This is a genomic window from Arenibacter amylolyticus (genome assembly GCF_002150785.1).
Lineage (GTDB): Bacteria > Bacteroidota > Bacteroidia > Flavobacteriales > Flavobacteriaceae > Arenibacter > Arenibacter amylolyticus.
Genome location: NZ_MTAZ01000019.1, coordinates 115,343 through 220,583, shown reverse-complemented (window position 1 = coordinate 220,583; position 105,241 = coordinate 115,343). Strand labels below are relative to the sequence as shown.

The following is a 105,241-nucleotide window of genomic DNA, read 5'->3' as shown; positions in this document are numbered from 1 at the left end:
AAATTAGCAAAGCTAGCGGCAGCTGGCTTATTTTTAGTGGCGCTGGTTATCAATGTGAAGGTAACCTTAGATGAACCATTTAGGCTAGTAAGTGATAGGGCCTTAGCTCAAGCTGGAGGAACTACTGGGGAATTAGAGTCATGTTGGGTTAGGACTGAAGTATCTTGTAGAATGAAAATAGGTTCATTTGAGTGGGATCAGGATGGTCTTATATGTGATTACAACGGAAAAACAAATGTCAATCCAAACGAAGAGTGTACACATATGAATACACTATGGTGCAGCGTAACCAAGTATACTTGTAAAGATAAAATGCCTCCAAGTAGTGGTGGTGGAACATGGTAATCACGTTCCATCTATACAAATATAAATTTTGGATGTCTGTATAAATTATTAATATCAAATTTAATCATGAAATTTACTATTGATATGTTGATGATGTATGCAGACATCTATTTAAATCCATTGAATAATAAATTATTATGATTAAATATTTTATAACTTGTATTATACTTCTTTTTATTGGATGTAAAAATTCCAAAGAAATAAGTATGGATAAAATACCTAGCCACAACAGCGAAACCATTGTAATACCTGATAACAGAATCACTGAGTTTATAGATATATCAGATAGAATTAAGGAGATTAATATAATCCCACTAAATGAAGAAGAGGGAAAGTACATAGGCGGTATTGATAAAATTCTCATTCATTATAACAACTATATTATAGTAGACAAAAGAGTAGCAAGAAATGTTTTTATTTTTGATGACAGAGGAGATTTTAAGAATCAACTTGTACATATTGGGCGTGGCCCTAGTGAGATTACACAAATAAATGATGTATGGATAAATGATGAGGGTGAGGTAGAGATTTATGACTTTGCATCTAGACGGGTTATTTCTTATAACAAGGATTACTCATTCAAAAAAGCCATATCTACAGGAAGAAAATACATGTTTGCAAATATATCACCTTTGCCTAGATCAAGGACCTATGTAGGCTACGCAGGGTATAATATTCCTAATCCCCAATATAATAATCAAAACTATCAACTGACATGGCTCACCCAAGCATTTGCACCAGGCGGGGCACATGCATTGGAATATGACTCTGAGTTACGGTATGCTTTGGTTTATTCGTCACTTTCTCCATTTGCCAGATTTAATGATACATTACGATTCTTTCGTTATTACGACCAAAATATATATGATCTTGCATCAGATGGGGTCATCTCAAAACGATATATCCTTGACTATGGATCTAAGAGATTTCCCCAAGACTACGAAACTTCTATTTTCCATCCCAACGCTAAAATCTTAAAAGCAGTAGAAGAACATCGTGATAGATCAAAAATTAGAAATTTGTTTAATGGATACTTTAAATTTGCTGGTTCGTGGCTTGAAACAAAAAACTATGCCATGTTTGAATCAGAGGATGACAAAGGTAACAGATTTGTTACTTTGTATGATAAAAGCAATAAAGAAGTAGTTGTCCAATGTTTCACATTTAAGGAATCAAAATCTTACCACATGTATTTACCTTTTCCTTCAACTGTTGATGATAACGGTCGATTTGTGTCTTTTTTGCCAGGAATTATATTAAAAGAGTATGTTCATGATTCCAAGAGTCCCTTTTATGATATGGTGCGAAACAACGAAAACAAAAATTTTATTATTGAGTATACATTGAAATAATATTTAACCAAATGAAGAAGAATCAATTTTTAATTTTCTTAGCTTTTTTCCTGTTACTTGTATTTATAACTTTAGTTACTGTAAGCCGTCGTCAAATTATTAGAGAATATAACAAAGTCGTTAAAGAATCTCTTTTTCTGAATGACAGTATTAACGCTCTTATGGCGCGTAATATGTATATAGATGAACTTAATCGTGTTCACCAAAGTGCAGATGGTTTTTCTATTAAAAATAATAAATTTTATAAACTACAGGAAGATGGTGCTAAAAAACAAATAACCATACCTTTTTCAAATAAAAAATTGGTCTTGATACGATACTCCCGTGCAGGTTGTGATAAATGTATTGAACAGCTTTTTAGAAACCAAGATTTGCTAAATCAAATTAAAAGTAAACATGATTTAGCCATTATTGTTGACTTCGAAGAATATGATGATTTCAAAAAATGGCAAAGAAGCACAATAGCGCCTGGTGAACAGTTTATATGGGTTGACGATACAACACCTCTTAACTTAGATAAATATATGAAGAACGAGACTTCCTATATTTTCGTGGTTGACGAGATTAAAACAGTTCACTCAATCTTTATACCTAATATTTCATTTCAAGCAGATTTTTATGATTACATTAACCTTTTAAGTGTGGACAATTAATTCTTTTTAATTTAGTATTTGATCTATCAAATTAAGCTTCTGATCATCTGAAATGATATAGCCATTGCGGCTTATGTGAAATATTTAAATGACAACCACTACCATCCGAAAGATATAATTTTATAATAGATAATTATCATTCCTAATAAATGAAGCATAAACTAATATATTTATTATCATTCACTTTATTCTTAACAGTATTAAGCCTTTACTGGTTAGCAGTATCAGTGTTCATAGTTTCTGGTCTATATATTCTAGTTACCTCAAATCTAAGTTTAGCTAAAGCCTTTCATAAAAGGTCTTGGTTATATTCATTTTCTGTACTTATAAGTGTTTTGGTTCTTGCCATAGGAATTCGTGTTCTTGTACTAGATATTTATAACATTCCCAGTAGCTCTATGGAAGGGAGTTTGTTGGTAGGCGATAAAATAGTGGTAAGCAAGCTCCAATATGGACCAAGGCTACCAAAGTCGCCTTTCGAGATCCCTTGGGTCAATCTATTGTTTTACATCAATAAGGAAGCTAGAGCCAATATGGATTCTGTTTGGTGGGATTATAAGCGCTTTAATGGCTATACCAAAATAAAACGAAATGATGTAGTAGTGTTTAATAACACAACTGACGCAAAAACCTTTTATATAAAACGCTGTATGGGGTTGCCCGGAGATGATATAGCTTTAAAAAAAGGGAACATATATATCAATGATCGGGCTCTAGCAACACCCGAAACAGTAAAATACGGTTACCATATTTGGTTTAATAATAAAAACTCCATGGAAAATATTATGAAGTCTTTTGAACTGAAAGAACACACAATCACAGACTCTTTGTATTTAAAAGTGGGACTAACCCAGCAACAGTATAAACAATTAAATACCGAGAAAGGTGTAGACTCTATACACCTTGCAAATTTTCCAATTAAGACCTTTGCCAATGATCTTCCAGATACGGAATCACCTAAATGGACAACAAACGACTGGGGAGCAGTATGGGTGCCAAAAAAAGGAGAAACTATCTTATTAACACTAGAAAATTACAAGTTGTATCGGACCATTTTGGAGAAATTTGAAAAAGCACCTATAAAATACAAAGCAGGAACATTTTGGTTAGATGGTGAAAAAATAACTGCTTACACTTTTCAAAACAACTACTATTTTATGTTGGGAGATAACCGTCATAATTCAATAGATTCCCGATATTGGGGATTTGTACCAGAACCGAACATTGTAGGAAAAGCCATTTTAACATTATATTCACTACATGGAGATGGTTTTAGATGGAAGAGGTTTCTAAGGTTAATCTCATAAATTTAAAAAATAGATCTAAAAATTAAACAACCCTATAAATGAACCCAACATGCTTTCCCTCTTATACTATACAAACAGTTGTCATACTCTCTCTTTCCCTAGCCCTATTTTCATGTAAACAAGAACAGGCTAAAGCCGAAGAAGGTACTATAGAAAAAAAGCAATACCTCCCCGAAAAGAACGAGGTTGATGCGATGGTCCTCAAAGAAGGGGTTTTTAGTAAGGAAATTGTAAGCAATGGGAAGCTAATTGCCTTTCAGAAAAACAATTTAAGATTCGACGTCAGCGAAAATTTGGATCGTTTGTTGGTTAAGAACGGGGATAATGTTAAACAAGGGCAAACGCTAGCTGTTCTAAAGGACTTTACCTATAAACAAGCCTATACCAAAGCGAAGATAAACCTGAAAAAAGCGGAGTTGGAGTTTCATGATAAATTGGTGGGGCGTGGTTACGAAACCTTTAACCAAGAGGATATACCTGTTGATGAATATGAAATGCTTGCCATCCGTTCTGGTTATAAAGATGCCCTACACGATTTAGAGAATGCCGAGTTTAATTTAAAGGCTACCCAACTTATAGCTCCCTTTAGTGGCAAAGTAGCAAATGTACAAGGTAAGCAGTTTGAGAAAATCAATGCCGGAACAGAAGTGATGACCCTAATTAACGACAACATCTTTGAGGTAGAATTTTACCTGATTGAATCTGAAGTTTCTGAAATAGTGGTGAACGGACAGGTACAATTAACACCTTTTGCCATTGATAAAACCTATCAGGGACAAATAGAGACCATTAATCCCCAAGTAGAAAAGGACGGGACCGTTTTGGTAAAGGCCAGAGTAAAAAACGACGGGCAATTGCTGGAAGGTATGAACGTAAAGGTTTTTATTCAAAAAGACATCCCCAACCAGTTTGTTGTACCAAAAACTTCCGTGGTATTACGCCAAAACCAAGAAGTATTGTTTACCATAAAATCTGGAAAAACCTATTGGACCTATGTTCAGACCACCAATGAAAACAGTAAACAATACGCCGTAATTCCCCATCCCGATAAAAGTAGCGCAACTTTAAAAGCAGGGGACACCATAGTGGTGGCCGGAAATTTGAATTTGGCCCATGATACCGAAGTTGTTGTTAAACCATTAAAAACAATGGAATTATAAAATCAATTTCTAGTTTCTAATAAATTAAACAACAGATGGTTAAATTCTTGATTCATAAACCCATTGCGGTCCTAATGACCGCTTTTGGGATACTTATCTTAGGTATATATGCTTTTGGTTTTATCCCGGTATCCTTAATGCCCAATGTAGATATCCCTGAGATTACGGTGCAAGTATCCGCGGACAACATGTCTGCCAGGCAATTGGAAGACGCTGTGGTAAAGCCCCTTCGGAGAAACTTGATGCAGCTCAGTCATTTAAAGGATATTTCCAGCGAGGTCAATAATGAAACAGGTCTTATACGGTTACGGTTCAATCACGGAACCCAAATAGACTATTCATTTATTGAGGTCAATGAAAAGATAGATAGGGCCATGGGTAGTTTCCCAAAAAGTATGAAACGGCCCAAGGTGATCAAGGCCAGTGCAACCGATATCCCGGTCTTTTATTTAAGTATGACCTTAAAAGAGGAAAAGGCTCCAGCAATTTTCAATAGAGACCTGTACCCCGTATCGCAGGATTTCGTAGATTTTAACCGCTTTGCCAACCAAGTGATCCGTAAACGAATTGAACAGATCAGTGAAGTTGCCATGGTAGATGTGAGTGGCTTGGTCTCCCCGGAAATATTAATTGTTCCCGACCAAAATAAACTTACAGCCCTAGGGATTGGTCTGGATGCCTTGGAAAGCACCATTAAGTCATACGATCTAACAATAGGAAGCCTACTTATTAAGGACAGCCAATATCAGTACGATGTACGTTTAGGTAGTACCCTAAATAACATTCAAGAATTAAAGGATATCTATATCCATAAAAACAACCGAGTTTTTCAATTAAAAAAATTAGCGGAGGTAATAGAACATCCTCAAAAAAGAACTGGACTGGTACTGTCAGATGGCAAAGAAGCCATGACCATGGCCATTATCAAGCAGAGCGATGCAAGGATGGCCGACTTAAAAGACGCTCTGAACGAGCAATTGGGATATTTTAAATCCGATTATCCTAATATCGATTTCACCATAACCAGAGACCAGACCAAGCTTCTGGACTTTGCTATAAATAATCTTTTTCAGAGTCTGCTGTGGGGAATCCTTCTGGCCTTTGCCCTTATGTTTCTGTTCCTTAAGGATGTAAAATCCCCTTTATTGATAGGCATCACCATTCCCACATCCATTATCGTTTGCCTGATATTTTTCCAACTCTTTGAAATTTCCATCAATATCATCTCACTGTCGGGGCTGGTATTGGGTATAGGACTAATGATAGACAACTCTATTATTGTCATCGATAATATCTCCCAATACAGAGATAGAGGATATTCACTTTCTCGGGCCTGTATAAAGGGCACTAATGAAGTTATCAAGCCTCTTTTAAGTTCGGCCCTGACTACCTGTGCTGTTTTTTTACCCTTGGTATTTTTAAGCGGGATCAGCGGAGCCCTGTTTTTCGATCAGGCGATGGCCATCAGTATAGGCCTGTTTGTTTCGTTCTTGGTGTCGATAACCTTATTGCCAGTACTGTACCGCCTCTTCCATATTAAGGACTCTAAAAAGGAAGGGCGTATTACTCGCTTCCTTAGTAAGACCAATACCTTAAACTATGAGGCCCTGTACGAAAAAGGTTTTAAATGGGTAATGCGAAGGCAAAAAATCTCTTGGGTTATATGTGCCGTATTGCTTCTTTCAACTTTTATACTTTACACGCTTTTACCAAAGACACAATTACCAGCGTTTACAAAAACAGAAACCCTTTTAAAAATTGATTGGAACGAACAGATCCATGTGGAGGAAAATAAGCGCAGGGTGTTAATCCTGTTGGAAGGGGTAAAAAAAGATTTGGTCAACCAGACCGCTTTGGTAGGCAACCAACAATTTATACTAGACAAAAACACGGAGGCCAGAACTTCGGAAACCACGCTTTACCTACAATCAAAAACCCAGGAAGATCTGGCCTATATCAAAAAAACATTGCAGACAGAGATTACAAGATCATACCCTGAGGCGATGTATGCCTATTCTGAAGTGGACAATATCTTTAACCTGATATTTTCTGAGGATGAAGCCCCATTAACGGCCCGACTACGGCATGTAGAAAACCTGGGCAGTAGCCAAAATAAGGCCCTTCAAACCATATGGCAGCAGACGACGGAAATTTTAGGAGATATAGAATTAAAACCCATCGTATGGCAAGACTATATGACCCTAGTAGCCGATCAAGAGAAACTCATGACCTATGGGGTGAATGCCAATACCTTATACTCAACTTTAAAAAGTGCCTTTAACGAACGCGAAATACTCTCAATAGTAAATAATCAAAACTTTGTTCCCGTAATCTTGGGCGGTGAAACCAAACAAATGCACAACATCTTAGAAGAAACCACCGTGATGTCCGAAGACCAAACCGAGTTTCAAATAAAGGACTTTGTAAAGGTGGTATCGGCTAGCGACTTGAAAACCATATATGGGGGCACCGAAGGGGAATACTATCCCATGGACCTACAAGTAAATGACGGGCAGCTACACAAGGTAATGTCCGAGATAAAAAGCTTGATCCATAAAAATCCTTGGTACGAGGTGAGTTTTTCCGGGAGTTATTTTACCCAGCAGGCATTAATGAACGAACTCATTATAGTTTTACTGATCTCATTATTGTTGCTTTATTTTATTCTGGCCTCTCAATTTGAATCCTTTACCCTGCCTTTAATTATCTTATTTGAAGTGCCAATAGATCTTGCCGGGGCCTTCCTATTCTTAAAGCTAACAGGGATGAGCATAAATTTGATGTCCATGATCGGTATCGTGGTGATGAGCGGGATCATTATAAACGATTCTATTTTAAAAGTAGATACCATCATACAGTTGCGCCGTCAAGGGTATCCTTTAATGAAAGCCTTGTTGGTTGCCGGCCAAAGACGTTTAAAGCCGATTTTAATGACGAGTTTGACTACTATATTAGCCTTGGTGCCTTTATTATTTTCGAGTGGTTTGGGGGCAGAGTTACAGGCTCCACTGGCGATTTCCCTGATTGGTGGCATGTTGCTCGGAACCATAATAAGCCTGTATTTTATTCCCTTATGTTACTATTATCTAGCAAAATTAAAAGTCAATGTTAAAAAATAAATTATTGCAATTACTGCTACTTGGGTGCTTTCTGTTGAGCCTGCACCATGGAATTGCACAAAATATAGGTGCTCCAATACCTTTGGAAGAAAAAGTATCTCTTCAGAATGTGTTGGAATTGGCACGGGACAACTCCCTAGATGCCTATAAGTCAAAGCGTAAATACGGCGTAAATTATTGGCAGTTCAAATCGTTCAGATCCAGCCTATTGCCAAAAATAGATTTTCACACTAGACCGTTTACGTTCAACCGGGCCTTGGTACAACGATATGATTCCGAACAGAATATCGATGTTTTTCGTCAGCAACAAAATTTAAGTTCCTTCGCCAATATTTCAATGACCCAAAACATCAGGGCTACCGGAACGAACTTGTTTATAAATTCGAGCTTCGACCGGATTGTAAATTCGGGAAATACTTCCATAGAAAATTATAGTGCCACTCCGATACGAATTGGAATGGTTCAACCCATAATGGCCTTTAACCGTTTTAAATGGGAGAAACAGACCGAGCCTCTCAAATATCAAAAAGCCAAACAGGAGTTTATATACGAGCAGCAGACCATAAATCTTAGGACGATTGATCTTTTTTTTCATTGGGCAATGGCCCATAAAAAAGTGACGATAGCCCAGGAGAATAAAGACTCGGCTAAAAAACTTTTTGGGATAGGGGAAAAACGCTATGATCTGGGCTCTATAGAACGGGACGATCTTCTAAATCTGGAGATGGATGTGTACAATGCCAATACGAACCTAACCCAAAATCTTCAGAACCTTCAAAAGGCCGAGGCCGACCTGCGATTGTACTTAAGGGAAGCAATGCCCACGGATGCCCTTCCGGAATTACCCGAGATTATTTCCGACCTTCAAATTAATATTGATAAAGCGATGGCATTGGCAAAGGCTAATAATCCGGATATTCTGGATCTAAGGCTTAGAAAGATTGAAGCCTTGCGGAATCTGGATAAGGCAGTAAAGGATAACCGTTTCGATCTGTCTGTATCGGCCAGTTACGGTTTAAATCAACAGGCCAATAGCTTAAGGGATGCCTATGGCAATCTTTTGGACCAGCAAATGGTGTCCGTGAATTTTAGTATTCCTATTTTGGATTGGGGCGAACGCCGAGGCAATATCAAAACGGCACGTATGAACAAGGATATCGCCGACATTGAATTGCAACAGGATGCCGATAGGCTACAGCAGGAAATTGCCCAGAAGGTGATCGATTTTAACCTACAGAAAGATTTGGTAACAGGGGCCTTGAGAACCAGTGAAATTGCAAGGGAATCCTATACCATTACGGAAAAACGTTTTTTATCGGGACGCGTAGGGCTGCTGAACCTGACCAGTGCCAGAAAAGCCTGGCAGTCAGCAACCGAACAATATATACAAAGTCTTTTAAATTACTGGAGACTATATTACAAGGTGCAAGAACTGACGCTGTACGACTTTTTAAATGACCGCCCCCTTTGGCAGGATTTTGATAACGTTCTTAATGATTGAAAATAAATAGAATAAAGCCAAAGCGTTAAATTAATGAATCAGAAACCTTCTTCCTTTACGGTCCTCACTATATTCATCTGTCTTTCTATTATTGGGGCAAGCCTGATTCCTTTGTTAAGTGTACAGCTTACTCCAACACGCCCCAACAATTCGTTAGGGGTATTCGTTTCTTGGCAAGAGGCTTCGGCAAAAGTAATGGAGCAGGAAGTAACCTCAAGGCTAGAAGGACACTTCAATACCGTTAGTGGTATAGAAAACATTAGTTCGACCTCGCGAAAAGGGAGTGGTTCAATTTCTATGAATTTCAAAAAAGGGGTTGACATGGACGCCGTTCGTTTTGAGATTGCCAATCTCATCCGACAAAGCCATTCAGAACTCCCCCAGGGGGTCAGCTACCCCTCCTTATCCAGAAGTACCGCCAATGAAAATAGCGCTCCTATTTTAACCTATAGTGTCAATGCCAATGAAAGCCCCCATTATATTAAGAAATACACGGAAAATACCATCCTTCCTACATTAACGGCCATAAAAGGCGTAAATAATGTGGATGTACATGGAGCCACACCTTTTGAGTGGGTCATAGAATATGACACCAAAAAATTACTACAGTTAGATGTTTCGGCTGGGGAAATCCAAAATGCCATTAGAACTTATCTACAACAAAGAGCGCTGGGAAATACAACGATCCGTTCTGAAAATAATGATACTGACCAACAAATAGCCGTAGTACTATCGCATACATTAGAGGATGCCATCGATTGGAACAACATCCCTATCAAAAAAATAAACCATAGGATCATTTATTTAAAAAATGTTGCCACCGTCAAATTTAATGAAGGAAGGGTCAGCTCTTACTATCGTGTGAATGGGCTTAATACCGTGAATATGCTAGTGTATGCAGAAAAGGGCGCAAATAACATTGATTTGGCAAAAACTGTTAGAATGGCGGTCAATGGGCTAAACCAAGAACAACCCCCCGGATATTCTATAAAGTTGACTCATGACACCACTGAATTTATTGTAGATGAGTTACGGAAAATACAGAAAAGAACCTTGTATTCTTTTTTAATTTTATTGGTCCTCATTGTCTTGATCAACAAAAGTTTTAAATATTTAACGGTATTATTTTTAAGTATTGTCACCAACCTTCTCATTGCTGTTATTTTTTACTATGCCCTAGACGTACAATTGCAATTATACTCCTTTGCCGGAATTACCATTTCGTTTGGGATCATCATAGATAATAGTATAATAATGATCGACCACTTGCGCAATAAAGGCAATAGGAAGGCCTTTTTAGCAATATTAGCGGCAACTTTGACTACCGTTGGAGCACTGATGATTATATTTTTCTTGGAGGAAAACCAACGTTTGAACCTGTGGGATTTTGCCTTGGTCATTGCTATTAATATTGGGGTTTCCTTATTAGTTTCCTTGTTCTACGTACCGGCTTTAATGGATAAGATGAGGCTAGAAAAAAAGCGAAGCCGATTTTCCATTAAGAGAAAACGCCGGATCAATAAATTCACAAGAAGGTATACCAATACTATACATTGGATGGGGAAACCTAGGTTCAAATGGGCGTTTATAATGTTGTTCGTTCTTGGTTTTGGCCTTCCTTTATATATGTTGCCACAACAACTAAACGGGAATGGAAAATGGGCCTCATTATATAATTTGACTTTAGGGGCCGAGTGGTACACTACTAACCTACGTCCTACCTTGGACAAGGTTCTTGGAGGTACTTTGCGCTTATTTACCGAAGATGTCTTTGAAAGTTCTTATTATTCAGAACCAGAGCGCACTACCCTTAGGGTAAGCGGTAGGATGCCCGATGGCTGTACCATTGAGCAATTGAACGATGTAGTGTTGAAAATGGAAAATTATATCGGGCAATTTGATGAGATTTCATTATATAAAACCCAGATCAACGGTCCCAAGAGCTCCAATATTTCTATTTATTTTAAGGAAGAGCATGAATTTGGCTCATTTCCATACCACCTAAAAACATTGTTGGAATCCAAGGCGATCAGCTTGGGAGGTTTGGATTGGAGCGTAACAGGGGTGGGTCGAGGATTTTCCAATGCTTTAGGGACTGGGAATAAATCCCATAGGATAGAATTGGAAGGCTATAACTACGATGACCTTTACCGCTACGCCACTTTATTAAAAGAACAATTGGAAGAAAACTCTTCTGGCCGGGTAAAAGAAGTAGAAATAACAAGTGGAGGCTGGAACAGCAATAGCCTAGAAGAATATTACTTAGATTTTGACCAGGAACAATTGGCTATGGCGAATGTCTCACAAAATCAATTGTACGGGTATTTAAAAAATCAGGTTCTTTCCAGTAATATTGCCCACATAATAAATGATAATGAGCTGCAACAAGTGAATTTGGTGTCGGATACTTATCAGAAATTCAACGTATGGGATTTAAAGTATACACCAATTCCACTTCGCGGCAAACAATATAAGCTACAGCAGTTAGCTACTATTGAAAAACAAAAAACGGGGAATATTATCAATAAAAACAACCAGCAATACCGCTTAACGGTGGCTTATGACTTTTTGGGAACCTATCCTCTAGCTAATAAAATCAGGGAGGATAACGTAGCGCAATTAAAGGAGAAGCTCCCAATTGGCTACCGTGTTTTAGAGCAGTCCCATGGCGGTTGGAATAAGAGCAATTCTAAACAGTACTATTACCTTTTTGTAGTAATCTTTATAATTTTCTTTATCTGCACTATCCTATTGGAGTCCTTAACACAGCCTTTGACCATTATTAGTATGATACCCCTTTCCTTTATAGGCGTGTTCCTGACGTTTTTTTGGTTCGGATTTAATTTTGACCAAGGCGGATACGCCTCCTTTATTTTGCTAAGTGGTATTAGTGTCAATTCCGCCTTATTTATTGTAAACGATTTTAATAATTTAAGAAAACAATATCCACAGCGGAATATCCGGTCACTATACTATAAAGCCTTTAACTATAAAATTATCCCAGTGATTTTGACCATCGTTTCAACTATCGTCGGATTGGTTCCTTTTGTATGGCATGGGCAAAACGAAGCATTTTGGTTTTCTTTCGCCGTGGGATCTATTGGAGGGCTACTTTTTTCTTTGATCGGGATATACTTTTACTTACCCCTACTTATTGCTAAAAAATAACCATATACTTTCCTAAACGGTGTATGAAGATTTTGGCGTGTTTCTAGGGATCTTACATAAGATTATTTTATTATCTAATCTAAGAAGTTGAAAAATCATCTCATTTTTTTTGTTATACCACCAAATAGAACCAAAAAAGGACAATTTTTGAGTGAAAATTGAGTGCAAATAAAAAGAGGCTTACAAAAATTAACTTGTAAACCTCTGATTTTCAGGTCGGGGTGGCAGGATTCGAACCTGCGACCTCCTGCTCCCAAAGCAGGCGCGATAACCGGGCTACGCTACACCCCGAAATGGTTTCCCATTTTGACTTCTCAAAAAGCGGAGAGACAGGGACTCGAACCCTGGCGACAGTTACCCGTCGACAGATTAGCAATCTGCTCCGTTACCACTCCGGCACCTCTCCAATAATCTTCAAGATCGTGCATCGAAATGCGGTTGCAAATGTAGTAGTTCATTTAGGATTAACCAACTATTTCGACAACTTTTTTTATTAATTATTTATTCGGGATATTCCACCCTCAAATGATAAATGTTTATCAGCTTCTGTTTCAGCACTTTCTTGATAGTTTCTATCTCTTTAAACGTAATATTTGCATTTAAAAATTGATTCTCCGAAATCTGTCCGTCCACTATTTTCTCCACAAAATTGTGAATTCCCGAGAAAGTAGGGTCCTTTAAACTCTTGGAAGCTGCCTCCACAGAGTCGGCCATCATCAGAATTGCCGTTTCCCTAGAAAAAGGAGGCGGTCCTGGATACCTAAATTCCTCAATATCCAAGGCTTCCCCGGTTTCCTTATGCAGCTTTTCCTGTTTACGGTAAAAATAATACACCAAAGAGGTACCGTGATGCGTCCTTAGGAAATCGATCACCCTATCCGGAACGTTATTTTTACGCGCAATCTCTATCCCCTGTATAACATGGTCTATAATAATCCTGGCAGACTCCACAGGGTCTAGATCGTCGTGCGGATTAACATTGGTAGTTTGGTTCTCCGTAAAATAGGTGGGATTATTCATCTTCCCGATATCGTGGTATAAGGCACCAACACGCACCAACATGGCATTGGCCCCAATCTCATTGGCCGCCGCTTCCGCTAAATTAGCTACCTGCAAGGAATGATGAAAAGTACCTGGCGCCCTGTCCGACAACTCCTTTAGTAATTTTGAATTGGTATCCGACAACTCTAGTAAGGACACATCCGACACCAAACCGAATATTTTTTCGAAGATGTAGATCAAGGGCTGTACAAACAGGGTAATCATTCCATTTAATAGAAAGAATCCAAAGACGATCCATTGTATGTTATCCAAATTCCCTTCATGAATCATATGAAAGGCAAAATATCCTATAATGTAAACCAAGGTAATCTGTCCTACCGAAATAAATAAATTGGCTCTTTTGTACAATTCAGACACGGATAATATGGTCACTATCCCTGCTAAAGTCTGGAGAAAGATATATTCAAAACTATTGGGCACCACAAACCCCAATATTAAAACGGTAAGCACATGCACAAATAGTCCTAATCTGGCATCGAAAAAGGTTTTTAATATTAACGGCAAAATACAAAGGGGCACTACAAAAACAAGCCCTTCATTGTATTTCACAATAACCGTAGTCGCAAAAACCATTAAAAGGATGTTTACCACTATAAAAGTAATCTTGGTATTGTCTAGAAAAACCTCCCGTCGGTATTTCTTCAGAAACAAAAAGAGCATGGTAAGCACCATTGCCACCAGAACAGCATATCCAATCACTACAAAGTACTGATTATTCTGTCCCCAGAGTTTAGATTCATATTCGTTCTTTAAGGACTCTAATACCCGCAAGTCTTCCTCTTCTACCACTTCCCCTTTGGCTATGATGAGTTTCCCCTCGTCCACATTCCCCAGCGTATAGGAAATCTTAGAAAACTCTGTCTCTAACTCTTTTTTAGAAAGGTCCTCATTAAAGCTTAGATTGGGTTTTACTGAATTGAAGAATAGCTGCTGAAAGGCAGGTTCAAACTCTGACAGCTGTTGGTTTACCAAGATGTTCTCCACTACCCTACCTACGTCAGACAGGGTGTAAACGCTTTTAAACTGAAGCTTTTTAGCCTCATTGTTCTTTACTAGATACAAACTGCTCTTATTCCCTGGACGCCCTACCTTGGAAAGAATTCCATTAGTATAGAGTTCCGCCAGTATTTCCCTTGCTACTTGCTGGAAATGGGCTCGATCTAAATTAGAATAACTCGTATCATCAAAGACCTGAACAATCTCGGCTTGTATAACACTATCTACCTCTTTAACTATTTCTGCATCATAGTTGTAATAATCAACACTAGTAGCCCTGATCTTTTCTTTTTCGCTATTGATTTCCGCTTCGCTTTTTTTAATGGAAAAATCGAAGGGAGCATAGAAATTATCGTACTGCCATGGTTTCCCCTTTTGAAATTCGTATTTAAACTTACCCCCACGAGGAAATAAGAATACAATCACAAAAACAGCGAGAAAATAAAGAAAGTACTTATAAACCAAAGATTGGTTTTTATAAAGGCGGTCTAAAAACTTACGCATACTTAAAGTGTATATTGTCAAAAATAGAGAATATTAAGTTAAAACTAGGAATTCCTCTAATAACTCTCCCTAAGCAGCCACTTAACTCATTAATTTTCATAGGAAAAATTCATTGACGATTTAGTTCCCCAAAACAAACACAAGTGTAATTGACACCACTCTAAGGACATGCCTACAAGGCATTGGAAAAATACTACTGATATTACAAGGCGTTAGGCTTCGGGGTTTTAAAACTCCGAAGTGAGTAAAAATTCGGATTATTGGCAAGTTGGCCATCTCATTGCGCATTATTTTATTAATTTCGCAAAGAACCAAAAACTGAACTCAAATGAAAGATGTTGTAATTGTTTCTGTTGCCAGGACCCCAATTGGAAGCTTTATGGGATCATTGTCTACCATACCAGCCCAAAACCTGGGGGCCATTGCCATTAAAGGTGCCTTAGAAAAAATAAATTTAGACCCTGCAAAAGTACAGGAAGTACTTATGGGTAATGTGGTACAGGCAGGTGTAGGGCAGGCTCCAGCCAGACAAGCAGCACTTTTAGCGGGTATTCCAGATACCGTTCCTTGTACTACGGTAAACAAGGTTTGCGCGTCTGGAATGAAAGCGGTTATGCAGGCCGCCCAATCTATAGCGTTGGGAGACAACGACATTATGGTAGCAGGGGGCATGGAAAACATGAGCTTGATTCCACATTATATTCATTTGAGAAGCGGCCAAAAATTTGGTCCAGCCAGCTTGGTAGACGGAATGCAGAAAGATGGACTGGTAGATGCCTATGACCAACAGGCAATGGGTACCTGTGCAGACGCCTGCGCTACCGAGTATGAGTTTAGTAGGGAAGACCAAGATAACTTTGCCATACAATCTTACCAAAGATCTTCGGAAGCGTGGGAAAAAGGAAAATTTGATGACGAGGTGGTTCCCGTTTCGGTTTCCCAAAGAAGGGGCGAACCCGTTTTGGTGACCGAGGATGAGGAATTCAAGAATGTAAAAATGGAAAAGATTCCTACCTTACGTCCTGCCTTCTCCCAAGATGGTACCGTTACTGCCGCCAACGCCTCTACAATCAACGACGGTGCTGCCGCCTTGGTATTAATGAGTGCAGATAAGGCTAAAGAACTAAATTTAAAGCCACTAGCCACTATTAAAGCCTATGCAGATGCTGCCCAAGAACCTAAATGGTTCACCACCGCACCGGCAAAAGCGCTACCTAATGCATTATCAAAAGCAGGTATAAGCTTGGATGATGTGGATTACTTTGAGTTTAATGAAGCATTTTCGGTAGTAGGCCTCGCCAATATGAAAATTTTAGGACTAACGGACGACAAGGTGAACGTAAACGGTGGTGCCGTATCCTTGGGGCATCCCCTAGGCTGCTCTGGCGCCCGTATCATCATCACCCTCCTTAGCGTGCTAAAACAAAACAATGGAAAAATAGGAGCAGCGGCCATTTGTAATGGTGGCGGCGGTGCATCCGCAATAATCATAGAAAGAAATTAATTAGCTCTTGTAAAGCAAGCCCATGCAGTACGGTATTTGCCACCTAAGCCTTGTCCCGGTACGTTCCATACCCGACGACACAGGAGAAATGATAACCCAATTGTTGTACGGAGAACATTTTAAAGTCTTAGAACAACGAAAAAAATGGAGCAGAATCCGAATAGCGTACGATCAGTGTGAAGGATGGATCAGCAATCAACAATTTACTTTTATCGATGAAGTCCAGTATTTAGATTTGGATAATTCTAAATCCACTAAGATATCCACGGAACTTGTTTCCTTTATTGAAACCAACAATAGTGTTTTACTACCCATTGTCCTAGGTTCTTCCATTCCTCCTAGTAGTGTTTTAAACCATTATTTTGATGGCCACTATTCCAATGGATCATTAAATAAGGCACAACTGGTAGAAACCGCCTTGCTCTACCTTAACGCTCCCTTCCTTTGGGGAGGCAAAAGTGCCTTTGGTATTGACAGCGCGGGACTTTCCCAAATGGTGTATAAAATAAATGGATACCGCCTACTAAGGGGAGCGCAACAGCAGTCTACTCAAGGGGAGGCACTAAGTTTTATTGAGGAGAGCGAACCTGGAGATTTGGCATTTTTCGACAACCAAGAAGGAGTCATAGATCATGTGGGAATAATCATGGACAACAACTACATCATCCACTCGTATGGAAAGGTAAGGCTAGACCGGTTAGACCATACGGGTATTTTTAGCACGGACACCAATACCTACACCCATAGCCTACGAGTCATCAAAAAGATTATTTAAGCATAAAAAAGGGCCGTCAATTAAACTTGACGGCCCTTTTCCTTTTTACGGTTTCTATTGGCGGTAATTACTCTCCCAATAACTTTTTAACACGCATAAAGTTCTCATTATCACCCAAGGCTCCATAAATATTCTTAAGCTGGGTTAATATTGCCTGATTGTCTGGATTTTCCCTAACGGCATCCTCCAAAATAGTGGCACCATCACGGAACAAACTATCTTTTTGCTCCTTTAGCTCATCGTATCTAGCAATGTCCTTTTTAGAGTTACCCAAAGAGTTCATCTCATCAATCAATCCATTCCCCTCATTTACATAAGTAGTGGAAAGATTTAATTGAGCATTTACATATCCAGGGTTTATTTCAATAGCTCTTCTATAGGCTGCTCTTGCTTCTTCAATATTTCCTTGCTCCATATTAATCACCCCTATATTATAGAAAAGATCGGGATTATCTGGGGCAACTTCAGTAGCTTCTGCCATTAAAGCTTTAAACTTTTCCTTGTCCCCCATTTTGTAATATAGATTGGCCTCATTCAAAATTAGGTTTACATCCTTAGGATCTTTTGCTCTTGCATCCTTGTAGGCCTGCAATGCTTTATCATCCTTACCTAATTGAGTATAGATCAAGGCCACATTTTTAACAATCTCGGTTGTTTTAGAAGGAATTTTTTCTTCAATTGGATCTTTATAAGCTCCGGATTTAACCATTAGCTCTCTTTGAGTCTTATCCATTTCCTCTACCTCTCCGGTTTCTACATTGGTAGCCTTATAAACAATTCCACTTCCGTCGTAATTAAGGTCTTTCAACTCCTCATAATAGGAAAGCGCCTGCTCAAAATGCCCACCATTAACAGCACTACTAGCGGCATAATAAAGGTAGATTGTATCCTTAGGACTTAATTGGTACCCCAAATAAAGTTTTTCAGCACCTTCCTTAAAACGCTTGTTGTTATTGTCCTCTACGGCCAAGTTGACTAAATCTACGGTCATAGAAGAAAGGATTTCTTTTGCTTCTGCGCTATATTTAGACCTCCCACTAGCTTCTTCTATTTTGGAAACCTTTTTTAGGGAGGAGATGGCTTTGTCAAAAGCGTCTACTTCTCCTTTTTTAGCTAATTCTGCATGCGCCTTTCCTTTTAAGAAATAATACTGGGCTTGCATTCTTTCGTCTGCCGCATCAATTAAAGAGGATGCACTTTCCAATGAGGCTATCGCCGCAGAGGCATTTCCAGATCTTAGCGATCGGTCTGCGGACCTAATTTCGCTTTTTTGCGCGAATCCCACTACTCCGCAAAACATGGCGGAAAGTATTATGATATTTTTTTTCATTTCAACTGTATATTTAAATTAGTGTATAAACTTATTCTTTTTGCCCTTCATCATTATCAAGAGCCGTGCCATTTTCTGGATTAACGTCTACATCCAAGTTGTCCACATCTTCCAAATCCTCTTCTTCCTTCATCACTTTTGCTACTGCTGCAATGGAATCTTTCCCCTTAATATTTATAAGTCGAACTCCTTGGGTAGCACGTCCCATTACCCTTAAATCCTCTACGCTCATTCTAATAGCGATACCAGATTTATTGATAATCATAAGGTCATCGGAATCGGATACGTTTTTAATGGCCACCAATTCTCCTGTTTTTTCGGTAACGGAAATGGTTTTCACTCCTTTTCCTCCTCGGTTGGTTATTCTATAATCCTCAATACTGGATCTTTTTCCATAACCGTTTTCAGAAACCACCAGAATTTCCTCATCAAAATTATGAACTGCTACCATTCCTATCACCTCATCCTGCTCACTGTCCAGGGTAATTCCCCTTACTCCAGAGGCATTTCGTCCCATGGGTCTAGTCTTACTTTCCTCGAATCTAATGGCTTTTCCAGATTTTAAACCAAGGAATATCTGACTGGCTCCGGTGGTAAGTTTTGCCTCCAATAGCTCATCCCCTTCGCGGATTCCAATCGCGTTAATTCCATTTTGTCTCGGTCTAGAATACTGCTCCAAGGAGGTCTTTTTAACCACTCCTTTTTTAGTAGCCATAATTACATAGTGACTGTTAACGTACTCCTCATCCTTTAAATCCTGCGTAGAGATAAAGGCTTTTACCGTATCGTCGTTCTCTATATTAATAAGGTTCTGAATTGCCCTTCCTTTAGAAGTTCTGGTACCTTCTGGAATTTCATATACTCTCATCCAGAAACATTTTCCTTTTTTGGTAAAGAACAACATATACTGGTGATTGGTACTCACAAATAAATGCTCCAGGAAATCCTCGTTCCTTGTGGAAGAGGCTTTTTGGCCCACCCCGCCCCTATGCTGGGTTTTGTATTCGGACAATGGGGTTCTCTTAATATAACCTGCATGGGAGATGGTGATAACCACTTGCTCATTGGGTATCATATCTTCCATACTTAAATCCCCACCTGCGATATTTATTTCAGAACGTCTTCTATCTCCATATTTATCCTTGATCTCTTGGAGTTCTTCCTTAATGATCTCCATTCTACGCTCCTTCCTTGCCAAAATATCCTTTAAGTCGGCAATAAGAGCTATTACCTCCTCATATTCGGTTCTTAGCTTATCCTGCTCCAGTCCGGTCAACTGACGCAATCTCATATCTACGATTGCCTTTGCCTGAACTTCACTTAGCTTAAAGCGCTCCATCAATTTCTCCCTAGCCTCATCTGCATTGGAAGAGCCTCTGATGATAGCAATAACCTCATCTATATTGTCCGAAGCGATGATAAGCCCCTCTAGTATGTGAGCTCTATCTTCTGCTTTCTTAAGTTCAAACTCGGTACGCCTTACGACCACCTCATGACGATGCTCCACAAAATAGTGGATCATATCCTTTACGTTCAGTAATTTTGGCCTGCCGTTAACAAGGGCAATATTGTTTACACTAAACGAGGATTGTAGTGCAGTATACTTATATAAGGTATTAAGAACAATATTGGGAATAGCATCTCTTTTTAAAACATAGACAATACGCATTCCGTTCCTATCGGACTCGTCCCTAATAGAAGCAATTCCATCTATTTTCTTTTCATTTACAAGGTCTGCCGTCTTTTTAATCATATCGGCCTTGTTCACCAAGTAAGGAATCTCTGTTACCACGATACACTCCCTGCCTTGCACTTCCTCAAATTCGGCTTTCGCCCGTACCATTACCCGTCCTCTACCGGTATGGAAGGCTTCCTTTACGCCATCATATCCATAAATAATACCTCCGGTTGGAAAATCGGGGGCTTTTATATGCGTCATGATCTCGTCCACGGAAATATCGTGATTGTCTATATAGGCAATGGTACCATCTACCACCTCCGAAAGGTTATGGGGAGGCATATTGGTGGCCATCCCTACTGCAATACCGGAGGCACCGTTCACCAAAAGGTTAGGCACTCTGGTTGGCAATACGGTGGGCTCTTTCAATGAATCGTCAAAATTCAGTTGATGGTCTACCGTATCCTTTTCTATATCAATCAACATATCATCGGCTATTTTGCGCATACGGGCTTCCGTATAACGCATCGCTGCCGGACTGTCTCCATCTATAGAGCCAAAGTTACCTTGGCCATCCACCAACATATAGCGTAAACTCCAGTCCTGGGCCATACGCACCATGGAATCATATACGGAGGTATCTCCGTGCGGGTGGTACTTACCTAATACCTCACCCACAATACGGGCCGATTTCTTATAGGCACTATTGGATCTAACCCCCAATTCGTGCATCCCAAACAAAACCCTTCTGTGCACTGGCTTCAATCCATCCCTGACATCTGGCAGGGCACGTGACACAATGACGGACATTGAATAATCAATGTACGCAGATTTCATTTCTTCTTCTATGTTAACCGGAATTAATCTTTCTCTTTCTGCCATTTAAAATCTTCTCTAAAATTAGTTAAAAAAAGCACGACAATATACACAAAATCGGCACTACCAAGGCAATAAAGCTATACTTTTGTAAAGTTTTTATCAACACAACTAGCCAAAATTTTTATTCGCAATTTACAAGTTGTTTTTTACGTCAGAAAACCTTTTTTTGTCAATTGAGCAATTATATTTATAATTAGGTATAGTATTTGCCCTAGTTTAGTATAGATTTACTATTTTTAAAGTTGAAAGGATATTTTATGGATGATAATTTTTCCCCTAGAGTAAAAGACGTTATTGCTTACAGTAAGGAAGAGGCCCTTAGATTAGGGCACGACTTTATTGGAACGGAGCATTTAATGCTAGGACTGCTTAGGGACGGTAATGGGAAGGCCATTAGCATTTTAGATGCCTTGGACGTAGACTTAGACCACCTGAGGAGAAAAGTGGAAATTCTAAGTCCGGCAAACCTCAGCTCCGGCACTGTGCAGAAGGACAAGAAAAACCTTCACCTTACAAGGCAGGCAGAACGTGCTTTAAAAACAACGTTTTTGGAGGCCAAGCTTTTTCAAAGCTCTTCCATTAACACAGCACATCTTTTGCTCTGTATTTTACGCAATGAAAATGACCCCACCACCAAGCTACTTCACAAATTAAAAGTAGACTATGACGGGGTAAAAGACCAATTTAAATCTATGATTACAAGTGATGACGACTATATAGACTCCCCAACCTCGGAATCCTTTCCAAGCGATTCTGGCGACTCCCACGAGGAGAAGGAAAGCACCTTTGGTGCCGGTACTCCCAAGGGGAGCAAGAAATCCAAGACACCCGTTTTGGACAATTTTGGACGAGACCTCACCAGAATGGCAGAGGAAAACAAGTTGGACCCTGTAGTGGGTCGTGAAAAAGAAATAGAAAGGGTATCCCAGATTCTCAGTAGGAGAAAGAAGAACAACCCTTTATTGATAGGGGAACCCGGTGTAGGGAAAAGCGCCATTGCCGAAGGCTTGGCCCTTAGAATTGTCAATAAAAAGGTATCTAGGATTCTTTACAATAAAAGAGTGGTAACCTTAGACCTAGCCTCCCTGGTGGCAGGCACAAAATACAGAGGCCAGTTTGAAGAGCGCATGAAGGCGGTGATGAACGAATTGGAGAAGAATGACGATGTTATCCTCTTTATTGATGAGATCCACACTATAGTTGGAGCTGGTGGAGCAACAGGAAGCTTGGATGCTTCCAATATGTTTAAACCTGCTTTGGCGAGAGGCGAAATACAATGTATTGGTGCCACTACCTTGGATGAATTCCGTCAATACATTGAGAAAGATGGGGCCTTGGAAAGACGATTCCAAAAGGTATTGGTAGAACCTACCACTATTGAGGAAACCATTGAAATACTCAAAAACATAAAAGGAAAGTACGAGGAACACCACAACGTGCATTATACGGATGAAGCCATCGTTGCCTGTGTTAAACTCACCAGTCGCTATATGACAGACAGATTCTTACCAGACAAGGCTATAGATGCCTTGGACGAAGCTGGCTCTAGGGTCCACATTGTTAATATGGACGTTCCCAAACAGATTTTGGAATTAGAAAAAAAGCTGGAAGAAGTACGTGAATTGAAAAATTCGGTAGTCAAAAAACAGAAGTACGAAGAGGCTGCCAAGCTTAGGGACGATGAAAAGCGAATTGAAAAGGATTTAGCCATTGCGCAAGAGCGCTGGGAAGAGGATAGTAAGCTTCACAAGGAAACCGTAACGGAAGATAATGTTGCAGATGTAGTATCCATGATGAGCGGTATTCCAGTAAATAGAATTGCACAGACAGAAAGCAATAAACTTGCTAAATTACCGGAATTAATTAAGGCCAACGTAATAGGACAAGACGATGCCGTATCTAAAGTGGCTAAAGCTATCCAAAGAAACCGTGCCGGACTTAAAGACCCCAATAAACCGATTGGCTCCTTTATTTTCCTAGGACAGACCGGGGTGGGTAAAACACAACTTGCCAAGGTACTCGCTAAGGAATTGTTCGATTCCGAAGATGGCCTGATACGCGTTGATATGAGCGAGTATATGGAGAAATTCGCTATCTCTAGATTGGTAGGTGCACCTCCAGGATATGTTGGTTATGAGGAAGGTGGACAGCTTACGGAAAAAGTGCGTCGCAAACCATATTCCGTGATTCTCCTGGACGAGATTGAAAAAGCGCATCCAGATGTCTTTAATATGCTTTTACAAGTATTAGACGATGGATTCCTTACCGATAGTTTAGGTAGGAAGATCGACTTTAGAAATACGGTGGTTATCATGACCTCGAACATTGGGGCTAGACAACTAAAGGATTTTGGTCAAGGAGTTGGTTTCGGGACATCCGCAAAAAAAGCGCAGGCAGATACACATCAGAAGAGTGTAATTGAAAATGCCCTGAAAAAAGCATTTGCCCCCGAGTTCCTGAACAGAATTGACGATGTAGTTGTCTTTAATGCCTTGGAGAGAGAGCATATCCATAAGATTATAGATATTGAGCTAAAGAAATTGTACGCCAGAATCAAGGATATAGGGTACAACCTTTTCCTCTCTGAAAAAGCAAAGGATTATATTGCCGAAAAAGGTTTCGACAAGCAATACGGAGCAAGACCCCTTAAGCGTGCCATTCAGAAATATATTGAAGATGCATTGGCGGAGGAGATTGTAAACTCAAAATTGCAAGAGGGCGATACAATTCACATGGATTTGGATGAGGAAAAACAAAAACTCACCATTAAAATTAACAAGGCCGAGGAATCTTCCAAGACCTAAATTTTAATAACACAAAGGCGACTAATTGTATAAAAAAGTATAGTTAGATCAATGTTACACAGGTTTATCCAATAGACCTCAAGGAACAGGCAGATAGGAATCAATTTCCTATCTGCCTTTTTATTCCGCCCCATACTCTTTCCTATAATCTCAGCCTACCCCTACCACTGCCCTTTAAATAGCAATTCCAATTTAAAGATGAACCTATACCCCAACTACTGCTTTGCATCATTAAATTAAATCTCAGCCAACAGTAGCTGCCCACAGCTCTAAATCAAAAAAAGTATAAAAGGTAAATTTAAAATCCCGCGCAGACTACAACACCCTCAAGGCCTTACCGCCCTTTCCTATAATTAAAACATGATTATATCAATAGGTGTAAGAATTCAATCACAGATCCACCAGCTAGATTTCCATATAAACGATTATTAAGTCTTTAATCTAATTATTTTCAAAAAAGCTGCCCATAATTATACATTCGCCACCGAGACATTGTGTAAATTATTAATAATGAAAGTGGGAAAACCCAAAAAAACCATCATCGTTAGGGAATACCAACTGGAGATTGGAAAAGTACAAGTATTTGACGATTATATGATCGCAATATTTGACGAAGGAACCACTATAGATGTAGCGCGGTTTTTCCAAATCCTCGGTATTATAGAAATTCATTTTCGAGGAAGAAATTTTGGATTCATCAGCCTGCGCAAATTTTCGTATGCCATAGATCCTATGATCTATAACCAGCTTAGGGAAATAGATAACTTAAAAGCCTTGGCTGTAGTCTCACTTAAGGAGATAGACATGCACAATTTCAATATAGAAAAGCTCTTCTACAAAAAAAACATGAAATTTTTCATTGATACGGACAATGCCTTGGCCTGGGTAAAAAGACGGGTTCGCGCCTAATTTATCCCCTCTACTCGTTCATCATACATCTCCCCTAATCCTTTTTTGGCCCAATAGGCGAGTCCACCCCTTCCTCTAACGACTTAAAAGCCTTTCCTAAATTCGAAAAAATATCCGTAGCCACCATCGCTTGATAACCACATTGGGCTACTGCTATATCAGCCGCCTTCCCATGCAAATACACCCCCAAAATTGTTGCTTCTAAAGGAGGATACCCCTGAGCGATTAATCCAGTAACTATGCCAGTAAGCACATCACCACTCCCTGCTGTGGCCATTCCAGGGTTTCCAGTAGCGTTAACGTACCCCCTATCTTTGTATACCGTGGTGGTATGCGCCCCTTTTATCACTACAATACAATCGTACTTTTTAGAAAACGCCTTGGTTTTGTTTAACTTATCAAAGTCGTTCTTCCATTTACCCAATAACCGCTCTAACTCCTTGGGATGAGGCGTAAGTACGGTTTGTGAAGGAAGCAGACCAAGCAGTGATGGATCCTTAGCCATAAGGTTTAAACCATCCGCATCAATAACCAAGGGAGCCGTATTAGATGCCAAGAACTGGGAAAATGCTCGCAATGTTCGTGCATCCGTACCCAGACCTACTCCAATCCCGATGACGCTAGGCTTAAAATTGATCTTTATATCAGTGATTTGCTCCTCATTGTCATCGGTAAGGACCATTAACTCCGGAAATCCACTTTGCAGGGGGATATAACCACATTTAGGAACAAAGGCAGTAACCAATCCGCTTCCCGATTTAAGACACCCCTTTGCAGCCAATAAGACCGCACCTATCTTCCCATAACTACCACCAACAATCACCGAATGCCCATAGGTTCCCTTGTGCGAAAACTTTTCCCTAGGACGATACAAGCTAACAGCTTCCGACGCATCCACCAGTTGATACTTGGAAACCACCCCTTTTAAATACTCCTGATCCAAACCAATATCCAACAGTTCCCATCGGCTAATGAAGGCCCCCGTATCTGGCAGGAAAAAAATAAGTTTTGGCACTTGAAAACTAAGCAACAAATCACTTTTAATGGCTTCATCAGCTTTAGGCACCTTTTGGTCCATAAAAACTCCCGAGGGTATATCTACCGACAGCACAAAGGCCGAGGACTCATTTATTACTTGAAAAACTTTTAATATCCACGGAGCTACCTCCCTAGACAGGCCAATTCCAAAAATAGCATCTACAACAATCGCATCCTTTTCCAAGCGTGGCAGTGGGGAGTTTTCCTCCAAATATTTCGGCGCAACATTCAACTCTTTTAACCGATCTAAATTCACCAAAAACTCCTTGGACCGGTGTTCGCTGAAATTAATTATATAAACAAATACACTATATCCATGCTGTATTAAATACCTAGCCACCACCAGTCCATCTCCCCCATTATTACCGATACCACAAAAGATATGTATAGGGGATTTGGCTGCCTGCAAGTTGTTGTGCATCCAGTTAAAAATCTGAATTGCAGCTCTTTCCATTAGCTCCTCAGCGGTTATCCTCTGTCTTTCCAATGTGATTTTATCAGCTTCGTATATTTCCCGGGCGTTATAAATCTTCATTCTTCAAGAATATTTATTATAAATTATCAATCTCGTAAAAATTCACCTAAAGATTTGATAGAGCAATCAAAAATACTACATTTGATACTTTATATATATCATGACCTTGATAAAATCGGACATCATTTTAGGCAAATCACCATTCACCAATGGTACTTTGGCTATTACCGTTATCGGTACCACCACCCCATTGGGGTAAGCTACTACATATACGTCCGTTTTCTTTTTTCTCATAATTCAGTTTATTCTCTTAATACCATCGAACCATGAAAGTTCTAAAATTCGGGGGCACTTCTGTTGCCAATGCCAACAATATCAATCTAGTAAAAAACATAATTGCCAATCAGCAATCAGAGAACACCATCGTGGTAGTCTCGGCCCTTGGGGGCATCACCGATCTTTTATTAAAATCGGCCGCATTAGCTTGTACTCAGGACAACGCTTATAAAAGCGCTTTAAAGGAAATTGAAGACCGGCATTTAAGCACCATAAAAGAGCTGATCCCGATCCACTCTCAGAGCAAGATGCTCAGTAAGGTGAAAACCGAATTAAACACCTTGGAAACCCTTTTGGAAGGCGCTTTCTTGATAGGGGAGATCACCCCCAAACTATCGGATAAGATTGTTAGTTATGGCGAATTACTCTCTTCTTATATTATAAGTGAGCATTTTATAGCCGAGGGGATAGATGCTGCATATATCGATAGCAGAAAACTGATAAAGACAAATTTGGCGCATGGAAAAACAACGGTAAACTTTCAACTTACCAACAGCAACTGCGTTAGTATTCTAAAAAACCACGACAATAAGGTTCTCGTTATGGGCGGATTTATTGCCTCTTCCGTTTCCGGAGACGCCACTACATTGGGACGCGGAGGCTCGGATTACACCGCCGCCATTGTGGCCAATGCCCTAGATGCGGAACTATTACAGGTATGGACGGATGTAAGCGGCATGTATACCGCCAATCCAAAAATCGTAAAACAAGCAAGGTCCATTCCGCATATTTCCTATGAAGAAGCCATGGAGCTTTCACATTTTGGGGCAAAGGTATTGTACCCACCCACCATTCAACCCGTGTTAAGCAAAGGCATCCCTATTCAAATTAAAAACACTTTTAAACCGGAAGAGCCTGGCACCTTAATATCAAAAAATAAAAATGGCACAGGGAAGACGGTTAGAGGTATTAGCCATGTAGAAGAAGTAGCCTTGCTCTCCCTAGAGGGCTCTGGAATGGTAGGAATCCCGGGAATATCGAAACGCTTCTTTGAAGTGCTTTCCAATGCGGGTATCAGCGTAGTCCTTATTACACAGGCTTCCTCGGAACATTCTATCTGTGTAGGTATTTCCAATCAGGATACCGAGAAGGCAGTAGCCATTGTAAACGAAGCCTTCGACTTTGAAATATCGAGGGGTAGAATTAAACCGGTCATCGCCGAAAAAGACCTAGCCATTATTGCTCTAGTTGGAGACAATATGAAGAGTCACCAAGGGCTTAGCGGAAAAATGTTCAGTACGCTGGGCAAGAATAACGTAAATATTAGAGCCATTGCACAGGGCGCTTCTGAACGGAATATATCTGCGGTTATCTTAAAGTCTGATGTAAAAAAGGCTTTGAACAGCCTACACGAAGTGTTCTTCGAGGAAAATATAAAGCAACTGAACCTTTTTGTAATGGGAGTTGGGAACGTGGGAGCCAAGTTTATAGCGCAAATACAACAACAAAAGCAGTATTTAAAAGAAAAACTAATGCTCAATATCCGCGTTATTGGAATGTCTAATTCCAGAACCATGTATTTTGATGAGGACGGCATCCCATTAAAAAATTGGGAGGCACTATTGGCTTCTGGTCCAAAAGCGGACAAAGCCCGCTTCTATGACACAGTCATGAAGTTAAATTACAGGAACAGTATTTTTGTGGACAATACCGCCAGCGAAGAGGTATCTTCCACCTACCCTAATTATTTAAAAAACAGCATTTCTGTGGTCACCTGTAATAAAATAGCTTGTTCCTCCCAATTTAGCCATTATCAGGAATTGAAGGATTTGGCCAGAAAATACAATGCCCCCTTCCTATTTGAAACCAATGTAGGAGCTGGCCTCCCCATTATAGACACCCTAAAGCATTTAATTGCCTCTGGGGATAAGGTTTTAAAGATACAAGCAGTACTCTCTGGTAGCTTAAATTTTGTTTTTAATAATTTTAACGACCATACCACTTTTCACGATATTGTTAAAAAAGCTCAAGAGGAAGGCTATACAGAACCCGATCCTAAAATTGACCTAAGTGGAATAGATGTCATGAGGAAAATACTGATCCTAGCCCGAGAAAGCGGGAATATATTGGAGATAGAAGATATTGAAAATCAATCTTTCCTTCCCCAGGAAAGTTTGGAAACCACCAATAACGAGGATTTTTTCCGCACGCTAAAGGAACATGAGGAGTCTTTCCAAGCCCTCTACCAACAGGCGGTAGAAGAAGACAGTAAATTGAAATATGTAGCACAGTTTGAGGATGGAAAAGCCAGTGTTGGCTTACAACGGATCCCCAAGGGGCACGACTTTTACAACCTGGAGGGTAGTGACAATATTGTTTTGTTCTATACAGAACGATATCCCAACCAGCCGATGATTATTAAGGGTGCGGGCGCTGGTGCAGACGTAACGGCCTCTGGTATTTTTGCCGATATTATCCGGATAGGGAATTTCTAGGCCATTAACAAAACAATGCCCTTAGTAATCTTTACTTTTACCACTAAGGGCAGGATTGTAATTTTTTGAATTGATAAAAAATGAACAAAAACGAAATAAGAATATTCGCTCCAGCCACCATTGCCAATATATCCTGCGGATTTGATGTATTGGGTTTGGCTTTGGAGGCCGTTGGGGACGAAATGGTGGTAAGGAAAACTTCCGAAAAAGGAATTAAAATCACCAAACTAACTGGACAGGACCTGCCCACAGAGACCCTACAAAATGTAGCGGGAGTTGCTGGTTTGGCCCTTTTAGCAGCCAGTGAATACGATGGAGGTTTTGAAATTGAGATCTACAAAAAAATCAAGGCAGGCAGTGGTATTGGGAGTAGTGCCGCCAGTTCTGCTGGAGCCGTTTGGGCAATGAACGCACTTCTTGGCAATCCTTTTTCCAAATTGGAATTGGTGAAATTTGCCATGGAAGGAGAACGATTGGCCAGTGGGGTAGCCCATGCAGACAATGTAGCCCCTGCCCTATTTGGCGGATTCACCCTAGTACGCAGCTATCAGCCCTTAGATATTATTAATATCCCCACCCCACCCGCCCTCTATGCTACCGTAATACATCCACAAATTGAGGTAAAAACCTCCGATTCTAGACGTATTCTAAAAACCAACATATCCTTGGAGGATGGCATTAAACAATGGGGGAATGTAGGCGGACTAATTGCTGGACTATTTACCAATGACTACGACTTAATTGGGAGATCTCTAGTAGACCATATTGTAGAGCCCATCCGCTCTATTCTAATCCCAGGATTTGATAAGGTAAAAGAAGACGCCTTGGAAGCAGGAGCCTTGGGCTGTGGCATTTCCGGGTCTGGCCCCTCTATTTTTGCTTTAAGCGAAGGTGAGGATATTGCACGATCCGTTGCTGAGGCCATGAAAAAAGTGTATCAAAAGATTGGGGTAGACAATGATGTACACGTATCCAAAATAAATACTGAGGGAATAAAAATATTATAGTCGCACTAGCGCCTCCTAAAAAAGCAATTGAAGAATTTAACACTGCAATCCATGAATTATTACAGCCTAAATAAAAATGCTCCTTCGGTCTCCTTTAAAGAGGCCGTCATAAAAGGAATTGCTCCAGATAGGGGCTTGTACTTTCCAGATGAAATTACCCCCTTACCTGCTTCTTTTTTTGACAACATCGAAACCTTATCCAATCAGGAGATTGCCTATAGGGCCATCAATCAATTTGTAAGCGATACCATTCCCGAAAAAGCCCTAAGGACCATCTTGAAAGAAGTACTAGACTTCGATTTCCCCTTGGTTCCCATCACTGAAAATACTGCTTCCTTGGAACTTTTCCATGGCCCCACTATGGCTTTTAAAGATGTAGGCGCTAGGTTTATGGCCCGTTGCCTAGGGTATTTTTCTAAGGAAAAGAGGAATAATATTACTGTACTAGTAGCCACTTCCGGGGATACTGGAGGTGCGGTTGCCAACGGATTCTTGGGCGTCCCTGGGGTTAAAGTGGTGATCTTATACCCCAGCGGAAAGGTGAGTGATATTCAGGAAAAGCAATTGACCACCTTAGGACAAAACATTTCCGCATTGGAAGTAGATGGTACCTTTGACGATTGCCAGGAAATGGTTAAATCGGCTTTTTTAGATAAGGAACTAACGCTAAACATGCAACTTACCTCAGCTAACAGTATCAATGTAGCGCGATGGCTCCCTCAGATGTTCTACTTTCTGTTTGCCTATAAACACGCAAAAACTTTGGGTAAAGAGATCGTTTTCTCCGTACCCAGCGGAAATTTCGGGAATATTTGCGCAGGTATTATGGCCCAAAAATTGGGGATGCCCTGCAAGCACTTTGTAGCCGCCACCAATGTGAATGATATTGTCCCCAACTTTATGGCTACCGGTATTTATAATCCAAAAGCCTCCGTTGCCACCATATCCAACGCCATGGATGTAGGAGATCCTAGTAATTTTATTCGGATAAGGCATTTATATAAGGACAATTTTGAGGAACTGTCCAAAAACTTAAGCTCGTACTCATTTACAGATGAGGAGACCAAAGAGGCAATGCGCATGCTATATAGGGACCACAATTATATTGCAGATCCCCATGGCGCGGTTGGCTACCTTGGCCTTAAAAAGTATCAGGAGCACCATCCTAACAGTTATGGAATATTTTTGGAAACCGCCCACCCAGTGAAATTTTTGGATGTGGTAGAAGATACCTTGAAAGAAAAAATTGAGTTACCTGAAAAAATTGCTCAGCTGATGGATAAGAAGAAAGTATCCACAACCATTTCAGCGTACGAAGATTTAAAAACTTTTTTAAGGAACAATTAACTAGCACGGGAAATATCACTAAGAGTAGTATCCGAACACCTAATTTACCCTGAACCAGTTAGGCCTTGCGGGTGGGCAACCCCTTTAACCTTAGACCAAAATTCTATAAACAAAATTCCGCATGCATTTTCCTATCGATTAATTTTCGATACTTTTACCTTTTAAACCAATACCATGAAAAATACAGCATTAACAAAAACCCATGAGGCATTGGGTGCAAAAATGGTTCCTTTTGCCGGATTCAACATGCCCGTTTCCTATGAAGGCGTTAACGCAGAACACCAAACCGTTAGAGACGGGGTGGGTGTTTTTGATGTTTCTCATATGGGAGAATTTCTAATAAGCGGACCAAAAGCCTTGGATCTTATCCAGAAAGTAGCTTCCAATGATGCAAGCAAACTAACTGTAGGAAAGGCGCAATACAGTTGCCTTCCCAATGAAACGGGAGGCATTGTAGACGACCTTATCATCTATAAAATGAAAGAGGACCAATATTTATTGGTTGTAAATGCTAGCAATATAGATAAAGACTGGGAGCATATCAGTAAATACAATAAGGAGATAGGGGCAGACATGCGCAATATTTCCGCGGAATATTCCTTGCTGGCCATTCAGGGTCCCAAGGCAGTGGAAGCCATGCAGAAATTAACATCGGTTGACTTATCTACCTTAAAATTCTACACCTTTGTAGTTTCGGATTTTGCAGGCATCCCCAACGTCATAATTTCGGCCACCGGATACACCGGATCGGGCGGATTTGAAATATATTGCAAAAACGAGGAAGTTCAACAGATTTGGGACGAGGTTTTTGAGGCTGGTGAAGCTTATGGAATAAAGCCTATCGGACTTGCTGCTAGGGATACCTTAAGATTGGAAATGGGGTACTGCCTGTATGGCAACGATATTGATGATACTACCTCTCCACTGGAAACCGGATTGGGGTGGATTACAAAATTCACTAAAGATTTTGTAAATAGCGAAGCGTTGGCCAAAGAAAAGGAAGCCGGCCCTAAAAGAAAGTTGATCGCTTTTGAACTTAACGAAAAAGGTATTCCAAGACAAGGATATGACATTGTAGACCAAGATGGTAATACTCTGGGAAAGGTAACCTCCGGAACCATGTCGCCCTCACTTTCCAAAGGAATAGGTCTCGGATTTGTTCCTACAGAAGTCTCAGGAATTGGCAATAACATTTATATTCAAATTAGAAAAAAGGCGGTTCCGGCAACCATAGTAAAACCCCCTTTCTATAAAGTATAAGCTCATTTTAATTAACTGAGTAAGGGAAAAGGAGATGATTGAATGAATAAAATACTCATTTTAGGAGCCAGTGGTTTTATCGGAAATGCTATTTACCGGGAACTAAACTCCTATTTTGATACCTACGGAACTTATTATTCCGCAAGAAAACGATTTGAGGACAACCATCACTTCTATAGGTATGACCTAGAGGAGGACGACCTTGTTCAAATCCTAGAAAAGGTAAGACCCAACATCATCATCTCCGCCCTAAGGGGCAATTTTCCGGCGCAAATAGTGGCTCATCAACACCTAATAGCCTATATCTTAGAGCACAATTGCAAACTACACTTTATTTCCTCTGCCAATGTTTTTGATGCCTATAGCAAGTACCCTTCCTATGAGTACGACAAAACCTATTCGGAAAGCATTTATGGCCGACTCAAAATAAAGATAGAAAACATGCTGTTGCGGATTCCACAATCCCAAATGACCATTATACGAGTTCCCATGGTTTTTGGCAGCCACTCCCCCAGAATAAGGGAGGTGAAAGACGCCTTGACGCTGAACCAACCCTTAGAAGTATTTCCCAATCTAATTATGAACGTCACTAGTGAGGACAGGCTTACCCAGCAAATTCACTATATCATCAATAGAAATAAATCTGGAATTTACCACCTAGGCTCCGAAGATCTAATTCACCATGACGAATTTATTGAGGAAATCGTAAAACGTATGGGGAAATCTCGGCCCATTTATAAAAGGGTATACACCTCCAATGAAGATCGCTATCTTGCCGTATTGCCCAATATGAATCGACTACCCAAATATTTACGCTTTAGCTATCAAGACATCATAGACCAGCATATCTTTACAGAATAGCACACGCTATCCTAGGCTTATTTTATTAACTTTATAAAAATTAACGACATGAGCACATTATCCAAAGAAGAAATAGAAAAAAGATTGGAACAATTGGAAGGCTGGGAATATGTTGAAGGCGCCATAGAAACCTCTTTCGAATTTAAGAACTTTAAAGAAGCATTTTCGGTAATGACCAGAATTGCTTTCGAGTGTGAGGCACAAAACCACCATCCCGACTGGAGCAACGTTTACAATTCCCTTCATATTCGCCTCAATACCCATGATGCCAACGGTGTAACGGAAAAGGACTTCAAATTGGCAAAAAAAATAGAGGAGATAATAGACAGTGAATAAACTAGAACTGTTGTTACAGCCTTAAAAATTATTAAATTTGTTTCCTTAATCTAAACAAAAACAAATAATGGGAAGAGCTTTTGAGTTTAGAAAAGCACGAAAGATGAAAAGATGGTCGGCAATGTCCAAAGCCTTTACAAGAATAGGCAAGGATATTGTAATTGCAGTAAAAGAGGGGGGTCCAGACCCGGGATCCAACGCGAGGTTACGAGCGGTAATCCAAAATGCAAAGGCCGTAAATATGCCCAAGGACAATGTGGAAAGGGCTATAAAAAGGGCTTCGGACAAAAGTTTGGGCGATTATAAGGAGGTGCTTTTTGAAGGCTACGCCCCTCATGGTATCGCTATTTTAGTAGAGACCGCAACGGACAACAATACCAGGACTGTTGCCAACATAAGAAGCTATTTCAATAAATGCAACGGAAGCCTAGGAACTTCCGGTTCGGTAGAATTTATGTTTGACCATACCTGTAATTTTAGGATTCCCACAGAAGGCATCGATCCTGAGGAACTGGAACTGGAAATGATCGATTTTGGTGCCGAAGAGGTATTTGCTGATGAGGACGGTATTCTAATATACGCCCCCTTTGAAAGTTTCGGAGCCATACAAAAGGAATTGGAGCGCAGAGAAATAGAGATCCTTTCCTCTGGCTTTGACCGTATTCCACAGGTTACCAAAAAACTATCCGAAGAGGAAGCTGCCGATGTGGAAAAACTTCTAGAAAAGATAGAAGAGGATGATGATGTACAGAATGTATATCACACCATGGAAGAGTAACCGATATTAAAACTACTAAAAGCTTTTTTCAGGGATTTTTCCCATCACCCCCTTGAAAAAAGCTTTATAGGTTTTAAAATCCAACTCCTTATCATCTGTTGGATAATGGGGTGTTGAAATCTTTACCTGTTTCTCCCCAAAATCAAATGCAACCAATACAATTGGGACTTCGGCGGCTTTTGCAATATAGTAAAATCCCGTTTTCCATTCACTTACCTTTTTCCGCGTTCCCTCTGGTGAAAGGGCAAGTCTAAACTGTTTTTTCTGTTGAAAGATTTTTACCGTTGCCCTTACGGTATCCATATTTTTACTCCTATCTATAGGCGTACCGCCCATCCAACGAAAATACCAGCCAAAGGGGGGCTTAAACAAGCTCTTCTTTCCAATAAAATTAATCTCCTCGTTAAGCACCCTGCGCACCAGAAGCCCAAGAAAGAAATCGACCCAACTGGTATGTGGCACTACGATTACCACACATTTATCCACTTTAGGAAAGGAACCGATTAGTTTCCACCCCATAATTTTAAAGTATATGAATTTTGCGAGGGTATGCATGCATGCTAAATTAGTACCCTCCAAACGGGAAGGATCAATTAAAACTTATATTTTTTGATAAATAGCTTTTAACTTTTCAGGACTTATGATTGAGCGCCATTCCTTGCCCAATGCATTTTCCCAAAGCGGTTCCAAACTTAGGGCCACCCTAATCATTATATCATAATCACTATCCGTTAAGTCGCTGCATATTCCTTTGGGTAAGTTTATTTGATGTTTTTTCCTCATTGCATGAAAGAGGGCTACCCCTTCTGGATAATACTCTTCCAAATGCTGAAAAACCAAACAATTCCCTATCCCATGTCGCACTCCCAGCAAGTAAGACAGTCCATAACTCATAGCGTGGGCAACACCCACTTGCGAGTAGGCAATACTCATACCCCCATGCCACGAAGCCATCATTAATTTATCCCTAGCGTCCGCATCTTCCAAATCTTCCAAATAGACCTCCTTGCAGAGTTCTAGCGCTTTTTCTCCATAACTCTGGCTAAAGGCATTTAAAAAGGTACCATTTAGGGATTCCACGCAATGGATAAAACAGTCCATTCCCGTATAAAACCACTGGTCTTTAGCAACCCCCTTAGTAAGGTCTGGATCTAACACCACCTGATCAAAAGGAGTGAAATCGGAATTGATGCCCAATTTTTTCTCTGGTCCCAATAAGACCGTAGTCCTAGACACCTCGGCACCAGTACCACTGATGGTGGGTATCCCCACGTGATAGATAGCCGGTTGTTTCACCAAGTCCCAACCTTGATAATCCTGGGACCTTCCTTCGTTATTCAGCATAATGGCCACCGCTTTGGCCAAATCTAATAAGGTGCCTCCCCCTATGCCAACTATTCCGGAGGGAAGTTGACTAAATTGACTACGTATCCCATCTGTCAAAAAATCTACCTGTGCAGTTTTTGGCTCCTCATCTGCCGATATAAAAATAATCTGGTCATTGGGAAACCTAGGAATCCGAGAAATTAGTGATCCCCCTTCAAATACATCATCGATCAAATAGATCATAGGGGCTTCGGAATTTTTCCTTTTTGGAAGTAAAATCTCCCCTAACTGATCAAAACTACCCTTGCCAAATATCACCCTAGGCACCATGGGGAAATTCCTAAATTTGGCATTTACCTTAGTACTTGTATCTACCTCCTTATTCCTTATTTCCATTACTATAGTTTAGATATTTTAAAAGCTCGGAAAGGGAGTTAAGGGTAAGATGGCCGTTCTGATGTTCCTCTAGCTCCACTACCTCGTGCTGCCAGGTGGTATGAAATGGGATATGAACCGCTTTTGCCCCAATGTTTTCAATGGGCAAGATGTCTGATTTTAAGGAGTTTCCTACCATCAAAAATTCCGAAACGGGAATTTGAAGATGTTCCAAGAGCTTTTTATAATTGTCTTCTTTTTTATCACTGAGCACTTCCACATGATGAAAGTATTTGGAGAGTCCAGATTTTTCTAATTTCCGCTCCTGGTCCAACAAATCTCCCTTGGTTAAAACTATTAAGCGGTACCTATCCTTTAATTGCTGCAGCACTTCCTCTACCCCCTCCAACAACTCCACTGGGTGAGACAACATTTGCTTCCCTAGGTCTAGGATTTCTGTAATTGTTGCTTGAGAAACCTTATTATTGGAAAGATCTAAAGCAGTCTCTATCATAGATAGCACAAACCCCTTTATCCCGTATCCATAAAGCCCCAAATTCTCCATTTCGGTCCTAAAGAGCTCTTGATCCGTTTTGTTCTTGGTTTCATATTTTTCCAAAAGGTTGGCGAACTTCTCCTCGGTCTCCCTAAAATAGGTCTCATTTACCCATAAGGTATCATCCGCATCAAAACCAATTACCTTAATTTTGCTATAATCTACTTCCATACACTTTTAGCCTTTTCCAGGTCTTCTGGAGTATCTATTTCAATTCCCGAGACATTGGTTTCCACCATTTTTATTTTTTTACCATATTCCAAATATCGGATCGCCTCAATTTTTTCGGTTGCTTCCAGTATTTGCATGGGCAATCGCTGGAAATCCATTAAAGCACGCTTTCTAAAGGCATAAATACCTTTGTGCTTAAAGTAAGGTATATCTAACTCCCTAGCTCTAGGGTACGGAATAGGGGCTCTTGAAAAATATAGGGCAAAATGCTGCTTATCCACTATAACCTTTACAGTGTTGGGATCGTTGATCTCTACCCAATCCGTGATCCGTGTCATCAGGGAAGCTAGGTCTATCTCCTTATCATGATCGTCCTTAAAGACTTCAATAACATCGGCCAAGCTTTTGCGTTCTGTAAAAGGCTCATCCCCTTGTACGTTCACAATAATATCTACATCCATGGCTTCTACAGCCTCGGCGATACGATCACTCCCGCATTCGTGTTCCTTTTTGCTCATAATGGCCTTTCCACCAATATTGCTAATACATTCATAAATTACGGGGCTATCCGTTACTACGTACACTTCCTCGAACAAGCCAGTATTAACCGCTGCCTCATAAGTTCTCTGGATAACTGGTTTTCCCTGTAAGTCCTGCATTAATTTCCCAGGGAATCTGGAAGCAGCATAACGGGCGGGTATCATTGCAATTATTTTCACTAAAAAAATTTTAAATATTAATTAGATTTCGGTTTTAGCCTTTTATATATTTTTAAAAGGAAAAACAATATTAGTACCGTAAGGCCCACGGCTAGTATGGGTACAAAAATGGCCAAAATAGTCATTATTCCTGCAGCCACCGTTTCTACCAACCCGATGATAGGATTTGCTAATCCGCCTGTTGTAGCCGATGAGGCTACCCTTCCGGTAGCGGAAGTACTTTTAATGGCCGTTGCGGTACCACCTCCAGCAATAATGGCCAGGCTCCATGTAAAAACAGGATCTAGATCTGCCATAGTAGATACCATCACTGCCGTGCCGGCAATAGCGGCCAAAGGCACTGCAAAACCGTCTAGCAAATTATCTACCCATGGAATTAAATAAGCGAAAATTTCAACTACAGTGGCTACCCCTAAGGTAACCAAAGCCGGGATGCTCCCTATCCATTCCCAGTGATCATTTAATTCCCAGACATTAAAATAGGCAGCCAAACTTAAAGCAAACAAGGGCATAAAAATTCTAAAACCCACCGATGCGGCAAGCCCAATCCCTAAAAATATGCTTAAAACAGTTTCAAAAGCCATCTGCCATTATTTAATGCGAATTTAACTTATTAAGGATCAACAAAAAAATCGTCCTTAAATCCAATCAGATATAACTTATCCTTAGCCCTAGTGATAGCAGTATACAACCATCTTAGGTATTCCTTATCCATTCCATTAGGCAGGTAAGGCTGTTCTACAAAAACGGTGTTCCACTGCCCTCCCTGGGATTTATGACAGGTGATGGCATATGAAAACTTCACTTGAAGGGCATTAAAAAAAGTATTGTTCTTTACGGCCAAAAACTTTTTGTACTTGGACCTTTCCTCTGCATAGTCTTTCATTACCTCCTGGTAAAGTCGGTTGCCATCCTCATAGGACAAGGAGGGGGTCTCTGCCATTATGGTGTCCAATAAGAGAACTGTTTCGAAAGGTTTCTGATTGGGGTAATCTACCATTTTAACCTTTACTTCTGCGAATTTAAATCCGTATAATTCTTTTATAGAGAAAATCTCCAGCACTTCAATAATGTCACCATTAGCAATAAATCCGGCCTCGGAGGTTGGCTTCAACCAAAAGTAGTTATTTTTAACCACCATCATATAATCCCCAACGGCCAATTCATTTTCTAGATATAAAATCCTATTCCTTATATTTTCATTGTACAGGTTGGCGCGTTTGTTAGATCGTACAATTATGGCAGTTTCCTCTTTCCCATTTTGGGAATAGGACTCATCTATCGCCTCCTGGATGTCGTGCCCATCAATCAATCTAACAATATCCGCATATGGGGAAACAGAGAATTTAAAGTCGTCATAAAACTCGCTCTGTAATTGCTCCCTTAAATTGGTAGCATTGGCAAGTATGCCAGAATCCACCGCCTGGCGCACCACCTCGTCTAACTCTAACTTTATCACTTCCTTATCGTAGTTCAAGGATAATTGCCTTTCATCCAATGCAGGGCTAAGATTTAAATGCACTGGTGGCAACTGGGCAGTATCCCCAATAAGTATCAACTTACAATTATGACCTCCGTATACATAGGTCATTAGATCGTTTAATAAGGAGCCATTTTCCAACAATTTGGAATCTGTGGGCGTATCCGAAATCATGGAAGCTTCATCTACAATAAACAGCGTGTTTGTATGTTTATTGGGCGATAACACAAATTGCACCCCTCCTCCCCTTTGTTTTTTAGGGAAGTATATTTTTCTGTGAATAGTAAATGCTTGGGTTCCGGAATAGTTAGACATCACTTTCGCCGCTCTCCCGGTAGGGGCCATTAAAACCGCCTTCATGGTAGTTTTCCACAAATTGGTCACCATGGTACCAATAATGGTAGTTTTTCCAGTACCTGCAAATCCCTTCAATAAAAATACCTTATTTTTTTCCTTGGATAAAATAAAGCTAGAAAGTTGCTGTAATGCAACTGACTGCTTGGGGGTTACGTCATGCGGAAATTTATCAATTAGAAGATTGTAAAAATTAGTGTCAGTTATAGAATTCATAGGTCTTCAAAGATAATCAGTATTTTTAAGGTCAAATACTTTTGGCATTAAAAAAAAATTGTAGATTTGTGATAACCACTAAATATAATAACACATAAGAAATGAAGACCATTTTACAAATTTTTCTTTGGCTGGTAAGTATTGGATTAGCATTTATGATCTATAAATCTGTCAATGGGCCTATTGAGTTTAAGAAGGTTAAACAAGAGCGTTTTGCCCAGGTGATAGCTAACCTAAAGGACATTAGAAATTCCCAAGAGGCTTATAAGACCGTAAATGGGAGGTATGCCAAAGATTTTAAAGCCTTGGTCAGCTTTGTAGATACTGGCAAATACATCATTACACAGCAAAGAGACTCCTCGTATATGGAGTACGACAGGAATTTTGGTATCGATATGCTAAAGGAGGTTAAAATTATAGACACCCTTGGTTTCGTATCTGTAAAGGATTCTTTGTTTAAAAATGACACGCGCTACAAGACTATGATGAATGTTCCGTATGCAAAAAATAACGAACAGTTTGAAATGAGCGCTGGCATTATAGAAAAAGGGAATTACAAAGCTCCCGTTTTTGAAGTTAAGGTAAGTAAAGATGTTGTGCTTCATGACCAACCCAAGGATTTATTAGCGAAGGAGAACACTCAAGTAAACGTTGATGAAGTTAATGGTAACGTGATCAAAGTTGGTTCCATGACTGAGGTAAGCACCAGTGGAAATTGGCCATCTATCTATGACAAACGAAACAACCAATAGCATTTTAGAAGATTTCAAATCAGAATATCATAAATTGTCCATTCAAGTTAGCTTGAATGGACTTTCTTTTTGTGTATTGGACACACTTACCAATACCATTCTCGCTTCGGAAAGAATCAGTTTCCAAAACGAACTGACCCCCTATGCCTTACAAAAGGAAATAAAAGAGCTCTTTGAGACGCATAAGATTCGTAAAAATCAATTTTCCGAGGTTGTAGTCATTCATAGGAACAACCTATTCTGTTTGGTCCCCAAAGCCCTTTTCAATAAGGATGATCTAGCCAATTACCTAAAGTTCAATGCCAAAATATTGGCCAACGACCATTTGGTATACGACGAGATTGAAAATATGGAGATGGCAAATGTCTATGTTCCCTATGTAAACATTAATAACTACATCTACGATCTTTTCGGCGATTTTGAGTTTATGCATCATGGGACCGTTTTAATAAAGTATTTAATAAACAGCCATGGCAATAACAAGGAGCCCATATGCTATGCACATATAATGGATGGCCATATGGATATTGCCGTTATTCAAAACAAAAAGCTATTACTTTACAACAACTTCAGTTTTACGTCTAAGGAGGATTTTATTTATTACCTTCTATTTACCCTAGAGCAATTGCAGTTAGATACAGAAACTACAATGCTTAAATTGTTCGGAGCGATAGAGGAAGGGGACCCCCTCTACGAATTATGCCACACCTATATAAACCATATATCCATTTTTATTCCCGCTCACCACACCCTTTATCATTATGGGGATGTGGAAGAACAGTCTATAGATTTTACACTATTAAATTCCCATTAATCAATGCGTATCATATCTGGTAAAAATAAGGGACAACGCCTAATGGCACCCAAAAAGCTTCCTGTTCGCCCAACGACGGATATGGCCAAGGAAGCGCTGTTCAATATTCTTAACAACCAATACTATTTTGAAGACTTAAAGGTGTTGGACCTGTTTTCTGGTACTGGCAACATAAGTTATGAATTTGCCTCCAGAGGGACCACTAATATTATTGCTGTAGATGCCCATCAGGGATGTGTACAATACATTGCCGAAACTTCCGAAAAATACGATTTCCCTATTCAGGCCATAAAAAGGGATGTGTATGATTATTTGGAGAACCAGGCAGAGAAAGCGCATTTAATCTTTGCTGACCCTCCGTACGATTTACCCGTGGAGGATTTCGCCCAAATTGCCCATTTAGTATTCGAAAAAGAATTGCTTTTAGAGAATGGCGTATTGATTTTGGAACATCCAAAACACACGGATCTATCCCAAACTCCCAACTTTACCAACCAAAGAAGATATGGAAGTAGTATTTTCAGCTTTTTTGAATGGGTAGGAGACCAAGAATAATCTAAGGTGATGGGTGCGACACCTATACGAAGGATACCACTAAAAATATAGGTAGTACAAAAAAATAAGCAGGTCATAAGCCGGATTCTGTAATCCACAAGCAATTGCGGACTCCCTTATCATTTATCTAGGCAATTGATTGCTCAATTACTCTAACCGCCTACCCTTCAGCTTGAGCGTGCAGCCCTCGAACACTGATTTACATGGCGTTGCACCGTATAGAGTTTACCTGCTTTCACTACAGCATTACCTGTACCTTCTCTCTGTTGCACTTGTCCTCGCCTCACGACGGACGGGCGTTACCCGCTATACTGCACTATGGTGTCCAGACTTTCCTCTGATTCCAATTAGTATTGGTACCAGCGATAAGGTGACCTGCTTTTGGCAAAGATAGTTCAATTGTTGATAAATATTGTGCAAATCCCGCCTAAATAGGGACTTTAATACAATGCTATTTCTATATTTGCAGTATATATACCGACCCCCGAAAATTGGGTCCCTTATAAGTGTAAACTGTTGGAACCTTTTATAGTATCTGCTCGAAAATATAGACCCAAAACATTTAAGGATGTGGTGGGGCAGCAAGCTATTACCAATACCTTGACCAATGCTATTGAAAACAATCATTTAGCACAGGCATTGTTGTTTACAGGTCCAAGGGGAGTAGGGAAAACCACCTGCGCTCGTATTCTCGCAAAACAGATTAACCAACAGGGGGAAGCACCCGAAGATGAGGATTTCGCCTTTAATATTTTTGAGCTCGATGCCGCCTCCAACAACTCGGTAGACGATATACGAGAACTTACCAGTCAAGTTAGGATTCCTCCACAGGTAGGGAAGTATAAAGTATATATTATTGATGAGGTGCACATGTTGTCTCAAGCGGCTTTCAACGCCTTTTTAAAGACCTTGGAAGAGCCACCGGCACATGCCATTTTTATTTTGGCCACCACCGAAAAGCACAAAATTATTCCCACTATTCTATCGCGCTGCCAAATTTTTGATTTTAAGCGAATTACGGTAAAGGATACCGCGGAATATTTAAAATACATAGCCGAGAACCAACAGGTGGAAGCAGAAGACGACGCCCTGCACATCATTGCTCAAAAGGCAGACGGTGCCATGCGTGATGCACTTTCCATTTTTGATAGAGTAGTCAGTTTTTCTGGTAAAAACCTAACCCGTAAGGCCGTAACCGAGAATTTAAATGTCTTGGATTACGACACCTACTTTAAGGCCACCGATTTAATATTAACCAGGGATATCCCCTCCTTATTGGTATTATTCAACGAAACATTGGCACAAGGTTTTGACGGCCATCATTTTATTATCGGATTAGCTTCGCATTTTAGAGACCTCATGGTCTGCAAACACCAAAATACTATCCCTCTTCTGGAGGTTGGTGAGGAAGCTAAAAAGCAATATATGGAGCAATCCCAAAAAGCCTCTGGGACTTTTTTGGTTCAAGCGATAGACCTTGCCAATGATTGCGACATTAAATACAAGAGCAGCAAACACCAGCGACTCTTAGTAGAACTCACCCTAATGAAATTAGCCTCCATCGACTTTGATGGAGAAAAAAAAAACCCTAAGCCATTAGGAACTGGTCGGAGTCGGCCAGATTTTATCATTCCGGCCTCTTACTACAAGATTAAAAAACCGGTCTCCGAAGCTACCGAACCCAAAGCTGAAGGAATTACTGGCCAAGGACAGCAAGCACAGCCACAAGATCTGCCAAAAACTGGCAATACCACTACTGCTCCCCAAGCCGGTTCTACCGCAGCATCCATAGCGTCAACCAATGCAGTGAGCTCCACTCCTACTGGGCAAGCTGCTGCTCCAAGGACCAAAATAGATCTAAAGTCCAAGAAAAAGAGAGTTTCCGGACTAAGCCTTTCTAGTTTAAAGGCTAAAAAAGAACATCAGCTCAATAAGAAAGAACATGTTGTTGATGAAAGCAACCTGCCCAACGCAGATTTCTCCGAAAAGGAAATGCAAAAACATTGGGCAGATTTTGTAGATATTTTAGATAAATCTGGCCGAAAAATCCTGGCATCTAACCTACATGCAGATGTTCCCAAGCTTAAGGATAGGGTCGTAATATGGATTGAACTTCCCAATGACACCATGAAAAAAGAGGTGGAGCGGGAGAAGTACGATTTAATGGAGTATTTAAAAGAAAAGCTTAACAACCATTTTATCACCCTCGAGATTACGGTAAATGAAACCACCGAAACAAAATTTGCCTTTACTCCTGAGGAGAAGTACCTTAAATTAAGGGAAAAGAATCCTGCGATCGACTTACTAAGAAGGGAGTTTGATCTAGATTTTTAAAGCTATCGCATTTTTTTAATTCGCCATGCGTAAAATAGCATTACCAATGCCAATATCAATAAAGCCAATCCCTCTCTAGCGCGTTCTATATTATCTATATTACCGTCTCCAATAGCGACTCCTTCAAACGTATCGGGCCAAAAGACACTAGCTCCCATCAAATAAAGAAAACTGAATAGCACCGACACGGATAATCGTAACTTATTAAAAATAAAGAATACCGACGCCAGTGTTGCACTGCCATAGATAACATACCACATCCAAGGATCCGGATCGTTGTACTGCAAGGCCATTGCCCATACAAACAATACAATTAAGACTATAGCTACTATCCTATCGAAAATTTTCACATGTAGATTTTTATTGATTTTTATAAATCAAACTATTGCTGCACCAAGCACAGGAATATTAACTTGCCCAACGGCAGAAGGGTTCGCATAACTACAATCACACTTACGACTAGTTTTCGGTCGCGCTTATTTCATATTAGTTCCCCAAGATATGATTTTCTATAATTCCAAAGACCTCGGTTGCCAATAATGAATCTGGGACATCAATCCCACCTCGGTTGCTTATTAGGATGGGAAGATCCTTACTATCCTCTGGTATTCTACCATGGGAACCCTTTATCAGGCTAGCATCCAATGGAATAATATCTAATACCGTCCTAAATCCAAGTTTCTTCTTCAGTAATTTCCATGCCACCTTAGGCATCACCAGCTTATCCTTAGGATCGGTCAACATTTCCACGGGATCATAACCCGGTTTTTTATGGATGTCCACCATTCTCGCATAATCTGGCGCTTTTTTATCATCTAACCAAAAATAATAGGTGAACCAAGAATCCTTATCGGCAACAACCACCAAGTCTCCGCTTCGTTCGTGATCTAATTGCGCCTCTTTTAATTGATCCCCGGATAACACTTTTTCTACCCCCTTCACTTTTTGTAGCAGGGTTTTGATCTTCTCGATATTCTTCTTATCCTTTACATATATATGGGCCAGTTGATGGTCTGCCACTGCAAAAGCATCACTTGCCCCTGCATCTAGCAATTCTAAGCCACGTTCTACCCGGATATTTATATAGCCTTCTCTTCTCAAAATTCTATTCAAGTGAACGGGATTGTTGACATTGGTAATCCCATATTCGGAAAGAAGTAAAACATGGGCAGATTTACTCTCATAATAAGTTACCAATTGTTGAACAACCGCGTCTATTTCACGAAGGTCCTTGCCTATTTTTGAAAAATCGATACCATGTCGCTGCATATTATAATCCAAATGTGGCAAATACACCAAACTAAGGGTTGGGTTATGCATCTCATCGGTTCTAATGGCAGCATCGGCTATCCATTGACTGGATTTTATAGAGGTTTTTGGGCCCCAGTAATGGAACAGCGGAAAATCTCCCAATTCTGCCCTGAGCTTGTCGCGCAGTTCTGCTGGATGCGAGTAAAAGTCGGGAATTTTTCTCCCATCTGCCAAATAATTTGGTCTTGGGGTTGCACTAAAATCGGCATTAGAATACATATTATACCACCAGAAAAGGTTGGCACAGGTAAAATTGGGATCTTCCTTTTTCATCTTGTCCCATATCTTATCTGCTTGGATTAAGGTATTAGATTGTCTCCAAAACTTAATTTCGTGCTCTTCCTTAAAATACCAACCATTGGCCACGATTCCATGGTCTGCTGGTGTTTTCCCCGTTAAATACGTAGCCTGTGCAGAACAGGTAACTGCAGGTAACTGCGGAGTAATGGTTCCCCAGCTCCCTTTTTCCAAAAATGATTTTATAAAGGGAGTGTGCTCGCCAATAATCCCCCTGGTCAATCCAACCACATTTATTACAACCGTCTTCTTCATGATTACAACTTATTCTTTAACCAATTAATTTCTCGAACTATGGATGCTGTTAGTTCCAATTTCAACTCTTTTGGCAATACATCCCATGTATAGGTCTCTATTTCCAAATGATTAGAAAATGCGTCCTCTTTAAGGAGTTCCAACACTTTTAAAATCTGATCTTGGGTAGAAAATAAGGATTCGTATTGCTCTATAAAAATTGGCACATGAAAGTGTGCCCTCAATTCATTATAATCTTCTTTATTAGCCAATAATTCCGGTAAGTCCCTAAAGGTAATTACTTGGTCTCCTTTTTTTTGGGTAACCTGATGTAGGTAAGTGGGTTCATTAAACCGATCCAAGGACTGCCATATAGCTTCCCTATCCCCTTCATTAAACAGAATTTTCAAAGCAGAACTCACTTGTATCTTACCTACTTTAATTCCGGCTTCTCTAAATTTTCCAATAGTATCTTTTGGTTCCTCATAGGCAAGGGAAAAATGGCATACATCATAACAGATCGTAAGGTACCTAAGCAATAACTCCTTTGCTTTGGCCTTAGAACACCCTAGTTTTTCCATCAAAATACTAGCTCCAATAGGAAGGAGATAGGCATCATAAAACTGTAAAACCTCCTTACTATTCTCCAACATTCCATCCGGTTCCGGTTCAATATCCAGATGCAGGTACTTTCCTGTACGCGCTTCAATACCTACCAACTGCAAGGCCACCTCAGCCAGATTAGTTGCCCCCTGTTTAAAAGCTTTATCTGTAGCCTCACTACCGCTATGCCAAAACTTATAACTGATAGGTGAGGTAGATATTCCCCCTTCAAGGCCTTGGGGCAATAGGAAAGCGAGTTGATCAAAAAGTCTTTGGGTATATGTTAAGCGCTCATCCGTGGTCCAATCTGGGGCATGCACCCTATCCTTTACCCTTTCGTTGTGAAAATTCCCATAAGGAAATCCGTTCATGGTAAAGACGTACAAATTGTTCCGATCTAACCAATCTTTAAATTCCTGTAGTCTATTTCCCTGTTGAAGTTCCAAACTTGCTACATTGGAAAGTCGCAATCCCACGCCAAAAGGCTGCTCTGGTGAAACCTGCTGTTTTATCTTTGGAAGGGCTGCCTCCAAATTCTCCCAGGTCTGCTTCCAATCTTCGCCAGGGTGTATATTAGTACAATAACTAAGGTGAAATTTATCTTTAATCAGCACTATTGCATTGATATTTTTGGTTGAAACTTGTTATTTTGCCACATGATGGCATTTTTCATGACATCCCTATCTATAACGTGGACATCGTGTTTAACGCCAATTTTATTGATGAGGGTAATGGTAAGTTCTCCCCCCAAATGCTCCCTAAATTCCTCAATACCGTTTAATAGCTCCTCTATTTCATTCTGCTCCGACAAGGGGATATGTAGATCGAACCCGATAGTCTCCATTACAGCCAAAATACGCTCCAAGGTTTCCATCGTTATCAATCCACTTAGGTGGGCGTAGGTAAGATCTAAAGCCATCCCTATGGCAACGGCCTCCCCGTGTCTCAATTGGTAATTGGTCATGAACTCCAATTTATGGGCTGCCCAATGCCCAAAATCCAACGGCCTGGAAGAACCGCTTTCAAAGGGATCTCCCCCTTGCGCAATATGTTCCATATGCATTTCTGCGCATCGATAGATCAGGTATTGCATGGCCTCCATATCCCGAACTCTTAGCTTACCGCTATTTTCTTCCAGAAAACTAAAAAACACCTCATCCTTAATAAGGGCTACTTTTATAGCTTCCGAAATTCCAGAGATCCAATCGCGCTGTTCCAAGGTGGTTAAGAAATGAGGATCATTAATGATTGCATAAGGCGGGGCAAAAGTGCCCAAGAAATTCTTTTTCCCGAAAATATTAATACTATTCTTTACGCCCACAGCAGAATCGTTCTGCGATAATACGGTAGTGGGAATACGGATTAATTTAACCCCTCTATGTGCAATTGCCGCAGCGTATCCCACCATGTCTATGATGGCTCCGCCTCCTATGGCTACAACAAAGGAGTGCCTACAGATTCGATTATCATTAATGCCCTGCAATATCCGCTCTACATTTCCGTAGTCGTTTTTACATTGCTCCCCTCCGGGGATTACTATTTGTTCGGTTCCATGGATTTCTGCTTGGTATTTTTGGCAATAGGCGGTAATTTCATCGGATAGTTTGGGATGACATTCCAACACCCCACTATCGATTACAAAAAGCACCTTTACCTTCCCTTTGGGATTATAATCTTTTATCAAATCCTTGAACATAGCATTATCTTGCCCAAAAATATGTTCTGTAAAGTGGAGCTTATATTCGTAAGGCACCTTAAAGGATTGTGATATTGTCTTGTAATGTTGCATTCTTTAAACTATTAAGTTACTGCGAACAGTTTGGATAAATAGATGGATAAGGGCCATAGCAAGAGCGTAACCACACCTACCCACCAATAAGAGAAGCCCACCGCCAAGGCTGCATCTAAAACGATGATGGAAATTACCCCGGTCTTTACGGCCATTTTTATATTTTGGGGTGAGTTCTCCCGGTATGCTCTTAGCAAGGGCCTAAATATCAATATAGCAAAAAGCAGTACAAATGGCAAGGACACCCATATGTTCTGACCAGCGTATAAAAGGATTCCTGCTATGGCTGTAATCACCACCACATACAACAGCCCTGCCAATACGATATGTCTTTTATTATCACCATGCACCTCGCCCCTACTGATTAAGGTAATTGCTGCAATATAAATAATAGGAATTAGGGCGTATTGCCAATGGATAAGTTGGCCTAGGATAGACATCCCCAACCATAAATTAAGCCCCCTGCAAAGCCCCATATTCAAAGGACCAAAAAAAGGATGGTGCTTCCCTAGGGCGTCGTACAAAAGAATGGAAAGCGCTAGGCCAAGCGCTACTAACCCACTGCTGAGTCCTACCCAGAACGCAGCGCCTATTCCCAACACCATAAGAACACCTCCAAAAACAGCAGCAGAGGTTAACGGAATTACGCCAGAAGGAATGGGTCTCTCCGGACGCTCTACCTGGTCTAATTTATAATCAAACACATCATTGAGCACCACTCCAGCCGCATAAAGCAAGACTGAGGCAGCAATTAAAAGCACCACAGCCATCCATGCTAGCGATGCATGCTGGGTGCTGGCCAAGAAAAATCCGGATATAGCGATACCTGCCAATATATCGGCAGCTGCTGTAGGCAAATTGGCCGGCCTAGTCAGCTGTAAATATCCCTTTAAAACAGGATTCATTATACTATTTTATCGGTATCTACTCTGGGCTGCTGCCCTCTTAAGACGCTATTATCATTATAAAGTTGGGTCTGGTTAACACCCTCAGGGTTTAACCAATCGGACTCCTTCATTTTTCCGTTCATTCCAAAGATATCCAAGGCGTTCTGATAACAAGTCTTCACCACATCGGCTTTTGGAATACCTCTTTTAAGCATTAGGGAGGCTGTTTTTGGAACTGCCAAGGGATCACTTACCCCCCAGTCTGCAGAACTATCCACGATAATTCCGTCACTTCCAAATTTTCTCACCACCTCCACCATTCGTTCGTTCCCCATTTTCGTTTTGGGATAAATGGTAAATGCTGCTAAAAAGCCTCGATCCAAGACCTCTTTTACTGTTTCCTCGTTATTGTGATCTATAACCACCATAGCAGGATCTAAGCCGTGTTCCAAACAAACTTCCATACTTCTAAGCGTTCCCGCTTTTTTATCTCGGTGAGGGGTATGTACCTGTACGGGAAGATTTAGCTCTTTGGCTAGTTCTAGTTGTAAACGAAAATACTTATCCTCGGCGGGCGTTTGGTCGTCATAACCAATCTCCCCAATGGCCACTACATTTTCTTTATGCAAATAGAGGGGCAATAATTCCATCACCTGCTCTGCCAGGGCCTCATTGTTGGCCTCTTTAGAGTTTAAGCCAATGGTGCAATAATGCTTAATACCAAATTGACTGGCTCTAAACGGCTCCCAACCTACCAAGCTGCTAAAATAATCCTGAAAAGATCCCACCTGAGTACGTGGCTGCCCCAACCAAAAGGAGGGCTCTATAACAGCAACTACTCCCGCTTCCGCCATAGCTTCATAATCGTCCGTAGTTCTAGCGGACATATGCACATGCGGATCTATAATCATCATTTTCTCTTCCATAACAATCTTTTACTACTTTAATAAATTAACAATAAAACACATCTCCTCACTGCCCTACCACGATCCTATCAAAATTTGGGATGTAAATCCTCAGGATTTCGGTTCTTATACAACGTATAAAACTACTGAAATATTAGCACCTCCCCGATACTTTTCCGCAGATTTAAACTGGATTTAACAAAAAGTAGGGGAAGAACGACATATTTATAGCAATGCAAAGCAACTTACAACTTTTAAACACCCTTAATAGTACAAGGAAATCCAATCCAAGTTGGTGATCACTTCCTCCTTTTCATTTTCATTTTTGAAAACTAAACGAATACTTTTCCCATTGCCCATAGTAGCTACTGGAATATCCATTTCTAGCTTAATACCACCTATCTTACTAAAATGATCCACTCTTTCTTTTGAAATCGGCCCTATATTTTACCCTTACCAACCATCAATGAAAATAATTCTGAAAGTAAGCATTTGTATTTAACAATATTGTAATAGACTAAACGTTTTTTGAGATGAGAAGCGTTTATGAGAAACGGATAAGTTTATTTTCCTACAAAACATATATATTACACTGTTTTAATTTTAAAAAGTTAACCTAATATCTCTACCATAATGAAAGCAAACCTCCTCCTCACCCTATTGCTATGTGGATCTGCTGCTCTTGCTCAAGAGCGTTTCACCCTCACTAATTTAGACGATTTTATGGACCAGGCAGGGAATTGGGAAATTGTGGGCAATGTGGTGGCAGATCCCAATATAGCCGTACACACCCATCAGGACGAAGCTTCAACCAAGTTGAGCAATAAAAAGAAACAAAAACATCCCAATCCTATAACGGTTACCCCTGGTACTGGCGTTTTGTACAACAACTATAGTTTCACAAAAAAAGACCACCTTTTAACCCAATGGGAACACGGAGATATTATTTTGGAATTGGAGGTGCTTATACCCAAAGCATCCAATTCTGGCCTTTATTTACAAGGCAGGTATGAATTGCAAATAAAGGACAGCTATGGTGTTAGCCAACCTACCTCCAGTGATTTTGGAGGTATCCACAGAAACTGGGAAACCACCCCTTCCAAAGTTTTTATGGGCATTGCACCTACCTCCGCACCATACAAGGCACCTGGAGAATGGCAAACTCTAAAGATTCATTTCCAAGCGCCTAGATTTAATGAACAAGGTGAGAAAACTGCCAACGCCAAATTCATTGAGGTAAAATTAAACGGGGTGGTGATTCATAACAATGTAGAAGTTCCCTTACCCACTGGAGGCCCTATATCTAAAAAAGAAAGTGCCACCGGTCCTTTAATGATTCAAGGAGACCATGGCCCTATGGCCTTTAGAAATATATCCTTCCAATTTTTGGAGATGCCCTAAGAGCGAATAATCCTTACAACAAGCTGCTAATTACACCCCAATGAAATCTATTCTTCCAAATTGTCCCAGTCCAATTCCCCGGAATTGATTTGGGCCACAAATTCTGGATATTTTTGAAGCAATTCCTTGGCTTGTTCCCAGTTAGAGCTTGCACAGCATAGCGAGGCCACTTTTCTTTCTAATACATTATCGCTCTGCATTAATCGCTCCATATCGGGCAGCAGTCCCTCCTCCAAAAAAGGAGCTACTGGTCGCCAAAAATAGGGGTCTACCGCTCTAGATGCTGCCCATCGTTCGTGGGCATAATCAGAGATAATCCTAGCAAGATCTTTATTAGCTCTTTTATCTACCGATAGCATCCCCCTAAGGTCTTGTTGCATAAATGCAGCCTTTAGATACATTTGATTCCACTGCTGGTCATTAAAATAGAGGGCAGGATATGGATTGTGCATAGCGATGGCATTAAACACCGTTGCAATATTGGTTCTTAGCGCTTCCACTGCCTGATGCTGGTATTCCTCTGGATTTGGCAGCAACACCAAAAACTTTAAAAATGTCTCCAGCTCACCAGTATCAGCCACCTGGATGATATTTGCCACTTTAGGGGTGAAGAATTCTGCGTTTTCCTCCAACACTCGCACTAAAAGATAGATTCTTGCTATTTGATGAATATGGGCATGTTGCAATTCTAAATACGCCTTCAAATCTTCATCAGATATTTGCAAAGATAAAGAACTAGCTTTCGTAATTTTTGAGGGAACCAAACTATAGGTCAAATACAAATCTCTGGTAGACCTCTCTTTAATTATTTGATCTAGCTTAGACAACAACCATGTTCTTTCCTCCTGTTGCACATTTATTTCCAACAGCGTTAACAACTGCTCACTCACCTCTTTAAATGCCATAATATGCTTTATAATAATTTAATGTAAGGGAACCCTCCGTAAACGCCTGATTATAGCATCTTTATATCTAGTTATCAGGATTCTGGCCCCTCCAAGGATTAAAGATAAAATTATCTCCGGATATAGTATGGGACATTGCCCTATTCTTTCTATTTTTGAATTAGAATTTAAAGATATGTTAGGTTTAAAATTACCCACAGACCCACGATGGGTGAATATTGTAGAAAAGAATATTGATGAAATATTAACGGATCATGCCTATTGCGAACAGAAAGCAGCAAGCACGGCTATTTCCCTAATCGTAAGCTTCCCGGAATATACCGAGCTCGTAGAAGAGATGGTTGCCCTAGCCAGGGAAGAAATGGGGCATTTTAAAATGGTGCACGACCGGATTTTACAACGCGGCAAGACATTGGGCAGGGACAGGAAGGACGAGTATGTGATTGCCTTGATGAAATTCTTCCCCAAAGGAGGCAGTAGAACCACCCAATTAGTACACCGCTTATTATACGCCGCCCTAATTGAAGCCAGAAGCTGCGAACGATTCCGACTCCTTTCGGAAGAATTAGAAGATAAGGAGTTAGCAGAATTCTATCACAAACTTATGGTTAGTGAAGCGGGGCATTACACCATGTTCCTAAAATTTGCCAGGCAATATGGCGACCGTAAAGAGGTAGATAAAAAGTGGGAGGCACTGCTTACCTATGAGGCTGAAATAATGAAGGATTTGAGTAAAAAAGAAACCGTTCACGGTTAATCACCCTTCCAACAGCAAGACATAAAACAAAGGCCCTCTATCTGCAGAGGGCCTTTACTAATTTATTTTACCACTAATTAATGAGCTAAATAACAGCCCAAATCGGCCGATTATTCTTCCAACTTCTTTTGGTAATACTCATAGGTTGCAAACTGGGACCTAACCTTAGCTTTCTTGTTCTTTCTATAGGCATTGTCCTGTTTTTCTGAAAACAATCGTGCTTTCACATTGTCTTGCCAAGAAATATTAAAGGTATCCAAAAGCTCTTGTCTAACCTCCTTATCATAAATTGGCACTCCAACCTCCACTCGGTAATCCAAGTTTCTGGTCATCCAATCTGCAGAGGAAATATACACCTTGGGATCGCCATCATTCCCAAAAATGAAAACTCTTGGGTGTTCTAGAAATTTATCTACCACGCTGATGGCTTCAATATTCTCACTCATCCCCTTAACCCCGGGTATTAAACAGCAAATTCCTCGGATAATCAGTTGAATCTTAACCCCCGCATTACTGGCTTGGTATAGTTTATCTACCATTTTATAGGAGGTAAAACTGTTCATTTTAATTTTTATATACGCCTCCTTGCCGGCCTTTGCATTTGCAATCTCTTTATCGATGAGTTTTTTGAAAACATTTCTCGTATAGTGGGGCGAAACAATAAGGTGTTTATACTTTTGAATCTTATAGGAGGTATCAAAGAAATCGAAAACCTTATTCAACTCCTTTAAAATCCCCTCGTGGGTAGTAAACAACGTATAATCCGTATAGATACGGGCTGTTGACTCATTGAAATTCCCGGTACTGATAAATCCGTAACGTTTTATTCGGCCTGCTTCCTCCCGTTCTACCAAGCATATTTTACTATGCACCTTTAACCCCCGTACCCCAAAAATTAGCTGTACGCCTTCTGCCTGCAATTGTTCGGCATACTCTATATTGGCTTGCTCATCAAATCTTGCTTGCAATTCTATTTGCACCGTTACCTGCTTCCCATTCTTCACAGCATTGATTAAAGAAGCGGCGACTTGCGAATTATTAGCCAATCTGTACACGGTAATCTTTATGTTGTTCACCTTAGGATCTAAGGCAGCCTCCCTTAAAAACTTAATGATATAGGAAAAGGTTTGATAAGGAGTATATTGCAAAAAGTCCTTTTCTGCTATTCGCTCAAAAAGACTCCCTTCCATAGATAAGCCTTTCACAGGCAGGGGAACGATCGGTTCGTACATCAGGTCTTTTCTCCCTAAGCTAGGGAAGCTCATATAGTCTCGCCTATTGTGATACCTACCTCCGGGAATTACACTATCCGTATCCTCCACATCCATTTTCTCCTTTAGAAAATTAAGGGTATCTGCGGCAATTTTCTTGTCATACACAAAACGGACGGGATCACTTATTTTCCGGTGCTCCACACTGGTGGAGATTTTCTCTATAAAACTCTTACTTAGGTCATTGTCTATATCCAATTCTGCATCCCTGGTAATTTTAATCATATGAGCAGAAATGGTCTCGTAATCGAACATATTAAACACACTGTCCAAGCAGTATCTAATAAGATCGTCCAGAATAATAATATAGTTCTTATCCCCTTCTTTTGGCAGCACTACAAATCTATCTATACCCTTGGGAATTTCGATCAATGCAAACCGCTTCTGCTTGGCCTGCGTCTTACAGCCTGGTTGGTTTTTAAGCACCATCTTAACTGCCAAATACGCGGCCGTATCTTTTAACATAGGAAATCCCACCTTATCATTTAAGATAATGGTCATCAATAAAGGGCTTACCTTTTCAATAAAATAATTTTTTATAAAGCAGGCCTGACTCTCGGATATTTCAGTTTCGTTCACCAGAAAGATATTCTCCGTTTCTAGCTCCTTCTCTATATCGCCCAAGATCTTAAGGCTTTTAGTCTGCTGCTTAATAACTATTTCCGTAATTTCCTCCAAAAGGTCCTTGGCACTCTCTCCACCCAGCACACTTTTACCGGTTTTCCCTGCATTCACTATTCGCTTTACGGTAGCATATCTCACTTTAAAAAACTCATCGAGATTGTTAGAAAATATCCCTAAAAATCGCAATCGCTCTATAAGGGGAACATTTTTATCGGCACTCTCTTGTAAAACTCTCTCATTAAAGCTTAACCAACTAATTTCTCGGTTTATATATTGGTACTTATGTTTAATCATTCTCTAATATGTTTTGGAAATATTGTGCGCCCTGTTACTCCCTTAATCACGGCACCCCAATCATTCGTATCAAATTTTAACTCTACAAAACCACTTGTAGGTACATTGCTTATATATACATCCCCCAAGGAGTTGGCAATATGTGTAAAGGCCTCGTTATGGCCAAAAAGCATTACTGTATTTTTGGTGTTATCCAAGGAACGAATGAACGAATATACATCATCTCCGCTAAAGTCGTACAAGCTTGGGGATAGCTTAAATTTATCCAGGGGATAACTAATGGTCCTTAAGAAAATAATAGCCGTATGCATTGCTCGGTTAGCGGGGCTAGAGAAGGCCGCATCAATAATTATTCGGTCTTTTAAAAACTCCTTCCCAACCCTGGCAGCATCTCTTATCCCTCTTTCCAAAAGCGGTCTATCCCTGTCCGAGACTTGGTAGTCCCAAGAGGATTTTCCGTGCCTCAATAAAAGTATTGTTTTCATTCCTTAAAAATTTAATGGTCCCGTTGTTTTACTCCCATAAAGGTAAAATAAAACTAGCTGCACCTAGGGTGCCAACCGCTCTATCTTCCAGTCATAATCTGGCTGCAGACTATAGCGTATCCTATCGTGCAACCTATTTGGTCTCCCTTGCCAAAATTCGATGGAAACCGGCTTTACTATAAACCCGCCCCAGTAACTGGGCCGTTCAATCTCTCGGTCTGCATAGGATTTTTCTAAATCCTTTAATTTGGATTCCAAAAATTCCCTGTTAGGGATTACCTCACTTTGAGGAGAAACAATGGCGCCCAACTTGCTTCCATCCGGTCTGGACTCAAAATATCCATCGGACAAATTAGGGGCAATTTTTTCGGCATCACCTTTTATAATAATTTGCCGCTCCATATTGGGCCAAAAAAAGGAAAGACACACCTTAGGGTTATTACTTATGGCCTTGCCTTTCTCGCTCTCATAATTGGTGTAAAAAATAAATCCCTCATAGGTGAATTTCTTTAACAAGACCACCCTATTTTTTGGATATCCATCCTTGCCCACGGTAGCTATGTTCATTGCATTGGGCTCATCTATCCCTTCACTGGCTTCCACCTCATAGAACCACTTTTGAAAAAGCTCCATGGGATTTTCGGGAACATTGGCCTTGGTAAGCTCACTTTTACCATAAGATCTTCTATAATCACCTAAATCTTTTTGCATAAGAACGAATTGAAATTGGAGAAGGGAATCCTAAATAACTAAGGGCCAGTAGCACAGGAATTATACATCCAGTAAGCCTGGAATAACCTTTTAGCGCAATCTAACACCAACCACAAATTTGCACAAAACAAATTAAAAAAAGAAAGCCAAACTTGGTTATTTTCACTTTTAAAACCAACTCCACACCTCTTCCCCTTTTGCTACAGCTGGCGTTAACCAAAATAAACAACAGAATACCTCCTTAACTATCTTCTTAAAGCTCAAAATACTTTCCATCCTCGGCCAGTTCCACTTCAGGAAAAATTGTGGTTGCTTCCTCTTTAAAAAGTTCAGTAGAGGCGTAACGGGTAGAGAAATGGCCTAGGATCAGCTTTCCCACCTCGGCCTTTTTTGCGATGGTTGCGGCTTCCTTGGCTGTTGCGTGTTTAGTTTTAGGCGCTAAGGCCTTTTCCGACTCCAAAAAGGTAGATTCATGATATAAAACACTCACCCCACTGATGATGGGAATCACCTGCTCCGAATATTGGGTATCGCTACAAAACGCATAGCTTTTACGCGGACGAGGATCAAAACTCAACAAGTGATTGTCTATTCTGTTACCATTGTCCAAAATTACATCCTTTCCCTTTTTAATATTCTGGAAATAACATGTATCCACACCGTATTTTGATACTGCTTCCACATTTAAGATACGCTCTCCAATTTTCTCCTTAAACAAAAAGCCGTTGGTATAAATTCGATGTTGAAGGGGAATAGTACTCACTTCCACCTTATTGTCCTCAAAAATAAGTTCGGATCCTAAAGCGCTAAGCTCGTGAAAGTACAGTGGATAATTGGTCCAGGAATCCCCTAATTTTAAAAATAGGGTAATCGCCTCCTTGATCCCTTTTGGCCCGTAAACATGTAATGGCGTTTTACGACCTAGTAATCGGAAAGTGGAAATTAAACCAGGTAAACCAAAAAAATGATCCCCGTGTAAATGGGATATAAAAATATGGTTGATTCTAGAGAATTTTATCTTATGCTTACGCAATTGTACCTGGGTACCTTCTCCACAATCAATTAAAAACAAGTGATTCTTTATCTCGAGTACCTGGGAGGTTGGGTTATTTAAAGATCTAGGGGTAGCTGCATAACATCCCAAAATGGTTAGTTTCATAGAAAAAAAAAAAAAAAATTAATAATGGGACATTCGTTCAAGGTATTGGGTTTGTGGGAATATTAGATCCTCCCCTCCATTTCCCTATAGCTTCCCACAACACCCTATTGCTTATAGCTTTTGCTAAATAGCAAAGGAACCCATACGTTTCTCCCAATATACTCCTTATCCTAGACATAGGAAAAGACCACCAAACTTGGCAACTGGCTGCAACCAGACAACCGCCGTCCCAATTTAGGGCACTTACTGTTTTAAATCTAGGAATATAGTAGCCATTAAACAAAAACCGATACGCAGCTAAGGATTAGGTAAGCCCTATATAGTGTTGCAGCCCCATCAGTGAGCACGTCTACTACTGTGACACTAGAGGTCTAGCTCCCGCTCTATTTCCTCGAGTTCTATAATATCCCTAGCCTCCTGAATAGTAGGTACCACGCAGATATTGTCTGGAACCTCATCGTAAGCCACCTTATCGGTAACCAGCACAAAGGATTTTTTGGAATTCCTATGAGTTTCGGACAGATCTAAAAACTCTAAGACATCTCCTGATGTAAGCTTGGAAAAAGAAAAGAGATTTAGGATGATGTGATCGTTCTTAATCTTGGGATAACTCTCCTTCAGGTTATTTATAAATGCCTTTAAGGAAGTGTCTTCCTGCAGCACAATAGTTACGTTTTCTTCTCTGTCTAAAATCATACGTCTATTATTTTATTTTTGATGCCAACAAATAAATTACCGCCATTCTAATAGCCACTCCATTCTCTACCTGATTTAAAATAATGGATTGTTTGGAATCGGCCACATCACTGGTTATTTCCACACCGCGATTAATAGGTCCCGGGTGCATTATCACAATTTCCTTATCCAAACTGTTCAATAGCGCTTTATTAACGCCATATTGTTGGGTATACTCCCTAGTGGTGGGGAAATAGCTAATATCTAAGCGTTCGTTCTGTATTCGTAGCATATTGGCGACATCGCACCAATTTAGAGCCTTTCGCAGATCGCTCTCCACGCTTACCCCAAGTGACTCGATATGCTTTGGCATTAAGGTTTTGGGGCCACACACCTTCACGTTGGCTCCCTGTAATTTTAGGGCAAATATATTGGAAAGTGCCACTCTAGAATGAAGGATATCCCCAACGATAAGAACATTCTTACCACTTACATCCCCCAGCTTCTCTCTAATAGAATAGGAATCTAACAACGCCTGTGTTGGGTGCTCATGTGCACCGTCCCCTGCGTTTATAATGGAAGATTTAACATGCTTAGACAGGAATATACCAGCTCCTGGATTGGGGTGCCTCATTACCACCATATCTACCTTCATAGATAGGATATTATTTACCGTATCTATCAAGGTTTCCCCTTTTTTCACTGAAGACTGTCCTGCTGAGAAATTCACCACATCGGCAGAGAGTCTTTTTTCGGCCAATTCGAAGGAGAGTCTCGTACGGGTACTATTTTCAAAAAAGATATTCGCTATGGTAATATCGCGAAGCGAAGGAACCTTTTTTATAGGTCTATTTAAAACTTCCTTGAAGTGATCGGCAGTTTCAAAAATGAGCTGAATATCCGACTCTTTCAGGTACTTAATCCCCAGCAAGTGATTTACACTCAGTTCGCTCATGCGTTTATTTCTTTACTAAATATATAACGTCTTCCCCATCATTTTCTTCCCACATCACTTTTACCTTTTCCTCATTGATAGCATCTACCTGCCTCCCCCTATAAGTAGGTTGAATGGGCAAATGCCTGCTAAAGCGACGGTCGATAAGGGTTAACAATTCTACTTCCCTAGGCCTTCCAAAAGATTGTATGGCCGTTAAAGCTGCATTTATACTACGTCCTGTATAAAGCACATCATCTATAAACACCACTTTTTTATCTTCTACAAGAAAATCTATTTTGGTCTTATTGGCCTCCAATGTCTTATCGCCCCGTCTAAAATCGTCCCTATAAAACGTAATGTCCAAGAATCCTAAATCTATAGTTTCTACGCCATATTCCTCTTTAAGGATCTTGGCCAAACGAACCGCCAAGAAAATTCCTCTTGGCTGCAGGCCAACTAATACGGTTTCCTTAAAATCTAGGTGATTCTCCAACAATTGGCAAGCCAGGCGATGCAGGATAATATTTATTTCTTTGGAAGAAAGCAATACTTTTTGACTCATAGCTATTTTGTCCAATGCCTTTGATTTACAAAAGTAGGGATTTCTATCTAATATAAAGGATTGTTCTAGGAATAGTGTTTTATTAATAACAGGAAGAACTGATACCCAATATTTTAAAATTATATTTATTCCATAAACCTACACCTTCCTTACCTAGAATCCAAAAAAAAAGCCCCGACGTAGGTCGAGGCTTTTCTATAGTTATTAAAATAGAGGCTTACTTCTTTTTCTTGTCGTTCGCTTCCATTTTATCCTTAAGCGCTTGCAAAGCTTCGTTAGCATCCCCTAAAGTAGGTTTCGCTTCGTCTGCAGCAGCTGCAGCCTTCTTAACGGCGGCCTTCACATTACGCTTCTCTTCTTCTCTGAATATTGCGGTATGACTTGCAACCACTCTCTTGAATTCTTTATTGAATTCAATCACTTTAAATTCAGCTTCCTCACCTTTTACCAATTTGGTACCATCTTCTTTTTCCAGGTGACGGGTTGGTACAAAGGCTACGATATCCTCGTTAAACTCAATAGTAGCACCTTTGTCTACTATCTCTGCTATACTGCCCTTATGAACTGTATCCAAGGCAAACTCGGTTTCGTACTTATCCCATGGGTTCTCGGTAGTCTGCTTGTGTCCTAAACTTAATTTACGACCCTCAACATCCAACTCCAATACTTCCACTTCCAAAGTATCACCAACGGTTACAAACTCTGATGGGTGCTTAATTTTCTTGGTCCAAGAAAGATCGGAGATATAGATTAATCCGTCTATCCCTTCTTCCAATTCTACGAATACACCAAAGTTGGTGAAGTTACGTACAATTCCTTTATGCTTAGAACCAACAGGGTATTTAGTTGTAATATCAGTCCATGGGTCTGGAGTCAATTGCTTGATACCAAGAGACATCTTACGATCTTCTCTATCCAAGGTTAATACTACTGCTTCAATCTCATCTCCAACTTTTACGAAATCCTGAGCGGAACGCAAGTGAGTAGACCAAGACATTTCAGAAACGTGAATCAATCCTTCAACACCTTCGGCAACTTCGATAAATGCACCGTAGTCTGCAATAACAACTACTTTACCTTTAACTTTATCACCAATCTTAATGTCTTCGCTCAAGGCATCCCATGGATGTTTCTCCAATTGCTTAAGACCTAACTGGATTCTAGATTTGTTTTCGTCGAAATCTAAGATTACCACGTTTAATTTCTGGTCAAGTTCAACCACTTCGTTCGGATGGTTGATTCTGCTCCAAGAAAGATCAGTAATATGTACCAATCCATCAACACCACCAAGGTCTATGAACACACCGTAAGAAGTAATGTTTTTAACAACACCTTCTAATACTTGTCCTTTTTCCAACTGGCTGATGATTTCCTTCTTCTGCTCTTCAATGTCCGCTTCAATCAATGCTTTATGCGAAACAACTACGTTCTTAAATTCGTGGTTAATCTTAACCACTTTAAATTCCATAGTCTTGTTGACATACTGATCGTAATCACGGATCGGCTTAACATCTATTTGAGAACCTGGCAAGAACGCTTCAATTCCAAATACATCCACGATCATACCACCTTTAGTTCTGCATTTTACAAAACCACTAACAATTTCTTCGTTGTCATGAGCGGCATTAACCCTATCCCATGCCATGATTGTTCTGGCTTTTCTATGAGAAAGAACTAATTGTCCACTTTTATCCTCACGGATATCAATCAACACCTCTACTTTATCCCCTACTTTAAGATCGGGATTGTAGCGGAATTCATTAAGTGAAATTACTCCTTCAGACTTGGCGTTGATATCAATGATCGCCTCACGCTCCGTAAGGTACACTACTGTTCCTTCCACCACTTCTGCGTCTGCAGTATCCACAAAGTTCTCGGCAACCATTTCTTCAAATTCCTTTAATTTGGAATCATCAACGCGCTCGATACCTTGCTCGTACTTTTCCCAGTTAAAGTTCTCCAAGAATTCTTGAGGATCTTGAGCTGGGGTTTCTACTTTTTGTTCTTGAGTAGCTTCGGTAGTAGCTTCTACCTCTGCTGGTGTTTTGTCTTCAGCCATTTGCTGATCTTTAATTTGTATTCCATGGAGTCACAAGAGTAAAACAATATCCAAGGAAGATGTTATGATTATTATTTTTTTATATTCCCTTTTTCCTCTCGATAGTTTGTTAAAAAAGGAGTGCAAATGTACAATTAATTTTCCATAACACCAACACAAAAACCACTTGACCTCCAACAACTTAACTATTTCTTGATTTATAGCCGTAACTAATCCAAGAATCCCTTATCTTGTAATAGCTAATAATAACCATTAAAAAACGGATAGATGAGTGTAAAATCAAAGTATCAAGAGGTATTAAACCTTGGCGAAAAATTAGAAGTAAAAAACGGTAATGTTACCGAGGAGAATGGCATTCTTAAAATTAAAGGGGAAACTAAGACCCAATATGAAAAAAACCTTCTTTGGGACAAAATTAAAGAGATAGGCGGGGAAAATCCTTCCGATCTAAAAGCCAATATTACCGTTGCCGATCAAAGCGTTTACCACCGACACACGGTAAAAAGCGGGGAATCTTTAAGTAAGATTGCCAAAAAATATTACGGAGACCCTATGAAGTACAAGAAAATTTTTGAGGCCAACAAGGACATTCTCAAAAATCCAGATTTAATCCACCCAGACCAAGTTTTGGTCATTCCCAACTAAGCCTGGTATTTTTGCCACTAACTAAGAAGGTGGATATCCAAAGTTATTTTTTTTGGACATCCGCCTTTTCTTTTACCATTTTCAAAGGGGATTAAGCGTTTGTCTCCTCAATTTTACGCAATGCATAATTATAGATACGGTCTAATTGCTCTTCCAATCCCATATCACTATTATCGAACTCAATAGCATTCTCGGCCTTTTTTAATGGAGAGAATTTTCTATTGGAATCTATGGCATCCCTATAGCGCACATTTACCAACACCTCATCATAGGTCACTTTCTCACCTTTTTCCAACAGTTCCTTATACCGCCTAAACGCTCTTGTCTCGGGGGAGGCTGTCATAAATATTTTAAATTCCGCATCCGGAAAAACGTCGGTACCTATATCCCTACCGTCCATCACTACCCCTTTTCTCTTACCCATCTCCTGTTGCATAGCCACTAATTTCTTTCGTACAGCTTCCAAGGTAGCTACCTTACTTACTTGTTTGGATACCGGCAATGCCCTAATCTCCTTTTCTACATTCTCCCCATTTAGATACATTTCCGAAAATCCCAGGTCTGCATTGTGCACAAACTGAAGATTTATTTTAGGCAGGTGGGTTACCAGCCTTTTCAACTCCTCCTCTGTTTCGCCTATTAAACCGTGGCGCATGGCATATAGGGTAACCGCCCTGTACATTGCCCCAGTATCTACATAGATGTATCCCAGTGCTTTTGCCAATTGCTTGGCAATTGTACTCTTACCTGTTGATGAATAGCCATCAATAGCTATGTTTATTTTTCCCATGGGATTTAAAAATTATTGTAATTGTTCACCCCCCAGTACCGAACTAGGGCGCTGGTTAAAATCATTATTTAGCAGTAAAAATAGCCCAAAGAATTAAAAAACCTTTTAATTCTAAAGTAAAAGTGCCCGTCTTTCCGCAAGACGGGCACTGTTATACCAGGTGTCTTTTAATTGACACTATCAATAGAATTATAGTTCCTTAGCATTCTTAACTTTCTCATCCGTAATGGCAATATCCAGCACTTCCTGCATATCGGTCACATAATGGAAGGTTAACCCTTTTAGATATTCTTCTTTAATCTCTAGGATATCTTTTCTATTGTCTTCACATAAGATGATTTCTTTGATCCTTGCTCTTTTGGCCGCCAAAATCTTCTCTTTAATCCCCCCTACAGGCAATACCTTGCCTCTTAGGGTTATTTCTCCCGTCATAGCAATGCTCTTCTTTATCTTTCTTTGGGTAAACAAAGAGACCAAAGAGGTTAGCATTGTAATACCCGCACTGGGTCCATCTTTAGGAGTGGCTCCTTCTGGCACGTGAATATGTACATTGTACTGATCAAAAACCTCTGGATCTATGCCATACCGCTCACTGTTAGACTTTATGAACTCCATGGCAATTGTAGCAGACTCCTTCATTACCTTTCCTAAATTTCCAGTAATATTAAGGGTCCCTTTCCCTTTAGAAAGGATAGATTCTATAAATAGAATATCTCCACCTACACTGGTCCAAGCTAAGCCTGTAACCACACCGGCCACATCGTTGTTTTCATATTTATCTCTTTCCATCCTAGCAGGACCTAAGATTTTTTCTACATCATCATTGCTCACCTTCACATTGTACTCCTCTTCCATGGCAATGGATTTGGCCGCATTTCTTACCATCTTAGCCACCATCTTTTCCAAGGAACGCACTCCAGATTCGCGTGTGTATCCCTCTACAATTTTCTCTAACTGGACTTTCCCAATTTTAAGATCTTTTGTACTAAGACCGTGTTCTTTTAATTGTTTTGGCAATAAGTGTCTCTTGGCAATCTCCACCTTTTCCTCAATGGTATACCCAGTTACATTTATTATTTCCATACGATCTCTAAGCGCAGGTTGGATAGTAGACAAATTATTAGCCGTTGCAATAAACATCACCTTGGAAAGGTCATATCCAACCTCTAGGAAATTGTCATGGAATTCGCTGTTCTGCTCCGGATCTAACACCTCCAACATGGCAGAGGAAGGATCTCCTTGATTACTGCTAGACAATTTGTCTATTTCGTCCAAGATAAACACGGGGTTAGATTTCCCGGCCTTTTTTAAACTCTGAATAATCCTACCAGGCATGGCACCAATATAGGTTTTTCTATGACCACGAATCTCAGCTTCATCCCTGAGTCCACCTAAGGAAATACGCACATATTCCCTACCTAGTGCCTCTGCTACAGATTTCCCTAAAGAGGTTTTACCAACCCCTGGAGGTCCATAGAGACAAAGTATGGGCGATTTCATATCGTTACGCAGTTTTAATACCGCCAAATATTCTATGATTCGCCTCTTAACGTCCTCCAATCCGTAATGGTCCCTATCCAATATTCTCTGGGCCCTTTTAAGATCGAATTTATCCTTGGAGAATTCATTCCACGGGAGGTCTAGAAAGAGATCTAAATAATTTCGCTGGATGGAATATTCCGCTACTTGCGGATTCATTCGCTGCAGTTTAGATACTTCCTTATCGAAATGTTCTGCAACCGCTTCACTCCATTTTTTCGTTTTTGCTTTGGTCCGCATTTCGTCCACTTCCTGCTCATAGGAAATTCCCCCAAGCTCTTCCTGGATGGTCTTCATTTGCTGATGCAGATAATATTCGCGTTGCTGTTGGTCCATATCACTACGAACTTTGGACTGAATATCAATTTTCAATTCCAGTTTCTGCAGCTCTACATTCATATATTTCAAGGTGGCCAACGCCCTTTCCTTTAAGTCGCCAATCTCCAAAAGCTCTTGCTTTTCCTGTACACTTAAATTAAGATTGGAGGAGATGAAATTGATTAAAAATGAATCGCTCTGGATATTTTTAATCGCAAAGGACGCCTCGCTGGGAATATTGGGATTATCCCGAATAATCTGTAGGGACAACTCCTTAATAGAATCTATAATTGCCCTAAACTCCTTATTCTCCCTATCTGGTCTCACTTCCTTGGTCTCTCGTACCGTAGCCGTCATATAAGGCTCTTCCGTAAGCACCTCTGCCACTTCAAATCGCTTTTTACCCTGAATGATTACCGTGGTATTACCGTCTGGCATTTGCAATACCCTCAAAATTCTGGCTACGGTTCCCAAGGTATTGATATCCTTTACTCCAGGATTTTCTGTTTCCTCGTCCTTTTGAGAAACTACGCCAATTACCTTTGAACCGTTATTGGCATCTTTTATAAGATTGATAGACTTATCCCTCCCAGCCGTAATGGGTATAACCACCCCAGGAAACAAAACGGTATTCCTCAATGGCAGAATGGGCAAGGTGTTAGGCAAACTTTCATTGTTTATTTCTTCCTCATCCTCCGCTGTCATTAACGGAATTAATTCTGCACCTTCATCGATTCCTTGCAATGACATAGTGTCAAATTTTATATTCTTCAAATTACCCATATTTTATTTTCGGTCATTCTGTCACTAATTTTTCAACAGAATTCTATTTCACATTAGACGTTAATTATCCGCCAAACCCCTATACAACCTATGAGTCTAGCATTTTCTTTAAATTATTCTCATCCTTATTTGGGCAATTCCTATGCCAATAAATAAAAACTTTACAAATAAACTGTAACAATCCCTAAATTACTACATCTTTTAATAAAGTTGAATACTTTTTGAGCCTAGAAAGAAAACATATTAACACCTTGTTGCAACAGTGTTTAAACGGGGATGCGTCTGCCCAAATGGAGGTCTACGACCGCTATTACCAAGGCATGTACAACGTTGCCTATAGAATAGTTAAGCAACCAGCCCTAGCAGAGGATGTTATGCAAGAGTCTTTCCTAAGCGCTTTTACAAAACTGGAAAGCTTTAAAGGCGAAGTGAGTTTTGGGGCATGGTTAAAACGAATAGTCATCAACAACAGCATTCAGGAGTACCGAAAGATGATAAAAAAACAAGAGGTTGCCCTAGACCCAGTATTGTACAAGGTAGAAGACAACGAGGGTTATGTAGCGGACCCTGGGGATGTAGACTTAAAGGCACAACACGTTATAAAAACAATGGGCCTCTTAAATGAAAAATATAGGCTTGCACTAACCCTGCATTTAATTGAAGGCTACGATTACGAGGAAATAAGTGACATTATGCAGCTAAGCTATGCCAACTGCAGAACTATTATTTCCAGGGCCAAGAGCAGCCTAAGACAAAAACTAACAGCTGTAACATGACAGAAAAGGACAACATAGAACAATTATTTGAACAGCTTAAAGGCAAGCTAGACACCCAGGAACCCGCCATTGGGCACCGGGAGCGTTTTATGGCCAAGCTAGAGACACTCCCCAAGAAACAGTCCAGAATTAAAAAAGATAGCACTTGGTGGAAGCCCTTGGCCATTGCAGCCTCGCTGTTGCTATTGTTTTCCTTGGCCTTAAATTTTTATAACCGCCCTACCACCATGGAGCAACAGCTTTCCAAGATTTCCCCAGAGGCAGTGAATTCCCAATATTACTTTACTAGTTTGATTGAGGAACAGGTAAAAACTTTACAAAATGAGCGCGGGCCGGAGACCGATAAAATGATCAACGATGTAATGTCCCAACTTAACACCTTGGAAAATGATTATAAAAAATTGGAGCAAGACCTTATAAACGGAGGAAACACCAAGTTGATATTAAGTGCCATGATCGGAAATTTTCAAACCAGGATTGGATTGTTGAATGAGGTAATAAAACAACTAGAAGAAATAAAATCATTAAAAACCCAACAACATGAGAACAGTATTATCTAAAAAAATCCTAGCTATATTATTGGCTATCCCCATTTTTACTTACGCCACTGACGGAATTCAGGGAGGTAAGTACAGCAAAGAAAAGACCATCAAGAAAGAATATTCGGTAAATTCCGACGCCTTACTGAAGGTAAAAAATCGCTATGGAAATTTAAACATCACCTCTTGGAACGAAAATCGGGTTCTAATTCAAGTTCAAATAAAGACCACAGGGGACAACGAGGAAAAGGTGCAACGCAAGTTGGACGATATCGATATCCAATTTGAAAATTCTAAATCAAGGATATCTGCAACCACGGTATTCAATCAATCCAAAAGCAAATGGAGCTGGGGCTGGGGAAACAACAACAATGTAAATATGCAGGTAAATTACACCATCAAAATCCCAATAAAAAACAGCGTTGATCTCAATAATGACTATGGCAACATTCTGTTAGACAGAATAGATGGGCACGCTACTATTAACTGTGACTATGGCAGGTTAGAGATTGGGGAATTACATGGAAGAAACAATGAATTATCGTTTGACTATACTTCCCGCTCTACTATAGAATATATGAAAAGTGGCAGCATTAAAGCAGATTATTCAGATTTCACCATATCTAAAGCGGGCGATCTCCGCATTTCCGCAGACTACACCAATACCAAGATAGGTATCATGGAAAACCTCACCTTTAACAATGATTATGGCAAATTGGAAATTGGGGAGGTAGGAAATGTGGAAGGTAATGGGGATTACGTCACCATAGCGTTGGGAAGAGTCCATGGAACCCTAGATCTAAAGTCGAGTTACGGGGCTATAAAAATAGATGAAATAACCCCTAAAGCAGGCAACCTACAATTGCAATCCTCCTATACCGGCATTACTATCGGCTATGCGGCAGATTATCATTTTAATTTTGAGATAGAAGCTTCCTATGCTGGTCTACGTGGGCAGAATCATTTAACGATGGAGGTGAGCACGGAAAAATCTACCGAGAAATACTACAAGGGATATTACGGGAAACCAAGCAGCGGAAAATCTGTTTTCATCAGCAGTAAATATGGTGGAATTTCCCTAAAGAAAAACCAATAACCAATTGGAATGAAACCCCTTAACGCAGTATTGGGCGGGATTAAAATTTCCGCCCTTTATTTACTCTGGTCAATAGAAAGGCACCTAGGAGAAATAATGCCCCTAAAAACATAATAGCATTCCGCATACTGCCGGTAGCTTGGGCGATGTATCCGTAAATTAAAGTACCTATCACAATACCGATTTTCTCTGCCACATCGTAAAAACTAAAGAAGGAGGCAGTATCGGTGGTATCTGGAAGGAATTTGGAATAGGTAGAACGGGACAGCGCCTGTATCCCACCCATTACCAAGCCCACACACCCAGCTGCTATATAAAATTCGGTAGGGGTAATTACGAAGTATGCATAAAAACAAATGGCCAACCAGAGTAAGTTAACAATGATCAAGGTCTTTATATTTCCCAGCCTCCCAGATAACTTGGCCGTAACGGTAGCACCCAAGATGGCCACCAACTGAATTACCAGAATACTGATAATCAGCCCCATGGATCGCTCCTTATCTCCTCCCCATGCTATCTCTTCCTCCGCAAAATAAGTAGCAATTAGCATTACCGTTTGTACGGCCATACTATATACAAAGAAGGCAGCCAAATACCTTTTTAACCGCATCCGATGTCCCATTTGGCGCCAAACCTCCTTTAGCTCCCTAAAACCATTGAGCACCACATTAGGTCGATTTCCTTCTTTCCGATACCCCTTAGGTAAATAATAAAAGGTGTACTGGGCAAAGCCAACCCACCAAATCCCCACAGTAAGGAAAGAATACCGCATCGCCTTCACCTCTGCAATTCCCGCTTCGTTAGAGGTTATTCCAAACCATGAGGGCTTCATTACCATTGCCAAATTAAAGAGCAAGAGTAGAACGCTCCCCACATATCCTAGCGAAAACCCCTTGGCACTTATAGCATCCTGTTGCTCTGGGAAGGAAATATCGGGTAAATAAGAATTATAAATAGCCATACTGACCCAAAACCCTACCAAACCGAAAAAGTAACAGCTAAGACTGATATAAATATGGTCTAATGAAAACCAATACAGTCCAATACAGGAGAGGGCTCCCAGATAGCAGAAAAACTTCATAAACAGCTTCTTATTACCCAAATAATCTGCAATCCCGGATATAAAAGGGGTAATTAAGGCTATAAATAAAAAGGCGGCGGAGGTTACGTAACTAATTAGGGGAGCACGCGCTATTTCCCCTCCAAATACCACTACTTTCTCCACATCTGCCATCCGGAAAAGAATGCCATAGAAGATGGGAAATATAGCCGATGTAATCACCAGGCTATAGACCGAGTTTGCCCAGTCGTAAAATGCCCAGGCGTTCAATAATTTTTTACTGCCTTTTTCTAGCTGTTTATTCTTCATTTTTGGCATAAAAAAAAGCCGCTCTATGGAGCGGCTCCCCAATTTTTATACGGGCAATATATTACATTATATGCTATTATTGAAAGCTTGTAACCCCAAATTTAGCAGCTTCCTGCTTGGCTAGGGGCGCCCATTCCGTAAGGTTCCTAATTCTGGTCTCATTGGAGGGGTGGGTACTTAAAAATTCTGGAGGAGCTGCTCCGCCATGCTCCTTCATTCTCCTCCATAGCTCAGCTGCCTCATCTGGGTTATAACCCGCTATGGCCATAATTTGAAGTCCTATACGGTCTGCCTCGGTTTCATGACTCCTACTAAAAGGCAACATTACTCCTACCTGCGAGCCAATACCGTAGGCCTGATTGAACAATTGTCTTTTTTCTGGATCTTGGATAGCCACATTCCCCGCTACAGCTCCCAATTGCTGTAAGGTACCTGCACTCATCCGCTGTGCTCCATGATTGGCCAAGGCGTGGGCCACCTCGTGTCCCATTACAACGGCAACTCCTGTTTCCCCTTTACAAATAGGTAAAATACCGGTATAGAAAACAATTTTCCCCCCTGGCATACACCAGGCGTTTACTGTTTCGTCCTCTACCAACTTGTATTCCCATTTATAATCTTTCAGGTAGCCTGGATATCCATTTGCGGTTAGCCAGCGCTCCGCGGCAGCTGCTATTCGCTGTCCTGTTTTTTTGATCATAGTGGCATCTGCGGTTCCTGTAACCACCTTATGTTCTTTTAAAAACTCCTCATATTGAGCAAAGGCCATTGGAAATATCTGACTATTCCCATAAAAGTTCAACACTTTCTGCCCTGTAAACGGATTTGTTTTACAGGCCAAGACGCCAAAAAACACGGCTATTATAAGTATAATCTTCCTCATGGTATTCTGTATTATTTTTTTCGAAATTTACATAAAAATTAAGCTCCAAGAAGATGCAAAACAGTAAAATCTTTGCTTATATGAATATGCATATTATCGTTTATCCCTAGGTTTTCGGTATCCATTTGCTCACCATCTACCCAAACCTCCATAATTTTAAAAGGCAAGCCATGGAAATTAAGTCTAAAGGTTTCGTAGGGTGTAATATACGTCCCTTCCTTAAACTGCTGAATAATCAATTCTTGATCTTTACCCCGAAAGTGGAAATTCCGTAGACTAAACCTTCCTTTTTTATAATCGTAGCCATCCTGGGCATCCTCGTATACAGTAGAGGTTTCCACCCCATTCTTATAATAGACCTCTAAAACAAGCTCTTTAATCTCCAGTTCCCCTACGTATTGCTGAACTGGATATTTTGGAATAATAGCACCTTCCTTTACAAAAACCGGTATTTTTTCCAATTTGGCATCAATCCAATTTTCCATTCCCCCGGCCATCACCTCATCTGTCCAATAATCATACCAAGTGCCCCTAGGAAAATACATCCTGCGTCCCAAGGCGTTTGGTTCTTGCACGGGACACACCAATATTTGCTCTCCAAAAATAAACTCGTCCATCCTGAAATGGGTCTGGGGATCTTCTTGGTCAAAATATACCAAGGGTTTAATCATGGGCGTTCCTTCCTTAACATATTTATGGAACATGGTATACAAATACGGTAGAAGTTGATAGCGAAGTTCTATATATTTCCGCACAATCTTAGTAACCTCATCGCTAAAGGACCAAGGCTCTTGGTCGCCATGGTCTCCACTACTATGCACTCTGCAAAAAGGGTGAAACACGCCTAATTGCACCCATCTTGCAAACAGCTCTCCCGTGGGGTGTTCCGCAAAACCACCAATATCCGATCCCACAAAGGAATATCCGCTCATACACATCCTTTGCACCTGCACATTCGCTATCCATAAATGTTCCCAGGTAGCCACATTATCCCCAGTCCACGTAGAAGAATAACGTTGTGTACCCGCATAAGCGGCTCTGGTGATTACAAAAGGCCTTTTGGGGTAAACATATTTCTTAATCCCCTCATAGGAAGCCCTTACCATTTGCATCCCATAAATATTATGGGCTTTGCGATGCGAGCAAGGGTGGCCATCAAAATTATGCCTTGTATCCAAGGGAGCGGTTTTAGTAGGAACATCCATGACAGCAGGTTCGTTCATATCGTTCCATACCGCATGTACTCCAATTTCCTTGAACATTTCCTTGTAAAGACCACCCCACCATTCCCTTACCTCGGGATTGGTGAAATCTGGAAAATTACATTCCCCCGGCCATACTTTTCCTTTCATAAGGGCCCCATCGGCACGCTTACAGAAATAATCCTTGGCTATCGCCTCTTGATAGACCCAATAATCCTTGTCTATTTTTATCCCTGGATCTATCATCACCACTGTCTTAAACCCGTCTTTTTCCAAATCCGAGACCATTTGTTTGGGGTTTGGAAAATACTTTTTATCCCAAGTAAAACAGCGGAATCCGTCCATATAATCTATATCCAAATAAAGTCCGTCACAGGGAATTCTCAACTTTCTAAACTTTGCCGCCAACTCCCTTACTTTGTTCTCTGGATAATAGCTCCACTTGGATTGATGGAATCCCAGTGCCCATAAGGGCGGTAATTCCGGCGTACCGGTAAGGTTCGTATAGCCTTTTACAACATGAGCAAAAGTAGGACCATAGAAAAAATAGTAGTTCATCTCCCCCCCATCTGCCCAAAAGCTAGTTACATTTCTCCGCTCATGTGCAAAATCGAACCCAGTTTTAAAAGTATTGTCAAAGAAAATACCATAGGCCTTTTCGTTGTGCAAGCCGATATAAAATGGAATTGCCTTATATAGCGGGTCTTGATCTTTACCATAGGCATACTGGTCCGTTACCCAATTAGTAAGTTGCTTGCCTTTTAGATTACTGTGGGTTGCCTTATCTCCCAGCCCGTAGAAGCTTTCCGCATGTTGGCAGATTTTGCTCATTTTTACGGTATTCCCACCGAATTCATAATTTTCTTCCCAATGAAAACCCAGTTCGTCCTCATTGAGGATAAAGCCATCTAGGTCCGATATTTGTGTCCTTAAGGTCTTTTTATCTACCAATATAGTAAGCTTGGCAGTGTGCACCAGGTATTCCGTTTCCGTTTCTGCTATCTCCAACTTATTATATCCCAAGCTAGCGTTCTCGCTTATAGCATAGGAAAAATCGGGCTCAAAAACATTTTCGGTGGCATACCTAAACCTGCAGATACTATCGCGTAGAACGGTAATTTCCAGAATAACTCCGTTTAAGGTGGTGAAGTATAGCTTTTCTGCATCCCTATTAAAATCGACAATTGAATTGGGATATAGATTTCCTTTATATTCTAATTTGGTACTAGTTATCATGAACTTGTAGTTTAAGAAGGTACAAAAAAAGAATTTCCCGTATTATTTACGATATGACTCTTCCCTGTATTTTTCAGAAGTGCATTGGTCATCTTTTATTTGGTAAAAACCACCATCCCCAGCGGCGGAATGGAAATTTCCACAGATCTTTCATAACCATGCCATGGAATCTTAGCGATTTTCACACTCCCGTTCGTAATCCCGGACCCACCGTATTCCTTGCCATCGCTATTAAACACCTCCTTTAAGGATCCAGTTACTGGAACCCCCATTCTATATTTCTGTTGGGGAGTAGGCGTAAAATTACAGGCTATATATAGATCTTTTTCCGAATCGTGTCCTTTTCTGATATACGTGAGGACGGAATTTTCATGATCGCCATAATCGATCCATTGAAATCCTTCTGCACTAAATTGCTTTTCATAGAGCGCCGGACGATCGCGATACAGCCCGTTTAAGTCCCTCACTAGATTTTGTATGCCCTTGTGAAAATCGAATTGCAACAGGTGCCAGTCCAAACTATTTTGGAAATTCCATTCGGAAGATTGACCAAATTCGCCTCCCATAAATATTAAATTGGCGCCTGGATGGGTATACATATAGCCAAATAGCAATCTTAAATTCGCAAAACGTTGCCATTCGTCCCCTGGCATTCTATATAAAAGTGACTGCTTACCATAGACTACCTCATCATGAGAGAAAGGCAGCATAAAATTTTCCGTAAAGGCATAGGTTGCGCTAAAGGTTAGGTCGTTTTGATGGAACTTTCGATATAAGGGATCTTTCTTAAAGTATTCCAAGGTATCGTGCATCCATCCCATCATCCATTTCATCCCAAAGCCCAGTCCGCCAATATTTACTGGCTTGGAAACCATGGGGAAGGAAGTAGACTCCTCGGCAATCATTTGAATGCCCTCAAAATTGGAATACACGGTTTCATTTAACTCTCGAATAAAGGATATGGCCTCCAAATTTTCATTATTCCCGTAGATATTGGGTTCCCACTCCCCTTCTTCCCTAGAATAATCTAGGTACAACATAGAAGCAACGGCATCTACTCGTAGGCCATCAATATGATAATGATCTAACCAATACATGGCGTTGCTAATGAGAAAGGCTCGCACCTCATTACGGCCATAATTAAAGATTAAACTCTTCCAGTCTGGATGATATCCCTTACGCCTATCGGGGTGCTCATAGAGATGGGACCCGTCAAAAAATCCAAGTCCGTGGGCATCTTCAGGAAAATGGGAGGGCACCCAATCCAAGATTACCCCTATATCATTTTGATGTAAGGTATCTACCAAAAATTTAAAATCTTCCGCCTTTCCAAATCGAGAGGTGGGAGCAAAATATCCGGTTAATTGGTAGCCCCAGGAGGGATCATAGGGATATTCCATGATAGGCATGAATTCTACATGGGTAAACTTCATTTCCTTTACATATTCTACCAGATCGACCGCCAATTCTCTGTAGGACATAAACTTGTTGTCCGATTTCCTTTTCCAAGACCCCAGATGCACTTCATAGACTGCAAAGGGACTATCCAAGGAATTCTTTTCTTTTCTACTTCCCATCCAGTTCCCGTCTTTCCAATCGTGATTAGCCTCCCAAACGATAGAAGCTGTTCTTGGAGGGTGTTCACTACTTTTTGCAAAGGGATCTGCTTTTTCTGTAACCACGCCGTGGTTATTAGAGTGGATACAATATTTATATAAGGTACCTGCTCCCAATTTTGGAATAAAACCTTCCCAGATGCCACTACCATCCCAACGTACGTGAAGTTGATGTTCTGCATCATTCCAACTATTAAAATCACCTACTACAGAGACCGATCTCGCCGTAGGGGCCCAAACCGCAAAATAGGTTCCTTTTACCCCATCTACTTCCAGCACATGGGAGCCTAACTTCTCATAAAGTTTAAAGTGTTTCCCCGCCTTAAACAGGTCTATATCAAAATCCGAAAATAAACTATGGGTTACTACCTTGGTCATGATTGTGTTATTTAGTTCAAATATAGGTAACTTCGGCAAGTGTCCTCTATATTGCAGCTTATTTATTACCACTTACCTAGCTTACAAGTATAATTATAAAATGTGGAACGATTTTTGAAACTCACTTGAAACATACATTGATAAACAGTCTTTATACTAAACCTTAAATTTAATATTATGAAAAAATTAGGCTTACTACTAGGAACATTCGTTGCATTATTTTTTATGGCCTGTGAAGGACCGGCAGGACCTCCAGGTTTCGATGGCTTCGACGGGATAGATGGAGAAGATGGAAAAGATGGTGTGAATATATTGGGTACCGTAATAGATATTGAAGGGGATTTTACTGCTAGCAATGATTACTTAATAGACTACACCTTTCCACAAACCGTGGAGGTCTTTGAGACCGATGTAGTATTGGTGTACTTGCTATGGGAACAGCTCCCAGATGGCAACAACCCACCAATAGATGTATGGCGATTATTGCCACAGACCCTACTCTTGGATCAAGGCATACTACAATATAACTATGACCACACCTTTCTTGACGTGAATATTTTCTTGGAGGCAGATTTTGACTTATCCACCCTTTCCCCGGCAGATACTCAAGGACAGGTGTTTAGAATAGCCATCCTACCTGCGGACAAATTATCTGGTGCAAAACTAGACAAATCGAATATTAACGCAGTGATGAATTTCCTAGGGGTCACCGAAAAAGAAGTGCAACGGGTTAAAATAAATTAACCGTCCTTAAATGAATGGAATTACGAAACAGGCTCTTGATTTTTTTTTAAAAACTCGGGCCTTTTTTTGTTGCTAAAAAGATTACTGTCCCCTATATGCTAAATACACCTTTGAAAGCAAAGGCCCCGTACCTCGTCTAACTTAAAAAAGAATCCCCATGAAAAGACTACTGTTTGCAATTTGCATTGTTTTTATAGGATGTAAGGGAACTTCCCAAGAAAAGGAAGCTTCCAAAACAACGGCTGTTCCACAGCAGGAAAGTTTTACCATCAACAAGACGGAGGCCGAATGGCGGGAACAACTTACAGACATGGAATTTTATGTACTGCGCAAAGCGGGCACCGAGAGCCCGGGATCTAGCCCCTTGCTACACCTTAAAGAGGAAGGGGTCTATACCTGTAAGGCCTGTGGAACGGAACTCTATAGCAGCGAGCATAAATTTGATTCGGGAACCGGATGGCCTAGTTTTGATAGGGAAATAAAAGGAAATGTGGCTTTTGGGGTAGACCACCTTATAGGCTATGCACGTACCGAGGTGCTCTGTGCCACCTGCGGGGGGCACTTAGGTCATGTATTTAACGATGGCCCTAGGGAAACTACAGGGAAACGTCATTGCATTAATGGGATTGCCCTTAAGTTTAAACCTGCCCAATAGTAAAGTCTGGAGTCCGTTAAAAAAATCTATATCTGCCAGAGAAAACCTTGGTGCACGGTAGAAACTAGGGCCTATTCCTATACCAAGGTCTAATAATACTCCCAACTATTTTACAGGGGAACTATCCTCTATAGCACACTTAAACACGATTTAAAATGTTGGTCGACTTAATTTACCATTAATTTGAAATGGCATCTGTGGGAATTCGGGATGGTTTTGTAACTTTGCCACTTTATAATATAGTTATCAAAAAAAACAAATAGATGAGCAATTTCGATATTATTGTGTTAGGTAGTGGCCCAGGAGGTTATGTAACCGCCATTAGAGCTTCCCAATTAGGATTTAAGACTGCCATTGTAGAAAAGGAAAACCTAGGTGGTGTATGTTTAAATTGGGGTTGTATCCCTACCAAAGCGCTATTGAAATCGGCTCAGGTATTTGAATACCTACAGCACGCTAGCGACTACGGCTTAATGGCCGAAGGAGTGGATAAGGATTTTGGTGCTGTGGTTAAAAGGAGTCGTAACGTAGCCGACGGCATGAGCAAGGGTGTTCAATTTTTGATGAAAAAGAACAAGATTGAAGTCATTAACGGATATGGTACCTTAAAGCCCGGTAAAAAAGTTAGCGTAAAATCTGCTGATGGAAAGGAGACCGAATACTCCGCCAAACATATTATTATTGCCACTGGGGCAAGAAGTAGGGAACTTCCCAGCTTACCACAAGACGGCAAGAAAATTATTGGCTACCGCGAGGCAATGATGATGGAAAAACAACCCAAAAAGTTGTTGGTAGTTGGTAGTGGTGCTATCGGCATAGAATTTGCCTACTTCTACAATGCTATGGGCACAGAAGTAACTGTGGTAGAGTTTCTCCCTAATGTAGTGCCTGTAGAGGATGAAGAAGTATCCAAGCAATTGGAGCGTAGCCTTAAAAAAGCAGGAATTAAAATTATGACTTCTTCCGAGGTTACCAAGGTAGACACTTCCGGTGAGGGAGTAAAAGCTACGGTTAAAACCGCCAAAGGAGATAAGGTTTTGGAGGCCGATGTGGTACTATCTGCAGTTGGCATCAAGTCCAATATAGAAAACATAGGTTTAGAAGAAGTAGGAATCGCAACGGATAGGGACAAAATCCTAGTAAACGATTATTACCAGACCAATATACCAGGTTACTACGCCATTGGGGATGTAGTTCCAGGACAGGCATTGGCTCACGTTGCTTCGGCAGAAGGGATCCTTTGCGTGGAAAAATTGGCAGACATGCATGTAGAACCTTTGGATTATGGTAATATCCCTGGTTGTACTTACTGTTCTCCAGAAATTGCTTCTGTTGGACTTACGGAAAAACAGGCAATTGAAAAAGGCTACGATATTAAAGTTGGTAAATTCCCATTCTCTGCAAGTGGAAAAGCTGCTGCATCTGGAGAGAAGGACGGATTTGTAAAAGTGATATTCGATGCCAAATACGGGGAGTGGTTAGGTTGCCATATGATTGGTGCCGGAGTTACCGATATGATCGCAGAAGCAGTAGTAGCCAGAAAGCTAGAAACTACCGGTCATGAGGTTCTTAAAGCCGTACACCCACACCCAACCATGAGTGAAGCTGTTATGGAAGCCGTAGCAGACGCTTATGGGGAAGTAATCCATTTATAAAATTAACGCGAAGGAAGTTGATTTCCTTTGCCCATTTTGGCCCTGACAGGTTTCTAAGCTTGTCAGGGCCATCTATAATACACCAATGGACCAGCAGGGTTCAATAAAAATAAATTGAGATGTTAAAAGCTTTTAGTATTACCGCTATTCTTGAAGGAGTTTCCTATTTAATGCTTTTTGGTTTGGGTATGCCATTGAAATATTTGGCGCAAATGCCAGAACCAAACATTTATATTGGCTACGCGCATGGCTTTCTTTTTATTGCCTATGTAGCCTTGGCCGTATTGCTCACCATGGAGCGAAAATGGGGTTTTAAAATGTTTTCTATCTTTTTTATTGCGTCTTTACTTCCCTTTGGGACCTTTTACGTGGACAAGAAGTACCTAAAGCCAATGATGGCTGCTGGGTAGTAAGTTATACGTCCCTGATATAGGTTGACCACTTAACTCTGGCATTTTATTCCTAGGCAATTTAGCGATTTTGTTTAGTATCCAGTGTAGCGATATTACCGTCAATTTTTGTATGGACCAAATGCCGCTTTAGGCTGTAGGCAATAAGCTATTAGCTTATCTTTAAATTCGGATTAGTCCGGCCGAGCTAGCTACTTAAACCTTGAACTTTTGATGGTCATTCCCCTAGCGGGGCGCTCTTTCCATTATACCTCCTAACGGCTGGCAGGTCCTTTTTGCTAAGTCTTTCTACCCTCTAAACGCTGCCTTCTTCTATTCGTTGCGTTTTCAAGATACCTACAAGAACGTAAAAGCTTGTTTTATAAGGGTCAAACCACCCATTGCTACATTAGTTCATTGCTACATTGGTTCATTGGTAAATTGTTACATTATTCCCTTCCCCATTTCCTAATAAACACATTAGCAAATCTCCAAATGAAACCCATTGCTACATTTCCTCATTGGTAAATCGGTACATTGGTAAATTGGTTCATTGGTACACTGGTACATTGGTACACTGGTACATTGGCACATTTCCAAATTAACCCCCTTACTTCTGCAAAAAGCTCTCTATAGCCAAATCGTACCCTTTAAGTCCAAACCCAAGGATCACTCCTTCCGCAACCGGAGAGATATAGGATACATGCCTAAATTCTTCACGATTAAAGGTATTGCTGATATGCACCTCCACTACAGGGGTTTCTATTCCCTTAATGGCATCGCCTATCCCTATAGAAGTATGGGTGTAGGCCCCGGCATTGAGAATAATTCCTTTGTACCCCTCAAAACCACATTCGTGCAGCTTGGAAATTAGCTCCCCTTCAATATTGGACTGGTAATACTCCAATTGCACATCTTTAAACTTAAATTGTAGTTCAGAAAAATATTCCTCAAAAGTGGTTTTGCCATAGACTTCAGGCTCCCTTTTCCCCAAAAGATTAAGATTGGGACCGTTTATAATAATTATCTTCATGGGATAAAAATAGGTAAATGTAGGGCATAAAAAAAGAGGACTAAAAGTATTCTTTAATCCTCTTTCTTGAAAGTTATATTAAATTAAAGGGTAAACAATACCCCTAGCGTAAGGGTAGACCAATTCATACCATCCAAGCTAATTCCAGTATAAGAAAAGTTTAGCTCCATAGCAGATCCAACACTGTAACCTACCAAGGGACGGTAGTAGAATCCTCCGTCCATCCCTTCCTTTATCCCTATGGCATACCCAAGATCGGCACCGAAAGAAAAACTATCCCCGGCCAAAAAGCGTCCAGAAGCCGCCACAGGCAGAAATTGAACATCATCAAAGTCTACGGTCATAGAGCTTCCTCCAGTAGTAAACGTAGTACTTTTCCCAAATGCATTGGTAAATCCTGAGGCAACACCAGCCACAAAACTGTCGGCAACCTCCCAATAATAGGCTACATCTAAACCGATACTAAAGCTAGAGAAATCTGCTGCATCCCCTACAGGTAATCCAAGGTGTGCTCCTGCCTTAAAACCTTCCTAAGCGTGTACACTAAACCCAAACAATGCCATAACGGCCACTAGAAACATTCTTTTCATAATTAGAAATTTTCGTTAATTAAGAAAACGGAAGTATTCTGCGTATATTATAAATATCAATAAAATACTTAAGAAAAGTAAGATTTAACCTGCGTTTTAAACAAATGGAGCAGTAAGGACAAGGAGTTTCAAAATCCGTTTTATCTTTAACCTATGAATTGGAAGCATGCCATACACGATTATCAGCATTACCTAAATATAGAACGAGGACTATCTAAAAACTCCATCAGCAGTTATGCGTTAGATTTAGAAAAATTGGTGCAGTTTTTAGAATCTAGAAATATAAATGAAAGTCCCATCTACATTTCAAAATCCACCTTACAACGCTTTATTTACGAATTGGCGCAGCAGGTTAATCCCCGATCGCAGGCTAGGACTATTTCTGGACTAAAAAGTTTCTTCAACTATTTAGTTTTTGAAGATTATAGGGAAGACAATCCCATGGAACTTATAGAGTCGCCCAAAGTAGGACGCAAATTACCAGATACCCTATCCGAGGAGGAAATCAATAGTTTAATTGCAGCCATTGACCTTTCCAAACCCGAAGGTGAACGCAACAGGGCCATATTAGAAACCCTTTACGGATGTGGTCTAAGGGTGTCAGAATTATTGGAATTACGATTGTCTGACCTTTATTTTGAGGAAGACTTTATAAAGGTGGTGGGAAAAGGCGACAAAGAACGATTTGTGCCTATCAGTAAAATCAACAAAAAATACATCAACATATACCGAAAGGAAGTACGGGTACACATGCCAATACAAAAAGGTTCTGAAGACATTTTGTTTTTAAACAGAAGGGGGCACCAACTAACCCGCGCCATGATATTCACCATCGTAAAACAGCTTGCCCATGCCATTGGCTTAAAGAAAACCATTAGTCCGCATACCTTTAGGCACTCTTTTGCCACACATTTATTAAAAAATGGGGCCGACCTAAGAGCCATACAGCAAATGTTGGGACACGAGAGTATTACTACTACTGAGGTTTATATGCATTTAGACAGGGTGCATTTAGGAGATGTAATGGAGAAGTACCATCCACGGAAAACAACCAGGGAGGAAGAAAGCCTGTAAACTTGCATCAATAAGGAGATCTTGCCCAAAACAAGGCAATTTCAATCCTTGGGAAGTCGGTGCTCTCCCTCTTCTTTAAAGGCATCATAATTTCTATTGAACGGCCTAATAATTAGTCGCGCTTCCCTATCAAAACGCACATAATTATACACCCAATTTATAAACACCACGGCTCTGTTTCTAAAACCAATTAGGAAAAACAGATGTACATACATCCAAACGAACCAAGCAAAAACTCCCTGAAACTTAAACTTCTTCAAATCTACCACGGCCTTATTCCTACCAATGGTGGCCATTTTCCCCTTATCCTTATATACAAAGGGACGCAATGGTTTCTTTTCTAGGAGTCGCACCAAGTTATCTCCAAGATTTTTCCCCTGTTGTATAGCTGGCTGCGCCATCATTGGATGGCCAAACGGGGTATTCTCCTCTTGCATACAGGCCACATCCCCTATGGCAAAAACATTGGCATATCCTTTCACCTGATTGTACTGGTTTACTACCAATCTACCCCCAGGAGCAAGCACCCTTTTGGCATCCAAACCCTTTATACGTACCCCCTTTACTCCCGCTGCCCAGATCATAGCTGCGGTGTCAAAAGTATCATCAGTATTAGTGGTAACCGTTTTTCCATCATAACTGGTGACCCGCATATTTTTCCATATCTGAACGCCAAGTGACTCCAGAAACTCTTCGGCTTTCTCGGAGGCTTTCTCACTCATCTCCTTTAGAATCCTATCTCCCGATTGTATCAGGTTAATTTGCACCCTCCTGGTATCCAAGTCGGGATAGTCCTTTGGAAGAATCCCCTTTTTAATCTCCGCCAAAGCTCCTGCTAGTTCCACCCCTGTGGGTCCGGCACCTACGATTACAAAATTCATTAGGGCGTCCCTTTCGTGAAGCTCATCCGTAAGCAGTGCCTGTTCAAAATTCTCCAATATCAAACTTCGTAAATTAAGGGACTGAGGTATGGTTTTCATTGCCATACTATTGGTTTCTATCCCTTTGTTTCCGTAGTAATTGGTTTCGGAACCAGTGGCCACCACCAAATAATCGTATTCCAGCTCCCCTATATTGGTCCTAACTTTATTATCAGCAGCAAGAACCTCTTCTACATTTGCGAGTCTAAAAAAGAAATTGGGAAAGTCCTTTAGTATTTTCCGAATGGGGTAGGCAATAGAATCGGGCTCTAATCCCCCTGTGGATACTTGGTACAACAGGGGTTGAAAACAGTGGTAGTTATGCTTGTCTAACAATACTACCTGCACCTCTTTCCCGCTTAGTTTTTTTGCAATGGAGATTCCTGCAAAACCACCACCAATAATAATAATTCTCGGAAAATTTGATTTCGGAATATTCATATTACCAAATATGCAAAAAAATAAAGGTTTCTGAAATAGCTGAGAATAACAAGTTTCCATTATTATTCCTTCCATTCCCCAGCACGCTCCACCCTACCAAAAGCGAGATGCTAGAAGTTCTCTATCATCATTTGGTTTTTATCCACCTTAGCAACCTTATGGAAACAAAATGGGAAAACGTACTGCTTATGGAAAAAAACGTAAGACTTTTCTACCTTTGTCTAAGGGTAATACAAGTAGTTTCGGAAAAATCCCCGAAAAACCGATGCTATGGAAATATCCTAATAGCATGCACCTTGCCAATGTTAGGAGAAGATAGCTATAATTAATCGAACTTTGGAAAGAGATCCCCATAATTATAAAACAGTATAAATTATTGTAGTACTTGGTTGTAACAAAAACCTATTTTGCACTACCAATAGTAGACTACCAACTAAAAATGTGAAGTGACCAAAGACCTGGAGCATCAGTTTGTAACGGAATTAGAGAAAAATCAGAACATAGTACATAAGGTATGTACTTTGTATACCAATGATCGTGACTCCCATAAAGACCTTTTTCAGGAGATAACGATTCAATTATGGAAGGCCTATCCAAAGTTTAGGGGCGACTCCAAGTTTAGTACATGGATGTATAGGGTAGCGCTGAATACTGCAATTACCCTATATAGAAAATCCAAGAAAAACATACGCACTCAAGACTACGAATCGGTAATCTTTAAAATTAGTGCAGATGAGTACGATCCTACGGAAGAACAGCAACTAAAACTGATGTACAATGCGGTAAAACAATTGGGCGATATAGACAAAGCCCTTGTATTCCTCTATTTAGAAGAAAAGAACTACACAGAAATTGCAGATACGCTAGGTATTACCGAGGTAAATGCACGGGTAAAAATGAATAGGATTAAAAACAAATTACGCACAATCTTAAACCCCTAATGATAATGGACGAACTAGAACTACTAAAAAAAGATTGGAAAAAGAGAGGGGATCAAATGCCACAATTAGGCTACGATGAAATCTATAAGATGATCTGGAAAAAATCTTCCTCCATCGTAAAGTGGATCTTTATCATCAGCATATTGGAATTCCTAATTCCCCACCTTCTTTACCTAACCCCGTCCATGTCCAAGACCTTGGCAATTTGGCGGGATTTGGGATTAGGAAACTTTTTGGTGATATCCAGTATCGTTCAATACTCCGTAGTCCTCTTTTTTATATATCAATTTTATAGAAGGTATAAGGAAATATCTACTTTGGACAATGCCAAACTACTATTATCCAATATTTTAAAAACAAGAAAGACGGTAAAATACTATGTCATTTTTTGCCTGTCCTTAATTTTCATTTCATTTTTGGTTATGGCCGCCGGTTTATACCTCAGCGACGACCCTATGGCAGCAATGGGTTATGACAACTCTATGGAGCAAGTAGATCCCGCCAAACTAAAGATCACCATGATGGCTACGGTAATAGTATTAGGGGTGATTGTTACCGCTGCTATGGGATGTATCTATTTTTTACTCTACGGACTATTGATAAAAAAACTGAACAAAAACTATAAGGAGCTTAAAGAGATGGAAGTTTAGACTCTAAATTTTCGCTGTTTATTCTCCTCTTCAATGGCCATTAATTCTTTTTTGGAGAGCACCTTTAAAAAGGAAGGATGCTGTTCTATGGCATACTCCAATTTTTCTATGATGGAATCGAAGGATTCGTTGTCGTAATCGATATCCAAGGGTTCTTTAATAACCATGGATTGTAAAATCCCTTTCTTTTTTACCCGAAGTCCTTTTTTGTCAAAAGACCTCCTAAATCCGTCTATTACCACCGGTACCACAACGGGTTTATATTTTTTAATTATATGGGAGGTACCCTTACGCAATGGTTTCCAAGGCGTAGTGGTTCCTTGGGGAAAAGTAATTACCCAACCATCGTCCAAGGCTTTTCCAATATTGGAAATATCGCTCATTTTCACTTGGCGCTTTACCTCTTTTCCTTCGGCCCTCCAAGTACGCTCTACACTAACAGAGCCTGCATAGGCCATCACCTTGGTTAACAGGTTTTTTTTCATGGTCTCTGCGGCAGCCACGTAATACATATTTAGTTTGGGCTGCCAAATGTACCCCAGATTTTTTATGGAATCTTCCCTACCACTTAAACTGGCATTAAAAACATGGAACATAGCTACCACATCCGCAAAATACGTCTGGTGATTACTTACAAAAAGAACGTTCCTATCGGGGAGATTACGAATAATCTCGGATCCCTCTATTTCCAGGGTGTTAAACCCTCTATATCGTTTATGGGTAATGACCGCCAAGATGCGGATTAGCCATTTTTTAATAAACAAATTATGTCCAAAGGGATTTTTCTTAAACAAGCCCATATTTTATTGGTTAATTTTCAAAATTACAAAATAAGTGCTTTATAGCACTTGTTTAAATAGTTCCTTAATTTCACTTAACATCATAGCAGTGGCTCCCCAAACCGTGTAACCCTTTAATTTAAAGGCAGGTACTTCCACATTTTTCGCGTAGGAAGTGGTTAATTTTTGATAGATTATTTTTCTGTCATCCATAAATTCGTACAAGGGAACCTCAACCAATTCGGCCACTTCCTCCTCCTGTAACAAAAATGGGCGTTCTTTTTGGTATAGTCCCAAATAAGGGGTCACCTCAAAATTACTGGGGGGAATAAAAATATCTGTCAAATGCCTGATGACCCTAATATTGGCAGGATCTGCCCCTACCTCTTCCCTGGTTTCCCTCAAGGCCGTATCTAAGAGGCTTTTATCTCCAACTTCTACCTTTCCCCCTGGAAGACCTATCTGGTTGCTATGAATCCCTGGATAGGTGTTTCTGAGAATTAGCAATAGGTTGGTATTGTTACCCATATCCGGATAAAACAAGGCCATTACCGCTGCTTTCTTCGGATTTCTTTTTTCCGTAGCCCTAGCTGCCAATTCCTTTTGCCTGAACAAAGGAACCATTTTATGATGGGACGCACTTCCAGGTAAATCTAGATTTTCTATTTTTGACATGCGCTCGGCAAAATCCTTGAAATTCACAATTTCTATTTTTTTGTATTTTTCGCGTAAATTAATTAAAATGAGGTATTCCCTCTTGCGAAGCCAGTAAAAATAACCCAAGTTTATGACTTTTAAAACGTTTCACTTATTTAGCGTATTTCTTATCCTTCTAATCATCGGTTGTAAGGATCAACCATCCACTAAAAATAAGGAGGTCCCTCAGGTACAGACTAAATCGGATTCCTTGGACTCCCTTAAAACCGAAGCCGAAAAAAAGACAGGGGAAGTAGAAGTAGTGAAAGAGGTGGAAAAAGAGGAAGAACCCTTTAAACTCACCGAAGATAATGCCATTGAGTTCTTCTACGAATACAACAAGACCCTAACGGAAAACACCGTTAAACTAACCACTAGGTTTGGGGATATCATCATAGAATTGTACGATAACGTCCCCTACCACAAGGCCAACTTTATTTATCTAACCAAAAACGGCTATTTCAACAACACCTACTTTCACAGGGTGGTAAAGGATTTTATCATCCAAGGAGGCAACGCCGATAATATGGAGACCGCCAAAAAACGTGGGGAAATAGGAAGATACCTCTTGCCCCCGGACACAAGAAAAGGGCATAAACACCACAGAGGTACCATATCTATGCCCAGCAGTGATATGGATAACCCCCATAAATTGGCCTCTCCCTACGAATTTTTCATAGTAGTCACCAAGCCGGGATCTTACCACCTAGACAACAATTACACCCCCTTTGGTAGGGTTATCGAGGGAATGGATGTGGTAGATGAAATAAACCGTCAACCTGTAGACAACGGTGATTGGCCCTCCCAGAACATCATCATTCAGAAAGCAGAAGTAATTAATTAAGGTCTAAACCAATTACCCCAAAAGAAGTGCAGGTGGGATTTTGAGTTTATTCCATGGTATTAAAACTTCGATAAATGTTGGGTAGCGATATGTGGTACTTAACTGCCCATAAGCGTATTCCAATGATTATAAGAATGGTGAAAATTTCGGCATAGAGTATATCTATCGGAAGTTCCCGTATCAAGAAAAAACTTATACCTCCCGAAATACAAGCGGTTGCATAAATTTCTTTCCTAAAGATAACTGGAATCTCATTACAGAGGATATCGCGTATAACTCCTCCAAAACAAGCGGTCATAGTTCCTAGGGCAATACACATAACTGGAGACAGCCCCACGCTAAGTCCCTTGGTAATTCCCAACAGGGTGTAGAAGCCAATTCCAATACTATCGAACAAAAAGATAGACGTACGTACATACTTTATCTTACTTCTCAGCAGGATGGATAGAATAACTGTAACCGTAATGATGTAAATATAAATATGATCTTGCATCCATAAAACTGGCGTGTTTCCTATTAATACATCCCTTAAAGTACCTCCACCTACCGCGGTAACAAAAGCGATGATAAAAACCCCGAAGAGATCTAGTTTTTTATCCATAGCCACCATTACGCCCGAAATTGCAAAAGCAACGGTACCTATTACATCAAAAGCAAAGTGCATCATAACTAGATATTTTGGGTATAAAAATTATAGTCCTTAAGGACTGTATCCAAATATTGGATATCATAAAGATCGGATTGGGTATTCAGTAACTGCTCTATCTTATTTCGCAGCACAGTTAATGTTTTGTAATCCCTGCTACTTTTTGCTATTTGGTAGGTTTCCTTTATAAGCCTTACATCCTTGTCTGTTAACAAGGTGACATTTGTAAAAGTAGGGATATAATTTTCCTCTACCTCCTCCAATATAGTGTGTGAAACCTTCACCTTTTTTTTGGTGCTAACCACTACCGTTCCTGCCGCTGCATCCCCCAATCGTTGTTTTTTATCCGTGAACAAAATAGCCAATATCCCCACTGAACCAAAGAATAGCCAAATATCTACGAGTCTAAGCATCCACCGCACCAAGAGGTTAGACCAATGTACTGGAGTCCCATCTACCCGTACCACTCTTATCTGCATAAGCATCTTCCCTACGGTACGCCCGTTGAATAAGCTATGCATCAGCAAGCTATAGAACATAGCAGGCAGAAAAATTAAGCTTACCAAACCTATCTGGCTCCAACTATCCTCCCAAATATATCCAATAGCAGTGCCTATGAATTGTACTAGTACCGCATAGAGGTATAGTAAAAAGCCATCTATTAGAAAAGCGATAATCCGCTCCCCAACCCCAACAATTTTATAGTGGAGCATTACATTTTGCGTTGTATTGATTTGAAGGTTGGACATATTAATGCTATTTTTATTTTTCCAACAACAATTCCACTATGCGTGAAGCTGCTTTCGTGAGGCAAAATAAGGAAAAATGGGTGGCATTTGAAAAGGCCATGAACTTAAATGCTCACATGAGTCCAGACCAACTGGCCAATGCCTATATTAAACTCACCAATGACCTTGCCTATGCACAGACCTATTATGCTGACAGCAAGACTTTACTGTATTTAAACTCCTTGGCTTCACAAGCCCACCAAAAACTATATAAGAACAAAAAAGAGCGTCGGAATAGGATCATAGATTTCTGGAAAACCGAATTCCCTTTATTTTTTAAACAATATCACCCTACCCTGCTCCTTGCTTTTTTACTATTTGCCGTCTCAGCAGCCATAGGGAGTATCTCTTCACTTTATGACGATTCTTTTGTACGCCTAATTTTGGGAGATGCCTATATAAACGAAACCCTTAATAATATAGCCATGGGAGACCCAACCGCTATTTATAAGGGAGGCAGTGAAATTGGGTCCTTTCTAGGGATTACCATCAATAATATACGCGTGGCATTTTTAGCTTTTGCTTTTGGGGTAATTACAAGTATTGGTACCGCCTATATTCTTTTTAGCAATGGCGTTATGCTAGGAGCTTTTATCACCTTTTTTTATACACAACAGGTCTTTTTTGAAGCTAATAAACAGATATGGCTACACGGCACCATAGAAATATCGGTAATTGTAGTGGCAGGTTGTGCCGGACTCATCATGGGAAATAGTATACTTTTTCCAAAAACATTCTCTAGGCGGGTTTCCTTTATGAAGGGCGCTAAAGACGGACTAAAGGTTGTGGTGAGTACCGTTCCCTTTTTTATCCTTGCCGGATTTATAGAAGGATTTATAACCCGCTACTCCAATATGTCGGTCTGGTTGGCGTTAACCATTATCGGAGCCTCATTTTCCCTTATTGTATACTATTATATTCTATACCCCATCTTACTAAACCGAAAAAATGAACGAAAAGGATCAGCAGTTTATCGAACTTAAAATAAACAGGGACTTTGGTGATATCATTTCCTTGTATTTTGATTTCCTAAAAAGGAACCTCAAAAACTTCACCAATATTTTCATCAGCTACAACGGCGTATTTCTTATTGGTCTGCTGGTAGTTAGCTACCTGATGGTATCTGGGGTGCTAGCCCTTATCGCCAATGAGCAAAACCCTCTGGGAGGCATGATTACCGCTTCGGAACCATGGACTTACTTTATTATTGGCGGTGTCCTGTTCTTTATTATTTTCCTTGTGGTCGCCATCCTCAATTATAGTCTAAGCACCTCCTATATGATTCATTACGAAGAACAAGAAGGGCAAAATATTAATAAGTCCTCCGTATGGGAAACCGTTAAGCGCAATATGGGAAATATTCTAGCCTTTATTTTAGTGATGATCTTAGCATTTTTTGGATATATGCTCATAGCCGTTATTTTGGCTATTATCCCACTTGTTGGAATGATTGCTCAATATGTGGTTCAATATTTTTTCATGGCCTGGGTAGGGGTCTCGTTTTTTGCCATGTTAAAAGAAAAAAGAGGGGTCATGGAAGCTCTTGGAGAAGGTTGGAATTTGGTTTCCAAAAACTTTTGGAGGGCAGTAGGCGTTAATTTTATCCTTGGGTTTCTAATTGGCTTATTGTTCTTATTGGTTTTAATGATCCCCGGAACCCTGGTAGGCATCTATACGTTTCACGTGGTGCAAAACGATGTAGATTTAACCACTTCCTTGGTCCCCACCATAGTTTACACCTTGGGTACCTGCTTGTTGTTGATCCTTATGGTATATTCGCAATGCTTATCACAATTTGTAAACGGAATTTTATATTACTCCCTGCACGAAAAAACATATAATCTTCACACTAGAAACAAGATAGACCAAATAGGAAGCCCAGACCTTTGAGAAAACGATTGTATTCCCTTTTCGCATTTTTTAGTTATTCCATGGGATTTTCCCAAGAGATTAAGGATAGCCTTGTCCTGACCGAAGATAACAGTACCCCCTTGGTGATTAGGAGCTTTAAGGAAGACCTTAGCAATAAGTATAACGGTAAGGAATTTAATTACGAACTTGCCGATGGAGAGTCACAAAATTTAGTATTGCGAACTATTACCTGGCTTTCAGATGGGCTACACGGTTTGTTTGGAATAGAAATTCCTGCCGACATTGCAAAAGTATTAGAGGTAGTGATCTACCTTCTTATGGGGCTACTGGCTATTTATCTATTGATAAAATTTTTAACGGGGCAGCAAGTTTCACACATTTTCAATAAAAAAGCCTCTTCTTTAGATCCTCTCAATCTATCCGAAGAACATATAGATCAAATTGATTTGGAGGCCTTGTTAGCAAATGCGATTAACCAAAAGAACTACCGATCTGCTATTCGGTATCAATATTTGATAGCCTTAAAAACCCTATCCAGCAATGATGTTATTGCTTGGGAGTACAAAAAAACCAATCAAGATTACGAGCAAGAAATCACTTCTCCCTCCCTTAAAATTCTCTTTAAGGAGATTTCCTATTTGTATGAATGCGTGTGGTACGGGGAGCAAGAAATTGATGAAGCTGCCTATAGGGCTGCACAACCAAAGTTTGATCTTATAAATAATCCAAGCAGCCATGGATAAACGGTCTAAAATCATTATCGGGTTATTTTTAACCGTGCTACTAGGCATAATTTTCACAGAAATTGTGCGTCCTAGGCCTATCAATTGGAAACCTTCCTACACCGCTGGAGATAAAATTCCTTTTGGGTGCTATGTGCTATATGAAGAATTGCCACAAATATTTCCGGCCCAAAACATAGTTAAGGTAGAGCAAAGCCTATACAACCCCCTATCCAAGCACCAATCCGATAAAAGATCCAATTACCTTTTAATCAATAATTATTTGGAACTAGACAAACAGGAGGTGAACCAATTGCTAAATTACGTGGATGCTGGTAATGATGCCTTTCTGGCCGCCACTAGTTTTGGTAACTTTCTAATGGACACTTTAAATTTAAGCATAGCGTCTTTACCTACCCTTAAGGAAGATAGTGTACAAATTAAGCTTACCCACCCCACATTCCCTAATAGGAACTATGCCATGACCCGTGGCCTCTACAATACCCATTTTACTTCCGTAGACACGGTAAAGACCACGGTCTTGGGACATATTACCTTCCCTGAACGGGTTGGATCACTGCCCATGGATTCCCTAAAAAACACCAAACGGCCCAACTATATCCGAGTATCCTTTGGACAAGGGAATTTTTATTTGAATACCACACCCCAAGCTTTTACCAACTATTATATGCTTGGTGGCAACCAGGAGTATGTTGGGAATGCGCTTTCGTATTTAAACCAAGCTCCGGTTTACTGGGACAATTACAAAAAAGCTGGGAGGGTTATTATAGATTCTCCCATGCGCTTTGTCCTTAACCAACCCGCTCTAAAATGGGCCTATTATTTAGGGGTAACCGGAATTTTAATTTTTGTATTGTTTAAAGGCAAAAGGGAACAACGCATCATCCCGGTAATACCTCCCTTGGAAAACTCTTCCATAGATTTTGCCAAGACCGTTGGGGGTATTTACCATGACCATCGGGATTACAGCGATCTAATTTCCAAAAAAATAAATTACTTTTTAGAGTTTCTAAGGAGTAGTTACTATATAAACACCCACACTATAAATGATAAAACGGTGAGTGAGCTATCGTCCAGATCAGGAAAATCCTTTGAAGAAACCAAGGCGATGATCGATTTACTAATCCTATTGAAAACCAACAAACAACACAACGAACAAGACCTCATCAACCTGAATAAAAAAATAGAACAATTTAAAAAATAAGCATGGAAGAAATATCAAAGGAAAACGCCCAAAATCCATTGGAGTTTAGGAACCGAATAGACCTTAGTGAATTACAGGCCTCCGTGACACAGATAAAGTCCGAACTAGGGAAAGTGATCATTGGACAACAGGATATGATTCAACTTCTAATTATCTCCATTTTGGCCAATGGACATTCTCTCATTGAAGGGGTTCCCGGAGTGGCAAAAACCGTGACCGCTAAACTCTTAGCTAGGACTATGAGCGTAGATTTTAATAGAATTCAGTTTACGCCAGACCTAATGCCCAGTGATATTTTAGGGACGGCCATTTTTAATGTAAAGACTTCGGAATTTGAATTTAAGAAAGGGCCGTTATTTTCCAATATTATTTTAATCGATGAGATAAATAGAGCTCCGGCCAAAACGCAGGCCGCCCTATTTGAGGCAATGGCAGAAAGACAGATTACCATGGATGGGACGGAACACAAAATGCAAGCCCCATTTTTGGTATTTGCCACCCAAAACCCCATTGAGCAGGAAGGTACCTATAGACTGCCCGAGGCACAATTAGACCGCTTCCTTTTTAAAATTAAGGTAAACTACCCCTCTCTAGAGGAAGAGATCATGATTTTGGAAAGCAAGCACCAACAAAAAAATAAAGCAGTGGAAGAAGAAATAGCCCCAGTGCTCAGCGCAGACCAGATTAGCGCTTACCAAGATACCATCAAGGAAATCATTATAGAGCAGAATTTGATGAAGTATATAGCTGGAATTGTAAACAACACCCGGATAAATGCCAATCTCTACCTTGGGGCCTCACCAAGGGCCTCCATTGCCATTATGGACGCTTCCAAAGCCATGGCCGCAATAAACGGGCGCGATTTTGTTACTCCGGACGATATTAAAAAAGTGGCCATCGCCGTTTTGGGACATCGTATTATATTAACACCAGAACGTGAAATGGAGGGATTGACACCAGACAAGGTGATTACACAAATTATTGAAACTATGGAAATCCCCAGGTAGGTCAAAGAAGTTTTATTCCTTAATAAATCAGCATTTTGAAGCAATTTTTTAAAAACACCTATCTAGAGAAACGATTTTTTATCGTACTCACCGGACTGGTGCTAGGGTTTATTCTCTCCCACCCATTTCCCCACCTCCTAGGGGTGATTAAATGGCTATTCTATATATTTATCTTGCTTGTTTTAACGGATTTATTGCTGTTATTTGCTTCCAAAGGAAAAGTTATAGGAGCGCGTACTGTGCCCGAAAAGTTATCTAACGGAGATGCAAATGACATAGAGGTCCGTATCTCTAACACCTATTTATTCCGTGTAACCATTAAGGTGTTGGACGAGGTACCCCATCAATTCCAAAAGCGGGATTTTAAAATTTTAGCCACCTTAAACAAGGGAAATTCCAAGCGCTTCACCTATCAACTACGCCCCACCCAACGGGGGGTCTATGTCTTTGGGAATCTAAATATTTTTGCCCGCTCCCCTATTGGATTGGTTGCCAAAAGATATACATTTGGCTATCAACAGGAGGTTCCCGTTTACCCTTCCTTCTTACAGCTCCGCAAATACAATCTTATGGCCTTTACCAACCGATTGCATGAATATGGCCTTAAAAAAATACGCAGAATTGGGCATACCATGGAGTTTGAACAGATAAAGGACTATGTGTTAGGCGACGACGTACGTGATATTAATTGGAAAGCCACGGCCAAAAGAGGGCAATTGATGGTTAATCAATATCAAGACGAACGCTCACAGCCAATCTACGCCATCATAGATAAGGGACGTGTAATGAAAATGCCCTTTAATGGTCTTAGTTTATTGGATTACGCTGTGAACTCCACCTTGGTAATTTCCAATATCGCTCTAAAAAAACAGGATAAGGCGGGGATGTTTACCTTCAGCAACAAGATAGAAAACAGGGTGGTGGCAGAAAGGCGAAGCGCTCAGATGAACCTCATCTTAGAAACCCTATATAATGTTAAGACCAATTTTGTTGAAAGCGATTTTAGCATGTTATACGCCGATATCAAAAGAAATATACCGCATAGGAGCCTACTGTTGTTGTACACCAATTTTGAAACTTTGGATGCCCTAGAAAGACAACTCCCCTATTTACAGGCTATTGCCAAACAGCACTTATTGGTTGTTATTTTCTTTGAGAACACAGAACTAAATCATTTTTCAGAAAAAAAGGCAACCACCACCCTACAAATATTTGAGAAGACCATCGCAGAGAAGTTTATATACGAAAAGAAACTCATTGTAACCGAATTGCAAAAGCATGGTATACAGACTATCCTTAGCAAACCCGAAAACCTAACCGTAAACACCATCAACAAGTACTTGGAAATAAAAGCTAGGGGACTGTTGTAATTACATAGCCCCAACCAATCCTACCAATTACCGTATACCGGCTATTGAATAGGGAGGTTTACATTAATATTACCCGCCAGACTCCTATATCCCAACCCTAACAATTTTTAATAATTTCCATAACACTTCCGTCATAACTAAAAATTAATTAACTTTAGAGGTAGTGGCTCTAGGTTTTACTGATTCCACTTTGTAATATTTCCCCGAAAGCAAGGAATTTTATCCCCCACAAATTTCTTTTGAACAGCCATTGCTGGTTTATGCGCGTCTATATTGGCATAGGTTAATTTAAAAAATCGCCCCTCAAGACGCATTGTACAGTTAACGCCCCTTCTCATTACCAAATGCTTTAGCCCTATACGGCGCTACAAGTGCGGAAGCCCTTGTGATATAACTATGGATGATATCGTAGCGACCAGGTATTATAGTAAGAATGACCTGAGTTATGCCAAGTAATTGCTTAAAAACCTTCATCATTTCCATTTTGATTATGGTTCATTAATTACAAAAACGCAGTCCGATGAAAACAAAGTCAGCCCAAGTATTAATTACCATTATTCTCTGTTTTGTCCTTCTTATTTTAATTGCCGTGCCAACGGAAAAAAACCAAGAGGGGACCATCATTGCCAAGCCTCAGCAGGCTTCCCTGTATTCCATGAAATGTACAGTAGCCAAGTTTATGTTGAATAATGTGGATACTACCCAGCAGATATCCCCTTTGTTTGAGAATATGGGGAACCATCATTTTAAGATAAGTACCAAGAATGAAAGGGCACAGTCTTTTTTTGATCAAGGATTAAAACTCGCCTACGCTTTTAATCATGCAGAGGCGCACAGATCGTTTATGGAAGCTAGTAGACTAGATCCCCAATCGGCCATCACTTATTGGGGACAGGCTTATGTGCTGGGGCCCAACATAAACGATCCTCTCCCCGATGACGAACGCAAAACCAAAGCATACGAAGCCCTGATGAAAGCTAAAAAGTTAGCTGCAGATGCCTCCCCAAAGGAACAGGCACTGATAACGGCATTGACCCATCGGTATAGCGAGGATTTGTCTGCAGACATAGTACAGCTTAATGAGGCCTACATGGGGGCAATGGCAGCAGTAGCAGCGAAATTCCCTGAGGATGCAGACCTACAGACGTTGTATGCGGAAGCAGTGATGAATACCACCCCTTGGAACTATTGGGATAAGGAAGGGAATCCGGCTAAGAACACCCCCAAAGGAAAGACTGCCTTGGAACGTGCCTTAGCGATTAACCCCAACCATCCCGGTGCGCACCATTACTACATTCATATGGTAGAGCTCCCCTATCCAGACATAGCCGTTACCAGCGCAGACAAACTGGGATCTTTAATACCGGCAGCGGGCCATCTAGTACACATGCCTTCCCATATCTATATACGTGTGGGCAGGTATAAAGACGCGGTAGAATCCAATAAAGCTGCAATTTTAGCAGATGAGGATTATATTTCACAGTGTTATGCACAGGGCATGTATCCTTTGGGGTATTATCCACACAACCTTCATTTTTTATGGTCGGCCTCCAGTCTTTTGGGGGATAGCCATACCGCCATTGAGGCCGCCAAAAAAACAGCTGAAAAGGTCCCTATTGGGGAATTGGAAAATCTGCCCTTTTTACAAGATTTTGCCGCTACCCCTCTTTTAGCCTATTCCCGATTTGGAAAATGGAATGAAATCTTAACTACCCCCTATCCTGGGGATCAATACCTACACCTAAAGCTTATATGGCATTATGCAAGGGGCATTGCTTTTATCCGAAAAAACAATCTGATAGAAGCTAGGGAAGAATTGGATGCTTTAAAAGCGATGCAAGAAAATCCCGCCCTCGAAAGCGTAATTGCCAATTATACCAATCCGTCCTCTAACATCGTGAAAGTAGCCTACCAAGTGGTGGCCGGGGAGCTTGCCGCCGCAGAAGGCGATCTTGAGAAAGCTGTGGAACACCTCAATAAGGCCGTTAGCTTTGAAGACCAATTGATTTATAGCGAACCGGCAGCATGGCACATCCCGGTACGACAAACCTTGGGGGCAGTACTCTTAAAAGCGGGCAAATACGGGGAGGCAGAAATGCGCTTTAAGGAAGATTTGGAAGTACTGAGACAAAACGGTTGGTCATTAATGGGACTCCACCAAAGCCTAGAGGCACAAAATAAAACGAAAGAAGCCCAGGAAATTAAAGAAGAGTTTGACACCGCCTGGAAATACGCCGATTTGGCTATTAATGGGCCCGTTCTGTAAATAGCTAACGGAAACACCCAATAATCTATAGCCTTACCAATAAATAGCCTATGGGACAGCTAAAATACATTAGTGTTGTAATGATCTTAGTATTCATCATTATCCTGGTTTCTATTAATAGATTTGGTGCTAGGGAACAAAAAACTCTACCCGTCTACCAGCCTAAGGATTTTAATCCAGCATTGGTAGATCCCATCAAACAAGGACAAGGGGCAAACCATACGATCACCAGTTTTAGCCTAATTAACCAGGAGGGGAAGGTAGTCACCGAACAGGACTATCGAAACAAAATTTATGTTGCCGATTTCTTTTTTACCCGTTGTCCCAGCATTTGCCCCATAATGGCCAATAATATGAATAAACTACAAAATGAGTTCTTGGACGACCCGGAGATAAAACTACTTTCACTTTCCGTGACCCCAGACTTAGATAGTGTCCCGGTATTGCGCCAATATGCCGACAAAAATGGGGTAATCCCCTCCAAATGGAATATTACTACCGGTGATAAAAAACACATTTACGATTTGGCTAGAAGAAGCTTTTTTGCCGCCGTTGATGAAGGGGACGGCGGATTACAAGATTTTATCCATACACCCAACTTTGTTCTTGTAGATAAGCTTAAACAGATTAGAGGCATCTACAACGGCACTCTAGACGACGAGCTAAATAGATTGATAGGAGATATTTACCTCCTTAAGAAGGAATAAATAAACAACTACATTGGCAGGTACTAAAAGTATTTTATTGGCTTCTATTCTTCCAAGGGGCATATAGGATTGCCAAAATAATCGCTAGTTTATCTTCTGGAAAGGAATAAAGACCTCATTTATATTAAGGGCCCATATAAGTTTACTGTTCCCTAATTTTTATTAACTTTAGATTTACACTAAAACCCTGAGCTATGGTTAACGAGTATACAAAAATATTTTCTGGAAATTTTCTGGTTTCGGGACGAATTAAGGAAGCACTTATAGAAATTGGTATAACCCCCATAGTAAAGGATGAATCCGAATCTGGGCGATTGGCAGGATTTCCTTCCTCTATGCAGGGAATTCAAGATATCTATGTGCAAAATATGGAAGTAGACAAGGCCAAAATCGTAGTAGATCAGATTACTTCAACGATTGATTCTGAACAATAACCATGGCAACATCAACTACTTTAACTGAACCAGAGTTTTGGCTTAGAGGTCCTATTGAGGGTATTTCCCCCTTTTTACAACCTGCAGCCCATGCCTTACTACAATCAAACATGGAATTAGTGCACTATACCGCCAATTTCCCCAATCATCTTCTTTGGGAACGGCCATCGGGATGTGCTTCGGTGGGCTTTCACATTCAGCATTTAACGGGAGTTCTAGACCGCATCATGACGTATGCCCGGGGCAAGTCGCTCACCGAACAGCAGTTTCAATTTCTAAAACAGGAAGGGGAATCCAACCCAGACCTAACTGTTTCAATATTGGTTAAGAACTTCCATGACAAGGTAGAGGAAGCAATTGATTTGTTTAAAAGCTTACCAGAATCTGAACTTACCCAAGCCCGTGAGGTAGGTAGAAAGAAGTTACCCTCCACGGTGCTTGGACTTTTAACCCACGCAGCGGAACACAGTCAGCGTCACATTGGGCAGATGCTTGTGACCATTCGGGTATTGGAGTAAAGTTTCTGGGAACTTATGGTTTTTTATAAGGTAGCCACTTCTTTTTGCGCTAGTTTAAACTCCGCCATCATATCCTCAACAATAGTTGCAGCCGGACGTATATCGTGGATAAGGGCAGCTACTTGGCCAATTTCCAATTCACCTTCTTCCAGATCCCCTTCAAACATGCCACGTTTTGCTCGGGCGCGTCCCAATAGCGTCTTTAATTCCGCTACGGTGGCACCCCTTGCATAGGCATCCTGAATATCCTGAAAAAACTTATTCTTCATCATTCTAACTGGGGCAAGTTCCTTTAGAGTCAATTTAGTAGCCCCTTCCCCGGCTTCCACCACTTTTTGTTTAAACGCAGGGTGCGAAGACGCTTCATTACTTGCTACAAACCTACTCCCTACCTGTACCCCATCGGCTCCTAAAATCATGGCAGCCAACATAGCTCTCCCTGTGGCAATTCCGCCAGCCGCGATAAGTGGAATATGAGTTTTTTCTTTCACAGAAGGTATTAGGGTTAAGGTAGTGGTTTCATCCCTTCCATTATGTCCGCCTGCTTCAAAGCCTTCCGCCACAATAGCATCTACCCCCGCTTCCTCTGCTTTTAGTGCAAATTTGACACTACTCACCACATGCACCACGGTAATCCCTTTTTCCTTTAAAAAGGAGGTCCAGGTTTTAGGATTTCCTGCAGAAGTGAAAACGATTTGAACTCCTAATTCCACAATCGTTTCCATATGCTTATCGATATCCGGGTACAGCATTGGGATGTTTACCCCAAAGGGCTTGTCCGTAGCCTTCTTGCATTTTATGATATGCTCCCTTAGCACCTCCGGGTACATGGATCCGGCACCTATGATTCCCAAACCACCAGCGTTAGAAACTGCTGAAGCCAACCGCCAACCACTTGCCCAGACCATTCCAGCCTGAATTATGGGGTATGTAATATTAAAAAGTGAGGTAATTCTGTTCTGCATGGATTGTCCTACTTTTAGAAGGAAAATAGTACCGATTTTAATTTATAAAATAAGATCTTATTAAAGGATAACCACTATTCTCCCCCTCTTTGTAGGAAGAACTTATGGTTCATTAAGATATTACCCCCGAACCTACTAATTCTTCTCCAATATACCAAGCCACAAACTGGCCCTCTGTCATAGCGGATTGTTTTTCCTCGAAATCTACATACATACCCGCATCAACTCGGTACAAGGTTGCTTTTTGCAAGGGTTGGCGGTAGCGTATTCTTGCCATTACTTCCATGGTTTGATCTACCTCCAATGCCATATCGGAGCGCACCCAATGCAATTCATCTAAATTTACAAAGAGGGTCTTTCTATATAAGCCAGGATGACTTTTCCCCTGTCCGGTATAGATCACGTTTTCCTCCACATCGGTCTCCAAAACAAACAAGGGCTCCTTGGTCCCTCCTACATTCAGTCCCTTTCGCTGTCCCTTGGTAAAATAGTGAGCCCCTTGATGCTCCCCAACCACCTTACCATCGGTAATTTGATAGACCGGTTTTTGGGAATGGAAAGAAAGCTCCTCCAATTTAGAATCAAATTCTGGGATTTCGCTATGAAGTTGTGGCAATGCGGAAGGCACCTCTACAATTACTCCTTTTTTGGGACTTAACTTTTGCTGTAGAAATTCTGGCAACCGTACTTTTCCAATAAAACAAAGGCCTTGCGAATCTTTTTTATCGGCAGTAATCAATTCATTCTCCGACGCAATTTGCCTTACCTCGGATTTTAATAACTCCCCAATAGGAAATAAGGTCTTTGATAGTTGTTCTTGGGATAATTGACACAGAAAATAAGATTGATCCTTGTTGGCATCAACCCCCGCCAATAACTGATAGGTTTCCGTACCGTCTGGATTGGTAAGGGTTCCCTTTCTACAGTAATGCCCAGTTGCCACATAGTCTGCTCCTAATTTCATAGCAATCTTCATAAAGACATCAAACTTTATCTCTCTATTGCAGAGTACGTCGGGATTTGGGGTTCTACCCATTTTATATTCGTGGAACATATAGTCCACAATACGCTCCTTGTACTCAGCACTTAAATCTACCGTCTGGAAAGGAATTCCGAGTTTTTCGGCCACTATAAGGGCATCGTTACTATCCTCTAACCAAGGACATTCATTGGATATAGTCACTGAATCATCGTGCCAGTTTTTCATAAAAAGACCAATCACCTCATACCCTTGCTCTTTTAAGAGATATGCGGTTACACTGGAATCTACCCCACCTGAAAGTCCTACAACTACCTTTTTCATTACATCGAATTATAGTGCAAAAATACAAAATTGGAAATTGGGTGGCCCAGAATATTTTTTTAATGATTTCCCAAAACCGTATTGCTAAAACAGCTGTTAAAACTCCTTTTTAATTATGATTTTGCAATTTAAAGCATAGAAAAACTCCTGAATATGTTAAACTTTTATATAAAAAGTATAAACAAAATAAAAGCATAGTGCTAAATTCATTGTTTTTTTTAGTTTTGTTTAAACTTATTGTTCAAACATTAAACAGTTTTGCTTTTAACATTTTAAACATACTATTATGAAAACACTTATTAATTTTCAAAAATTGGCTTTCCTGATGCTATTATCTTTATTTATTTTATCCTGCAACGATGACGATGATGACAATATGAAAGAAGAAATCCCCAGTAAAAACATTGTTGAAACTGCACTAAGTGCGGATGCTCTAAGCAATTTGGTTGCCGCGTTGCAGACCGCAGATGAAAGTGCTGATAATAATCTAGTGGCTACTTTAAGTGGCGATGGGTCTTTTACAGTCTTTGCCCCAACCAATACCGCATTTGCGGATTTGTTTGCAAGTTTGGACAATTACGATTCCCTAGAGGATTTTGACACGGACGAAAAGAAGAACCTGCTTGCCGCCATCTTAACGTACCACGTTATTTCGGGAGTTAGCGCTAAATCTACAGACTTAGTTAATGGTCAGGAGCTAACAACGGTACAGGGTGAATCACTCACTGTTAATTTAGACAGTGGAGTTTCCCTAATGGATGCTACTAACACAGAAGCAAATGTTACCTCAGCCAACGTTATGGCTAGTAACGGTATCGTTCATATCATAGACAAAGTACTACTACCACAGGCTGTATTAGACGAACTTAACAAAAGCAACTCACTGGTAGATATTGTTGTTGCCACAGAAGGCTTATCAGTCTTAAAAGATGCTGTAATTAAGGTAGATTTACAAGCAACATTAGGCGCAGAAGGTCCTTTTACCGTATTAGCACCAACTAATGATGCTTTCGCAGCTCTTTTGGATGCCCTAGGAGATAACTACAATAGCCTGGACGATTTTGATACAGAGGAAGAGCTTATGTTATTGAAAAACATTCTTTTATACCATGTCATTCCCGCAAAAGTGTTAGCAGCGGATTTAGCCGCTGGAATGGTAGCTACGGCCTACCCAGATAATAACATAGAAATTATCGCCTCTGGAGATGCCTTCGTAATTGGTGATGCCTCAGATACGAACGCTACTATCGGTACAACCGATATTATGGCATCCAACGGGGTAGCCCATACAATAGATAAGGTACTTTTGCCACAAGCAGCGATAGATTTTGTTACCTCCCTTACGGCCAAGAACATTGTTGAGCTGGCTGTAGCTACAGACGATCTAAGTCTTTTGGTTGGCGCCTTGCAACAGGCAGACGCCGGATTAGTAGCTATATTGCAAGGAGATGGTCCCTTCACGGTATTTGCTCCTTCCAACGATGCCTTTGTTGCCCTATTGGCAGCGCTTGGGGACAACTATAACAGTTTGGCCGACTTTGATACGCAGGCAGAAAAGGATTTATTAAGAGACATCCTATTATTCCATGTAATTCCTAGTGAAATAATGGCTTCCGATTTAACAGCGGGAATGGTTGCTACCGCCTATGCAGAAAATAGTATTGAAGTAATTGCCTCTGGAGAAACTTTTGTAATCGGAGATGCCTCGGAGAGCAATACCAATATAACTGCTGTGGATATTAAAGCTTCTAACGGCGTAGTACACTTAATTGATAAGGTATTACTACCTCAAGCTGCAGTAGATTTTGCGGCTAGCTTATAATAGCTGTGATAATGCATAGGGAGTACCAAACGATTATGTTAACGCCTATAGTCCATAACGCCTCCATGAGATAGCTACTTTAAGTCACAAAGCTCAACAAACAAAAAGCTCCCAAGGCTCGATTTTATATCGAATCTTGGGAGCTTATTCTTATAAGGGTGAAATTGTTACTTCTTCCCTAATTTCTTCTGTTCCTCGGCCTGCTCCATCATTTCCCTCATTTTTCGTTGGAACTTGCTTTCCTTTTTTGGTTTCTTTTTGTTCTCTTGAATCTGGGCATGGATCTTATCCTCATCCAAAATAAACTTCCTAATTACTAACATGATCAAAATGGTAATTAAGTTGGAAACAAAGTAGTACAAACTCAGTCCACTAGCATAGTTGTTAAAGAAGAACAACATCATTAAGGGCGACAGATAAAGAATGAACTTCATATTTGGCATTCCCGGCTGGGTCTGCATGTTCTGACCAGTAGTCATCATCATATAAAAGAAGATCGCAAGGGAGGCCAAAATTGGGAACAAACTTACGTGATCCCCGTAAAACGGTATAGTGAATGGCAATTGAGCTATGGCATCATAGGACGAAAGATCTTCTGCCCACAAGAAAGACTTTTGCCTCATGGCAAAGGAAGTAGGGAAGAACATAAACAGTGCGTAAAATATAGGCATCTGCAACAATGCAGGCACACAACCACTCATAGGACTCACCCCTGCTTTACTGTAAAGCTTCATGGTTTCTTGCTGCTTCTTCATAGGATTGTCCTTGTGCTTCTCATTAAGCTCGGTAATTTCTGGCTTTAACACCTTCATCTTAGCCTGGGACAAATAAGACTTATAGGTTACTGGTGACATGGCCAATCTCACAAGAATGGTCATAACCACAATCGCAATTCCATAAGGTAAAAACGAACTTAAGAAAGTATATATGGGGGTAAACATATATCGGTTAATCCATCCAAAGATTCCCCATCCAAAGGGAATAGAATCTTCAAGGCCCAACTCCTTGTACTGTGCCAAAACCTTTACATCTGTAGGTCCGTAATACCAATTTAAATTATAGGCTAGCTCCCCAGCTTCTAATTTTAAGGGTATTTCTGCTGCAAATTCCTTGGTAAAACCTTGGCTAGGACTTTCTTCCTCCACTAAATTAACCGACTGCAATTTAGCCGATTCAAAATTGTTGGGATTAGCCAAAATGGAACTAAAGAAATGTTGTCTGTACGACAACCACTTCACATCATTTTCTAATTCTTCGTCCGTACTTCCTTCGGAGAGTTTACTTATTTTACCTTTACTATGGTTGTAGGTAAGTCTGGTATACCTATTCTCGTACTGTACACTTTTAGAGTGTCGTATTCCCTTTAATCTCCAATCTAAATTAATGGGATTATTACTGTTTATTATCCCGTTAAGCCCTTGTGAACGCACTTGGAATCCGACTAAATACTCTTCTGGTTTCATCTCATACCTATACTCCAAGTACTTATCTGCAGATACCTTGGCCTTCATGGACAATACCTGTAAATCTCCGGAAGTAGATAAGGATGGTTCAAAATAGAGGTCTTTAGAATTTAGCACCCTATTATCTGAGGTAGAAAAGGAAAGTCCAAAACTAGAATTATTATCCTTTATCAGATAAACAGGAATAGAATCGTAAGTAACAAATTCCTTCATTCTTGCCTCTACGATCTGTCCACCTCTATTGCTTATTTCCAAATAAAGCAAGTCGTTTTCCAAAACGGTAGTTCCCTCGTTGGGGGTGGTATATCCAAACGCACCCATGGCATTTTTATAATTGGCAACAGCAATTGAATCGTTGGCATTTACCGGAATTGCCTCTACAGGTACCGTATTATTAGCCTCGGCCGGTACCGTTTTGGCAGCCTCTATTTGTTCTTGTTTGGCTTTTTGCGCTTCCAACTCTTCTGGGGTAGGTTGGTTTTGCCAAAACATAAAAACAAGGATTCCAAATATCAGCACAAAGCCGATAATGGTGTTTAAATCCAATTTATTCTCTTCCATCTAACGTATTATTTTACTTGATCTTTTGCCCAATCCGAACACCTGTGTCGAATTAGCGCGAGGTTTTTAGTTTGTAATAAAAGTCCAATTCCGAATTGCTAGTTTACTGGACGGCTGCTTATGCTTGCTCTTCCTGATGTTTTAGTGCTGCCTTGATGAAGGCCACAAACAAAGGATGCGGATTTGCCACTGTACTTTTGTACTCGGGATGGTATTGTACACCAACAAACCATGGATGGGAGGGTGCCTCTACAATTTCTACCAATCCGGTTTCCTTATTAATACCGCTGGCTACTAATCCTGCCGACTCTAACTCCTCCTTGTACTGGTTATTAAACTCGTAGCGGTGTCTATGGCGTTCGGAAATAACCTTAGCCCCCCCGTAAATATTTTGTGCCAAGCTTCCATCCACAAGTTCACAATCCCAAGATCCCAATCGCATGGTTCCTCCCTTGTTCTCTATGTTCTTCTGCTCTTCCATAATACTGATTACTGGATCTGGGGTATTGACATCCATCTCAGTAGAATTGGCTTGTTCCAATTTAAGAACGTTT

Annotated in this window: 92 protein-coding genes, 2 tRNA genes and 1 other RNA gene (1 of these 95 only partly in view); 48 read left to right on the top strand and 47 right to left on the bottom strand. The window is 40.4% G+C overall.

The window, feature by feature from the left end:
* The 8 genes from BV214_RS16785 to BV214_RS09710 form a co-directional block, all read left to right on the top strand.
* On the top strand, nt 1–345 hold a 345-nt coding region (locus BV214_RS16785; RefSeq protein ID WP_176328490.1), incomplete at its 5' end, for a hypothetical protein.
* Between the two features lie 206 nt (nt 346–551).
* Nucleotides 552–1,697: a 6-bladed beta-propeller gene (locus BV214_RS09740; protein ID WP_223883312.1), complete on the top strand. Its 1,146-nt coding sequence runs from the start codon at nt 552–554 to the stop codon at nt 1,695–1,697.
* 11 nt (nt 1,698–1,708) lie between these two features.
* Nucleotides 1,709–2,350 carry a hypothetical protein gene (locus tag BV214_RS09735; RefSeq protein ID WP_086477304.1) on the top strand — a complete coding sequence of 214 codons (642 nt, stop codon included), beginning with the start codon at nt 1,709–1,711 and terminating at the stop codon, nt 2,348–2,350.
* A 149-nt stretch (nt 2,351–2,499) separates the two neighbouring features.
* Entirely contained in the window at nt 2,500–3,657 is a 1,158-nt protein-coding gene (gene lepB / locus BV214_RS09730; RefSeq protein ID WP_086477303.1) for a signal peptidase I, read from the top strand.
* Between the two features lie 38 nt (nt 3,658–3,695).
* Nucleotides 3,696–4,817: an efflux RND transporter periplasmic adaptor subunit gene (locus tag BV214_RS09725; protein WP_086477302.1), complete on the top strand. Its 1,122-nt coding sequence runs from the start codon at nt 3,696–3,698 to the stop codon at nt 4,815–4,817.
* Between the two features lie 35 nt (nt 4,818–4,852).
* Nucleotides 4,853–7,936, top strand: coding sequence for an efflux RND transporter permease subunit (locus BV214_RS09720; protein WP_086477301.1), 3,084 nt, complete (start codon nt 4,853–4,855; stop codon nt 7,934–7,936).
* Nucleotides 7,923–9,437 (top strand): TolC family protein, encoded by a 1,515-nt coding sequence (locus tag BV214_RS09715; protein WP_086477300.1) that lies wholly within the window; start codon nt 7,923–7,925, stop codon nt 9,435–9,437. The genes BV214_RS09720 and BV214_RS09715 overlap by 14 nt, the downstream gene beginning before the upstream one ends.
* Before the next feature lie 33 nt (nt 9,438–9,470).
* Entirely contained in the window at nt 9,471–12,605 is a 3,135-nt protein-coding gene (locus tag BV214_RS09710; RefSeq protein ID WP_086477299.1) for an efflux RND transporter permease subunit, read from the top strand.
* A 216-nt stretch (nt 12,606–12,821) separates the two neighbouring features.
* On the opposite strand, the gene BV214_RS09705 is transcribed toward BV214_RS09710, so the two are convergent.
* The 3 genes from BV214_RS09705 to BV214_RS09695 all read right to left on the bottom strand — a co-directional run bounded on the left by BV214_RS09705 (nt 12,822) and on the right by BV214_RS09695 (nt 15,167).
* Nucleotides 12,822–12,896 (bottom strand) — tRNA-Pro (locus tag BV214_RS09705).
* Between the two features lie 31 nt (nt 12,897–12,927).
* Nucleotides 12,928–13,011, bottom strand: a tRNA-Ser gene (locus tag BV214_RS09700).
* A 95-nt stretch (nt 13,012–13,106) separates the two neighbouring features.
* A complete protein-coding gene (locus BV214_RS09695; protein WP_086477298.1) occupies nt 13,107–15,167 on the bottom strand; it encodes an HD family phosphohydrolase in 2,061 nt (686 codons plus the stop codon).
* A 328-nt stretch (nt 15,168–15,495) separates the two neighbouring features.
* Between BV214_RS09695 and BV214_RS09690 the strand changes: the two genes are divergently transcribed.
* Both BV214_RS09690 and BV214_RS09685 read left to right on the top strand, forming a co-directional pair.
* The gene (locus BV214_RS09690) at nt 15,496–16,671 is read left to right on the top strand and encodes an acetyl-CoA C-acyltransferase (RefSeq protein ID WP_086477297.1); all 1,176 of its coding nucleotides are present in this window, start codon (nt 15,496–15,498) and stop codon (nt 16,669–16,671) included.
* Between the two features lie 22 nt (nt 16,672–16,693).
* Nucleotides 16,694–17,446 carry a C40 family peptidase gene (locus BV214_RS09685; RefSeq protein ID WP_086477296.1) on the top strand — a complete coding sequence of 251 codons (753 nt, stop codon included), beginning with the start codon at nt 16,694–16,696 and terminating at the stop codon, nt 17,444–17,446.
* 67 nt (nt 17,447–17,513) lie between these two features.
* Here BV214_RS09685 and BV214_RS09680 read toward each other — a convergent pair whose 3' ends face one another.
* Together BV214_RS09680 and gyrA are read right to left on the bottom strand one after the other, a co-directional pair.
* A complete protein-coding gene (locus BV214_RS09680; RefSeq protein ID WP_086477295.1) occupies nt 17,514–18,776 on the bottom strand; it encodes a tetratricopeptide repeat protein in 1,263 nt (420 codons plus the stop codon).
* A gap of 31 nt (nt 18,777–18,807) precedes the next feature.
* Nucleotides 18,808–21,336 (bottom strand): DNA gyrase subunit A, encoded by a 2,529-nt coding sequence (gene gyrA / locus BV214_RS09675; RefSeq protein WP_086477294.1) that lies wholly within the window; start codon nt 21,334–21,336, stop codon nt 18,808–18,810.
* A 254-nt stretch (nt 21,337–21,590) separates the two neighbouring features.
* Between gyrA and BV214_RS09670 the strand changes: the two genes are divergently transcribed.
* Both BV214_RS09670 and BV214_RS09665 read left to right on the top strand, forming a co-directional pair.
* On the top strand, nt 21,591–24,137 hold the full coding sequence (locus BV214_RS09670; RefSeq protein WP_086477293.1) for an ATP-dependent Clp protease ATP-binding subunit: 2,547 nt from the start codon (nt 21,591–21,593) through the stop codon (nt 24,135–24,137).
* A gap of 510 nt (nt 24,138–24,647) precedes the next feature.
* Entirely contained in the window at nt 24,648–25,046 is a 399-nt protein-coding gene (locus tag BV214_RS09665) for an STAS/SEC14 domain-containing protein (protein WP_086477292.1), read from the top strand.
* Between the two features lie 34 nt (nt 25,047–25,080).
* On the opposite strand, the gene BV214_RS09660 is transcribed toward BV214_RS09665, so the two are convergent.
* Complete coding sequence (locus tag BV214_RS09660) at nt 25,081–26,619, bottom strand: NAD(P)H-hydrate dehydratase (RefSeq protein ID WP_086477291.1); 1,539 nt, start codon at nt 26,617–26,619, stop codon at nt 25,081–25,083.
* A gap of 75 nt (nt 26,620–26,694) precedes the next feature.
* Complete coding sequence (locus BV214_RS16780; protein ID WP_176328489.1) at nt 26,695–26,853, bottom strand: hypothetical protein; 159 nt, start codon at nt 26,851–26,853, stop codon at nt 26,695–26,697.
* Between the two features lie 32 nt (nt 26,854–26,885).
* On the opposite strand from BV214_RS16780, the gene thrA reads away from it, so the two are divergent.
* The 7 genes from thrA to BV214_RS09625 all read left to right on the top strand — a co-directional run bounded on the left by thrA (nt 26,886) and on the right by BV214_RS09625 (nt 34,919).
* Nucleotides 26,886–29,330 carry a bifunctional aspartate kinase/homoserine dehydrogenase I gene (gene thrA, locus BV214_RS09655; RefSeq protein WP_086477290.1) on the top strand — a complete coding sequence of 815 codons (2,445 nt, stop codon included), beginning with the start codon at nt 26,886–26,888 and terminating at the stop codon, nt 29,328–29,330.
* A gap of 80 nt (nt 29,331–29,410) precedes the next feature.
* Nucleotides 29,411–30,337 carry a homoserine kinase gene (locus BV214_RS09650; RefSeq protein ID WP_086477289.1) on the top strand — a complete coding sequence of 309 codons (927 nt, stop codon included), beginning with the start codon at nt 29,411–29,413 and terminating at the stop codon, nt 30,335–30,337.
* A gap of 51 nt (nt 30,338–30,388) precedes the next feature.
* Nucleotides 30,389–31,684 (top strand): threonine synthase, encoded by a 1,296-nt coding sequence (gene thrC, locus BV214_RS09645; RefSeq protein ID WP_086477288.1) that lies wholly within the window; start codon nt 30,389–30,391, stop codon nt 31,682–31,684.
* A gap of 174 nt (nt 31,685–31,858) precedes the next feature.
* Nucleotides 31,859–32,944, top strand: a complete 1,086-nt coding sequence (gene gcvT, locus BV214_RS09640) for a glycine cleavage system aminomethyltransferase GcvT (protein ID WP_086477287.1) — start codon at nt 31,859–31,861, stop codon at nt 32,942–32,944.
* Between the two features lie 42 nt (nt 32,945–32,986).
* Entirely contained in the window at nt 32,987–33,805 is an 819-nt protein-coding gene (locus BV214_RS09635; RefSeq protein WP_086477286.1) for a sugar nucleotide-binding protein, read from the top strand.
* A gap of 48 nt (nt 33,806–33,853) precedes the next feature.
* Nucleotides 33,854–34,141: a 4a-hydroxytetrahydrobiopterin dehydratase gene (locus BV214_RS09630; protein WP_086477285.1), complete on the top strand. Its 288-nt coding sequence runs from the start codon at nt 33,854–33,856 to the stop codon at nt 34,139–34,141.
* Nucleotides 34,142–34,208: 67 nt separating this feature from the next.
* Complete coding sequence (locus BV214_RS09625) at nt 34,209–34,919, top strand: YebC/PmpR family DNA-binding transcriptional regulator (RefSeq protein ID WP_086477284.1); 711 nt, start codon at nt 34,209–34,211, stop codon at nt 34,917–34,919.
* Between the two features lie 15 nt (nt 34,920–34,934).
* Here the strand turns inward: BV214_RS09625 and BV214_RS09620 are convergent, their stop codons facing one another.
* The 6 genes from BV214_RS09620 to BV214_RS09595 are packed head-to-tail and all read right to left on the bottom strand — an operon-like array spanning nt 34,935 to nt 40,116.
* Nucleotides 34,935–35,474, bottom strand: a complete 540-nt coding sequence (locus BV214_RS09620) for a 1-acyl-sn-glycerol-3-phosphate acyltransferase (RefSeq protein WP_086477283.1) — start codon at nt 35,472–35,474, stop codon at nt 34,935–34,937.
* 45 nt (nt 35,475–35,519) lie between these two features.
* Nucleotides 35,520–36,641, bottom strand: coding sequence for an iron-containing alcohol dehydrogenase family protein (locus BV214_RS09615; RefSeq protein ID WP_086477282.1), 1,122 nt, complete (start codon nt 36,639–36,641; stop codon nt 35,520–35,522).
* Nucleotides 36,625–37,347 (bottom strand): HAD family hydrolase, encoded by a 723-nt coding sequence (locus BV214_RS09610; protein ID WP_086477281.1) that lies wholly within the window; start codon nt 37,345–37,347, stop codon nt 36,625–36,627. Before BV214_RS09610 ends, BV214_RS09615 begins: the two co-directional genes overlap by 17 nt.
* Nucleotides 37,338–38,051, bottom strand: coding sequence for a 3-deoxy-manno-octulosonate cytidylyltransferase (gene kdsB / locus BV214_RS09605; RefSeq protein ID WP_176328492.1), 714 nt, complete (start codon nt 38,049–38,051; stop codon nt 37,338–37,340). Before kdsB ends, BV214_RS09610 begins: the two co-directional genes overlap by 10 nt.
* Before the next feature lie 32 nt (nt 38,052–38,083).
* Nucleotides 38,084–38,650, bottom strand: coding sequence for a DUF4126 domain-containing protein (locus tag BV214_RS09600; protein WP_086477279.1), 567 nt, complete (start codon nt 38,648–38,650; stop codon nt 38,084–38,086).
* A gap of 29 nt (nt 38,651–38,679) precedes the next feature.
* Entirely contained in the window at nt 38,680–40,116 is a 1,437-nt protein-coding gene (locus BV214_RS09595; protein WP_086477278.1) for an ATP-dependent DNA helicase, read from the bottom strand.
* Between the two features lie 101 nt (nt 40,117–40,217).
* On the opposite strand from BV214_RS09595, the gene BV214_RS09590 reads away from it, so the two are divergent.
* The 3 genes from BV214_RS09590 to BV214_RS09580 are packed head-to-tail and all read left to right on the top strand — an operon-like array spanning nt 40,218 to nt 42,237.
* A complete protein-coding gene (locus BV214_RS09590) occupies nt 40,218–40,868 on the top strand; it encodes a hypothetical protein (protein ID WP_086477277.1) in 651 nt (216 codons plus the stop codon).
* Nucleotides 40,846–41,682 carry a DUF3822 family protein gene (locus BV214_RS09585; protein WP_086477276.1) on the top strand — a complete coding sequence of 279 codons (837 nt, stop codon included), beginning with the start codon at nt 40,846–40,848 and terminating at the stop codon, nt 41,680–41,682. The genes BV214_RS09590 and BV214_RS09585 overlap by 23 nt, the downstream gene beginning before the upstream one ends.
* Nucleotides 41,683–41,685: 3 nt before the next feature.
* Nucleotides 41,686–42,237 carry an RsmD family RNA methyltransferase gene (locus BV214_RS09580; RefSeq protein ID WP_086477275.1) on the top strand — a complete coding sequence of 184 codons (552 nt, stop codon included), beginning with the start codon at nt 41,686–41,688 and terminating at the stop codon, nt 42,235–42,237.
* A gap of 61 nt (nt 42,238–42,298) precedes the next feature.
* Here the strand turns inward: BV214_RS09580 and rnpB are convergent.
* An RNA gene (gene rnpB, locus BV214_RS09575) (RNase P RNA component class A) lies at nt 42,299–42,619 on the bottom strand.
* Between the two features lie 134 nt (nt 42,620–42,753).
* Here rnpB and BV214_RS09570 point away from each other — a divergent pair.
* Nucleotides 42,754–44,571 carry a DNA polymerase III subunit gamma/tau gene (locus tag BV214_RS09570; protein WP_086477274.1) on the top strand — a complete coding sequence of 606 codons (1,818 nt, stop codon included), beginning with the start codon at nt 42,754–42,756 and terminating at the stop codon, nt 44,569–44,571.
* A 2-nt stretch (nt 44,572–44,573) separates the two neighbouring features.
* On the opposite strand, the gene BV214_RS09565 is transcribed toward BV214_RS09570, so the two are convergent.
* The 7 genes from BV214_RS09565 to BV214_RS16775 all read right to left on the bottom strand — a co-directional run bounded on the left by BV214_RS09565 (nt 44,574) and on the right by BV214_RS16775 (nt 51,017).
* Complete coding sequence (locus BV214_RS09565; protein ID WP_086477273.1) at nt 44,574–44,921, bottom strand: transmembrane 220 family protein; 348 nt, start codon at nt 44,919–44,921, stop codon at nt 44,574–44,576.
* A 136-nt stretch (nt 44,922–45,057) separates the two neighbouring features.
* Nucleotides 45,058–46,434: an alkaline phosphatase family protein gene (locus BV214_RS09560; protein ID WP_086477272.1), complete on the bottom strand. Its 1,377-nt coding sequence runs from the start codon at nt 46,432–46,434 to the stop codon at nt 45,058–45,060.
* Nucleotides 46,435–46,436: 2 nt separating this feature from the next.
* Complete coding sequence (gene eboE / locus BV214_RS09555; protein WP_086477271.1) at nt 46,437–47,630, bottom strand: metabolite traffic protein EboE; 1,194 nt, start codon at nt 47,628–47,630, stop codon at nt 46,437–46,439.
* Nucleotides 47,630–48,805 (bottom strand): 3-dehydroquinate synthase, encoded by a 1,176-nt coding sequence (locus BV214_RS09550; RefSeq protein WP_086477270.1) that lies wholly within the window; start codon nt 48,803–48,805, stop codon nt 47,630–47,632. The genes eboE and BV214_RS09550 overlap by 1 nt, the downstream gene beginning before the upstream one ends.
* 11 nt (nt 48,806–48,816) lie before the next feature.
* Nucleotides 48,817–49,710 (bottom strand): UbiA-like protein EboC, encoded by an 894-nt coding sequence (gene eboC, locus BV214_RS09545; protein ID WP_086477269.1) that lies wholly within the window; start codon nt 49,708–49,710, stop codon nt 48,817–48,819.
* On the bottom strand, nt 49,710–50,618 hold the full coding sequence (locus tag BV214_RS09540) for a TatD family hydrolase (RefSeq protein WP_086477268.1): 909 nt from the start codon (nt 50,616–50,618) through the stop codon (nt 49,710–49,712). Before BV214_RS09540 ends, eboC begins: the two co-directional genes overlap by 1 nt.
* A 243-nt stretch (nt 50,619–50,861) precedes the next feature.
* Complete coding sequence (locus BV214_RS16775; protein ID WP_176328488.1) at nt 50,862–51,017, bottom strand: hypothetical protein; 156 nt, start codon at nt 51,015–51,017, stop codon at nt 50,862–50,864.
* A 213-nt stretch (nt 51,018–51,230) separates the two neighbouring features.
* Between BV214_RS16775 and BV214_RS09535 the strand changes: the two genes are divergently transcribed.
* Nucleotides 51,231–51,998, top strand: coding sequence for a 3-keto-disaccharide hydrolase (locus BV214_RS09535; protein WP_086477267.1), 768 nt, complete (start codon nt 51,231–51,233; stop codon nt 51,996–51,998).
* Nucleotides 51,999–52,045: 47 nt separating this feature from the next.
* Here the strand turns inward: BV214_RS09535 and BV214_RS09530 are convergent, their stop codons facing one another.
* On the bottom strand, nt 52,046–52,903 hold the full coding sequence (locus BV214_RS09530) for an EboA domain-containing protein (RefSeq protein ID WP_086477266.1): 858 nt from the start codon (nt 52,901–52,903) through the stop codon (nt 52,046–52,048).
* 175 nt (nt 52,904–53,078) lie between these two features.
* Between BV214_RS09530 and miaE the strand changes: the two genes are divergently transcribed.
* On the top strand, nt 53,079–53,660 hold the full coding sequence (miaE, locus tag BV214_RS09525; RefSeq protein ID WP_086477321.1) for a tRNA-(ms[2]io[6]A)-hydroxylase: 582 nt from the start codon (nt 53,079–53,081) through the stop codon (nt 53,658–53,660).
* Between the two features lie 110 nt (nt 53,661–53,770).
* Here the strand turns inward: miaE and ppk1 are convergent, their stop codons facing one another.
* The 8 genes from ppk1 to rpsA form a co-directional block, all read right to left on the bottom strand.
* Nucleotides 53,771–55,849 (bottom strand): polyphosphate kinase 1, encoded by a 2,079-nt coding sequence (gene ppk1, locus BV214_RS09520; RefSeq protein ID WP_086477265.1) that lies wholly within the window; start codon nt 55,847–55,849, stop codon nt 53,771–53,773.
* Nucleotides 55,846–56,334 (bottom strand): SixA phosphatase family protein, encoded by a 489-nt coding sequence (locus tag BV214_RS09515; RefSeq protein ID WP_086477264.1) that lies wholly within the window; start codon nt 56,332–56,334, stop codon nt 55,846–55,848. The genes ppk1 and BV214_RS09515 overlap by 4 nt, the downstream gene beginning before the upstream one ends.
* A 63-nt stretch (nt 56,335–56,397) precedes the next feature.
* Nucleotides 56,398–57,045: a pyridoxamine 5'-phosphate oxidase gene (pdxH, locus tag BV214_RS09510; protein WP_086477263.1), complete on the bottom strand. Its 648-nt coding sequence runs from the start codon at nt 57,043–57,045 to the stop codon at nt 56,398–56,400.
* A 253-nt stretch (nt 57,046–57,298) separates the two neighbouring features.
* Nucleotides 57,299–58,204, bottom strand: a complete 906-nt coding sequence (locus BV214_RS09505; RefSeq protein WP_086477262.1) for a ribonuclease Z — start codon at nt 58,202–58,204, stop codon at nt 57,299–57,301.
* A gap of 363 nt (nt 58,205–58,567) precedes the next feature.
* Complete coding sequence (locus BV214_RS09500) at nt 58,568–58,900, bottom strand: ribonuclease Z (protein WP_086477261.1); 333 nt, start codon at nt 58,898–58,900, stop codon at nt 58,568–58,570.
* 7 nt (nt 58,901–58,907) lie between these two features.
* Complete coding sequence (locus BV214_RS09495; protein WP_086477260.1) at nt 58,908–59,834, bottom strand: aspartate carbamoyltransferase catalytic subunit; 927 nt, start codon at nt 59,832–59,834, stop codon at nt 58,908–58,910.
* Nucleotides 59,835–59,838: 4 nt separating this feature from the next.
* A complete protein-coding gene (gene pyrR, locus BV214_RS09490) occupies nt 59,839–60,378 on the bottom strand; it encodes a bifunctional pyr operon transcriptional regulator/uracil phosphoribosyltransferase PyrR (protein ID WP_086477259.1) in 540 nt (179 codons plus the stop codon).
* A 217-nt stretch (nt 60,379–60,595) separates the two neighbouring features.
* Entirely contained in the window at nt 60,596–62,437 is a 1,842-nt protein-coding gene (gene rpsA / locus BV214_RS09485; protein WP_086477258.1) for a 30S ribosomal protein S1, read from the bottom strand.
* Between the two features lie 267 nt (nt 62,438–62,704).
* Here rpsA and BV214_RS09480 point away from each other — a divergent pair, with 267 nt between their 5' ends.
* Nucleotides 62,705–63,082 carry a LysM peptidoglycan-binding domain-containing protein gene (locus BV214_RS09480; RefSeq protein WP_086477257.1) on the top strand — a complete coding sequence of 126 codons (378 nt, stop codon included), beginning with the start codon at nt 62,705–62,707 and terminating at the stop codon, nt 63,080–63,082.
* A 91-nt stretch (nt 63,083–63,173) separates the two neighbouring features.
* Here BV214_RS09480 and cmk read toward each other — a convergent pair whose 3' ends face one another.
* Together cmk and lon are read right to left on the bottom strand one after the other, a co-directional pair.
* A complete protein-coding gene (gene cmk, locus BV214_RS09475; RefSeq protein WP_086477256.1) occupies nt 63,174–63,872 on the bottom strand; it encodes a (d)CMP kinase in 699 nt (232 codons plus the stop codon).
* A 189-nt stretch (nt 63,873–64,061) separates the two neighbouring features.
* Nucleotides 64,062–66,479 (bottom strand): endopeptidase La, encoded by a 2,418-nt coding sequence (lon, locus tag BV214_RS09470; RefSeq protein WP_394334931.1) that lies wholly within the window; start codon nt 66,477–66,479, stop codon nt 64,062–64,064.
* A 254-nt stretch (nt 66,480–66,733) separates the two neighbouring features.
* On the opposite strand from lon, the gene BV214_RS09465 reads away from it, so the two are divergent.
* From BV214_RS09465 to BV214_RS09455, 3 genes are read left to right on the top strand one after another with little or no spacing between them, the layout of a single operon-like run.
* A complete protein-coding gene (locus BV214_RS09465) occupies nt 66,734–67,288 on the top strand; it encodes an RNA polymerase sigma factor (RefSeq protein ID WP_086477254.1) in 555 nt (184 codons plus the stop codon).
* The gene (locus BV214_RS09460; protein ID WP_086477253.1) at nt 67,285–67,848 is read left to right on the top strand and encodes a hypothetical protein; all 564 of its coding nucleotides are present in this window, start codon (nt 67,285–67,287) and stop codon (nt 67,846–67,848) included. The genes BV214_RS09465 and BV214_RS09460 overlap by 4 nt, the downstream gene beginning before the upstream one ends.
* Nucleotides 67,829–68,923, top strand: a complete 1,095-nt coding sequence (locus BV214_RS09455) for a DUF4097 family beta strand repeat-containing protein (protein ID WP_086477252.1) — start codon at nt 67,829–67,831, stop codon at nt 68,921–68,923. The genes BV214_RS09460 and BV214_RS09455 overlap by 20 nt, the downstream gene beginning before the upstream one ends.
* Before the next feature lie 40 nt (nt 68,924–68,963).
* Here BV214_RS09455 and BV214_RS09450 read toward each other — a convergent pair whose 3' ends face one another.
* The 4 genes from BV214_RS09450 to glgB form a co-directional block, all read right to left on the bottom strand.
* Nucleotides 68,964–70,292, bottom strand: coding sequence for an MFS transporter (locus tag BV214_RS09450; protein ID WP_086477320.1), 1,329 nt, complete (start codon nt 70,290–70,292; stop codon nt 68,964–68,966).
* Nucleotides 70,293–70,368: 76 nt separating this feature from the next.
* Nucleotides 70,369–71,175 (bottom strand): M48 family metallopeptidase, encoded by an 807-nt coding sequence (locus BV214_RS09445; RefSeq protein WP_086477251.1) that lies wholly within the window; start codon nt 71,173–71,175, stop codon nt 70,369–70,371.
* 38 nt (nt 71,176–71,213) lie between these two features.
* Nucleotides 71,214–73,613 (bottom strand): glycoside hydrolase family 31 protein, encoded by a 2,400-nt coding sequence (locus BV214_RS09440; protein WP_086477250.1) that lies wholly within the window; start codon nt 73,611–73,613, stop codon nt 71,214–71,216.
* 95 nt (nt 73,614–73,708) lie between these two features.
* Entirely contained in the window at nt 73,709–75,607 is a 1,899-nt protein-coding gene (gene glgB / locus BV214_RS09435; RefSeq protein ID WP_086477249.1) for a 1,4-alpha-glucan branching protein GlgB, read from the bottom strand.
* 177 nt (nt 75,608–75,784) lie between these two features.
* Here glgB and BV214_RS09430 point away from each other — a divergent pair, with 177 nt between their 5' ends.
* From BV214_RS09430 to BV214_RS09415, 4 genes are all read left to right on the top strand, one after another.
* Entirely contained in the window at nt 75,785–76,351 is a 567-nt protein-coding gene (locus BV214_RS09430; protein WP_086477248.1) for a collagen-like protein, read from the top strand.
* Nucleotides 76,352–76,508: 157 nt separating this feature from the next.
* On the top strand, nt 76,509–77,006 hold the full coding sequence (gene msrB / locus BV214_RS09425; protein WP_086477247.1) for a peptide-methionine (R)-S-oxide reductase MsrB: 498 nt from the start codon (nt 76,509–76,511) through the stop codon (nt 77,004–77,006).
* Nucleotides 77,007–77,269: 263 nt separating this feature from the next.
* The gene (lpdA, locus tag BV214_RS09420) at nt 77,270–78,661 is read left to right on the top strand and encodes a dihydrolipoyl dehydrogenase (protein WP_086477246.1); all 1,392 of its coding nucleotides are present in this window, start codon (nt 77,270–77,272) and stop codon (nt 78,659–78,661) included.
* Nucleotides 78,662–78,780: 119 nt separating this feature from the next.
* Complete coding sequence (locus BV214_RS09415) at nt 78,781–79,071, top strand: DUF3817 domain-containing protein (RefSeq protein WP_086477245.1); 291 nt, start codon at nt 78,781–78,783, stop codon at nt 79,069–79,071.
* Nucleotides 79,072–79,660: 589 nt separating this feature from the next.
* On the opposite strand, the gene aroQ is transcribed toward BV214_RS09415, so the two are convergent.
* Nucleotides 79,661–80,083, bottom strand: coding sequence for a type II 3-dehydroquinate dehydratase (gene aroQ / locus BV214_RS09410; protein ID WP_086477244.1), 423 nt, complete (start codon nt 80,081–80,083; stop codon nt 79,661–79,663).
* A gap of 83 nt (nt 80,084–80,166) precedes the next feature.
* Nucleotides 80,167–80,499, bottom strand: a complete 333-nt coding sequence (locus BV214_RS09405; protein WP_086477243.1) for a hypothetical protein — start codon at nt 80,497–80,499, stop codon at nt 80,167–80,169.
* Nucleotides 80,500–80,826: 327 nt separating this feature from the next.
* Here BV214_RS09405 and xerD point away from each other — a divergent pair, with 327 nt between their 5' ends.
* The gene (gene xerD, locus BV214_RS09400) at nt 80,827–81,747 is read left to right on the top strand and encodes a site-specific tyrosine recombinase XerD (protein WP_086477242.1); all 921 of its coding nucleotides are present in this window, start codon (nt 80,827–80,829) and stop codon (nt 81,745–81,747) included.
* A gap of 41 nt (nt 81,748–81,788) precedes the next feature.
* Here the strand turns inward: xerD and BV214_RS09395 are convergent, their stop codons facing one another.
* Nucleotides 81,789–83,108 carry an NAD(P)/FAD-dependent oxidoreductase gene (locus BV214_RS09395; RefSeq protein ID WP_086477241.1) on the bottom strand — a complete coding sequence of 440 codons (1,320 nt, stop codon included), beginning with the start codon at nt 83,106–83,108 and terminating at the stop codon, nt 81,789–81,791.
* 446 nt (nt 83,109–83,554) lie between these two features.
* Here BV214_RS09395 and BV214_RS09385 point away from each other — a divergent pair, with 446 nt between their 5' ends.
* Both BV214_RS09385 and BV214_RS09380 read left to right on the top strand, forming a co-directional pair.
* Nucleotides 83,555–84,049, top strand: coding sequence for an RNA polymerase sigma factor (locus tag BV214_RS09385; protein WP_086477239.1), 495 nt, complete (start codon nt 83,555–83,557; stop codon nt 84,047–84,049).
* A 5-nt stretch (nt 84,050–84,054) separates the two neighbouring features.
* The gene (locus BV214_RS09380; RefSeq protein WP_086477319.1) at nt 84,055–84,699 is read left to right on the top strand and encodes a hypothetical protein; all 645 of its coding nucleotides are present in this window, start codon (nt 84,055–84,057) and stop codon (nt 84,697–84,699) included.
* Here the strand turns inward: BV214_RS09380 and BV214_RS09375 are convergent.
* Both BV214_RS09375 and BV214_RS09370 read right to left on the bottom strand, forming a co-directional pair.
* A complete protein-coding gene (locus tag BV214_RS09375) occupies nt 84,696–85,499 on the bottom strand; it encodes a lysophospholipid acyltransferase family protein (RefSeq protein ID WP_086477238.1) in 804 nt (267 codons plus the stop codon). The genes BV214_RS09380 and BV214_RS09375 overlap by 4 nt on opposite strands.
* A 39-nt stretch (nt 85,500–85,538) precedes the next feature.
* A complete protein-coding gene (locus tag BV214_RS09370; RefSeq protein ID WP_086477318.1) occupies nt 85,539–86,180 on the bottom strand; it encodes an NUDIX hydrolase in 642 nt (213 codons plus the stop codon).
* Between the two features lie 85 nt (nt 86,181–86,265).
* Between BV214_RS09370 and BV214_RS09365 the strand changes: the two genes are divergently transcribed.
* A complete protein-coding gene (locus BV214_RS09365; protein WP_086477237.1) occupies nt 86,266–87,018 on the top strand; it encodes a peptidylprolyl isomerase in 753 nt (250 codons plus the stop codon).
* 46 nt (nt 87,019–87,064) lie between these two features.
* On the opposite strand, the gene BV214_RS09360 is transcribed toward BV214_RS09365, so the two are convergent.
* Entirely contained in the window at nt 87,065–87,685 is a 621-nt protein-coding gene (locus tag BV214_RS09360; protein ID WP_394334930.1) for a trimeric intracellular cation channel family protein, read from the bottom strand.
* 2 nt (nt 87,686–87,687) lie between these two features.
* Nucleotides 87,688–88,413, bottom strand: coding sequence for an RDD family protein (locus BV214_RS09355; RefSeq protein WP_086477236.1), 726 nt, complete (start codon nt 88,411–88,413; stop codon nt 87,688–87,690).
* 38 nt (nt 88,414–88,451) lie between these two features.
* On the opposite strand from BV214_RS09355, the gene BV214_RS09350 reads away from it, so the two are divergent.
* The 10 genes from BV214_RS09350 to BV214_RS09305 all read left to right on the top strand — a co-directional run bounded on the left by BV214_RS09350 (nt 88,452) and on the right by BV214_RS09305 (nt 98,573).
* Complete coding sequence (locus BV214_RS09350; protein WP_086477235.1) at nt 88,452–89,435, top strand: stage II sporulation protein M; 984 nt, start codon at nt 88,452–88,454, stop codon at nt 89,433–89,435.
* Nucleotides 89,401–90,342, top strand: coding sequence for an Asp23/Gls24 family envelope stress response protein (locus BV214_RS09345; protein WP_086477234.1), 942 nt, complete (start codon nt 89,401–89,403; stop codon nt 90,340–90,342). The genes BV214_RS09350 and BV214_RS09345 overlap by 35 nt, the downstream gene beginning before the upstream one ends.
* Nucleotides 90,339–91,067 (top strand): DUF4129 domain-containing protein, encoded by a 729-nt coding sequence (locus BV214_RS09340; RefSeq protein WP_140157744.1) that lies wholly within the window; start codon nt 90,339–90,341, stop codon nt 91,065–91,067. Before BV214_RS09345 ends, BV214_RS09340 begins: the two co-directional genes overlap by 4 nt.
* A complete protein-coding gene (locus BV214_RS09335) occupies nt 91,060–92,271 on the top strand; it encodes a DUF4350 domain-containing protein (protein WP_086477232.1) in 1,212 nt (403 codons plus the stop codon). Before BV214_RS09340 ends, BV214_RS09335 begins: the two co-directional genes overlap by 8 nt.
* A gap of 2 nt (nt 92,272–92,273) precedes the next feature.
* Nucleotides 92,274–93,278: an AAA family ATPase gene (locus BV214_RS09330; protein ID WP_086477231.1), complete on the top strand. Its 1,005-nt coding sequence runs from the start codon at nt 92,274–92,276 to the stop codon at nt 93,276–93,278.
* Nucleotides 93,279–93,313: 35 nt separating this feature from the next.
* Nucleotides 93,314–94,648 carry a DUF58 domain-containing protein gene (locus BV214_RS09325; protein WP_086477230.1) on the top strand — a complete coding sequence of 445 codons (1,335 nt, stop codon included), beginning with the start codon at nt 93,314–93,316 and terminating at the stop codon, nt 94,646–94,648.
* A 520-nt stretch (nt 94,649–95,168) separates the two neighbouring features.
* The gene (locus BV214_RS09320; RefSeq protein ID WP_086477229.1) at nt 95,169–96,914 is read left to right on the top strand and encodes a tetratricopeptide repeat protein; all 1,746 of its coding nucleotides are present in this window, start codon (nt 95,169–95,171) and stop codon (nt 96,912–96,914) included.
* A gap of 80 nt (nt 96,915–96,994) precedes the next feature.
* Nucleotides 96,995–97,621: an SCO family protein gene (locus BV214_RS09315; RefSeq protein ID WP_245806770.1), complete on the top strand. Its 627-nt coding sequence runs from the start codon at nt 96,995–96,997 to the stop codon at nt 97,619–97,621.
* 194 nt (nt 97,622–97,815) lie between these two features.
* Nucleotides 97,816–98,055, top strand: a complete 240-nt coding sequence (locus tag BV214_RS09310) for a hypothetical protein (protein ID WP_086477227.1) — start codon at nt 97,816–97,818, stop codon at nt 98,053–98,055.
* 2 nt (nt 98,056–98,057) lie between these two features.
* Nucleotides 98,058–98,573 carry a DinB family protein gene (locus tag BV214_RS09305; protein WP_086477226.1) on the top strand — a complete coding sequence of 172 codons (516 nt, stop codon included), beginning with the start codon at nt 98,058–98,060 and terminating at the stop codon, nt 98,571–98,573.
* A 23-nt stretch (nt 98,574–98,596) separates the two neighbouring features.
* Here the strand turns inward: BV214_RS09305 and BV214_RS09300 are convergent, their stop codons facing one another.
* Both BV214_RS09300 and mnmA read right to left on the bottom strand, forming a co-directional pair.
* Complete coding sequence (locus BV214_RS09300) at nt 98,597–99,538, bottom strand: NAD(P)H-dependent flavin oxidoreductase (RefSeq protein WP_086477225.1); 942 nt, start codon at nt 99,536–99,538, stop codon at nt 98,597–98,599.
* A 112-nt stretch (nt 99,539–99,650) separates the two neighbouring features.
* The gene (mnmA, locus tag BV214_RS09295) at nt 99,651–100,841 is read right to left on the bottom strand and encodes a tRNA 2-thiouridine(34) synthase MnmA (protein ID WP_086477224.1); all 1,191 of its coding nucleotides are present in this window, start codon (nt 100,839–100,841) and stop codon (nt 99,651–99,653) included.
* Between the two features lie 286 nt (nt 100,842–101,127).
* Here mnmA and BV214_RS09290 point away from each other — a divergent pair, with 286 nt between their 5' ends.
* The gene (locus BV214_RS09290; RefSeq protein ID WP_086477223.1) at nt 101,128–102,663 is read left to right on the top strand and encodes a fasciclin domain-containing protein; all 1,536 of its coding nucleotides are present in this window, start codon (nt 101,128–101,130) and stop codon (nt 102,661–102,663) included.
* Nucleotides 102,664–102,830: 167 nt separating this feature from the next.
* On the opposite strand, the gene yidC is transcribed toward BV214_RS09290, so the two are convergent.
* Nucleotides 102,831–104,687: a membrane protein insertase YidC gene (yidC, locus tag BV214_RS09285; protein ID WP_086477222.1), complete on the bottom strand. Its 1,857-nt coding sequence runs from the start codon at nt 104,685–104,687 to the stop codon at nt 102,831–102,833.
* A gap of 118 nt (nt 104,688–104,805) precedes the next feature.
* A protein-coding gene (locus BV214_RS09280; protein ID WP_086477221.1) for a CTP synthase crosses the window boundary here: on the bottom strand, nt 104,806–105,241 show its 3' end. It continues 1,187 nt past the right edge of the window; only the last 436 of its 1,623 coding nucleotides appear in the window; its start codon lies off the right edge, out of view; it ends in the stop codon at nt 104,806–104,808.

Bases quoted from the DNA above. Each gene is read 5' to 3' on its own strand.
- BV214_RS09740 (WP_223883312.1), top strand. From the start codon at position 552: ATGGATAAAATACCTAGCCACAACAGCGAAACCATTGTAATACCTGAT.
- BV214_RS09735 (WP_086477304.1), top strand. From the start codon at position 1,709: ATGAAGAAGAATCAATTTTTAATTTTCTTAGCTTTTTTCCTGTTACTT.
- lepB (WP_086477303.1), top strand. From the start codon at position 2,500: ATGAAGCATAAACTAATATATTTATTATCATTCACTTTATTCTTAACA.
- BV214_RS09725 (WP_086477302.1), top strand. From the start codon at position 3,696: ATGAACCCAACATGCTTTCCCTCTTATACTATACAAACAGTTGTCATA.
- BV214_RS09720 (WP_086477301.1), top strand. From the start codon at position 4,853: ATGGTTAAATTCTTGATTCATAAACCCATTGCGGTCCTAATGACCGCT.
- BV214_RS09715 (WP_086477300.1), top strand. From the start codon at position 7,923: ATGTTAAAAAATAAATTATTGCAATTACTGCTACTTGGGTGCTTTCTG.
- BV214_RS09710 (WP_086477299.1), top strand. From the start codon at position 9,471: ATGAATCAGAAACCTTCTTCCTTTACGGTCCTCACTATATTCATCTGT.
- BV214_RS09695 (WP_086477298.1), bottom strand. From the start codon at position 15,167: ATGCGTAAGTTTTTAGACCGCCTTTATAAAAACCAATCTTTGGTTTAT.
- BV214_RS09690 (WP_086477297.1), top strand. From the start codon at position 15,496: ATGAAAGATGTTGTAATTGTTTCTGTTGCCAGGACCCCAATTGGAAGC.
- BV214_RS09685 (WP_086477296.1), top strand. From the start codon at position 16,694: ATGCAGTACGGTATTTGCCACCTAAGCCTTGTCCCGGTACGTTCCATA.
- BV214_RS09680 (WP_086477295.1), bottom strand. From the start codon at position 18,776: ATGAAAAAAAATATCATAATACTTTCCGCCATGTTTTGCGGAGTAGTG.
- gyrA (WP_086477294.1), bottom strand. From the start codon at position 21,336: ATGGCAGAAAGAGAAAGATTAATTCCGGTTAACATAGAAGAAGAAATG.
- BV214_RS09670 (WP_086477293.1), top strand. From the start codon at position 21,591: ATGGATGATAATTTTTCCCCTAGAGTAAAAGACGTTATTGCTTACAGT.
- BV214_RS09665 (WP_086477292.1), top strand. From the start codon at position 24,648: ATGAAAGTGGGAAAACCCAAAAAAACCATCATCGTTAGGGAATACCAA.
- BV214_RS09660 (WP_086477291.1), bottom strand. From the start codon at position 26,619: ATGAAGATTTATAACGCCCGGGAAATATACGAAGCTGATAAAATCACA.
- BV214_RS16780 (WP_176328489.1), bottom strand. From the start codon at position 26,853: ATGAGAAAAAAGAAAACGGACGTATATGTAGTAGCTTACCCCAATGGG.
- thrA (WP_086477290.1), top strand. From the start codon at position 26,886: ATGAAAGTTCTAAAATTCGGGGGCACTTCTGTTGCCAATGCCAACAAT.
- BV214_RS09650 (WP_086477289.1), top strand. From the start codon at position 29,411: ATGAACAAAAACGAAATAAGAATATTCGCTCCAGCCACCATTGCCAAT.
- thrC (WP_086477288.1), top strand. From the start codon at position 30,389: ATGAATTATTACAGCCTAAATAAAAATGCTCCTTCGGTCTCCTTTAAA.
- gcvT (WP_086477287.1), top strand. From the start codon at position 31,859: ATGAAAAATACAGCATTAACAAAAACCCATGAGGCATTGGGTGCAAAA.
- BV214_RS09635 (WP_086477286.1), top strand. From the start codon at position 32,987: ATGAATAAAATACTCATTTTAGGAGCCAGTGGTTTTATCGGAAATGCT.
- BV214_RS09630 (WP_086477285.1), top strand. From the start codon at position 33,854: ATGAGCACATTATCCAAAGAAGAAATAGAAAAAAGATTGGAACAATTG.
- BV214_RS09625 (WP_086477284.1), top strand. From the start codon at position 34,209: ATGGGAAGAGCTTTTGAGTTTAGAAAAGCACGAAAGATGAAAAGATGG.
- BV214_RS09620 (WP_086477283.1), bottom strand. From the start codon at position 35,474: ATGCATACCCTCGCAAAATTCATATACTTTAAAATTATGGGGTGGAAA.
- BV214_RS09615 (WP_086477282.1), bottom strand. From the start codon at position 36,641: ATGGAAATAAGGAATAAGGAGGTAGATACAAGTACTAAGGTAAATGCC.
- BV214_RS09610 (WP_086477281.1), bottom strand. From the start codon at position 37,347: ATGGAAGTAGATTATAGCAAAATTAAGGTAATTGGTTTTGATGCGGAT.
- kdsB (WP_176328492.1), bottom strand. From the start codon at position 38,051: ATGATACCCGCCCGTTATGCTGCTTCCAGATTCCCTGGGAAATTAATG.
- BV214_RS09600 (WP_086477279.1), bottom strand. From the start codon at position 38,650: ATGGCTTTTGAAACTGTTTTAAGCATATTTTTAGGGATTGGGCTTGCC.
- BV214_RS09595 (WP_086477278.1), bottom strand. From the start codon at position 40,116: ATGAATTCTATAACTGACACTAATTTTTACAATCTTCTAATTGATAAA.
- BV214_RS09590 (WP_086477277.1), top strand. From the start codon at position 40,218: ATGAAGACCATTTTACAAATTTTTCTTTGGCTGGTAAGTATTGGATTA.
- BV214_RS09585 (WP_086477276.1), top strand. From the start codon at position 40,846: ATGACAAACGAAACAACCAATAGCATTTTAGAAGATTTCAAATCAGAA.
- BV214_RS09580 (WP_086477275.1), top strand. From the start codon at position 41,686: ATGCGTATCATATCTGGTAAAAATAAGGGACAACGCCTAATGGCACCC.
- BV214_RS09560 (WP_086477272.1), bottom strand. From the start codon at position 46,434: ATGAAGAAGACGGTTGTAATAAATGTGGTTGGATTGACCAGGGGGATT.
- BV214_RS09550 (WP_086477270.1), bottom strand. From the start codon at position 48,805: ATGCAACATTACAAGACAATATCACAATCCTTTAAGGTGCCTTACGAA.
- eboC (WP_086477269.1), bottom strand. From the start codon at position 49,710: ATGAATCCTGTTTTAAAGGGATATTTACAGCTGACTAGGCCGGCCAAT.
- BV214_RS09540 (WP_086477268.1), bottom strand. From the start codon at position 50,618: ATGGAAGAGAAAATGATGATTATAGATCCGCATGTGCATATGTCCGCT.
- BV214_RS09535 (WP_086477267.1), top strand. From the start codon at position 51,231: ATGAAAGCAAACCTCCTCCTCACCCTATTGCTATGTGGATCTGCTGCT.
- BV214_RS09530 (WP_086477266.1), bottom strand. From the start codon at position 52,903: ATGGCATTTAAAGAGGTGAGTGAGCAGTTGTTAACGCTGTTGGAAATA.
- miaE (WP_086477321.1), top strand. From the start codon at position 53,079: ATGTTAGGTTTAAAATTACCCACAGACCCACGATGGGTGAATATTGTA.
- ppk1 (WP_086477265.1), bottom strand. From the start codon at position 55,849: ATGATTAAACATAAGTACCAATATATAAACCGAGAAATTAGTTGGTTA.
- BV214_RS09515 (WP_086477264.1), bottom strand. From the start codon at position 56,334: ATGAAAACAATACTTTTATTGAGGCACGGAAAATCCTCTTGGGACTAC.
- pdxH (WP_086477263.1), bottom strand. From the start codon at position 57,045: ATGCAAAAAGATTTAGGTGATTATAGAAGATCTTATGGTAAAAGTGAG.
- BV214_RS09505 (WP_086477262.1), bottom strand. From the start codon at position 58,204: ATGAAACTAACCATTTTGGGATGTTATGCAGCTACCCCTAGATCTTTA.
- BV214_RS09500 (WP_086477261.1), bottom strand. From the start codon at position 58,900: ATGATTTTAGACAGAGAAGAAAACGTAACTATTGTGCTGCAGGAAGAC.
- BV214_RS09495 (WP_086477260.1), bottom strand. From the start codon at position 59,834: ATGAGCGAACTGAGTGTAAATCACTTGCTGGGGATTAAGTACCTGAAA.
- pyrR (WP_086477259.1), bottom strand. From the start codon at position 60,378: ATGAGTCAAAAAGTATTGCTTTCTTCCAAAGAAATAAATATTATCCTG.
- rpsA (WP_086477258.1), bottom strand. From the start codon at position 62,437: ATGGCTGAAGACAAAACACCAGCAGAGGTAGAAGCTACTACCGAAGCT.
- BV214_RS09480 (WP_086477257.1), top strand. From the start codon at position 62,705: ATGAGTGTAAAATCAAAGTATCAAGAGGTATTAAACCTTGGCGAAAAA.
- cmk (WP_086477256.1), bottom strand. From the start codon at position 63,872: ATGGGAAAAATAAACATAGCTATTGATGGCTATTCATCAACAGGTAAG.
- lon (WP_394334931.1), bottom strand. From the start codon at position 66,479: ATGTCATTGCAAGGAATCGATGAAGGTGCAGAATTAATTCCGTTAATG.
- BV214_RS09460 (WP_086477253.1), top strand. From the start codon at position 67,285: ATGACAGAAAAGGACAACATAGAACAATTATTTGAACAGCTTAAAGGC.
- BV214_RS09455 (WP_086477252.1), top strand. From the start codon at position 67,829: ATGAGAACAGTATTATCTAAAAAAATCCTAGCTATATTATTGGCTATC.
- BV214_RS09450 (WP_086477320.1), bottom strand. From the start codon at position 70,292: ATGAAGAATAAACAGCTAGAAAAAGGCAGTAAAAAATTATTGAACGCC.
- BV214_RS09445 (WP_086477251.1), bottom strand. From the start codon at position 71,175: ATGAGGAAGATTATACTTATAATAGCCGTGTTTTTTGGCGTCTTGGCC.
- BV214_RS09440 (WP_086477250.1), bottom strand. From the start codon at position 73,613: ATGATAACTAGTACCAAATTAGAATATAAAGGAAATCTATATCCCAAT.
- glgB (WP_086477249.1), bottom strand. From the start codon at position 75,607: ATGACCAAGGTAGTAACCCATAGTTTATTTTCGGATTTTGATATAGAC.
- BV214_RS09430 (WP_086477248.1), top strand. From the start codon at position 75,785: ATGAAAAAATTAGGCTTACTACTAGGAACATTCGTTGCATTATTTTTT.
- msrB (WP_086477247.1), top strand. From the start codon at position 76,509: ATGAAAAGACTACTGTTTGCAATTTGCATTGTTTTTATAGGATGTAAG.
- lpdA (WP_086477246.1), top strand. From the start codon at position 77,270: ATGAGCAATTTCGATATTATTGTGTTAGGTAGTGGCCCAGGAGGTTAT.
- BV214_RS09415 (WP_086477245.1), top strand. From the start codon at position 78,781: ATGTTAAAAGCTTTTAGTATTACCGCTATTCTTGAAGGAGTTTCCTAT.
- aroQ (WP_086477244.1), bottom strand. From the start codon at position 80,083: ATGAAGATAATTATTATAAACGGTCCCAATCTTAATCTTTTGGGGAAA.
- xerD (WP_086477242.1), top strand. From the start codon at position 80,827: ATGAATTGGAAGCATGCCATACACGATTATCAGCATTACCTAAATATA.
- BV214_RS09395 (WP_086477241.1), bottom strand. From the start codon at position 83,108: ATGAATATTCCGAAATCAAATTTTCCGAGAATTATTATTATTGGTGGT.
- BV214_RS09380 (WP_086477319.1), top strand. From the start codon at position 84,055: ATGGACGAACTAGAACTACTAAAAAAAGATTGGAAAAAGAGAGGGGAT.
- BV214_RS09375 (WP_086477238.1), bottom strand. From the start codon at position 85,499: ATGGGCTTGTTTAAGAAAAATCCCTTTGGACATAATTTGTTTATTAAA.
- BV214_RS09365 (WP_086477237.1), top strand. From the start codon at position 86,266: ATGACTTTTAAAACGTTTCACTTATTTAGCGTATTTCTTATCCTTCTA.
- BV214_RS09360 (WP_394334930.1), bottom strand. From the start codon at position 87,685: ATGATGCACTTTGCTTTTGATGTAATAGGTACCGTTGCTTTTGCAATT.
- BV214_RS09355 (WP_086477236.1), bottom strand. From the start codon at position 88,413: ATGTCCAACCTTCAAATCAATACAACGCAAAATGTAATGCTCCACTAT.
- BV214_RS09350 (WP_086477235.1), top strand. From the start codon at position 88,452: ATGCGTGAAGCTGCTTTCGTGAGGCAAAATAAGGAAAAATGGGTGGCA.
- BV214_RS09345 (WP_086477234.1), top strand. From the start codon at position 89,401: ATGAACGAAAAGGATCAGCAGTTTATCGAACTTAAAATAAACAGGGAC.
- BV214_RS09335 (WP_086477232.1), top strand. From the start codon at position 91,060: ATGGATAAACGGTCTAAAATCATTATCGGGTTATTTTTAACCGTGCTA.
- BV214_RS09330 (WP_086477231.1), top strand. From the start codon at position 92,274: ATGGAAGAAATATCAAAGGAAAACGCCCAAAATCCATTGGAGTTTAGG.
- BV214_RS09320 (WP_086477229.1), top strand. From the start codon at position 95,169: ATGAAAACAAAGTCAGCCCAAGTATTAATTACCATTATTCTCTGTTTT.
- BV214_RS09315 (WP_245806770.1), top strand. From the start codon at position 96,995: ATGATCTTAGTATTCATCATTATCCTGGTTTCTATTAATAGATTTGGT.
- BV214_RS09310 (WP_086477227.1), top strand. From the start codon at position 97,816: ATGGTTAACGAGTATACAAAAATATTTTCTGGAAATTTTCTGGTTTCG.
- BV214_RS09305 (WP_086477226.1), top strand. From the start codon at position 98,058: ATGGCAACATCAACTACTTTAACTGAACCAGAGTTTTGGCTTAGAGGT.
- BV214_RS09300 (WP_086477225.1), bottom strand. From the start codon at position 99,538: ATGCAGAACAGAATTACCTCACTTTTTAATATTACATACCCCATAATT.
- mnmA (WP_086477224.1), bottom strand. From the start codon at position 100,841: ATGAAAAAGGTAGTTGTAGGACTTTCAGGTGGGGTAGATTCCAGTGTA.
- BV214_RS09290 (WP_086477223.1), top strand. From the start codon at position 101,128: ATGAAAACACTTATTAATTTTCAAAAATTGGCTTTCCTGATGCTATTA.
- yidC (WP_086477222.1), bottom strand. From the start codon at position 104,687: ATGGAAGAGAATAAATTGGATTTAAACACCATTATCGGCTTTGTGCTG.